Below are 114750 nucleotides of genomic sequence, written 5' to 3' on the forward strand. Positions count from 1 at the left end.
ACACCTCCGACCACTACGCCACGTTCGACCTCGTCGACCACGCCTGCTGACGGGCCGTCGGTCAGGCCCGGCGCGGGGTCGTCCACTCCAGGCGGGTCCTGACCCGCGGGTCGCGGACGTGTTCCAGGGCGGCGAGCGCCGTCTCGCGCGGCGCTCCGTCCGCCTCCCCGTCCGCGAGGATCGACGCCAGCGCGTCGACGGCGCGCGGATCCTGACGGATCGCGAGCCCCCGCGCCGCCTCCGCCGCGGTCTCCGGATCGGAGTCGCCGAGCCGCTCCGCGAGCCCCTCCCGCACGAGCGGGGTGTCGTCGGGCAGCTCGGCGAGCGCCAGCGTCGCCCAGTCCCGCACCCGGGGGTCGCCGTCCCGGCTCAGCGTGAGCAGCACCCCGAGCGCCTCGACGTGACCGGCCGGCACGATCCCGGCGAGGGCCGCCGCGACGGCCCGGCGCACCACCGCGTCGGGGTGCCCGGCCGCCGCGAGCAGTTCGGGCACGGCGGCCGCGTCCGCGCACTCCCCGAGGGCGAGGACCGCCGAGAGCAGCGGCTCCCGTGCCGGGGGCGCCGCCTCCGCCGCCAGGCGCCGCAGGACCGGGACGGCGCCCGGGCCGAAGCCCGGCAGCGCGCCGAGCACCCGCGCGCCCAGCGCCCGGCGCAGCGGATCGCGGTAGGCGCACCACCCGGCCGCCGCCACGAACGTCTCCTCGTCGGCCCGCCCCGCCAGCTCGGCCACCGCCGTCGTCCAGTCGTCGAGCTCCGGGTCGCCGCGGCGCAGCGCCCGCGCCGCGAGCTCCTCGTGCGGGGTGCGCAGCCCGAGCGCCGCCTCCAGGAGCGTGGCGATCGCCGCGTGACCGGTCCCCCGGTCGTCGCCGCGGCCGGGCGCCCCGTCCTCCCGCAGCAGCTCGACGACGACCGTGATCCCGCCGTCCTCCCGGATCCGCCGGACGGCCGCCTCGTACGTCTGCCCGCCCTCGTTCCCGGCGACGAGCCCGCGCCGCAGCTCGGCCGCGATGTCGGCGCCGATCCACCGCCGGGCCTCCCGCAGGGCGGCCTCCCGGGCCCGCGCCCCGTGGTCGAGGAGCGCCCGCACGCAGCCGGTGGAGCCGCGCCGTGCGGCGGCGACGAGCGGGAGGACCCCGTCGGGGCCGGGCCGGTCCGGGTCGGCGCCGTGCTCCAGGAGGAGCCGGGCGGTGTCGGCGTGGCCGAGGCGGAGGGCCCAGGCGAGCGCGGTGAAGCCGTACGCCTCCTCCTGGTCGGCCGCCGCGCCCGCCGCGAGCAGCGCCCGCACGACCTCGGTGTGGCCGCCACAGGCCGCCCCGCACAGCGGCAGGTCCCCGTCGTCCTCGCCGCTGCCCCGGGCGGGGTCGGCCCCGGCGGCGAGCAGCAGCCGCACGATGCCGGCCTCGTCGCCGACGGCCGCGCGGTACAGCGCGGTCTCCCCGTCCTCCCGGCCCTCGGGGTCCGCCCCGTCCCGCAGGAGCCGCACGGCCCCGTTCTCGTCCCCGTCCCGGATGGCGTCGAACAGCGTGCTCATGCACCGACCCTGACCCGCCGTCGGGGCGTGGCGCAAATCGATTCGTGCGTCGACGCGCGTCGACGCGTCAGGAGGCGCACTCCAGGACCGAGCCGCACACCCCGCACCGGGCCCGCAGGACGCGCCCCGCCGGCACCCGCAGGCGCTGGAGGCAGACCGGGCAGGAGAAGGAGACGCCGGTCGCGGGGGCCCCGCCGTCGAAGGCGTAGGGAGCGTCCTCGGAGGCCCGTCCCCTGCGCCGCTGCAGGGCGTACCGGCGGCGCTCGGCCCAGCCCGCCCCGGCCAGCGGCGGCACGGTCCGCTCCCGCGCGGCCTCCGCCCGGCCCCGTACCCACGCCTCGTACGCCACGGGGCTGGTGAACCAGGGCGAGGGGTCCTCGCCGAAGACCTCGGCCCGCTTGCCGAGGACGTAGCCGAACTCCTCCGGGGTGAGGTAGCCGAGCTTCTGGCTCTCGACGCCGTCCTGCCGGTACGCGTCGAGCAGCAGCCAGCCGGCGCCCAGGTAGGCGGTGGTCACGTCGGTGAGGACCTCGTTCTCCGCGGTGCCGGGGAAGCCGAGGCCGAGCCGGTGCAGCAGGACGTGGGTGATCTCGTGGGCCAGGGCCGCGCCGATGTCCCTGCGGCGGGTGCGGAAGCGGTCGTTGAGCTCCACGAAGTACTCGGGTCCCGCCGTGAGCTCGACGGCCGCCGCGTACTCCATGGGGCGGAAGCTCACCACGATGCGCGCCTCGGGCAGCTGCAGGTGCCGGACGAGGGCGTGGGCCACCCGCTGGGCGCCGAGGTGGAGGTCCTCGTCGTCGTCGAGGGCGACGTCGTCGGCGCTCACGCTGGCCGGGTAGCGGCGCACGCCGTCGGGGGAGAGGCGGCGGTAGAGCGCGGTGAGCGCGGCCCGCATCGTGGCGCGGTGCGGAAAGCCGTGGATGACACGGTCGGCCCCATGACGGTTCGGCATGCCGGATCCCCCTTCGCGTCCACTGTACGGTCCCCCCACCGGATCTGGCCGAAAAGGCTTTCTTGTGGCGCCAGTTGGACGCTGTTCATAATCCGGGCAGGCCTTGACGGGCGCATGTCATCGCGTTCATGTCATTCCTCCGCCGAGGCCGACCCCCCACGAGAGAAGGAAGACACGTGAAGCAGAACCGCATGATCCGTGCCCTCCAGAAGCTGGCAGCCGCCGGCGCCGTCGTCCTGGCGGCCGTCAGCCTCCAGCCCACCACCACCGCCTCCGCGGCCCCGGCCCCCGTCGTCGGCGGCACCCGCGCCGCCCAGGGCGAGTTCCCCTGGATGGTCAGGCTCTCCATGGGCTGCGGCGGCTCCCTGATCACCCCTCAGGTCGTCCTCACCGCCGCCCACTGCGTGAGCGGCTCCGGCACCAACACGAGCATCACCGCCACCGCCGGAGTCGTGGACCTCCAGTCGAGCAGCGCCATCAAGGTCAGGTCCACCAAGGTCCTCCAGGCCCCCGGCTACAACGGCCAGGGCAAGGACTGGGCGCTGATCAAGCTCGCCACCCCGATCACCTCGCTGCCCAACCTGAAGATCGCCGAGACCACCGCGTACAACAGCGGCACCTTCACCGTCGCCGGCTGGGGCGCCGCCCGCGAGGGCGGGGCGCAGCAGCGCTACCTCCTCAAGGCGAACGTCCCGTTCGTCTCCGACGCCACCTGCCAGGCCGCCTACGGCAGCGACCTCGTCCCGGCCGAGGAGATCTGCGCCGGATACAGCCAGGGCGGGGTCGACACCTGCCAGGGCGACTCCGGCGGCCCCATGTTCCGCAAGGACAACGCCGGTGCCTGGATCCAGGTCGGCATCGTGAGCTGGGGCGAGGGCTGCGCCCGGGCCGGCTACCCCGGCGTCTACACGGAGGTCTCGACCTTCGCCGCCGCCATCAAGTCCGCCGCCGCCACGCTGTAGCGGACCCGTGGACGGGTGCCCCGGAGCGGCCTCGGCTCCGGGGCACCCTCACGTGCTCGGCCCGGTCGTCCCTCGTGAGAACTCAGAGGACGTCCAGCTCCACCGAGGACGGCCCCCCGCCCTCCACTTCAAGCACCCACACCTCGTTCGCGCCCTCCCGCAGCACCGGCCCCGGCACGAACAGCGCCTCCTGCGGACCCGCCGACCAGTAGCGGCCCAGACAGAAGCCGTTCACCCACACGAAGCCCCGGGTCGCGCCCGGCACCCGCAGCCGGGCGTCCCCCGCCTCGGCCACGGCGAGGACCCCCCGGTACAGGCCCGGAGCTTTTACGGGCGGGCCGAAGGGGACCTCGGCGACCGTCTCCGTGCCGAAGGCGTCCAGCCGCAGCGCCCGGGCCCGTACTCCGTGCAGGTACTGCCGCTCGTGCCGTACGCCCCCGGTGATCCCCTTCGGCTCCGCGAGGCGCGGCCCGTAGTTCACCCGGCCCAGCGACTCCACCCACAGGTCCACGAGCGCGAGGCCCGCCACCGGCTCGGGCAGCACGGCGTCCTCCCCGGCCGAGGCGTCGAGCACTCCCGCCGGCACCCCGTCCACGTACGCCACCGCCCGGTCCCGCAGTCCCGTCACCCCCAGCGGATACGGCCGCCGGGGGCCCGGCACCGCCACCCGGTAGCGGACCAGCCCCCGGTCCACCCCCAGCTCCTCGAAGGTCGGCGGCACCGGCGTCACCGTCTCCTCGCCGCCGAGGACCTCCAGGACCCCGTCCAGCGACGCCCACTCGTCCAGCGCGCCGGACACCGGCGCGCCGAGCCGGGCCGGCGGCTCCGGCGGCTCCGGCAGCGGCCCCTCCACGTACTCCGCGAGCACCTCCCGGAAGGCCCAGTACTTCTCCGTCGGCCGCCCCGCCTCGTCCACCGGAGCGTCGTAGTCGTACGAGGTCACCGTCGGCCGCAGCGGGCCGTCGTGCAGCTCACCGTCCCGGTTCGCGCCCGCCCAGCCCCCGAAGTTCGTCCCGCCGTGCGCCATGTACACGTTGACCGAGGCCCCGCACTCCAGGATCTCCCGCAGCGCCGCCGCCGCGTCCGCCGCGTCCCGCACCGCGTGCTCCCGGCCCCAGTGGTCGAACCAGCCGCACCAGAACTCCATGCACATCAGCGGCCCCGACGGCTGGTGCCGCCGCAGCGTCGCGAAGCCCTCCCGCGCCCCCGAGCCGAAGTTCGCCGTCGCCAGCACCCCCGGCACCGAGCCGCCCGTCAGCATGTGGTCCTCGGGCCCGTCCGAGGTGAACAGCGGCACGCTCACCCCGCAGTCCCGCAGCAGCCCCGCCACCCACTCCAGATAGCCCCGGTCGCTCCCGTAACTCCCGTACTCGTTCTCCACCTGCACCAGGACCACCGGCCCGCCCCGGTCCACCTGCCGCTCCACCACCTGCGGGAGCAGCCGCCGGAACCAGGCCTCCACCGGCGCCAGGAACTCCGGGTCGAGGCTCCGCACCCGCCGCCCGAGCGGGCCGGTCAGCCAGTGCGGAAGCCCGCCGTTCTCCCACTCGGCGCAGATGTACGGACCCGGGCGCACGATCGCCCGCATCCCGGCCCGCCCCACCGCGTCCAGGAACCGCCCGAGCGCGTCCGCGTCCACGAACCGGCCGGGCTCCGGCTCGTGCAGGTTCCACGGCACGTACGTCTCGACACAGTCGAGGCCCATCGCGCGCAGCATCCCGAGCCGGTGCTCCCAGTGCCCCTCGTGCACCCGGAAGTAGTGCAGCGCCCCCGAGAGCAGCCGCACCGGCCGCCCGTCGAGCAGAAAGTCCTCGTCACCCACAGCGAACGTGCTCATGGCCTCACCCTCACCCCCTGGCGGCGCCACGGTCCATGGACAAAGATCGTCGCAGTTTGGACGTTACGGGAGGGCAGGGCCGGCGATGTACCACACCTGGATGCGCTACTTCACGCCCGGCCCCGTCCACCACCGCCTCGGCCTCGTCTGCCTCGGCGTCGGACTCCAGCACGGCGCCCTGCCCACCGTCGGCCCGCGCACCCTCGACCACCACGTCGCCGTCGTCGTCTCCGCCGGCGGCGGCTGGTACCGGGGCCCCGACGGACGCCGCACCACCGTCACCGCCCCCGCCCTCCTCTGGCTCACCCCCGGCACCCCCCACCACTACGGCGCCGACCCCGGCACCGGCTGGGACGAGGCCTTCGTCGACTTCACCGGACCCGCCACCGCCACCTACACCGAACTCGGCTACATCGAGCCCGACCGGCCCGTCGTCCCCCTCTCCGACGCCGCGCCCGCCCGCGCCGCCATCGGCCGGATCGCCCGCGCCGCCCGCCCCGGCAACCCCCTCCTGGAGGTCGAGACCGGCGCCGCCGTCCACGAACTGCTCGTCGCGCTGCGCCGGGCCCGCGCCGACACCAACGCCGACGGCGACCCCGTCCTCGCCGCCCTCGCCCGCGACGCCTTCCAGCCGCTCTCCGTCGCCGAGCACGCCGCCCGCCACGGCATGACCGCCGCCGAGCTGCGCACCGCCGTCCGCCGCGCCGCCGGCTGCAGCCCCAAGGACTACCTGCTCACCGTCCGCCTCGGCCGCGCCAAGGAACTCCTCGCCGCCACCGAGCTGCCCGTCGCCGCCGTCGCCCGCCGCGTCGGCTACGACGACCCCGCCTACTTCTCCCGGCTCTTCACCCGCCGCGTCGGCACCGCGCCCATCCGGTTCCGCGAGCAGCAGGGACGGTCCGTGCACGGCGGCTGGAGCAACAGCGTTCCGGATCCCGAACACCCGCCCACGATCCCCCCGAGATCCGTCTAAGCTCGCAGATCATGAGCGACACCAGCGACACCAGTGCCATCGACCCGAAGGTCATCGCCGAGCTGACCCGGCTGCGCGAAAGCATCGACAACATCGACGCCGCGGTCGTGCACATGCTCGCCGAGCGCTTCAAGTGCACCCAGCAGGTCGGCGTCCTCAAGGCCGAGCACCAGCTCCCGCCCGCCGACCCCGCCCGCGAGGCCCGCCAGATCGCCCGGCTGCGCGAACTCGCCGAGAGCGCGAAACTGGACCCGGCCTTCGCGGAGAAGCTCCTCAACTTCATCATCGCCGAGGTCATCCGGCACCACGAGACGATTGCGGACGGAGCACGCTGATGGGCCGCGTCACGGTCTTCACCCTCGGAGGCACCATCTCCGCCCGAGGCGGTGACGCCGCCCGCATGACCGGCCAGGAGGTCCTCGCGGGCCTCGGTGCCCCCGAGGACGTCGTCCTGCGCGACTTCCGCCGCGTCCCCAGCTCCACCCTCTCCTTCGAGGACCTCGCCGCCCTCGCCGACGAGGTCCGGGAAGCCGTCGCCGGCGGCTCCGGCGTGGTCGTCGTCCAGGGCACCGACACCCTGGAGGAGACCGCCTTCCTCCTCGACCTGCTCTGCACCACCGAGCAGCCGGTCGCCGTCACCGGCGCCATGCGCCGCCCCGACCTGCCCGGCGCCGACGGCCCCGCCAACCTCGCCGCCGCGCTCGCCGTCGCCGCCGACCCCGCCTGCCGGAACCTCGGCGTCCTCGTCGTCCTCGCCGACGAGATCCACGCCGCCCGCCTCGCCCGCAAGACCCACACCACCTCCATCGCCACCTTCGCCTCACCCGGCGCGGGCCCCCTCGGCACCGTCGTCGAGGGACGCCCCCGGATCCTGCTCCGCCCCGCCGTCCCCGCCGCGCTCTGCCCGCTCAAGCTCGACCCCTCCGTACGGGTCGCCCTCGTGACCCTCTCCCTCGGCGACCGCGGCGAACTCCTCGACGCCGTCGACGACCGCTTCCAGGGCCTCGTCGTCGCCGCCTTCGGCGGCGGCCACGCCCCCGCCCCGCTCGTCGAACCCCTCGCGGAACTCGCCCGCCGCATCCCGGTCGTCCTCGCCTCCCGCACCGGCGGCGGCGCGACCCTCACCGACACCTACCGCAGCCCCGGCTCCGAGCACGACCTGCTCCACCACGGACTGATCCCCGCCGGCCCCCTCGACCCCGCCAAGGCCCGGATCCTGCTCCACACCCTGATCTCCAGCGGCGCCGCGGGCCCCAGCGGCTACGACCGGCCCCGCATCACCGCCGCCTTCGCCCACCTGAACGGCTCCGGCCTGGCCTGAGGTGCCCACACCCCCTGCCCGGGAACGGAGCGATCGGGCAGCATAGGGCCCATGTCCGTACTGACGCGCGACGAAGCGCAGACCCGTGCCCAGCTCCTCGACGTCCACCACTACCGGGTGGACCTCGACCTCACCACCGGCGACGAGACCTTCCGGTCGCAGAGCCTCATCCGCTTCACGGCCCGCGCCGCGGGGGACACCTTCGTCGAGCTCAAGCCCGAGACCCTCCACTCCGCCGAGCTCGACGGCGAGCCCCTCGACGTCACCACCCTCGACGGCAACCGGCTCCCGCTCAGCCTCACCGAGGGCGAGCACACCCTGAGCATCGGCACCACCATGCGGTACTCCCGCACCGGCGAGGGCATGCACCGCTTCACGGACCCCACCGACGGCGAGGCGTACGTCTACACCCAGCTGTTCATGGAGGACGTCCAGCGCGTCTTCGCCGCCTTCGACCAGCCCGACCTCAAGGCCGTCTTCGAACTGGGCGTCACCGCCCCCGAGGGCTGGACCGTCCTCTCCAACGGCATCACCGAGCAGCAGCCCGACGGCCGCTGGCAGGCGGCCCCCACCCCGCTGCTCTCCACCTACTTCGTCTGCGTCGCCGCCGGCCCCTGGCACAGCATCCGCACCGAGCACGCCGGCCTGCCCTTCGGCATCCACTGCCGCCGCTCCCTCGCCGCCCACCTCGACGCCGACGCCGACGAGATCCTCGCCGTCACCAAGGCCTGCTACGACCGCTACCACGAGAAGTTCGACGAGCCCTACCCCTTCGACTCGTACGACCAGGCCTTCGTCCCCGAGTTCAACGCCGGCGCCATGGAGAACCCCGGCCTCGTCACCTTCCGCGACGAGTTCGTCTTCCGCTCCGCCGTCACCGTCACCGAGCGCCAGACCCGCGCCATGGTCATCGCCCACGAGATGGCCCACATGTGGTTCGGCGACCTCGTCACCCTCCGCTGGTGGGACGACATCTGGCTGAACGAGTCCTTCGCCGAGTACATGGGCTTCCAGACGGTCAACGAGGCCTGCTCCGACCTCTTCCCCGACACCTGGATCGACTTCGGCGTCACCCGCAAGGCCTGGGGGTACGAGGCGGACCAGCGCCCCTCCACCCACCCCGTCGCCCCCGACCCGGAAGCCGTCCCCGACACCGCCTCCGCGCTCCTCAACTTCGACGGCATCTCCTACGCCAAGGGCGCCTCCGCGCTCCGCCAGCTCGTCGCCTGGCTCGGCGAGAAGGACTTCCTCGCCGGCATCAACATCCACTTCAAGCGCCACAAGTTCGGCAACGCCACCCTCGCCGACTTCATCGACAACCTCGCCGCCGCCACCGACCGCGACGTCCACGCCTGGGCCGAGCAGTGGCTGCGCACCACCGGCGTCGACACCCTCACCCCCCGCCTCGAGGGCGAGGGCACCCACTGGCGCCTCCACGTCGACCGCGACGGCAGCCGCCCGCACCGCATCCAGGCCGGGATCTACGACCGGCAGCCCGACGGCGAACTCGTCCTGCGCGAGCGCCGCGAGCTCGACGTCCCGCAGGAGGCGCCCGCCGAGCTGACCGGCCCGCGCCCCGCCCTCGTCGTCCTGAACGACGGCGACCTCGGCTACGCCAAGCTCCGCTTCGACGAGGTCTCCGAGGAGACCGTCCTGCGCGGCCTCTCCCGCGTCCCCGACCCGCTGACCCGCGCCGTGATCTGGAACGCCCTGCGCGACATGGTCCGCGACGGCGAACTGGAGCCCGCCGCCTACCTGGAGACCGCCCTCGCGCACCTCCCCGAGGAGAGCGAACTCGCCCTCGTCCAGGGCATCCTCGGCTTCGCCCGCACCCAGATCGCCGACCGGTACGTCACCGAGGAGGAGCGCCCCGCCGCCCTCGCCACCATCAGCGAGATCGCCCGCGCCCTGCTGCGCCGCACCGAGGACGGCGAGGCGCCCGGACTGCGCCTCACCGCCGTCCGCGCCTGCATCGACAGCGCCACCACCCCCGACAAGATCGCCTCCTGGCTCGACGAGGGCACCGTCCACGGCGGCCCGGAGCTCGACCCCGAGCTGCGCTGGCGGATCCTCGCCCGCCTCGCCGTCCTCGGCGCCACCGACGAGACCGTGATCGCCGCCGAACTGGAGCGGGACCCCAGCGCCACCGGCCAGGAGGGCGCGGCCCGCTGCCGGGCCGCCCTGCCCACCCCCGAGACGAAGGCCGCGGCCTGGTCGTCCCTCTTCGACTCCGACGACCTCTCCAACTACCTCTTCACCGCCACCGCCCAGGGCTTCTGGCAGCCCGAACAGGCCGAGCTCGTACGGGAGTACGTGCCGCGCTTCTACGAGGCGGCCGTCGCGCTCGGCGACCGCCGGGGCCCCGCGATGGCCGAGGCCGCCGGGCGCTACGCCTTCCCCTCGTACGCGATCGACGAGGAGGCCCTGGCCCTGGGCGAGTCCCACCTGACGGCCGACACCATGATCCCGGCCCTCCACCGCAAGCTGGTGGACCAGCTGGACGACCTCCGCCGAGCACTGCGCGTGCGCGGCTAGGCCCTCACCGGCCCTGGACAGGCCCTGGACAGGCCCTAGACCGGTCCCCCCGTCCAGTCCCAGGCGGTCAGCGCCGCGTGCATCAGGCGCGCGGCGCCCGTCGGGTGGCCGTCGGCGTACCGGAGCAGGGTGAGGGTGCGCCGGCAGTCGGGGCCGTCGACGGCGATCCAGGCGACGGGGGCCCGGGTGGCGCTGCGCCGGGCCATGTCCGGGATCAGGCCGATGCCGAGCCCCGCGGCGACCAGGATCGCGGTCGCGCTGGGCTCGTCGCCCTCGCAGACGATCCTCGGGGGCGCCAGGCCGTTCCCCGCGAAGAGCCGGTCGAGGAGCCTGCGCTGCCAGTGGCCCGTGCGGGTGGTGACGAAGGGCTCGTCGGCGAGTTCGCCGACGGTCACCGAGGCGCGGCCCGCCAGGGGGTGGTCGAGCGGCGCGACCACCCACACCGCCTCGTCGAGCAGCCGGACCGCCTCCAGGCCCTCGGGCGCGAAGGGCTGCGAGGCGACACAGAGGTCCACCTCCTGACCGCGCAGGCCGCGGGCCATCTCCTCGGCGGCCATCTGGTGGAGTTCGACCTCGACGCCGGGATGGGCCCGCTTGAAGGCCCCGAGCGGCCCGGTCAGGGTGAGGAAGGTCTCCGAGGCCAGCCGTACGGTGCCGAGCTCCCCGCCCGTGATCGCGGCGACGGCCCGGCGCCCCGCGTCGAGCTCCCCGAGGGAGCGCTCGACGTGCCGGAGGAACGCCTTCCCGGCGTCGTTCAGCCGGAGCCGGCCGACCCGGTCGAACAACGGCGTGCCCAGCTCGTTCTCCAGCCGGGCGACGGTACGGCTCAACGACGGCTGGGCCACGTGGAGTTCCTCGGCCGCGCGGCTGAGGTGCTCCAGGTGGGCCACGACGACGAACTGCCTGAGCGCGTGGAGATCCATCATGCCCCCGGGGACATAGCCCGATAACGATATTGATCTTGGACAGGGTATCGGCCGGGTCATAGCGTCGTGAGCGTTCCCGCACCGACAACGAGGGGGAGGGCGCGGCATGCTGAGGAGCGTGTGGCGAGCCGTCGTCACGGCGCACGTGGTGGCGGTCTTCGGACAGCCGGTGTTCGCCGGCGTCTATCTGAGCGGCGACTTCGACGGACTGGGCATGCACGGGGTGGGCGCCGACGTCGTCACCTCCCTCTGCCTCGTACAGCTCGTCGTCGCGATCGTGGTCCGGGCACGGCTGCGCCGATCCTGGCCGTTCTTCGTCACGCTGGCGCTCGCGGTCGCCGAGACGGCGCAGTACTTCGCCGGAACGGCCGGGGCGCTGTGGCTGCACATCCCCCTGGGCGTGTTCACCGTCGCCGCCGTCGTCGTGCTGTTCACCGCGGTCTGGCTGCGGCCGCTGGACCGCCGGGAGGCCGTCGATGCCTGAGCTCACGAGGCGCCGGGTCCTGGCCGTCGGCGGGGCGCTCGGACTGATGGCGGCGGGCGGGCTGACGGCCGCCGCCGGACTGTCCCGCCGTCCGGCCGCCACCGGCGCCGAACTCCGCAGCGCGGTGCCGCTGCCGCCCGCGTTCCGGGTGCCGCTGCCGCTCCCGGCCGTCCTGAGGCCGGTCGCCACCTCGGGCGGCACCGACCGCTACGAGATCACCCAGCGCGAGGTGACGGCGGAGATCCTGCCCGGCGTGCGGACACGGCTGTGGACGTACGGGGGCACCTTTCCCGGCCCCACGATCGAGTCGCGCCGGGGCCGCCCGGTCACGGTCTCCCACCGGAACGAACTGCCGGTGCCGACGGTCGTGCACCTGCACGGCGGGCGCACGCCGGCGGTGTCGGACGGCTACCCGACGGACCTGGTGCTGCCGGAGGGCTGGAGCGGCCACGGCGGCGGCCACGGCGGGGGACACGCGGGCGGCGGCATGCACGACCCCCGGGCGGTGACGACCGAACTGACCCGGGACTACACCTTCCCCCTGGACCAGCGGCCGACGCTGCTGTGGTACCACGACCACCGGATGGACTTCACCGCCCCGGCGATCTGGCGGGGCCTCGCCGGACTGCACATCGTGCGCGACGACGCCGAGGAGGCCCTCGGCCTGCCGGCAGGGCCGCGCGAACTGCCGCTGATGATCGCGGACCGCGCGTTCGCCGCCGACGGCAGCCTCGACTACCCGTCCCTCGACCCCGCCCTGCGCGGCCGCCCGGGCGTCCGGGAACCCTACGTCGCCGGGGTGCTCGGCGACGTGATCCTCGTCAACGGCGCCCCCTGGCCCGTCCACGAGGTCGACGCGGCCCGCTACCGGCTGCGCCTCCTGAACGCGTCGAACGCCCGGCACTACGAGCTGGCGTTCGTCGGCGAGGGCGACGGGCGCACGGTCGAGTTCGTCCAGATCGGCGCCGACCAGGGCCTGCTCGCGGCGCCGGTGCGGCACTCCGCCCTGCCCGTCGCCCCGGCCGAACGCTACGACGTGGTCGTCGACTTCTCGCGCTTCCCGGTCGGCACGCTGGTCAAGCTCGTCAACCGGCTGGGCTCCGGGCGCACGAAGGAGGTGATGGCCTTCAGGGTCGCGCGCGGGGCCACCGACGACAGCAGGGTTCCGGCCGTCCTCTCGACCGACCTCCCGACCTGGCGGCGCTCGGAGGCGGTCCGGACGCGCGACTTCTCCTTCCGCGCGGGCCGCATGGGCGAGGACGGCGGCCACGGCTGGCTGATCGGAGGCCTCCCCTTCGACCCGGCCCGCTCGGACGTGACGGTCCGCCTGGGCGACGTGGAGATCTGGCGCCTGGTCGCGGACGTCCACCACCCCGTCCACCTCCACCTGACGGGCTTCCGCATCCTCTCCCGAGGCGGCGGGGCACCTCTCGCGCACGACGCGGGTCTGAAGGACACGGTGTCCCTGCGGCCGGGCGAATCGGCGGAGATCATCACGCGCTGGGAGGGCTACAGGGGCCGCTACCTCTTCCACTGCCACAACGCGGAACACGAGGACATGGGCATGATGGCAAACCTGGAGGTGACCTGAACCTCCCCGGTGCGGTGCCCCGCCTGCCCCCCCGTTGTGGGCAGGCGTTCCGCAAGGGGCGGAACGGGTGGGCACAACGGAACGGCGCCCTTGCCGGCGCCAGAGGCTTCCGCGCCTGAACCCGCACCGGCAGGTACGGCACACACGGGGCGCGGGTCCAGGCACGTAAGGCGGAGACGCCGCTGAAGGGCGCCGTCCCGTGTGCCCACCCTCCCCCAAGCTCTCGGCTTCGCTCGAGCAGGGGGGACCCCCTCGCCCAGCGGGACGCCTGCCCACACGGCGGGTGGTGGAAGGGGCACCGCCCCGGCGTGTGCGGGCCCCACACGGAAGGCGGAAGGGTGCCGTCCGGCAAGGCGTGGTCCTCGCGCGAGGGGAGGCGCGTCCCTCGTTCGGGTCACAAGGGGCGACTCCCCGGACAGCACCCCCCGCCGCCCGCCACCCTGTCGTCCATGCGTGCCGCACCCCCACCCCTCGCCGCCGACACCACCGCCCTGAGCCGCCTCCTGGGCACGGCCCTCGACGCCCTCCGGGAAGGGGCGCAGGCCAGGGGCGGTCCGCTCCCGGCGGGCGGCCCGGAGGCCGTGGCCCGGCGTGTGCGCGAGGCGCTCGGGGAGCCGTTCCCGGAGACGGGGCAGGGCCCCCAGGAGGCGCTCCGTACGCTCGTGCGGGTCCTGGCGGAGGGCGCCGCCGACCCCGCCGACCCCCTGTGCGCCGCCCATCTCCACACCCCGCCCCTCGCGCTCGCCGCCGCAGCAGACCTGGCCGCCTCCGCGCTGAACCCGTCGATGGACTCCTGGGACCAGGCGCCCGCGGCCTCCGCCCTGGAGGCCGAGGTCACGGCGGCGCTGGCCGCCGAGGTCTTCCCGGACGCGCCCCGCCCCGACGCGCTCGTCACGACCGGCGGCACCGAGTCCAATCAGCTGGCCCTGCTCCTCGCCCGGGAGCGCCACCCGGACGTACGGCTCGTCGTCGGTGCCAACGCCCATCACTCCTTCCGCCGCGCCGCCTGGCTCCTCGGCCTGCCGGAGCCGGTCACCGTGCCGGCCCCGGGCGGCACGACGGACCCGGAGGCCCTCCACGAGGCCCTGGCCCGCACGGGCGAGGGGCCCGTCCTCGTCGCCGTCACCGCCGGCACCACCGACGAGGGCCTGATCGATCCGCTGCCCGCGCTCGCCGACGTCTGCGCGGCCCACGGCGCCCGCGTCGAGCTCCACGTCGACGCCGCGTACGGCGGCCCCGTCCTCTTCAGCCGTACCCACCGCCGGCTCCTCGACGGCCTCGAACGGGCCCGCACCGTCACCGTCGACCTGCACAAACTCGGCTGGCAGCCGGCCGCGGCGGGACTCCTCGCCGTACGGGACGCCGCCGACCTCGCGGTCCTCGGCCACACCGCCGACTACCTCAACGCCGACGACGACACCGAGGCCGGCCTCCCCGATCTGCTCGGCCGCTCCCTGCGCACCACCCGCCGCCCCGACGTCCTGAAGACCGCCGTCACCCTCCGCGCGCTGGGCCGCGCGGGTCTCGGCGCGCTCGTCGACCGCTGCATGGACCTCGCCCAGGACCTCGCCGACCGGGTGGAGAAGGCCCCCGGCCTGGACCTCAGGGAACGTCCCACGCTCACCACCGTCCTCTTCCGTCCCACCGGCGCGGACGACACGACCGTCGCCGCGATCCGCCGCACCCTCCTCGCCGGGGGCCGCGCCGTCCTCGGCCGGGCGACGGCCGACGGCCGCCTCTGGCTCAAGGCCACCCTGCTCAACCCCCACACCACCCCCGGCGACCTGGACCGGATCCTCACCCTCGTGGAAGGCAGCACGCACCGATGACCGGCGACACCCCCCAGCAGGACCCCGATCAGCCCCACGACCTGGTGGGCGTCGGCATCGGCCCCTTCAACCTCTCGCTCGCCGCCCTCGCGCACGGCGTCCCCGGCGGTCTCGCCGCCACCTTCTACGAGCAGCGGCCGGCCTTCCACTGGCACCCCGGGCTGCTCCTCGACGGCGCCACCCTCCAGGTCCCCTTCCTGGCCGACCTGGTGACCCTCGCCGACCCCGCCAGTCCCTGGACCTTCCTCAACTACCTGAAGAGCCGCGAGCGCCTCTTCCCCTTCTACTTCGCCGAGAAGTTCCACATCCAGCGCGCCGAGTACGACGCCTACTGCCGCTGGGTCAGCGAGCGGCTCCCGGGACTCCGCTTCGGCCACCAGGTCGACTCCGTCCGCTGGAACCCCGAGCGGCGGCTGTTCGAGGTCGACTTCACCCAGGTCGACCCGGAGGGCGAGGCCGAGGCCCTGGGCCGCGCCTACACCCGGAACGTCGTCCTGGGCGTGGGCACCGAGCCGTACGTCCCCGAGCCGCTCCGGCCGCTCGCCGACGCCCCCGGCGTCCCGGTGATCCACTCCGCCGACTACCTGACCCACCGCGAGTCGCTGCTGCGCGCCGGCCACGTCACCGTCATCGGCTCCGGCCAGTCCGGCGCCGAGGTCTTCCTCGACCTGTTCCGCGCCCGTCCCGCCGGGGCCGAGCGGATCCACTGGCTGGCCCGGACCGAGGCCTTCGCCCCCATGGAGTACTCCAAGCTCGGCCTGGAGCACTTCACCCCCGACTACACCCGCTACTTCCACGCCCTGCCCGAGCCGGTGCGCGGCGAACTGGTGCCCCGCCAGTGGCAGTTGCACAAGGGCATCGACGCGGACACCATCGCCGCCATCCACGACGAGCTCTACCGCCGCACCCTGCACGGCGGCTGGCCCGACGCCGTCCTCACCCCCGGCGTCCGGGTCCGCACGGCGGGGAGGGTCGCCACCACGCGGGTCGAGCTGCACCTCGAACACGTCCAGCAGTCCACCCGCTCCCGGCTCACCACCGACGCCGTCGTCCTCGCGACCGGCTACCGGGAGCGCCCGGTGGACCGGATGCTCGCCGGGCTCGACCCGTACCTGCGCCACGACTCCGCCGGGCGCCCCCGGGTCGACGAGCGGTACCGCCTGGTCCTCGACCCCTCCGTCACGGGCTCCGTGTACGTCCAGAACGCCGAGCGCCACACCCACGGCGTCGGCGCCCCCGACCTGGGCCTGGCGGCCTGGCGCAGCGCGACCATCCTCAACTCGGTCACCGGCAAGGAGCCGTACCCGCTGCCGCGCCGCACCGCCTTCACCAGCTTCGGCCTGGACGCGCGAGAGGCGCCGGGCATCCCGGCCCAGGGCCGGAAGCTGACGCCTCTCGTACAGCAGTAGGAACTAGAAGACCGGCACGCCGTCCCGGGTCAGCTTCCAGTCCACCGAGGCGAAGAGGCCCGGGTCGACCGTGCCCTTCGCCTTCACCCACTGGATGATGGTGTTGCGGATCTCGTCCGAGTTGGCCCACAGCTGCTCGGCCTTGGCGACGTGCGGGAAGGCGCCGCCGCCGCTGGCGCGGTAGTTGTTGACCGCGAGGACGAACTTCGCCGCCGGGTCGAGCGGCCTGCCCTCGAAGGACAGGTTCGCGATCCGCCGGCCGACCGGCTTCGCGATGTCGATGTCGTACGTCAGGCCCGACACGGCGTCGTAGTTGTAGTCCGGCGTGCTGTCCGCGTTGGTGAGCTTCGCGGTGTCGACGGGCGCGCCCGCCGGGGTCTGGACGTAGTACTTCGCCGAGTACTCCAGGTAGTCCTTCAGCTGGGCGCCCGTCAGCAGACGCGCCTCCAGGGTGTTCTCGAAGGGGTAGAGGCCGGCGGCGTCCTTGATGCTGATCTCGCCGGCGGGGATCCGGGCCGTGCGGGAGAAGCAGGAGGCCTGGGAGAGCACGGGCAGACCGGCGTACGCGCCGCCCGCGAGGGCCGCCTTCACCGTCTCGGCCTGGACGACGTTGATCAGGTCGATGATCGGCTCGTCCTTCCAGGGGGCGTCGGCCGTCGTCATGGCCGCCGTGGAGGTGCCGATGACCTGGTTGACGTACGCGACGACCTTCTTGTGCTCGTCGGCGAGCAGGCCGGTGATCTCCGGGTCCTCGGCGACCGTGTTGGAGTTGAGGACCTGCGCGCCGACCTTCTCGACCACCCAGCGGCCCTTCTCCCACACCAGGTCGAAGTCGAAGAGGGTGAGGCGCTGGCCCCACTTCAGGGGCTCGGACAGGACGACGTCCTTGCCGGTCTCCTTGTTCGTGACCTTGTACTCGGGGATCTCGGTGTGGGCGTGGCCCACGAGGATCGCGTCGATGCCGGGGACCTGCTCGGCGACGAGCGCGGCGGCGTTCTCGACGTAGGGGAGCTGGTCACCGTACGAGGAGGTGCCGGAGGAGCCGGAGTGGGCGGAGACGACCACGACGTCGGCGCCCATGGAGCGCAGCTTCGGCACCCACTTCGCGGCCTGCTCCTCCAGGCCGGGGAAGACCATCCTGCCGGTGACGTTCGCCTTGTCCCAGATGGCGATGCCCGGGTTGGTCAGACCGAGCACCGCGACCTTGACGTCCTTGCCGTGCGGGGTGCGGAGGCAGTGCATGCTGTACGGGGCGAAGGCCGGGCGCAGGGACTTGGCGTCGAGCGCGTTGGCGCCGAGCAGCGGGAAGTCGCACTGCTCCTCGAACTTCCGCAGCACCGGGATGCCGTAGTTGAACTCGTGGTTGCCGAGCGCGGCGGCGTCGTAGCCGATGGCGTTCATGGCCTGGGCCATCGGGTGGACCGGGCCGCCGGTCTGGGTGATGGGGTCGACCTTGGCGTAGTAGTAGGACAGCTGGGTGCCCTGGATGGTGTCGCCGGCGTCGATGAGGAGGGTGTTGCGGCGGCCCTTCGCGGCGCGGACCTGCTCGACCAGGGTGGAGATCTTGGCGAGGCCGACGTCGTTGTGCGCCTTGTCGTCGAACTCCTTGTCCGTGAAGTAGTCCCAGTTGAAGACGTTGCCGTGCAGGTCGGTGGTGCCCATCACGGTGAAGGAGTACCGCTTCTGCGGACGCGGGCGGCCGGGACCGGCGGCCTCGGCGGGCACGGCGACGGCTCCGGCGACGGCCACTCCGGCTCCGGCGGCGGCCGAGCGCTCCAGGAACGTCCTGCGGTTCAGCGGCATGTGTGTTCTCCCCTTTGGTTCTGTGACGCCTGCGCCGACCGTGGCGCACAACGCGCGTAGATTCTGGCTCAGACCGCACTGTCGCAACAGACCTTTCGGGTTACGGAGTGGGAAAGTGTTCGGCATGACACACCCGCACCCCACCCCCGAGGCACCCCAGGTGACGGTCCGTGGCGAGGGCCGCCTGGAGGTGGAGCCGGAGCTGGCGCGGATCGGTGTGACGGTACGCGCCGGGGGCACCGACCGGGCCTCGGTGCTCGCCGCCCTGACGGGCCGTAACGCCGAGGCGATCGCCCTCCTCAAGTCGTACGGCGAGGCCGTCGCCGCGCTGGAGACGGGCGCCCTGTCCGTCACCCCCGAGCAGGCCCGGCACGGCCGCGGCGAGCGGGTGCGCGGCTACCGGGGTTGGGTGCACCTGTCGGCCGAGCTGACCGATTTCACCGCCCTCGGCGAGCTCGTCACGCACCTCGCCGACCTGGAGTGGACCCGGGTGGACGGCCCCTGGTGGTCGCTGCGGCCGGACTCCCCGGCGCACGCGGAGGCGCGCCGGCGGGCCGTGCGGGACGCGGTGCGCCGGGCGCGCGAGTACGCGGAGGCGCTCGGCGCCTCCCTGGTGGCCCTCCTCGAACTCTCCGACACCGGACTCGCCCCGGGGATGCCGGCTCCGGCCGGCGGGATGCGCATGGCCTTCGCCGCCGAGGCGGTGGAGGCGCCCGCTCCGCTGGAGCTCGAACCCCAGCGGCAGACGGTCACCGCGGAGGTCGCGGCGCGGTTCACGATGGAGCCGCCCGCACTCTGAGACGAACGGTTTTCCGGTCCGTGAACCGCTCATCGGAGCAACCCGCCGCACAGATTCAAGACTTGTCAACAACCTTTCACGGAAAGGTTGTTGAGTAGTCATGCCGGGCGCCTTCGCTACCCGCTGGTAAGCCCTAGGCTCGCCTTATGCGCCGAGCGAAAATCGTTTGTACCCTTGGGCCCGCCACCGAAACATACGACCAGATCAAGGCGTTGATCGAGGCCGGAATGGACGTGGCCCGCTTCAATCTCAGTCACGGCGGCTACGCCGACCACGAGAAGCGCTACCAGCACGTTCGTGAGGCCTCCGACGAGACCGGCCGCAGCGTCGGCGTCCTCGCCGACCTTCAAGGCCCGAAGATCCGTCTCGGCCGCTTCCGCGAAGGCCCCGTACTCCTTGAACGCGGCGACGAGTTCACCATCACCGTCGAGCCGGTGGAGGGCGACCGCCACAGCTGCGGAACGACCTACTCCGGCCTCGCCGGGGACGTGACCGCGGGCGAGCGCATCCTCGTCGACGACGGCCGCGTCACCCTGGAGGTCACCTCCGTCGACGGTCCCCGCGTGCACACCCGTGTGATCGAGGGCGGCATGGTCTCCGACCACAAGGGCCTCAACCTGCCCGGTGTCGCCGTCTCGGTCCCGGCCCTCTCCGAGAAGGACATCGAGGACCTGCGCTGGGCGCTGCGCACCGGCGCCGACGTCATCGCCCTCTCCTTCGTGCGCAGCGCCCGGGACATCGAGGACGTGCACCGGATCATGGACGAGGAGGGCCGCCGGGTCCCCGTCATCGCCAAGATCGAGAAGCCGCAGGCCGTCGAGAACATCGAGGAGATCGTCGCCGCCTTCGACGGCATCATGGTCGCCCGCGGCGACCTGGGCGTGGAGATGCCGCTCGAGCAGGTGCCGATCGTCCAGAAGCGCGCGGTGAAGCTGGCCAAGCGCAACGCCAAGCCGGTCATCGTCGCCACCCAGATGCTCGACTCGATGATCGACAACTCCCGCCCCACGCGCGCCGAGGCGAGCGACGTGGCGAACGCGGTCATCGACGGCACCGACGCCGTGATGCTCTCCGGCGAGACCAGCGTCGGCCGCTACCCGATCGAGACGGTCCGCACCATGAGCCGGATCGTCGAGGCGGCGGAGGAGGACGTCCTCGCCAAGGGCCTGCCCCCGCTGACCGAGCGGAACAAGCCCCGCACCCAGGGCGGTGCCGTGGCCCGCGCGGCCGCCGAGATGGGTGACTTCCTGGGCGCCAAGTTCCTCGTGGCCTTCACCCAGTCCGGCGACACGGTCAAGCGGCTCTCCCGCTACCGCTCGCCGATCCCGCTGCTCGCCTTCACCCCGGACCCGGCGACCCGCTCCCAGCTCAACCTCACCTGGGGCGTCGAGACCTTCCTCGGGCCGTCCGTGGACTCCACGGACGCGATGGTGGCCCAGGTCGACGAGGAGCTGCTGCGGATCGGCCGCTGTCGGCCGGGCGACATCGTGGTCATCACGGCCGGCTCCCCGCCGGGCGTCGCGGGCTCCACGAACCTGGTCCGGGTGCATCACATCGGTGAGCCGCTGACCTAGGGGGCGTCGAAGGGGCGGACCTTGATCACCCTGTTCGTCTCAAACCTTGGAATCAAAGGTAAAGTGCCCCGGGTGGGATTCGAACCCACGCTGTATGGTGTTTGAGACCACTGCCTCTTCCGCTGGGCTACCGGGGCATCCTTCGAAATGAAGGTCGGTGATCACCCGCCGTGTCCCTACCTTACAGGAGGTAGGTAGGCTCATGGGGAGCTGTATCCGCCTCGGAACGAGGCCATCGAACGAGGAGCCCGCGTGACCGCCCCCGAGTCGCCCCAGCCCGCCGACGACGCCGAGCCGTCGCACGTTCCGCCGCTGACGACCCGCGTCGTCATCGCCGAGGACGAGGCCCTCATCCGTCTCGACCTCAAAGAGATGCTGGAGGAAGAGGGCTACACGGTCGTCGGCGAGGCCGGGGACGGTGCCACGGCCGTCGAACTCGCCCGTGAGCACCGCCCCGACCTCGTCATCCTCGACGTGAAGATGCCCGTCCTCGACGGCATCTCCGCCGCCGAGAAGATCGCCGGCGAGTCCATCGCCCCGGTCCTCATGCTCACCGCCTTCTCGCAGCGCGAGCTCGTCGAGCGGGCCCGGGACGCCGGGGCCATGGCGTACCTGGTGAAGCCCTTCAGCAAGAGCGACGTGGTGCCGGCCATCGAGATGGCCGTCTCCCGCTTCGCCGAGCTCCGCGCCCTGGAGCAGGAGGTCGCCGACCTCTCCCAGCGACTGGAGACCCGCAAGCTCGTCGACCGCGCCAAGTCGATCCTGCAGACCCAGTACGGCCTGACGGAGCCGGCCGCGTTCCGCTGGATCCAGAAGACCTCGATGGACCGCCGCATGTCGATGCAGCAGGTCGCCGAGGCCGTCATCGAGGACGCCGAGGAGAAGAAGGCGGCCAAGGGCCAGTAGCCCCGTCGCACACAGGAGGAGGCCCGCCCCGCGCGATGCGGGGCGGGCCTCCTCGTACGGCGGGTGCCGCCTACTCCTCGCCGAGGTACGTCTTGCGGACGTCGTCGTTCACGAGCAGGTCCCGGCCGGTGCCGGACAGCTTCATCGTGCCGACCTCCAGGACGTAACCGTGGTCCGCGAGGGAGAGCGCGGCCTGCGCGTTCTGCTCGATGAGCAGGATCGTCATGCCCTCGGACTTCAGCGTCGCGATGGTCTCCATGATCTTCTGCATCATGATCGGGGAGAGACCCATCGAGGGTTCGTCCAGCATCAGCAGCTTGGGCCGGGACATCAGCGCCCTGCCCATCGCCAGCATCTGCTGCTCACCGCCGGAGAGGGTGCCCGCCGCCTGCTTGCGGCGCTCGCCCAGGATCGGGAAGAGGTCGTAGGACTTCTGGATGTCCTGGTCGATCCCGTCCTTGTCCTTGCGGAGGAAGGCGCCGAGCTGGAGGTTCTCCTCGATGGTGAGCCGGGGGAAGATGTGCCGGCCCTCGGGGGAGTGCGCCAGGCCCAGCGAGACCACCTTGTGGGCCGGGATGCCGTTGAGCACCTGGCCGTCGAAGACGATCTTGCCCGAGGTGGGCTTGAGCAGGCCGGAGAGGGTCCGCAGGGTCGTGGTCTTGCCGGCGCCGTTGGTGCCGATCAGGGCGACGACCTGGCCCGCCTCGACGGAGAAGGAGATGCCCTTGACGGCCTCGATCTTGCCGTAGGCGACCCTGAGGTCCTCGACCTCCAGAAGCGCGGTCACTTGGAGTCTCCTTCGGTGGTGCTGTCCGCGTCGGCGGCCGGAGCCCCGTCGGCGGGGGTGTCGTCGGCGGGAGCCTCGTCGGCCTCGGCCTCGGGGGTCTCCTCGGCGGCGTCGGCCTCCTCGGCGGACGCCTCGGAAGCCTCCTCGGCGGACGCCTCGGAAGCCTCGTCGGCGGACGCCTCGGAAGTCTCCTCGGCGGTCTCCGCCTCGGTCTCGGCGGCCTGCTCCGCGGCCTCCTCCGCGGCCTGTACCTCGGCCGCCTCCTCCGCGCCGGGCGCGTCCTCGTACGGCGTGCCCAGGTACGCGGCCACGACGCGCTCGTCGGCCTGGACGACCTCGGCCGTGCCCTCGACGAGCTTCTCGCCCTGGACGAGGACGGCCACCCGGTCGCACAGCTTGAAGATGAACTTCATGTCGTGCTCGATGACCAGGACCGCGATGCCGAGGTCGCGGATCGCGAAGACCAGCTCCTCGGTGGTGCGGGTCTCGCTCTGGTTCATGCCGGCCGTCGGCTCGTCGAGCAGCAGCAGACCGGGGTCGCTGGCGAGCGCGCGGGCGATCTCCAGCTTGCGCTGCTCGCCGTACGGCAGGTTGCGCGCCAGGTGCTCCGCCTTGTTCGCCAGGCCCACGAACTCCAGGAGTTCCATGGCCCGCTCGCGCGAGGCGGCCTCCGCCCTCTTGAAGCCGGGGCCGCGCAGCAGCGCCGACCACAGGCCCTCCTTGGTCCGGGTGTGCCGTCCGACGAGGACGTTCTCCAGGACCGTCATGTTGGAGAAGAGGCGGATGTTCTGGAAGGTACGGGCGATGCCGGCCTGGGTCACCAGGTGCGGCTTCGGCGGCAGGACCGTCCCCTTGTAGCTGACCTGGCCCTCCGTCGGGACGTACAGACCGGTCAGGCAGTTGAAGAAGGTGGTCTTGCCGGCGCCGTTCGGGCCGATCAGGCCGACGATCTCGCCCTCGCGGACGGTCAGGTCGACCCCGCGCACGGCGGTCAGACCGCCGAAGCGCATGGTCACGCCGCTCGCGTCCAGGACGGTGGCGGCCGTCTTCGTACCGGCGACGGTGTCGGTGGTGGTGGTCGTCATGGCTCTCACGCCCCTGCCTTCGCCGTGCCGACGCCCGCGTCCTCGGACTGCCGCTGCTCCGGCACGACCTGCTGGTCGTCGTCGTTCTCGTGGAATTCCAGCTGCGCCCGCTTGTTGGCGATGAGGCCCTCGGGACGGAAGCGCATGAGCAGGATCAGGGCGATGCCGAAGCCGAGCAGCTGGTAGTCCTGGAGGAACGACAGCTTGGCCGGGATCAGGAAGAGCAGCGCGGAGCCGACGATGGGACCGGAGATGGTGCCCATGCCGCCGAGGATGACGGCCGCGAGGAGGAACGCGGAGTTCGGCGGGACGGGACCCGCGAAGACGTAGTTCTCCGGGACCACCGTGGTGTTGACGTGCGCCTGCACCGTGCCGGCGAGGCCGGCCAGGGCCGCGCCGAGGGCGAAGGCGACCAGCTTGACCCGGAAGCCGTTGATGCCCATCGCGGTGGCGGCGGTCTCGTCCTCGCGGATGGCGACCCAGGCGCGGCCGATGCGGCTGTTGCCGGCGCGGGAGAAGACGACCACGACCAGCGCCATGACGAGGATCATGAGCAGGTAGTAGTTGGCGTAGGCGCCGAGCTCGATGCCGAGGACGGTGTGCGACTCGCCGAAGTTGTACCCGAAGAACTCCAGTTGCGGGATGTTCGGGATGCCGTTCGGGCCGTTGGTGATCTGCGGGCCCGAGGTGCCGTCGAGGTTGCCCATGGCGATGCGGAAGATCTCACCGAAGCCGAGGGTCACGATGGCGAGGTAGTCGCCGCGCAGGCGGAGGGTCGGTGCGCCGATGACGACGCCGAAGACCAGCGAGGCCGCCATGCCGGTCAGCGCCGCCGCCCAGAAGGGGAACTGGACGCCGAAGGCGGAGGAGGTGGCGCCGGAGACCAGGGCCGCGGTGTACGCGCCGACGCCGAGGAAGGCGACGTAACCGAGGTCGAGCAGACCGGCGAGGCCGACGACGATGTTCAGGCCGAGGGCGACGGTCGCGAAGATCAGGATGTTGACCGCGATCAGCGTGTACGTGTCGCCGCTCTGCTGGAGGAACGGGAAGGCGATCGCCATGACGATGGCGGCCGTGACCGTCACCTGCCGGTTCCGCGCGGTGATCGCGGAGAGCCGCCGGGTCAGCCCGGACTTGACCAGCGCGGTGGCGGAGAAGCCGACCAGGATCAGGTACGCGATGAAGAGCTGCGGCTCGGAGTCGTCGGTGTCGATGCCGAAGGTGACGACGTACAGGCCGAGGGCGAAGACCGCGACGATGATCAGGATCTCGGCCCAGGAGGGCAGCTGCTTGGCCGGGGCGGCCTTGCGGGTGTCGTCGGGCAGCAGGTACGCGGCGACGGCGGGGACGGCCGAGGCGAGGACGGCGATGCCGGCGCCGGGCTCCAGGTCCACCAGGGCGCCCAGCTCCACGATGATCGAGACCGCGGTGAAGAGGGTGGTCGCGAAGGTGCCGAGGGCGAGGATCCAGACGGCCTTGCGGCCGCCGGTCGGCGTCAGCCAGCCGAGGCCCTTCACGCCGGCGGCGGAGAGGGCGTGCAGTCCGGTGAGGACCGCGCCGACCAGCGTGAGGAGCTGGAGCGGGGCGGGGTTGCCGTAGATCGTGAGGTTGCCGGGGAATTCGGTGGTCCACGTCCAGGCGAGGAAGGCGCTCACGACGGTGGCGAGGCTGCCGGCGACGACCGTCCAGAGCAGGGCCGCGGGCGTGGCCGGGGCCTTGGAGACGGTCTGGTCGAGGGTGGTGTCGGTCATGGTGCTCACGCCCTGTCCGCGACGCGCTCGCCCAGCAGGCCCTGGGGCCGTACGAGGAGCACGAGGATGAGGAGGACGAAGGCCCACACGTTGGACCAGGCACCGCCGCCGAGCTGCTGCATGCCGGGGATGTCCTCGATGTAGGCGATCGAGAGGGACTCGGCGATGCCGAGGACGACGCCGCCGACCATGGCGCCGTAGATGTTGCCGATGCCGCCGAGGACGGCCGCGGTGAAGGCCTTGAGGCCGAGGATGAAGCCCATCTCGAAGTTGATCTGGCCCTTGTCGACGCCGTACGCGACGGCGGCGACGGCGGCGAACGCGGCACCGATGGCGAAGGCCATGACGATGATGCGGTCCGTGTTGATGCCCATCAGCTTCGCGGTGTCCGGGTCCTGCGCGGTGGCCTGCATGGCGCGGCCGCTGCGGCTCTTGGAGACGAAGAGGCCGAGGGCGAGCATGCACAGCGGGGCGAGGACGAGCACGAAGGCGTCGGCGCGCTGGATCGAGAGGCTCTCGGTGATCTGGAAGGCGTCACCCTTGAACTCGGGGAAGCTGACGGCCTTCTTGGCGTCCGGGTAGAACTGCCACACCACCTGCTGGAGCGCGATGGACAGGCCGATCGCCGTGATGAGCGGGGCCAGTCGGGGCGCGTTGCGCAGCGGACGGTAGGCGAACCGCTCGGCGGCGGTGGCGACGGCCACGGAGGCTATCGCGCCACCGACGATCATGAGCGGTATCGCCACCAGCAGGGACGTTCCGCTCGGCAGAGCGGTGTAGGTGGTGAGGGCACCGAAGCCCCCGATCATGAAGATCTCGCCGTGGGCGAAGTTGATGAGCTGGACGATGCCGTAGACCATGGTGTACCCGATGGCGATGAGGCCATAGAGGGCACCGAGGGCCAGGCCGTTGGCCAGCTGTTGCGGCAGTTCGTGCACCGCAGGCCTCCGATGAGCTTGTCGGATAAGACTCCGCGCGAGGGCGCTGTTTGCGCCCTCGCGCGGGTTGGTTCAGGTGGAGCGGGCTCCCTCGCGGGTGCCGGTGACGCGGGTGGTGCCGGTGATTACTGGTTGAAGGTGTCGCTCTTGACGTCGACCCACTTGCCGCCCTCGACCTTGTAGACCGTGAGCTGCTTGTTGGTGGTGTCGCCGAACTCGTCGAAGGAGACCTTGCCGGTCACACCGTCGAAGGAGACCTTGCCCAGGGCCTCGGTGACCTTGGCGCGGGCGTCGGACGGGAGCTTGCCGTTGTTGGCGGCGACGACGGCCTTCACGGCCTGGATGACGGCCCAGCCGGCGTCGTAGGAGTAGCCGCCGTAGGCCGCGTACGGGTCCTTGTAGCCGCCCGCGTTGTAGTCCGCGATGAACTTCTTGGCGGTGGGGAGCTTCTCGACCGGGTAGCCGATCGAGGTGGCGAGGTCACCGTCGTTGGCCTCGGCGGAGGCGCTGATGAAGGCCGGGTCGTAGATGCCGTCGCCGCCCATGACGGGGATCTTGGCGCCGGTCTTCTTGATCTGGTCGGAGAGCAGACCGCCCTCGGGGTACTGGCCGCCGAAGTAGACGGAGTCGGCGCCGGAGGACTTGACCTTGTCGGCGGTGGAGGAGAAGTCGGTCTCCTTCACGGTGACGTGGTCGGTGCCGACGACGGTGCCGCCGAGGCGCTTGAACTCGTCGGAGAAGATCGCGGCGAGGCCGGCGCCGTAGGTCTGCTTGTCGTCGACGACGAAGACCTTCTTCTTGCCGGCGTCCTTGAAGAGGTACTGGGCGGCGAACTTGCCCTGGACCACGTCGGTGGCGGCGGTGCGGAAGTAGGTCTTGAAGGGGCGCTTGAACTCGCCCTTGCCCCAGTTGTCGCCCTGGCTGAGCGCCGGGTTGGTGTTGGCCGGGGAGACCTGGGCCAGGTTGGCGGAGGCGAAGACGCCCTGCATCTGCTGGGAGACGCCGGAGTTCAGCGGGCCGACGACGCCGAGGACGTCCTTGTTGCCGACGAGCTTGGTGGCGTTGGCCTGGCCGGAGGCCGGGACGGCCTGGTCGTCGAACGCCTCGATCTTGAAGGTGACGCCCGGGACTTCCTTGTTCTTGTTGGCGGTCTGGACCGCCAGGTCCACGGAGTTCTTGATGCCCTGGCCGAGCGCCGAGAGGGAGCCGGTCAGCGGGGCGTCGACGCCGATGACGACGGTGACGTTGTCTCCACCGCTCGCGTTGTTGTCGCTGCCGCCCTTGTCGTCACGCGAACCGCATGCGGTGAGAGTGAGCGCTCCCGTGGTGAGCACGCTGGTGAGGATGAGCAAAGAACGGTGTCGCACGAAGAATCCTTTCCCTGGCGCGGCCCCCTCAAGCTGAGGCGGTGCCGTGAAGCTGTGTAGCTAGAGGTGCCGTTTTCGATGCCGGGCCGTACTGGGTCGAGCAGGGCCGTGCAGTGGAAGCGCCCGGCGGCGCGGTGACTGGCCGTGACTCTAGGCGCAGGTGGGGAACGGCGGGGAGCGCCCAGGTCAGGATGTGACTGTCTTGTTATGCCGACGGGCGGAGATGGTGTGCATGCGGGGTGCAAACCCGGGCACAGCGGTCTGTAGCGCGGTGTTCACATGGTGAGAACCCCCAGTTCCGCTAAGGGGCTTGAGTGGATCACGGTCCTGACGGGCCGCCCGTGAGGGTCTCCGGATATCGGACACCCGCTCATTCGCCAGCGGACGGAGAGGAGGTCGGGTGTCGACCCGGCCATTCCGCTCCCGAATGGCGTGAAAGTCACGCAGTGTCACGACGATCATGGCCGGGACCATTCGCCGGGGGAGGCCCCGGGAGTCCCGGAAGGCGTCGGAGCGGTGGCCCACTCCTCCGGCGGGCGCCAGTTCTCCGAGCTCCCCGTCGCCCCCTTCGCCGCCTCGCAGCGCCGCCGCGCCTCCCGGTCCGCCAGCACCTCGGCGGCCTTCCGGCCCGCCCGCCGCTCCTCGGCCCGGGCCGCCGTGAGCACCTCGTCGTGGATCTCGTACTGCTCGTTGGAGAGCCCCTTCTGCTCCCAGTCGAGCCCCGCCCACGTCGACCCCCTGAGCGCCTCTTTCACCCAGTACGAGACCAGGTTCGCGCAGACGTCGGCGGGGGTGCTGGTCCGGGGCGCGGGCGACGGCGCGGGGTGCGGGTCCGGAGCCCGTCCGCAGCCGGCGGACAGGGCCAGCGCGCACCCGGCCAGGGCCGCCGCGAGGGCGGCCCCGGCCGGCCGAACGCGAGCGAGCGTCACGGGAGTTGGACGTACGGCTTCAGGAAGTCGCGCGCGCCGGGCGTGTCCAGGCGGTACGTGACGTTCGTGGCGTAACAGGGAGTGTCGCCGGTGATCGTGGTGGCGACGAGCGTCCTCTTCCCGTTCAGCGTCGCGAAGTTGGGGCCGCCCGAATCGCCGTAGCAGGCACCGCCGTTGCCCTGGGGCGCGGTCATGGCGAGCCGGACCCAGGCGTCGTTGAGGGCGTCGAAGGAGACCGGCGCCTTCATGCGGACCCCGCCGCCCGGGTGGGTCTGGCCGCCCGGCCCGCGCTCCGCCTCCTGCGTGCCGTACCCGGCCACGAGGAACGCCGTGGAGTTCAGTCCCCGCGGGCCGAGCGCGGCCAGGGCGCCCGCCTTCGGCAGCGACGCCGGCGTGAAGGACCAGCGGGCCTCCACCGCCTTCGCCGGCAGTTCGATCACCGAGATGTCATGGGTGTCGGAGGCCGGGCCGGGGTAGGCGGGGTGGCTGTGCGCGGTCCCCTCGACGGCCACGCTCCGTGCAACGGCGGCGGGGTCGCCCGGGTGCTCGGAGACCGCCCGGTCGAGTCCGGCCTGCACGTCCTGGTCGAGCGAGACGTAGAAACGCACGTTCTCCGGCCAGTCCGTCGTGCAGTGGGCGGCCGTGAGGAAGGTGTCCGCGTCGATCATGGTGCCGGAGCAGACCCAGTCGACCCGGTCCGGCGTCGCCGGGTCACCGTCGTCGTCCCAGGTCGCCACGAGCGCGCCGACCTCGGTGCGCTCGGGGGCGGGGGCCGCGTTGTACGAGTTGATCGCCGAGGACGGGATCGCGGTGGCGATCACGGCGGCGCAGGCGGCGGCGGTGACGGCGGTCAGTGCGGTGGTGGTGCGTACGGCTGTCACGAAGAACCCCTCGATGGGTGAATGGATCAGGTGTTCTCCTGTGGGGGAGGCCGCCAGTGAAGCGGCTGCCCCCGCCGCGCGACAAGAGGGCGGTGTGACGAAGGGGACGGAGCGCCGTGCGCCCCGTCCCCTTCGTCCTCTTCGCCGTGACGGCCCGCGAGGGGCTCCGTTACGCCCGACCCGCCGACGGCAGGTTGTCCGCGTCCTGCGGGTTGATCTCGCGCAGCAGGCAGGTCAGCCGCGCCGAGCAGACCCGCTTGTCCTGCTCGTCCGTGATCACGATCTCGTACGTGGCGGTCGACCGGCCGCGGTGGACCGGGGTCGCCACGCCGGTCACCAGACCGCTGCGCGCCCCCCGGTGGTGGGTGCAGTTGAGGTCGACGCCGACGGCGATCTTCGAGGCCCCGCCGTGCAGCATCGAGCCGATGGAGCCCAGCGTCTCGGCGAGCACCGCCGACGCGCCGCCGTGCAGCAGTCCGTACGGCTGGGTGTTGCCCTCGACCGGCATGGTGCCGACGACCTTCTCGGCCGAGGCCTCCACGATCTGGACGCCCATCCGGTTCCCGAGGTGCCCGGCCGAGAAGAGCGCCGGGAGGTCGACGCCCAGCGCCGCGTACTCGTCGATGACCTCCTGCGGGAACTTCACGTGCTGCTGCTCACCCATGGGCCCGGCTCCGTTCGTCTTCGTACGGCTGCTGATCTGTGTGGTCCGCCTGCTGCGAGCCTGAGCAAACGCTTAGGCGGACTGTGATTGTTCCAGACGCACGATCACGGACTTGCTGGCGGGGGTGTTGCTGACGTCCGCCGTCGACTCCAGGGGGACCAGCACGTTCGTCTCCGGGTAGTAGGCGGCCGCGCACCCCCGGGACGTCGGGTAGTGCACCACCCGGAAGCCGGGCGCCCGCCGCTCCGTGCCGTCCGTCCACTCGCTCACCAGATCCGTGTACGCCCCGTCCGCGAGACCGAACGCCGCCGCGTCCTCGGGGTGCACGAGGACCACCCGGCGGCCGTTCCTGATCCCCCGGTAGCGGTCGTCCAGGCCGTAGATCGTGGTGTTGTACTGGTCGTGCGAGCGCAGCGTCTGCAGCAGCAGCCGGCCCTCGGGCACCCTCGGGTACTCGACGGGGGCGGCCGTGAAGTTCGCCCTGCCGGTCTTCGTGGGGAAGCGGCGCTCGTCGCGCGGGCCGTGCGGCAGCGCGAAACCGCCCGGGTTCGCCGCGAGCCGCGCGTTGAAGTCCTCGAAACCGGGCACCACGCGCGCGATGCGGTCCCGGATCCTGGCGTAGTCCGCCTCGAACTCCTCCCAGGGCGTGGCGGATCCGTCGCCGAGCACGGCCCGGGCCATCCGCACCACGATCGCCGGCTCGGACAGCAGGTGCGGGCTCGCCGGCGGCAGGTTGCCCCGGGAGGCGTGCACCAGGCTCATCGAGTCCTCGACCGTCACGAACTGCCGGCCGCTCTTCTGCGTGTCCCTGTCGGTGCGGCCGAGCGTCGGCAGGATCAGCGCGCGCGTGCCCGTCACCGCGTGCGAGCGGTTCAGCTTCGTCGAGACGTGCACGGTCAGGCGCGCGTTCCGCATCGCCGCCTCCGTCACCTCCGTGTCGGGCGTCGCCCCCACGAAGTTGCCGCCCATCGCGAAGAACACCTTCGCCTCGCCGTCGCGCAGCGCCTGGATCGAACGCACCACGTCGAAGCCGTGGTGACGCGGCGAGACGATCCCGAACTCCTTGTCCAGGGCGTCGAGGAAGGCCGGCGCGGGACGCTCGAAGATGCCCATCGTGCGGTCGCCCTGCACGTTCGAATGGCCGCGCACCGGGCAGACGCCCGCGCCCGGCCGGCCGATGTTCCCGCGCAGCAGCAGGAAGTTGACCACCTCGCGGATGGTCGGCACGGAGTGCTTGTGCTGGGTGAGGCCCATCGCCCAGCAGACGATCGTGCGCTCCGAGGCGAGGACCATCTCCAGGGCCCGCTCGATCTCGGGGCGCGTCAGCCCGGTCGCGGCGAGCGTCTCGTCCCAGTCGGCCGCCTTCGCCGCAGCCGCGAACTCCTCGTACCCGTGGGTGTGGTCCCGCACGAACTCCTCGTCGACCGCCCCGGCCGTCTCCAGGACCAGCTTGTTGAGCAGCCGGAAGAGGGCCTGGTCGCCGCCGATCCGGATCTGCAGGAAGAGGTCGGTGAGCGCCGCGCCCCTGAGCATGCCCTGCGGGGTCTGCGGGTTCTTGAAGCGCTCCAGGCCCGCCTCCGGCAGCGGGTTCACCGAGATGATCCGGGCGCCCGAGGCCTTCGCCCTCTCCAGAGCCGAGAGCATGCGCGGATGGTTCGTCCCCGGATTCTGCCCGGCCACGATGATCAGGTCCGCCCGGTGCAGGTCCTCCAGGGAGACGCTGCCCTTGCCGATGCCGATCGTCTCCGTCAGCGCCGAGCCCGAGGACTCGTGGCACATGTTGGAGCAGTCCGGCAGGTTGTTCGTGCCGAACTCGCGCGCGAACAGCTGGAGCAGGAACGCCGCCTCGTTGCTCGTCCGCCCCGAGGTGTAGAAGAGCGCCTCGTCCGGCGAGGACAGGGCCCGCAGCTCCTCCGCGATGATCGCGAAGGCCCGCTCCCACGACACCGGCTCGTACCGCTCGCCGCCCTCCGGCAGCAGCATCGGCTGCGTGATGCGGCCCTGCTGACCCAGCCAGTACCCGCTGCGGGTCGCCAGGTCCGCCACCGGGTGCGCGGCGAAGAACTCCGGCGTCACACGGCGCAGCGTCGCCTCCTCGGCGACCGCCTTCGCGCCGTTCTCGCAGAACTCCGCCACATGCCGCTTGTCACCCTCGGGCCAGGCGCAGCCGGGACAGTCGAAGCCGTCCTTCTGATTGACCTTGAGCAGGGTCCGCGCGGTCCGCCGCAGCCCCATCTGCTCCTGCGCGATCCGCAGCGTGTGCCCGATGGCGGGCAGGCCGGCGGCGGCGTGCTGCGGCGGCGTGACCTGCGGTGCGTCCTGGACCGGGTCACCGGCCGGCGGCTTGCTGACCATCGCGCTCTCCCTTGAGCGGTAATCCTCTGGCGTACGTCTCCGATCCTGTCACGCGGCACCGACAGCCCGGCACCCCGACCGCTGTGGACGGGATTGTCAGCGGGCCGTGGCAGGATCGTCCCGTGGCCGAGACAGCATCGAAGACCCCCGCAGACACCCGCCCCCGCCTGCTCCTCATGGACGGGCACTCGCTCGCGTACCGGGCGTTCTTCGCGCTGCCCGCGGAGAACTTCACCACCGCGACCGGACAGCCGACGAACGCGATCTACGGGTTCGCCTCGATGCTGGCGAACACGCTCCGCGACGAGGCGCCCACGCACTTCGCCGTCGCGTTCGACGTGTCCCGCAAGACCTGGCGGTCCGAGGAGTTCCCCGAGTACAAGGCGAACCGCTCGAAGACCCCCGACGAGTTCAAGGGCCAGGTCGAGCTGATCGGCGAACTCCTCGACGCGATGCACGCGCCGCGCTTCGCCGTCGACGGCTTCGAGGCCGACGACGTCATCGCCACCCTCGCCACCCAGGCCGAGGCCGAGGGCTTCGAGGTCCTCATCGTCACCGGCGACCGGGACTCCTTCCAGCTCGTCACCGACCACATCACCGTGCTCTACCCGACCAAGGGCGTCTCCGAGCTCACCCGCTTCACCCCGGAGAAGGTCCAGGAGAAGTACGGCCTGAGCCCCTCGCAGTACCCCGACTTCGCCGCCCTGCGCGGCGACCCGTCCGACAACCTCCCGGGCATCCCCGGCGTCGGCGAGAAGACCGCCGCCAAGTGGATCAACCAGTTCGGCTCCTTCGCCGAGCTCGTCGAGCGCGCCGAGGAGGTCAAGGGCAAGGCCGGCCAGAACTTCCGCGACCACCTGGAGGCGGTCAGGCTCAACCGCCGCCTGACCGAGATGGTCCGGGACGTCGAGCTGCCGAAGACCGTCACGGACCTCGCCCGCGAGCCGTACGACCGCGCGGCCGTCGCCCTCGTCCTCGACACCCTGGAGATCCGCAACCCCTCGCTGCGCGAGCGGCTCCTCGCCGTCGACCCGGGCGCCGCCGAAGAGGACGCGCCCGCCCCCGCCGCGGGCCTGGAGCTCGACTTCACCGTCCTCGGCACGGGCGAGCTCGCCCCCTGGCTCGCCGAGCACGCCGCCGAGCCCCTCGGCATCGCCACCGTCGACAGCTGGGCCCTCGGCACGGGGAACGTCAGCGAGGTCGCCCTCGCCGCCGCCGGGGGAGCCGCCGCCTGGTTCGACCCCAGCACGCTCGACGAGGCCGACGAGCAGGCCTGGGCCGCATGGATCTCCGACCCCGACCGGCCGAAGGTCATGCACAACGCCAAGGGCGCCATGCGGGTCTTCCCCGAGCACGGCTGGAGCATCGCCGGCGTCACCATGGACACCGCCCTCGCCGCCTACCTGGTCAAGCCCGGCCGGCGCTCCTTCGCCCTCGACGCCCTCACCGTCGAGTACCTCGGCCGCGAGCTCGCCCCGGCGGCCCCCGCCGACGGCCAGCTCGCCTTCGGCGCCGACGACACCGCCGAGGCCGAGGCCCTCATGAGCCAGGCGCGGGCCGTCCTCGACCTCGGCGCGGCCTTCGACGAGCGGCTCGCCGAGGTCGGCGCCCGCGAGCTCCTCCACGAGGTCGAGCTCCCCACCTCCGCCCTCCTCGCCCGCCTGGAGCGGCACGGCATCGCCGCCGACCGCGACCACCTGGAGGCCATGGAGCAGCAGTTCGCCGGCGCGGTCCAGCAGGCCGTCAAGGAGGCCCACGCCTCCGTCGGCCACGAGTTCAACCTCGGCTCGCCCAAGCAGCTCCAGGAGGTCTTCTTCGGCGAGCTCAACCTCCCGAAGACCAAGAAGACCAAGACCGGCTACACGACGGACGCCGACGCGCTCGCCTGGCTGGCCGGCCAGACCGAGCACGAACTGCCGGTGATCATGCTCCGCCACCGTGAGCAGGCGCGCCTGCGCTCCACGGTCGAGGGCCTGATCAAGACCGTCGCGGCGGACGGCCGCATCCACACCACCTTCAGCCAGACGGTCGCGGCGACCGGCCGCCTGTCCTCCACCGACCCCAACCTGCAGAACGTGCCGGTCCGCACGGACGAGGGCCGGGCCATCCGGCACGGCTTCGTCGTCGGCGAGGGCTTCGAGGCCCTCATGACCGCCGACTACAGCCAGATCGAGCTGCGCGTCATGGCCCACCTCTCCGAGGACGAGGGCCTCATCGAGGCCTTCACCTCCGGCGAGGACCTGCACACCACCGTCGCCTCCCAGGTCTTCGGCGTCGAGCGGTCCGCCGTCGACGCCGAGATGCGCCGCAAGATCAAGGCCATGTCGTACGGCCTGGCCTACGGCCTCTCCGCCTTCGGCCTCTCGCAGCAGCTGACCATCGACCCGGCCGAGGCCCGGATCCTGATGGAGACCTACTTCGAGCGCTTCGGCGGGGTGCGGGACTACCTGCGCCGCGTCGTCGACGAGGCCCGCGCCACCGGATACACCGAGACGATGCTGGGCCGCCGCCGCTACCTCCCGGACCTCAACAGCGACAACCGGCAGCGCCGCGAGGCCGCCGAGCGGATGGCGCTCAACGCCCCCATCCAGGGCACGGCCGCCGACATCGTCAAGGTCGCCATGCTGAACGTCGACCGGGCGCTCACCGAGGCGGGCCTCGCCTCCCGGATGCTCCTCCAGGTCCACGACGAAATCGTGCTCGAACTCGCCCCCGGCGAGCGCGAGCGGGTCGAGACCCTGGTCCGCGAGCAGATGTCGGCCGCCGCCGACCTCCGCGCCCCCCTGGACGTCTCGGTGGGCGTGGGCCAGAACTGGGACGCAGCAGCCCACTGACGACCGACGGGCACCGACTCCACCGAGCCGGTGCCCGCCCCCGCGCCCCCCGTTGTGGGCATGCGTTCCGCCGGGGCGGAACGGGTGGGCACAACGGAACGGCGCCCTTGCCGGCGCCAGAGGCTCCCGAGCCTGAACCCGCACCCGCAGGTACGGCACACACGCGGTGCGGGTCCAGGCGCGGAACGCGGAGGCGCCGCTGAAGGGCGCCGTCCCGTGTGCCCACACGTCCCGCCCCAGCGGGACGATTGCCCACACGGGCGGGTGGGCCGGGGGCACCGCCCCCGCCGGGCGCGGGCCCGCACGGGCAGGGGCGAGGGCACGCCCGGTGGATGTGCGCCAGTCGGACCAGTCGGGGGGCGGGCCGCCCGCCCGCCTCCCAAGACTGGGAAGCATGATCCACCGCTCCCGCCTCCGCGCCTGGGCCCTCCTCGGCACCCTCCTCGGCGCGTCGGCCACCGCCTGGTCCTGGCCCGCCGAGGCACACCGGGCGCCCGCGCTCTGCACCTCGTCCCGCGAGCCGGCCCTCGCCACCCGGCTGTCCCGGGACATCGCGGCGGTGCTCCAGGGCCGCGAGAGCACGGTCTCCCTCGCGGTCCACGACCCCGGCCGCGGACTGCGCTGCCGACTGACCGACACCCTCGCGTACGACTCCGCCAGCATCGCCAAGGTCCTGATCATGCAGGCCGTCCTCGGGCGCGCGGAGGAGCTCGGCCGGGCGCCCACCCGGCTGGAGGCGCGACGGCTCAAGGCGATGATCACCCGCTCCGACAACACCGCCGCCACCGAGCTGTGGGAGGGGCTGTCCCGGGCCCGGCTGAAGAGGGTGCTGCGGGAGGCTGGCGCCCAGGACACCGTCCTGGGACGCGGCAACTACTGGGGCCTCACCCGCACCACCGCTCGCGACCAACTCGCCCTGCTCGCCGCGGTGTCACGCCGCAGCGAGGCGCTGTCCCTGATGGGGCAGGTCGTCCGCGCGCAGGCCTGGGGCGTCACCGCGGGCGCGCCCCGCACGGTCAAGGTCCACCTCAAGAACGGCTGGCTGTCCCGCGCGACCCATGCCTGGCGCGTCCACAGCCTCGGCATCGTGCGCCCGGCGGCGGCCCCGCCGGGCACCGGCACGGGCAGCGGCACCGGCACGGACACGGGCAGGGGCGCGGGCACGGACACGGGCAGGGGCGCGGGCACGGACACGGGCAGGGGCGCGGGCACGGACACCGGGGCGGGTACGCACCCGGGCGCCGGGGCGGACACGGGCACCGGCACCGGCACGACGAGCCCCGCCGTCGACTACCGCATCGTCCTCCTGAGCCACGACAACCCCACCATGCGGTACGGCGTCCGCACCCTGGAGAGCGTCGCCCTCGCCGTGCACCGCAGGCTCTCCGGCGGCGCCGCGGCCCGCGGCTACACCCCGCCGGAGAAGATCAGCGAGATCCCGGACGGGAGTGCTCCGGCCGAGGTGCCGGATCGGGGAGATCCCGGTGCGCCGGCGCGGCCGGAGTCGTCGGGGCCCGCCGCGACCCGAGGAGCCGCGCCCCCGTCCCGTACAGCACGAGCCCGACGGCGAGCCCCGCGCCGGCGCCGAAGCAGGCCGTCGGGATGACGTCGAGGGGCGTCTCGATCCGGTCCCAGCCCCAGTACGCCGCCCAGCGCAGCACCCGGTGGGCGACACCCGCGAGGACGCAGCCGCCGATCAGCCCGGCGGCCAGGAGCCGGCCGCGCCGCCCGGGGACCGGGACCCGGGACGGCAGCCCCACGCCCGGAGGGGCGGTGCGCAGCGCCCGCACCGTGCACCAGGTGAGGATTCCGAGGGCCAGTGCCGAACCCCCGTACTGCGCGTAGAGATAGACCGGGAAGCCGGCGACGATCTCGCCGAGGAAGGGGATCGCGCGGGTGCCCCAGCGGTCGAGGTGGGTGAAGGAGTCCCACACCACGTGCGTGGTGGCGCCGAGGATCGCCGAGAGGCAGAACCACCCGGCGAGCGCCGCCGGGTGCCGCTCCCGCCAGGGCCGGCCCCGGAGGAGCCCGTACACCCGGCCGCGCCACCGCTCGGGCAGCAGCGCGACGAGCGGCTCGCGCACGGTCAGCCACAGGGCCACGAGCGCGGCGGTGATCAGCACGTCGGCCGTGACGATCCCGACGGGGGAGTGGGTGACGTCCCCGAGGACCATCGCCCCGGGGAACGCGGTCGCGGCGAAGTAGGTCATGTCGGGCGAGAAGGACCCGGCGACGAGGGCGGACGCGACCAGCGGGCCGCGCGCGGTCCCGTCCCGGCGCAGCGCGGGCAGCACGGCGGCGGCGTGGCTCAGCGTGAACGGCAACGGGAGTTCCCCCAGGGTTCGGACGGTGACGGCGGCCGGTGTGCGGGGCCGACCGGAGTGCAAGAGGGGCGGGACGCTCCGGTCGGTTCCCGGAATCCCCCGGCCGACAAGCGGCCAAGAGGTGACGAAACCGTGAAACACGGTCAAGGGCCGGTGTTCGGCGGTCCGGAGTTGGCATAGGGTCACCTGAGGTCTCACGCGGGGAGCGTGGGACCGCGTCGATGGGAGGGGACGACGGACATGGGAGCGCACATCGGACGCCGACTGCGCAAGGGGGCCACCAGCGGTGTGGTGATGGCCGCGGCGGTCGCCGCGCTCGCCGCCTCGCAGGCGCCGGAGACGATCCCGCAGGCCACGGACAACACCGGCGGGGACCAGGCCGTCGGTGCCGGTGACACGGCCTCTCCGTCCGGGGGCGGCTCCGCCTCGGGCGATTCCCCGTACTACACGAAGCTGCCGCCGCTGATCACGCCGAACAAGCCCGGCGCGAGTACCGGTCTCCCGCTGACGACCGGCCCCGCCGAGGCCGGCATACCCGCGTCCGTCTACTCCGCCTACAAGCGTGCCGAGCTCTCGATACGTTCGACCGACCCCGGCTGCAACCTGCCGTGGCAGCTGCTCGCCGGCATCGGCAAGGTCGAGTCCGGCCAGGCGAACGGCGGCAGGGTCGACGCCAACGGCACGGCGTCGCCGCGGATCCTGGGCCCCGCCCTCAACGGCAACGGCTTCGCCCTGATCACCGACACCGACGGCGGCGCCTACGACGGCGACACGCGGCTCGACCGGGCCGTCGGCCCGATGCAGTTCATCCCGTCCACCTGGGCCACCTGGGGCCAGGACGCCAACAGCGACGGCAAGAAGGACCCGAACAACATCTACGACGCGGCGCAGGCCGCCGGCCTCTACCTCTGCGCGAACGACCGCAACCTCGCGCTCAAGGCCGACCTCGACCAGGCGATCCTCAGCTACAACCGGTCGAGGGAGTACCTGAACACGGTCCTTTCCTGGGTCGCCTTCTACGAGCGCGGCACCCACCAGATCCCGGACGGCACGGGCGCGCTGCCGGTCGGGCGCAGCGACAACGGCACCAGGGGCAACCGTCCCCACCCCGCCACGCCGCTCCCGACCGCCCCCACGACTCCGAGGCCGACGCCCGGCGCCCAGAAGCCGAAGCCGCCGTCGGACAACCGCCCCGGAACGGTCAAGCCGCCGACCGTTCCCACCAAGCCCCCGGTCACCCCGCCGGCGAAGCCGCCCGTCCTCCCGGCGGCCGCCAAGGTCGCACGGCTCGCGATCGTGGCCAACGAGAAGCCGACCACGACCACCGGCAGCGCCTTCACGGGGCTTCCCCGGGTCGCGGCGCTCGACGCCTCGGGCAAGCCGGTCCCCGGTGTGGACGTCCGCTTCGAGATCGTCGGAGCCACCGACACCCGGTTCGGCGCCGGCGGGACCACCGCCACCGTCACCACCGGCTCGGCCGGTCTCGCCACCTCCCCCGCCCTCCGGGCCGGCGAGAAGACGGGATCCTTCACCGTGCGGGCCACCGTCGTGGGCCGGACCCTGGGCGCGGCCGATTTCGCCGCGACCGTCACGGAGCGTCAGGCGGACGCCCTCACCCGTCTCGCCGGCGACCCGCTGTCGGCCACGACCGGCACCGCCTTCGCCCAGAAGGTCCAGGTGAAGGCCACCGACAAGGGCGCCCTCGCCCCCGGCGTGCGCGTCACCGCGGTGATCGTCACCTCCAAGACGGACCCCGACGAGAGCACCGAAGGCCCGTCCTTCAAGCGCGCGGACGGCACCACGGCCCGTACCGTCACCCTCGTGACCGGCACGGACGGACTGCTCACCATCGAGCCCGGCACCCTTCTCGCGGGCGACAAGGCCGGCACGTACTACGTGCGGCTGACCGCACCGGGCGGCGGCACCACCTTCGTCGACCTGACGGTCGGCGCCCCCGCCACGGCGGACCCGGAGCCGACCCCGGCGCCGACGCCCTCCGGCAGCACCTCGCCCGAGGCCACCCCCTCGCCCAGCGCCTCGCCTTCGGCCTGACCGGCCGCGCCTCCGCGCCGCGTTCCTCCGCGCCGCCCCCCCGTCCGCACCGGACGCGGGGGCGGCGCTTCGCGTTGCCCGGGTGCGATCTGTTCTCATCTCGCGGCCGCGTTGCTACGGTGCCCCCGCCCTGACGACCCATCAGATCGCCCCCCGGGAGGCCGACCATGCGCGCCCTCGTCGCCGCCGCCATCGGACTCGCCCCAGTCCTCCTCTTCGTCCTGCTCCTCTCCGTGGTCGATCTGCCGCCCGACGGCCCCACCTCGCCCAAGCCCCTCCTGACCGCCGACCCCGGCCCCAAGAAGTAAGGGGCCGACCGTGCGCCGCCGAGCCAGCCTCGTCCTGCTCGCCCTCGCCGTCTTCTGCGCCGCGATGGCCCCGACCCTGCGCTGGTACGCCTTCCCCCGCCTCGCGAAGATCCCGCCCAACCAGTACCAGGAGACCGTCCTGGAGGCGCGGCCCGCGACCCTCCTCGACTACTCCACGCTCAAGGCCGAGAAGGTCGACAAGATCACGATCATCCAGACCCTCAAGGGCAACGTGGAGGAGTCGCGGCGCATCGAACGCGACGCCGGACGTGACGTCGTCGTCTGGGACGCCCTCGCCTACGTCACGGGACCCGACGGCAAGATGGTCTCCAAGGTCCCCGAGCGGTACGTCTTCGACGCCCACACCCAGGACCCCGTCCACGCCACCGGCGAATCGGTCGACGGCGACCCGGTCCGGCGCGAGGGCATCGAGTTCAAGTTCCCCTTCCTGACCGAGAAGCGCGACTACCAGTACTTCGACGCCCAGACCCGCACCGCGGCCCCCATCCACTACAGGGGCACCCGCACCTTCCGCGGCACGGAGGTCTACTACTTCGAGCAGACCATCCCCTGGACGAAGGTCCCCATGCCCAAGACCATGCCGGTCAAGGGCATCACCCCGAAGATCCTCGCCGACTCCGGCCTCACCCGCTGGTACACGACCAAGCGCATGTTCTGGATCGAGCCGATCACCGGGGCCCCCGTCAACGGCGAGGAGATCCACAAGGAGGAACTCCGCAACGCCAAGGCGCTGATGGGGCGGGACACCCTCACCGTCTTCGCGGGGCACGTGAAGATGCGCGAGGACTACCTCGAGAGCGTCGGCGAGATGGTCGCCTCCAACCGCCTCATGGTCCTCATGCTCGTCTCCTACGTCCCGTGGAGCCTCACCGTCCTCGCCCTGCTCCTCCTCGCCCTCGCCCTCTGGCTGGAGGCCCGCTCGCGCCGCGGACCGGAGCCGCCCGCCGCCCCCGCCCCGACACCGGTCAGCGCTCCCCTCTGAGCCGCGCGCTGGTGTGCCGGGTCGGCACCGCCGCCGACGGGTCCTCCGGCCACGGGTGCTTCGGGTACCGCCCCCGCAGCTCCGCCCGCACCGCCCGGTAGCCGTCACGCCAGAACGACGCCAGGTCGGCCGTCACCGCCGCCGGCCTGCCGGCGGGGGAGAGGAGGTGGACGAGCACCGGCACCCCCGCCACCCGGGGCGTCTGCGCCAGGCCGAACATCTCCTGCAGCTTCACCGCGAGCACCGGCCGCTCACCCCCGTACTCGACCCGTATCCGCGAACCGCTCGGCACCTCGATCCGCTCCGGCGCCAGCTCGTCCAGCCGGACCGCCTCGCCCGACGCCCACGGCAGCAGCCGCCGCAGCGCCTCCCCGGCGTCGATCCGCCCCAGATCCGCCCGACGAGAGGCCCGGGACAGCTCCGGCTCCAGCCACTCCGCGGCCCGGTCGACCAGAGCCCCCTCCGACACGTCCGGCCAGGGCTCCCCCAACTCCCGGTGGAGGAAGGCGAGCCGCTCGCGCAGCTCCCCGGCCTCACGACGCCACCGCAACAGCCCGAGGCCCTCGCGCCGCAGGCCGTCGAGCAGCGCCTCCCGCACGAGAGCCGGCTCGGCCCCGGCGCCCAGGGGACGGACCGTCAGCTCGACCGCGCCCAGCCGGTCCACCGACCGCGCGACCACGTCCCCGTCCTCCCAGCGGACCTCCTCGCCGGTGCTCCGCAGATGCCCGGCCGCCCGGCACGCCATGGCCTCGTCCACCACCGCGGCGAGCCGCACCCGCGCCGTGGCGTCCCGCGCGGTGCGGTCCGCCACCGCCACGGCGAGCCACGGGCTGGACCGCAACCGAGAGCCCTCGGCCAGCCGCGCCCCGCTCCCCGACACCATCAGATAGCCGCCCTGCTCCCGGGCCCTGGCCACCCGCTCCGGGAACGCCAGCGCCGTCACCAGACCAGCCACGGCGTCGTCGCCCTCCCGCTCCCCGGCGGGGGCGTCCCCGCCGACCACCTCACCGGCCGACCGCTCCAGGCGCCGCGCCTCCGCCCTCCACCGCGCGCCGTACCCGTCGGCGCCCTGCCGGGCCGTGCGCCAGGCCGCCGCGAGGTCGTCCCCGTAGTCGCGCGGCGGCTCCTCGCTCAGCAGCGCCACCACCTCCGCCGCCCGCCGCGCCCCGACCTCGGGCGCGCCGTCCAGGAGCGCGCGCCCCAGCCGGGGGTGCAGCCCGAGCCGGGACATCCGCGCCCCCCGCTCCGTGGCCCGGCCGTCACCGTCGACGGCCCCGATCGACCCCAGCACCGCGCGGGCCGCCGTCATCGCCCCGGCCGGCGGCGCGTCGAGCAGCGCGAGCCCCTCCGCCGTCGGGTCGCCCCAGCAGGCGGCCCGCAGCGCGAAGTCCGCCAGGTCGGCGATCCGGATCTCGGGCGAGGGGAACCGCGCCCGGCCGCCGTCCTCCGCCTCGGCCCAGCAGCGGTAGACCACACCGGCCGCCTCACGGCCCGAGCGCCCCGCCCGCTGGGTCGCCGCCGCGGTCGACACCGGCACCGTCGCGAGGGAACCGAGACCCCGGGCATGGTCTGTCCGGGGCTCCCGCGCGAGCCCCGAGTCCACGACGATCCGCACCCCCGGAACCGTCAGGCTCGACTCCGCCACCGACGTCGACAGCACCACCCGCCTCCGGCCGCCCGGCCCGGCACCCCGCAGCACCGCGTCCTGGACGGCGGCGGGGGCCCGTCCGTGCAGCTGGAGCACCTCCGCGTCGACGCCGTCGAGCAGCCCCGCCGTCCGCGCGATCTCCCCCGTGCCCGGCAGGAAGCAGAGGACGTCCCCCTGGTGCCGCTCCAGCGCGAGCCGGACCGTCGACGCCACGTGCCGCAGCAGGGCCGGATCCACCCAGGTGCCGTGCGCGGGCCTGATGCCGGCCGGCGGCGCGGCGAACCTCACCGCGTACCCATGGCCCTCGCCCTCGCTCCGCACGATCGGCGCGGGACCGCCGCCCTCCAGGACCGTGAGCAGCTCCGCCCACGCCTCGGCGTCGCTCGTCGCGGACGCCGCGACCAGGCTCAGCTCCGGCCGCAGCGCCGCCCGGACGTCCACCAGGAAGGCCATGGCCGTGTCGGCGTCGAGATGCCGCTCGTGACACTCGTCGAGCAGCACCACGTCCACGCCCGCCAGCTCCGGATCGCGCTGGAGCCGCTGGAGCAGGATGCCCGTCGTGACCACCTCGACCCGCGTCGCGGCCCCGGTCCGCCGCTCACCGCGCACCGAGAAGCCGACCGCGCCGCCGACCTCCTCGCCGAGCAGCCAGGCCATCCGCCGGGCGGCGGCCCGCACCGCCATCCTCCGCGGCTCGGCCACGAGCACCCGACGGGCCGGTCCGTCCCCTGTGAGCCCCGCGAGCGCCAGCGGCACCAGCGTCGTCTTGCCGGTGCCGGGAGGAGCGGACAGCACCGCCGCGCCGCGCTCCGCGAGCGCGGCGAGCAGCTCGGGGACGGCATGGCGGACGGGGAGACGGTCGAACGCGTCGTTTCGGATCACGCACTCAGTCTCGTACGCGCCGCGAAGAAGGAGGGCCCCGTCGTCCACAGGGCCCTCCATCAGTACGACTGTCCGATGCGACTACCGGTCGTCCCGCTCGCAGACGAAGATCGCCGTCCCCGGGATCAGGTTCCCCCGCAGCGGGGACCAGCCGCCCCATTCCTGACCGTTCCAGGCCGGCCACTCCGGTTCGACCAGGTCCACGAGCCGGAAGCCGCCGGCCACCACGTCCCGCACCCGGTCCCCGACGGTCCGGTGGTGCTCCACGTACACGGCCCGGCCCTGCTCGTCCTGCTCGACGTACGGCGTGCGGTCGAAGTACGAGGCGGCGACCGAGAGGCCCTCCGGCCCCGGCTCGTCCGGGAACGCCCAGCGGATCGGGTGCGTCACCGAGAACACCCAGCGGCCGCCCGGCCGCAGCACCCGGCGCACCTCGCGGAAGACCCGCACCGGGTCGGCGACGAACGGCACCGCTCCGTACGCCGAGCAGGCCAGGTCGAAGGAGCCGTCCCGGAAGGGCAGCGCTCCCGCGTCCGCCTCCACCAGCGGCACCTCCCCGCCGATCCGCAGCGCGTGCTGGAGCTGCCGGTGCGAGAGGTCGAGGGCCACCGGCCGCGCCCCCTGGGCCGCCAGCCAGCGTGAGCACTGCGCCGCGCCCGCGCCGATCTCCAGGACGTCGAGGCCCTTCAGCGAGGCGGCCGGTCCCAGGAGTCCGGCCTCGGCCTCGTCGAGCCCCTCGGGGCCCCACACGAACCGGTCGTCGCCCAGGAAGGAACCGTGCTCGCTCTGGTACTCGTCGGCGTTCCGGTCCCACCAGCCGCGGCTCGCCCGGCTGCTCTCCGCGTCCCCCGCGTCACGCCGGGTCGCCTCGGCCTCGTCGGCCTCCCCGTCGACCGCGTCTTCGTGTCCGTACTCTTGGTTCATCTCGCCCGCCGATGTAGTTTGCGCTCAGTGCAGCCGTGCGGCGGACCCGCCGTGGTGGCGCAAGAGGCATGAGTGGTGCCGGAATTGAGTGGATCTGCCTCGGGTGCGCGCTTCGCGCATTGACCCTGTCCGGCCGCCCCCGTATGCTAAAGGTTGCGCTGCGGGCCTGCGCGCCTCAGACGGAGCAGGCCGCGCTCGTACCTGTTGTATGTCCCCTCGGTTTTCGAGGTTCCCTCCCGTTCGCGGAAGGGCGCTTCATTGGCTGTCCGGCTTCTTGGTGCGATACGGGCTCTCGGCGTAGCAGTACCTACGACTTTCTGTCCGTAACCGGAGCCCTTTCCCACATGACGAGCAGCACCGAGACCACCGCCACCACCCCGCAGGTTGCGGTCAACGACATCGGTAACGAGGAAGCCTTCCTCGCCGCGATCGACGAGACGATCAAGTACTTCAACGACGGCGACATCGTCGACGGCGTCATCGTGAAGGTCGACCGGGACGAGGTCCTGCTCGACATCGGTTACAAGACCGAAGGTGTCATCCCGAGCCGCGAGCTCTCGATCAAGCACGACGTCGACCCGAACGAGGTCGTCAAGGTCGGCGACGAGATCGAGGCCCTGGTTCTCCAGAAGGAGGACAAGGAAGGCCGCCTGATCCTCTCGAAGAAGCGCGCCCAGTACGAGCGCGCCTGGGGCACCATCGAGAAGATCAAGGAAGAGGACGGCATCGTCACCGGTACCGTCATCGAGGTCGTCAAGGGTGGTCTCATCCTCGACATCGGCCTCCGCGGCTTCCTCCCGGCCTCCCTGGTCGAGATGCGTCGTGTCCGCGACCTCCAGCCCTACGTGGGCAAGGAGCTCGAGGCGAAGATCATCGAGCTGGACAAGAACCGCAACAACGTGGTCCTGTCCCGCCGTGCCTGGCTGGAGCAGACCCAGTCCGAGGTCCGCCAGACCTTCCTCACGACCCTCCAGAAGGGTCAGGTCCGCTCCGGCGTCGTGTCCTCGATCGTCAACTTCGGTGCCTTCGTGGACCTGGGTGGCGTCGACGGCCTCGTCCACGTCTCCGAGCTGTCCTGGAAGCACATCGACCACCCGTCCGAGGTCGTCGAGGTCGGCCAGGAGGTCACCGTCGAGGTTCTCGACGTGGACATGGACCGCGAGCGCGTCTCCCTGTCGCTGAAGGCGACGCAGGAGGACCCGTGGCAGCAGTTCGCCCGGACCCACCAGATCGGTCAGGTCGTCCCGGGTAAGGTCACCAAGCTGGTTCCGTTCGGTGCGTTCGTCCGCGTGGACGAGGGCATCGAGGGTCTGGTCCACATCTCCGAGCTGGCCGAGCGCCACGTGGAGATCCCGGAGCAGGTCGTCCAGGTCAACGACGAGATCTTCGTCAAGGTCATCGACATCGACCTCGAGCGTCGCCGCATCAGCCTCTCGCTGAAGCAGGCCAACGAGTCCTTCGGTGCCGACCCGGCCTCGGTCGAGTTCGACCCGACCCTGTACGGCATGGCCGCGTCCTACGACGACCAGGGCAACTACATCTACCCCGAGGGCTTCGACCCCGAGACCAACGACTGGCTCGAGGGCTACGAGGCTCAGCGCGAGGCCTGGGAGACCCAGTACGCCGAGGCGCAGGCTCGCTTCGAGCAGCACCAGGCGCAGGTCATCAAGTCCCGCGAGGCCGACGAGGCCGCCGCTGCCGAGGGCGCTGCCGCCCCGGCCGCCGGCAACGCCGGTGCGGGCATCTCGGGCGGTTCGTACTCCTCGGAGTCGGACGACAACTCCGGCGCCCTGGCGTCGGACGAGGCGCTCGCCGCCCTGCGCGAGAAGCTGGCCGGCGGCCAGAGCTGAACAGGCTCTCCGCTGAGCGCTAGCCGCTAGCGAATCCGAGGCCCGTTCCCCTTCGGGGGAGCGGGCCTCGGTCGTTTTCCGGGCAGCTCGGCCCGACCGCTCCCGCCCGGCCGCCGCCGACTCCGGCGGGTTCCTCCGCCGGAAGATCGCCGCACCGGGAATTGCCGTGCCCCGCACGGCGTTTCCAGAGAGAACACGAGGAGGAGCGGTAATCGTGCTTGATCCCCAGGATTTGTACGAATGGGACCCGAAGGGCGTGGCCGTCGTCGACCTGGCCCTGGCGCAGGAGTCGGCCGGACTGGTCATGCTGTACCACTTCGACGGCTACATCGACGCGGGCGAGACCGGTGAGCAGATCATCGACCGGCTGCTCGACACCCTTCCGCACCAGCTGGTGGCCCGCTTCGACCACGACCGGCTCGTGGACTACCGGGCCCGCCGCCCCCTGCTGACCTTCCGGCGCGACCGCTGGACCGCGTACGAGACGCCGTCCATCGAGGTCCGCCTCGTGCAGGACGCCACCGGCGCGCCCTTCCTCGTCCTCTCCGGCCCGGAGCCGGACGTGGAATGGGAGCGCTTCGCCGTCGCCGTCCGGCAGATCGTCGAGCGCCTCGGGGTGCGCCTCTCCGTCAACTTCCACGGCATCCCCATGGGCGTCCCGCACACCCGCCCCGTCGGCCTCACCCCGCACGGCAGCCGGACCGACCTCATGCCGGGCCACCGCAGCCCCTTCGACGAGGCCCAGGTCCCCGGCAGCGCCGAGTCCCTCGTCGAGTACCGGCTCACCGAAGCCGGCCACGACACCCTCGGCGTCGCCGCCCACGTCCCGCACTACGTGGCCCGGTCCCCGTACCCGGACGCGGCCCTGACCGCCCTGGAGGCCGTCACCGCCGCCACCGGCCTCGTCCTCCCGGGCGTCGCCCACTCCCTGCGGACCGAGGCCCGCCGCACCCAGACCGAGATCGACCGCCAGATCGGCGAGGGCGACGAGGAGCTGGTCGCGCTCGTGCAGGGCCTTGAGCACCAGTACGACGCGGTGGCCGGTGCCGAGACGCGCGGCAGCCTCGTCGCCGAGCCGGTCGACCTGCCCTCGGCCGACGAGCTGGGCCGCGAGTTCGAGCGCTTCCTCGCCGAGCGGGAGGGCGACTCCTGACCCCGCCGGGGCAGGCCCTAAGCTGCCGCTCATGCTGAAGGTGGGCCTGACCGGCGGGATCGGCGCCGGCAAGAGCGAAGTGTCACGGCTGCTCGTCTCGTACGGAGCCGTGCTGATCGACGCGGACCGGATCGCGCGCGAGGTCGTCGAGCCCGGGACGCCGGGGCTCGCGGCCGTCGTCGCGGCCTTCGGGGAGGACGTCCTCACCGGGGAGGGGACCCTGGACCGGCCCAAGCTCGGCTCCATCGTGTTCTCCGACGCGGACCGCCTCGCCACCCTCAACGCCATCGTCCACCCCCTGGTGGGGGCCCGGTCCGCGGAGCTGGAGAGCCGCGCCGGCGCCGGGGACGTCGTCGTCCACGACGTACCGCTGCTCACCGAGAACGGGCTCGCGCCGCTGTACGACCTGGTCGTGGTCGTGGACGCCTCTCCGGAGACCCAGCTCGACCGGCTGGTACGGCTCCGCGGCATGGCCGGGGCCGAGGCCGAGGCCCGGATGGCGGCCCAGGCCACGCGCGCGCAGCGACTGGCCGTGGCGGACCTCGTGATCGACAACGACGGACCGCTCGACGCGCTCGAACCCCAGGTGCGGAAGGTCTGGGACGAGCTGGAGCGCCACGCGAAGGCCGCCGAGGAGTAGGAGGGGGCGTCTTCCGGAGGAATGCGGCCGCGGGGTCCGGTGTTCAACCACCGCATCGAGGGGAAGGATTCCATCGTGGCCGACAGGAACCCGGAAACGCACGTCATCGACTTCCGCGCCGCCGAGCACCTGCTGGCCGCGCGGGACCCTCGTGGGGCCGTGAAGCTGCTGGACTCGGTCATCGCCGCCCACCCCGAGAACACGGCCGCGCGGCTGCTGCGCGCCCGGGCGTTCTTCGCCGCGGCACAGCTCCGGCCCGCACAGCTGGAGTTCGAGCTGGTCCTGGAGCGAGAGCCGGACAACGCCTTCGCCCACTTCGCGCTGGCCCGCACCTTCGAGCGCTCCGGGCAGACCGCCCAGGCCACGCGGCACTTCCGCCTCGCCGCCGCGCTCGACCCGAAGCCGGAGTACCTCCAGGCGGCGGGCTTCGACACGCAGAACTGAGACGGGCGGGGCCGAGACACGCGGGACCGAGAGGGACGGGACGTCAGCGTCCCGGGCCGCCGTGATCGGGTTCGTACGGCGGGATGCTCCGGCCCGGCTGCCAGTGAGCGCCCTGGTGGAGGCGGCGCAGCACCACCGCCAGGTCGACCGTGACGACCAGGAACAGCGCTCCGCAGGCCGCCGCCCAGCCGGGGCGGCCCACCAGGGCGAACACGGTCGTGCCGAAGGCCGCCCAGAGCAGCCCCCACATGCTCAGCCAGAACCGCAGGCGCAGGGCACTGCGCGCGGTGGCCGGCTCGTTCCCCGATCGCATGACGGTCGCATCTCCCCTCGGAGTCCCGAGGTCACTTCCAGCATGTACCCCGGGCGGGGGAAACGGAACACGCGCCCGACGGCCCGCCCCGACTAGTGGACGACGCTGTAGCTGCGCCAGGGCAGGGTGTCCGGGGCGATCCTGTTCCCGGTGTTGCTGGGCACGTAGATGGAGTTTCCTCCGCTGCAGTTGCGGGTCCGGTACATCACGATGTCGTTCAGGGAGTTGTTCTCGACCTTGGTCACGCCGGACGGCGCCAGACGGTGGCAGCCCTTCACCGACGGACTGGTCACGCTCACCAGCAGGTCGCGCTCCGTCTCGTACTTGATCGTGCCCACGGCGCTGCGGCCGAGGCCCGAGCAGCCGGCGACGGCGAGGGTGAGCAGCACGGCCCCGGTGGCGGTCGTGAGACGCCGGCGAACGGACATGGCGGATCCTCTTCTGTCGTGTGGTCTCAGGCCACCATGGCGCCCGCGGGCGACGCTGTCATCCGCTGCTGGGCCGCCCGGGGGAACCGCCCGGCGGCCGTTGTCAGACCCCACCCGTAAGGTCGGAGGTCCAGTGGGGAAGCGACACACAGCGGGAGGGGAGCACAGCCGTGGCACACACCTGGATGACCAGCGCCGCCGTCTTCCTGCCCGCCGCCCTTCCCCGTGACGGCCGGGTCGCCTTCTGGGCCCCCGACGGCGGCGCCCCGCCGGACCCTGCGGTGAGCGGGGCGGAGCGGGTCGAGCTGACCGTGGCCCGGCGGCACGGCAGCGGTGCCCGGGGCCGTTCCGTGCCCGCCGTGTCCCTGCCCGTCGAGGCCGCGCTGCCGCACCTCGTCGCGGCCCGCCACCATCCGGCCGCGCACCCCGCCACCGCCGGCTGGGGCGCCGCCGCCCTGCACGCCCTGCACCTGGCCGCGCGCGGGCGGCTGCTGCCCGGACTGACCGCCGACGACCTGGACGCCTGGCGGGCCGGACCGCTGGACGCCGAGGACATCGCCCACCTGCGGGCCGTCGCCGCCGCCCTGCCCTACGAGGGGTACGCCGTGCCGGTCCCGGGGCGCGGTCCGCTGCGGCTGCCCGAGCCCGAGGCCCTCGTGCGCGCCTTCCTCGACGCGGTCGCCGACACCCTGCCCCGGACCCCGGCCGCCGCCCACGCGGTCGGCGCGCCGTTCGCGGCGCGCGCCCCGCAGCACCTGCCCCGTGCGCGTGCCTGGGCCGCCGAGGCGGCGGCCGGGATGGACGCCGGGGTGCGGGTCTCGCTCCGCCTCGACCTCTCGCCGTACGAACTCTTCGACGCGACGGACACCACGGGCACCCCCGGCCCGGGCGGCCCGGGGGACGGCGGGGAGCGCCACGCCGCCGCCGCGCTCCTCCAGGTCCACAGCCTCGCCGACCCCACCCTCGTCATCGACGCCGCGGACCTGTGGGCGGGGGACGGCGAGCACTTCGGGCCCCGTGCCCGGATCGACGCCGTCCTCGCCCTGCGCCGGGCCGCCCGCGTCTGGCCCCCGCTCTCCCGCCTCCTGGAGCGGGACGTGCCCGACGTCCTCGCCGTCACCGAGGACGAGTTGTACGAACTGCTGGGGCCGGCCGCCGCCCGCCTCGCCGACGCCGGGGTCGCCCTCCACTGGCCGCGGGAACTCGCCCGCTCGCTCAGCGCCTCCGCCGTCGTCCGTCCCGCGCACGCCGCGCCCGGCTCCGCCACCGACGGCACCTCCTTCTTCGACAGCGAGGAGCTCCTGCGGTTCGACTGGCAGCTGGCGCTCGACGGCGATCCGCTCACCGAGCGCGAGATGGACCTCCTGGCCGAGGCCCACCGGCCCGTCGTGCGCCTCCGCGACCAGTGGGTCGTCGTCGACCCCGCCCTCGTCCGCAAGGCCCGCAAGCGGGAACTCGGCCTGCTCGAACCGGTCGACGCCCTCGCCGCCGCGCTCACCGGCACCGCCGAGGTCGACGGCGAGTCCGTCCCCGCCGTCCCCGTCGGCGCCCTCGCCGCGCTCCGCGACCGGCTCCTGGCCGGCCCCGAGGACGTGCAGGCACCCCCCGGCCTCACCGCCACCCTGCGCGACTACCAGCTCCGCGGCCTCGCCTGGCTGGACCTGATGACCTCCCTGGGCCTCGGCGGCTGCCTCGCCGACGACATGGGGCTCGGCAAGACCGTCACCCTCATCGCCCTCCACCTGCGCCGCGCCCGCCGCGCCCCCACCCTCGTGGTCTGCCCGGCCTCCCTCCTCGGCAACTGGCAGCGGGAGGTGCGGAGGTTCGCCCCCGAGGTGCCCGTCCGGCGCTTCCACGGCACGGACCGGGACCTCGACGGCACCGAGGGCGGTTTCGTCCTCACTACCTACGGCACCCTGCGCACCAGCGCCGCCCGGCTCGCCGAGCGGGAGTGGGGGATGGTCGTCGCCGACGAGGCGCAGCACGTCAAGAACCCCTTCTCCGCGACCGCCAAGGCGCTGCGCCGGATTCCCGCCCCCGCCAGGGTCGCCCTCACCGGCACCCCCGTGGAGAACAACCTCTCCGAACTCTGGGCGCTCCTCGACTGGACCACTCCCGGGCTCCTCGGCCCGCTCAAGGCCTTCCGCTCCCGCCACGCCCGGGCCGTGGAGAACCACGAGGAGGTCGAGCACGAGGAGGCCGTCGAGCGGCTCGCCCGGCTCGTGCGCCCCTTCCTGCTGCGCCGCCGCAAGTCCGACCCCGGGATCGTCCCCGAACTCCCGCCGAAGACGGAGTCCGACCATCCCGTCGCCCTCACCCGCGAACAGGCCTCGCTGTACGAGGCGGTCGTCCGCGAGACCATGACGCGGATCGAAGGAGCCGAGGGCATGGCCCGCCGGGGCCTCGTCATGAGCCTGCTGACCTCGCTCAAGCAGATCTGCAACCACCCCGCGCAGTACCTCAGGGAGCAGGCTCCGCGCGGCAGCGGCACCGCGCGGCTCGCCGGCCGCTCCGGGAAGCTCGCCCTGCTCGACGAGCTCCTCGACACGATCCTCGCGGAGGACGGGTCCGTGCTCGTCTTCACCCAGTACGTGTCGATGGCGCGGCTCCTCGCCGACCACCTGGCCGCGCGCGGGATCCCCGCCCAACTCCTGCACGGCGGCACACCGGTGGCCGAGCGGGAGCGGATGGTCGACCGCTTCCAGGCCGGTGAGGTCCCGGTCTTCCTGCTCTCCCTGAAGGCCGCGGGCACCGGCCTCAACCTCACCCGGGCCGGCCACGTCGTCCACTACGACCGCTGGTGGAACCCGGCCGTCGAGGAGCAGGCCACCGACCGGGCCTACCGCATCGGTCAGACCCAGCCGGTCCAGGTCCACCGACTCATGGCCGAGGGGACCGTCGAGGACCGCATCGCCGAGATGCTCCGTGCCAAGAGGGCCCTGGCCGACGCCGTCCTCGGCTCCGGCGAGGCCGCCCTCACCGAACTCACCGACCGGGAGCTCGCCGACCTGGTGTCCCTGAGGAGGCCCTCGTGAACCACATCCGGGGCGCGCGCGGCGCCCGGGGCGCCGCCCCTCGCCACGACGACCGCCGCCGCAGCTTCCCGCAGGTCGCTCCGCGCTCGGCGCCCGACGGCCGGTTCGCCGCCTCCTGGTGGGGGAACGCCTGGGTGGCCGCCCTGGAGTCCACCGCCCTCGACCCGGCGCGGCTCGCGCGCGGCAAGGCGTACGCGGGACGCGGCCACGTCGACGCGATCACGGTCACCCCCGGCCGGGTCGTGGCCTACGTCCACGGCAGCCGGCCCCGCCCGTACCGCACCGAGATCAGGATGCGGACCCTCGGCGACGACGGCTGGGAGCGGTTCCTCGACGAGGCCACCGCCCGCCCTGAGCACATCGCCGCCCTCCTCGACAAGGACGTGCCGCACGCCTTGGAGGCGGTCACCGGACTGCTGCCCGCGCCGGGCGACCTCGTCCCCGACTGCTCCTGCCCGGACGACGGCTACCCCTGCAAGCACGCCGCCGCCCTCTGCTACCAGGCCGCCCGCCTCCTCGACGAGGACCCGTTCGTCCTCTTCCTGATGCGCGGCCGCGGGGAGCAGGAGCTCCTCGCCGAGCTCACCCGGCGCAACGTCGCCCGGGGCGCCGCCGAGACGGGCGCCGCCGCCCCGCCGATGCCCACGGTCCCCGCCCGTGTCGCGCTCGCCGCGGCCACCGGGACCGGGCTCCCGCCGCTGCCGCCCGAGCTGCCGGTCCCGGACCGGCCCGGCCGCCCCGCCGTCTTCCCGCCGGACCCGGACGCCCCCGATCCGCTCGCCCTCGACCTCCTCGCCACCGAGGCCGCCGCCCGCGCCCACGCGTTCCTCGCCACCGGCCACGACCCGGTCGCCACGCTCACTCCCTGGCAGGACGCGGTCCGGCTGGCCGCCGCGCACCCAGGCTCCGGACTCACCGCCTCGTCGCGCGCGCTCTACCGCGATCTGGCGGGGGCCCTCGACCGCACCCCCACGGAGCTCGCCCGCGCCGTCGCCGCCTGGCGCCAGGGCGGTGCGGCGGGCCTCGCGGTCCTCGAAGAGCCCTGGGACCCGCCGGCCGGCCCGTTCGACCGGGCCAGACCCGCGCTGCTCGCCGCCGACTTCCCCGCCTTCCGACCCTGGCGCAACCGGCTCTCCGGGGAGTCCCTCCAGCTCCGGCTCGGCCGCGACGGCCTGTGGTACGGATACGAGTCGGACGCCGGCCGCGAGGACTGGTGGCCGCGCGGCGCCCCCGACCCGGACCCGGTGGGCGCCCTCACCGATCTCCTGGGGCGTTGAGGGGCGTTGAGGGGTGTCGACGGGCTTCGACGGGTTTCGAAGAGCGTCGGCAGGCGTCGACGGGCGTTGACCCGACACTCGAACGGAGTCCCACTCGATGGAGTGAAACCCGTCAACGGCCGGATCCGGTACGCGTGTTTGTCGCGTTGATTCCGGTACGGGCACTTGCCCGTGCACACCTCCGGAAGGCAGGAAGCCATGAGGCAGATTCGCCGAAGTGGTCTGGCCACACTGTTGGTCACGGGCGGAGCGCTCGCCCTCTCGGCGGGCGCCGCGCACGCCGACGCCGGCGCCGAGGGCGCCGCGGTCGGTTCGCCGGGAGTCGGTTCCGGCAACACGATCCAGCTGCCGGTGCACGTGCCGGTCAACGCCTGCGGCAACACCGTCAACGTCGTCGGACTGCTCAACCCGGCCTTCGGCAACGGCTGTGCCAACCGCTCCACGCAGCGCGAGGCCGGGGGCTACGGGGACGAGAAGGGCGGCGGCTCCCACAAGGACGTGCCCGGCACCCCGCGCGGCGGCGAGCAGGCCGGCGGTTCCCAGAGCGGCTCCCACGGCGGCGGCTCCTCCAACGGCGGCGGGTCCACCGCCGAGACCCACGCCGGGGGCTCCCCCGGCGTGCTCTCCGGGAACGGCATCCAGCTGCCCGTCGACCTGCCGGTGAACGTCAGCGGCAACTCGGTCAACGTGGTCGGCATCGCCAACCCGGTCTTCGGCAACACCGCGGTGAACGGCCCGGCCAAGCCCCAGCAGCCGATCGAGACGCCGACGCCGCGCCCGCAGACCCCCGTCCGGCACGTGCCGGGCCCGCGGGCCGAGACCGTGACCCCCGCCCCGGCCCCGGCGCCGCAGGGTGAGACGAGCACGGCCTCGCTGGCCACCACGGGTGCGGACGCCCTGGGCTACGCCGGTTCCGTGAGCGCCGCGCTGCTCCTCGGCGGCGCCCTGCTGTACCGCCGTGGACGCCGCGCCGGCGACCAGGCCTGAGGACCGGTTCCCGGAGACCCGGCCGACGCGTGCTGACGCCCGAGCCGTCAGCCGCGTTCCCGGCCGCTCGTGGTCCCGCGGCCCTGGCGCCAGGTCCGGAGCACCGCCTCGATGGCGGGCGCGACCCTCGTCCGGGCCTGGTGCCGGGGGACCCCCTGCATCAGCAAGGAGTCGTACGGCGTGTCGACGTGCCGTACGGAGGCTCGTACCGCGGCGGTGACCGCGCCGCGGTCGAGCGAGCGGCCCGCGGCCGTGCGCCCCACCCGTCCACTGCCCTTCGCCGAGGCGTGGACGGCGATCTCCGTGGCCCGGTCCGCCGGGCAGGACGGGAAGAGCCGCAGGATCTCCGTCAGGAGCGCCGCGGTGATCTCGGCGTCGACGGCCGCGCGCCGCACCGCGTCCCGGGCCCGCCGAGCGGCCCGTGCCTCGGCGTCCGCCAGGCAGGCCCGTTCCGCCTCCGCGAGGGCGGCCTCCTCGACGAGCAGGCCCTGACGCTCGTACCGGGTGCGGCGCCGGTTGTGCCGTACGACCACGGCCCAGAGCGTGCTGGCCTCCCGGGCGCGGCGGGTGAGCGCCGTGTCGCCCCGGCGCAGGAAGACCAGGTGGCCGAGGTCGGCACAGTCCAGACAGACCGGCGCGTTGTACTCGACGATCATCCGGTCCAGCGGCCCCCGGTGGCATTCCGAGCAGCGGCGGCGCCGGAGCGGCTCGACGACGACGGGCGCGACGAGGTCCACGGCCGGTCCCCGCTCAGCGGACGCCGGGCGCGGCGGCGGCGATGAACAGGGCGAGCGCCTCCTTGGCCTGCTCGGAGCGGCGGGCGCGGTCCGCCTCGTCGACCGCCTCGTGCATGCAGTGGGACTCCACGAAGGCCGCCTCGGCGAGTCGCCGGGTCTCCGGGTCGTCGCAGACCAACTGGACCCGGAAGAGGGCCTGTCGGGCGGCGGTGCGCTGCCGGTAGGAGGCGTGACGGGACTCCTCCGCCTCCTCCGAGCCGGGATGCGCGAGGGACCGGAACCAGCGGTCGTTCTGGCTGTGCCGGTAGTCGACGACAGCGCCCGCGAAGGCGCTGTAGGTCTCGATCCGCTCCTGCCGGAGCTGCTCGGTGCGGGCGAGCGCGGCCGTCCGCTCGGTGGCCCGCGCCTGGAACCAGTGCGTGAAGACCACGCCCAGCAGGGTTCCCGCCACGGCTATCAGCGCCGCATCCATGACCGGCCGCCCTCCCCGTACTCCTCGGCCTTCAGACCCGTAGATCATGACAGCAGGAGGGGGCCGGCGTCACTGCCGGTAGCCGCTCAGGAATCGGCCGATGCGGCTGACGGCGGCGTCGAGGTCGTCGGCGTACGGCAGGGTCAGGATGCGGAAGTGGTCCGGACGCGGCCAGTTGAAGCCGGTGCCCTGGACGACCTGGATCTTCTCCCGCAGCAGCAGGTCGAGGACGAACCTCTCGTCGTCGTGGATCTTGTGCACGGCGGGGTCGAGGCGGGGGAAGGCGTACAGCGCGCCCTTCGGCTTCACGCAGGAGACCCCGGGGATCTCGTTGAGCTTCTCCCAGGCCCGGTCGCGCTGTTCGCGCAGCCGGCCGCCCGGGGCGCACAGCTCGTGGATCGACTGCCGGCCGCCGAGCGCGGCCTGGATGGCGTACTGGGCGGGGGCGTTGGGGCAGAGCCGCATGGAGGCCAGCATGGTGAGGCCCTCCAGGTAGTTCCCGGCGTGCTGCTTCGGGCCGGTGACGACCAGCCAGCCGGAGCGGAAGCCCGCGACCCGGTAGGTCTTGGAGAGGCCGCCGAAGGTGAGGACGACCAGGTCGGGGGCGAGGGAGGCGATCGGGTGGTGGACGGCCTCGTCGTAGACGATCTGGTCGTAGATCTCGTCGGCGAGGACCATGAGGCCGTGGCGACGGGCGAGGTCGAGGATGCCGTCGAGGACCTCCTTCGGATAGACCGCGCCGGTGGGGTTGTTGGGGTTGATGACGACGACGGCCCGGGTCCGGTCGGTGATCTTCGACGCCATGTCGTCGAGGTCCGGGTACCAGTCGGCCGACTCGTCGCAGAGGTAGTGCACGGGCTTGCCGCCCGCGAGGGTCGTGACGGCCGTCCACAGGGGGTAGTCGGGGGCCGGGATCAGGACCTCGTCGCCGTCCTCCAGGAGGGCCTGGGTGGCCATCGAGATGAGTTCGGAGACGCCGTTGCCGAGGTAGACGTCGTCGACGTCGACCTCGGTCAGGCCCATCGACTGGTAGCGCTGGGCGACGGCGCGGCGGGCGGACAGGATGCCGCGGGAGTCGGTGTAGCCATGGGCCTTGGGAAGCATCCGGATCATGTCCTGGACGATCTCCTCGGGCGCCTCGAAGCCGAAGAGCGCGGGGTTTCCGGTGTTGAGGCGCAGGACGCTGTGGCCCGCCTCCTCCAGGGCGTTGGCCTGCTCGATGACCGGCCCGCGGATCTCGTAGCAGACCTCGCTCAGCTTGCTCGACTGCCGGAACTCCATGCGCCGACCTCCCCAGAAGTGTTGTTGCTTGGTTTTACCAAGTTCGAGCTTGGAAAGTCCAACAACATGTCTAGACTGCGTCGCATGCCACGTCAGCCACGCCGCCGCAGCTACGACCAGCACTGCGCCGCCGCGCGCGCCCTCGACCTCGTCGGCGACCGCTGGACCCTGCTCGTCGTCCGCGAACTCCTCGCCGGGCCGCGCCGCTACACCGACCTCCACGCCGACCTCCCCGGCGTCAGCACCGACATGCTCGCCGGCCGCCTCAAGGACATGGAGGGCGCCGAACTCGTCACCCGGCGCCGACTGCCCCCACCCGCCTCGGCGTACGTGTACGAACTCACCCCGCGCGGACGTGACCTGCTGCCCGTCCTGCGCACCCTCGCCGCCTGGGGCGCGCCCGAACTCGGCGAGCCGCGGCCCACCGACGCCGTCCGCGCCCACTGGTACGCGATCCCGCTCCTCGGCGCGCTGGCGGAGCTCGGCGCGGGGGTCGTCCAGGTGGCCCTCGACGAGGGCGAGTTCCACGTACGGCTCGGGGCCGACGGCGGTGTGTCCTACGGGGACGGGCGGGTGGACGCCCCCGACGCCCGGCTGCGGACCGACACGGCGACCTGCAGGGCCCTCGCCGAGGAGGAACTGACGCTGAACGAGGCGCTCCGGTCGGGCCGCGCCGTGCTGGAGCGGACCGCGCCGGTGGCCGCGCGGGCCTGAGGGGCCAGGGCCCGGGGTCAGCCCCGCGCGGCCAGCGCCTTCGCCAGGCGGTCGCGGGCCGCGGTCTGCGCCGCGATGCGCGCGTCGATCACGGCGAGGCGCTCGCGGGCGATCTCCAGGGCGCGGGCGGACGGTGGAACCGCCGAGACGTCCCCGTCCAGACAGGCGCGGAACGCGGAGACGTCGTCCAGCGTGAACCCCGCGTCCAGCAGGTACCGGATGTTCGACACCCGCGTGACGGCGATCTCCTCGTACGCCCGGTACCCGTTGGCCGCGCGGGCCGACGTGATCAGCCCCGCCTGCTCGTAGTGCCGCAGGGCGCGGGCCGACACCCCGGTCCGCCGGGCCAGTTCGCCGATGCGCAAGGACGTCACCTCCTCGCGCAGTCGTATCACGAGACCAGCGCACCCCCGTCGACGGGCAGGACGGTGCCGGTCAGGAACGCGGCGTCCGGGGCGGCGAGCGCCGTGATCGCCCAGGCGACCTCCTCCGGCCGTCCGACCCGCCCCAGCGGGGTGTGCGCCAGCTGCCAGGCCCGCACCGCCTTCCGCCGCTCAGGGGAGAGGCCCATGTGGTCCGCGATCGGGGTCTCGATCGCACCGGGCGCGACCGCCACGACCCGGACGCCGGCCGGCGCGAGCTCCACCGCCCAGCAGCGGGTCAGGGTCTCCAGGGCGCTCTTGGTCGCCGGATAGACGGAGTTGCCGGGCCAGCCGCGCTGGCCGATCGTCGTCGTCACGTTCACCACGACGCCCCGGGACTCCCGGAGCGCGGGGACGGCCGCCTGGGTGAGCAGGACCGGGGCGACGAGGTTCGTCTCCAGGAGCGGGGCGATCACGGAGCGGTCGAGGGTCCCGAGCGGGCCGCCGGCGGAGATCCCGGCGTTGTTGACGAGGACGTCGAGCCGGCCGTGGTCCGTCAGCGCGGCGCGGACGATCTCCTCGGCCGCGCCCTCCGCCGTGACGTCGGCGGCGAACGGACGGATGCCCGGGTGCCCCTCGGCGGTCTCCCGCAGCGGCTCCTCCCGGCGGCCGACGGCGACGACCGTCGCCCCCTGCGCGGCGAACGAGCGCGCGGTGGCCCGGCCGATGCCGGTGCCCGCGCCGGTGACGACGACGACCCTGGTGGGTGTGGTGGTGTCCATGGACCCGATGCTCGGACCCTGACGCCAGTGACAAGGTCAAGCCCGGCTCAGCGCTCGGGGCGAAGGAACTCCAGCCGGTTCCCGTGGCAGTCGGCGACGTAGAAGCGGCGGTGGCCAGGGAAGTCGTCGTCCCAGGTCACCTCGACACCCAGGCCGGTCAGCCGCTCGGCCAGACCGTCGAGGTCGGCGACCAGGATGCCCGGGTGCCCCTTGCGGGCCGGCCGGAAGTCCTCCTCGACGCCCAGGTGGATCTCCAGCGCGTCCGAACGCACCCACAGGCCGCCGCGCGCCGCGAGGACCGGCGGCTTCTGGATCTCGGTCATGCCCAGCACGTCCACGTAGAACCGGCGGCACACCTCCTCCTCGCCCGGCGGCAGGGAGAGCTGCACGTGGTGCAGCCCGAGGCCGAAGGGCGTCGTCGCCTCCGTGGTCGCGTAGGGCAGTGCTTCCCGACACCGGCTCATGGGAACCAGTCCTCTCCTCCGTGGACGCCGTGCGGTCGCTCGGCGACGTCACCGTACGGCCGAAGACGTCGGCCGGTACACGTCAGGGGCGGGCGGGGCGGGCAGGATGGGTGGCATGCGATACGAGGCGATCACCTGGGACCGGCTGGCGGAGACGCTCGCCGGCCACCTCGACGCGTCGCCCGCCGCGGCGGGCGACGACTGGCTCAAGGTGGGCATCGACGGCCCGCCCGCCGCGCCCGGGGGCGAACTCGCCGGGCTCCTCGCCGAGGCCTTGCGCACGCGCGGGCGGGCGGTCCGGGTCGTGAGCACCGGCGGCTTCCTGCGGCCCGCCTCCCTCCGGTACGAGTACGGGAAGCAGGACCCCGACGCGTACTACAGCGGATGGACCGACACCGGGGCCCTGTGGCGGGAGGTCTTCGGGCCGCTGGACCCCGGCGGCACCGGGCGCGTGCTGCCCGACCTGTGGGACCCGGCCACGGACCGCGCGACCCGCAGCCCGTACGTCACGCTGCCGCCGCGCGGGGTGCTCGTGCTGCACGGGACCTTCCTGCTCGGCCACTGGTTCCCCTTCGACCTCACCGTGCACCTGCGCCTCTCGCCCGGCGCCCTCGCCCGGCGCACGGAGGAGGCCTGGACCCTGCCCGCCTTCGCCCGGTACGAGACGGAGGTCGGCCCCACCGAGGCGGCGGACGTCGTCGTGCGCGCCGACGACCCGCGCCACCCGGCCTGGACGGGGCTGCGGACGTAGGGCCCGTCCGGCGGATCGGGGCCGGACGGGCTCCGGGGACCGTCAGCCGTCGCCCGGGCCGGCCCGGGGTCTGCCGCCCACCGTGGTGACCGCCTCCGCGCCCGCGCGGCAGCCCGCCTCGGCGGCCCGCGCCGGGTCCGCGCCCGTCAGCCGCGCCGCCAGGAACGCCCCCGTGAACGCGTCGCCCGCGCCCGTCGAGTCCACCGGCCGCACCGGCGGCGCCGCCACCCGCGCGGTGACCGTGCCGCCCTCGGCGACCAGCGCGCCCGCCGCCCCGAGGGTGACCACGACCAGCGGGAAACGCCGGCTCAACTCCGCTGCCGCCGCCTCCGGTTCGCCGCGCCTGGTGAGCGACCGGGCCTCGTCGGCGTTCGGCAGCAACGTCTCGGCACCCTCCGCCGCCGCGAGGAACCGGTCCGCGCCCAGCTCCGCCAGGAACCCCGCCGACGCCGGGTCCACGCTCACCGGGACCCCCGCCGCCCGCGCGTCCCGCAGCGCCCGGCGGGCCGTCTCGCGGCTCGTCGCGGCGAAGAACAGGTACCCCGAGAGGTGCAGCCGGGCCACGCCGTCGAGCAGGCCCGCGGACCAGTCGGCGGGGGAGAGGCGCAGCGCGGCACCGCTGTCCGTCAGGAAGGTGCGCTCCGCCGAGCCGTCCACCAGCGCGATCACCGTGGCCGTCGCCGCGTCCGCGTCCGGGACGAGCAGGGGGCGCACGCCCGCCCCGCGCAGCGCCCGCTCGTGCCAGCCGGCCGCGTCCGTTCCCACCCGGCCGAGCATCCGCACCTCGCCGTGGCCCGAACGCGCCGCCCAGCACGCGGCGTTGGCCCCGGCGCCGCCCGGGAGGGTCCGGATCTCCGCCGCCGTGTCCGTGGCGGGGGCGAGCGGGGTCCGGTGCCGGGCGACGACGTCCGTGACCACGTCCCCGACGACGAGCAGCGCGCCCCCGGGCCGGGTCACCGGCCGTGGGTGCCGGTCGCCGGAGCGCCGTCCGCCCCGGCGGCACCCGTGCCCGGAGGCACCGTCGCCGTGCCGCCGGGCGCGGTCCCCGCCGCGTACGCCCCCGCGATGCTCGCGGCGAGCCGCACATTGCCGCGTACCGCCGCGAGGTTGGCCTCCAGGGACGCTCCTTCGGTGTGCACCATCAGGTATTCGAGGAGGAACGGCGTCACCGCCTGCCCGGCGATCCCCTTCTCCTTCGCCGCCGCCAGGCCCCGCGCGAGCACCCGGTCGTGCAGCGCGGGATCCAACTGCTCGGCCGTCGGCACCGGGTTGGCCACCACGAGCGCGGCCCGCGGGCCGCCGAGCCCGTCCTGCGCCCGCATCACCCCCGCCACCTCCTCCGGGGTGCGCAGGGTCCAGTCGACGGGCTCGCCCGAGGAGGAGAGGTAGAAGCCGGGGAAGCGGTCCGTGCCGTAGCCGACGACCGTCACCCCCAGCGTCTCCAGGCGCTGGAGCGTCGCGGGCACGTCGAGGATCGACTTGACCCCGGCGCACACCACGGTGATCCCGACCCGGGCGAGCAGCCGCAGGTCGGCGGATTCGTCCTGCGTCTCGCTCCACTCGCGGTGCACGCCGCCGAGCCCGCCCGTCGCGAACACCCGTATGCCGGCCGCGTCCGCCAGCCGGGCCGTCGCCGAGACCGTCGTCGCCCCCGTCGACCCGGTCGCCAGGGCGGGGGCCAGGTCGCGGTGGCCCAGCTTCCGCACCGACGGGTCCTCGGCGACGCGGGTCAGGGCCGCCCGGTCGAGGCCGATCCTGGCCGTGCCGTCGATGACCGCGATCGTGGCGGGGACGGCGCCCCCGGCCCGTACGGACTCCTCCAGCTCCGTCGCCACGGCGAGGTTGCGCGGGCGCGGCAGACCGTGGGCGATGAGCGTCGATTCCAGCGCGACGACGGGCCGGCCCTCGTGGAGCGCCTCCCGTACCTCTTCGGACACCTGTGTGGGCATGTCCCATTCCTTGGCGCGATCACCGGCCCCGCAAACCTCGTCGGCGACCTCCCGCCACACCCCGGGAGCCGCCTGCGGAATCCGTGACGGGGCGCCGGACGGAGGCGGCGACGACGGCCGCGACACCCTTGGGGCGCTGCGGCGGAGGGCCGGTGCGGATTTCGTCGCCGTCCTCGGTCCTCGGCGTCACGCCTGGTCGGAGCCGAAACGGAGGCTGTTCTTCCAGCCGATCCCGGCCTCGGGGGGCCTTCGGGGCCCGGCTACAGTCACCGCCCATGACGACTCATGACCTGCCTTCCTTCGCCGTGCACATCCCCGACGCGGAGCTGGAGGTCGAGCCCCTCGACCCCGGCCAGATCGTCTCCGGCACGCCCGAGGTGACGGGCAAGGTGCTGTGGGAGTCGGCCGACGGCAGGCAACTGCGCGGCATCTGGCAGATCACGCCCGGCGTCGTCACCGACACCGAGGCCAACGAGCTCTTCGTGGTGGTCTCCGGGCGGGCGACCGTCGCCGTCGAGGGCGGCGACACGCTGGAGATCGGCCCCGGCGACGCGTGCGTGCTGCGGGAGGGCGACCGGACGACCTGGACCGTGCACGAGACCCTGCGCAAGGCGTACCACATCAGCCTCTGAGGACCCCCGCGCCCCCGGGCCGAGAGCCGTCCGGGCCCCTGAACTCCGGGCGGCGGAGGGGGAGTCGGGAGTCTGGTAGGAAACCTTCCTGTCCGCTATTCTCCCGGGCAGCGGCTCGGCGCGGCGCCCCCTCCCAGGGGCGTGACGCGCTCAGCGAGAGCTCTGACCCGGCCGCCGAGCACCACCCCGCCGTGTGGCGCCCGAATCGCCACCCGGCCGGTCGCCCGTGTCCGTCCCCCACGGCACGGGTGACCCGGCCGCACCCCGCGGCCGGTCCGTGGTGCCCCGCACCGGTGTCCAGCTCTCGCCGACCCCCAGGCCAGGGAGCCCAGGTATGCGCCCGTTCGCCTCCGCCCCACCCCGCCGCACCACCGACCGACTGCCCCTCGTCCTCAGCGCCGTGCTGCTGCTCGTCGGCGGGCTCCTGCTCGCCCTCCCGGACCGGGCCGGAGCCGCCGCCGACACCCTGATCTCCCAGGGCAGGCCGGCCACCTCCTCCTCCGTCGAGGACTCCACCTTCGGCCCCGAGAAGGCCTTCGACGGCGTCTCCACCACCCGCTGGGCCAGCACCGAGGGCGTCGACCCGCAATGGATCAAGGTCGACCTCGGCCCCTCGGCCACCGTCTCCCGCGTCAAGCTCGTCTGGGAGGCCGCCTACGCCAAGGCCTACCGCGTCGAGATCTCCGCCGACGGCACCACCTGGACCCGCCTCGCCACCGAGACCGCGGGCAACGGCGGCACCGACGACTGGACCGGGCTCACCGGCACCGGCCGCTACCTGCGCGTCTACGGGACCGCGCGCGGCACCTCGTACGGCTACTCGCTCTACACGGTGGAGGTCTACGGCACCACCTCCACCACGCCCCCGCCCACCGGCGCCTTCACCGTCGTCGCGGCCGGCGACATCGCCGCCCAGTGCACCGCCTCCAGCAGCTCCTGCGCCCACCCGAAGACCGCCGCGCTGGCCCAGCGCATCGCGCCGTCCTTCTACCTGACGATGGGTGACAACCAGTACGACGACGCCCGGCTGTCGGACTTCCGCAACTACTACGACAAGACCTGGGGCGCCTTCAAGGCGCAGACCCGGCCCGTGCCCGGCAACCACGAGTCCTACGACCCGGCCGGCGCGTTCTCCGGCTACAAGTCGTACTTCGGCGCGATCGCCTACCCCCAGGGCAAGCCCTACTACAGCTACGACCAGGGCAACTGGCACTTCGTCGCCCTCGACTCCAACACCTTCGACGACGCCGCGCAGATCCAGTGGCTCAAGGACGACCTCGCGCGGAACACCAAGGGCTGCGTCGCCGCCTACTTCCACCACCCGCTGTACTCCTCCGGCGGCCACGGCAACGACCCCGTCTCCAAGCCCGTATGGCAGATCCTCTACGGGGCCGGGGCCGACCTCGTCCTCAACGGACACGACCACCACTACGAGCGCTTCGCCCCGCAGGACCCGAACGGGCGGGCCACCGCCGACGGCATCGTCGAGATCGTCGGCGGCATGGGCGGCGCCGAGCCCTACGACATCGAGACGGTCCAGCCGAACAGCCAGAAGCGGATCAGCGGCACGTACGGCGTCCTGAAGCTGGACCTCACCGACACCACCTACACCTGGCAGTACGTCGGCACCGACAACCAGGTCAAGGACTCCGGCCCGACCTACGCCTGCCACTGATGTACCTCGCGACCACCGGTCGCCGCGACGCGCCGCCCCGCCCCACCGGGGCCCGGCGGCGCGTCCCCGGCACCGTCCTCGTCCTCGGCACGGTCAGCCTCGTCACCGACGTCTCCTCGGAGATGGTGACCGCCGTCCTGCCGCTCTACCTGGTCCTCGGACTCGGCCTCTCCCCGCTCCAGTTCGGCCTCCTCGACGGCCTCACCACCGGCGCCACCGCGCTCGTACGCCTCCTCGGCGGCGCCGGCGCCGACCGCGGCGGCCGCCACAAACAGGTCGCCGGACTCGGCTACGCCCTCTCCGCCTGCTCCCGGCTCGGCCTCCTCCTCGCCGGCGGGGCGACCGGCTGGATCGCCGGCTCCCTCGCCGCCGACCGGCTCGGCAAAGGCGTCCGCACCGCGCCCCGCGACGCGCTCATCACCCTGCACAGCCCGCCCGAGGACCTCGGCCGAGCCTTCGGCATCCACCGCGCCATGGACACCACCGGCGCCCTCCTCGGGCCCCTCGCCGCCTTCGCCCTGCTGTGGGCGACCGCCGAGACGTACGAGACGGTCTTCGCCGTCAGCTTCTGCGTCGGCGCGCTCGGCGTGCTGGTCTGGCTGCTCTTCGTCCCGGGACGGCCGCGGGACCCCGGCCGGCCGCGGGAGGACCGGGGCACGCGGCCCAGGATCCCGGCGGCGCCACGCGCGCGTGGCGGGCTCCTCGCGGCCCCGCGCTCACCCGCGTACCGCCGGATCGTGCTCTGCGCCGCCCTCCTCGGCGCCGCCACCGTCGGCGACTCCTTCCTCTACCTGCTGCTCCAGCGGCGCCTCGACCTCGACGCGACCTGGTTCCCGTTCCTGCCGCTCGGCGCCGCAGCCGTCTATCTGCTGCTCGCCGTCCCGGCGGGCCGCCTCGCCGACCGCCTCGGGCGCCGCCGGCTCCTCCTGTACGGGCACGGGGCCCTGCTCCTCGCCTACGGGCTGCTCCTCGCCCCCGTGCCCGGCGCGGCGGCCCTCGTGGGCGTCCTCGCCCTGCTCGGGGTCTTCTACGCCGCCACCGACGGCGTCCTGATGGCCCTCACCGGACCGTTCCTCACCGAGGGACGGCAGGCCGGCGGTCTCGCGGTCGTCCAGACCGCGCAGGCGCTCGCCCGGCTCGGCGCCGCCGTCGCCTTCGGCGCCCTCTGGACGGCGAGCGGACCGGAGACGGCCCTCGTGGCGGCACTCCTGGCCCTCGCGGCGGCCCTGGGCTGCGCCGCCCGTCTGCTGCCGTCCGGGCCGACTCCCGAAAGGAGCACGACATGACCGTCCTCGGAAGGAGCGCGGCACGGCCGCCCCGAAGGGAGCACGACGTGAACGTCCCCGAAGGGAGTACGACATGAACGTCCCCGCCTCCACGCGCGCGCGTGTGGGGATCCTCGTCCTCGCCCTCCTGCTGCTCGGCGGCGGAGCCACCGCCTACACCCTCCGCGCCGCCTCCGGGCGGGCCGCGGCCACCGGGACCGCCGAGCCGGGCTTCACCCTCGACGGCGGCACCGGCGCGCTCTACATCCGGGACACCGCGAGCGGGCGCGTCGCGCGCGTGGACCCGGCCTCGCCCGGCGGCCGGGTGGCGGGCGGCCCCACCTGCGACCGCTTCCACGCCGCCGGTTCCACCGCCCTCTGCCTCCAGCGGCGGCCGGGCGTACCGGCCCGCTCGTACGTCCTCGTGCTCGACGGCCGGCTCCGCGAGACCCGCCGCATCGCCCTGCCCGGCATCCCCAGCCGGGCGAGGGTCTCCGCCTCGGGACGCATGCTGTCCTGGACGATGTTCGCCACCGGCGACTCGTACGCGCGCTCGGCCTTCTCCACCCGCACCTCGATCCTCGACCTGCGCACCGGCTACCTGGTGAAGAACATCGAGCAGATCCCGCTCACCCTCGACGGCCGCCGCCACCACGCCCCCGACGTCAACTACTGGGGCGTCACCTTCGCCGCCGACGACAACCGCTTCTACGCCACCGTCTCGACGGGCGGCCGCACCCGCCTCGTCGAGGGCGACATGCGGAACTGGTCCGCCCGGGCCCTGCGGGAGAACGTCGAATGCCCCTCGCTCTCCCCCGACGGGACCCGGATCGCCTTCAAGAAGCGGGTCTCCGACGGCCCGCGCGAGCCGTGGCGGCTGTACGTGTACGACCTGCGCACCGGACGCGAACACCCCGTCGCCGAGCGGCGCGGCATCGACGACCAGGCGCTGTGGACGGACCCGAGGACCCTCGCGTACGGATACGGGGGAGCGGTCTGGTCGGTGCCCGCCGACGGCACGGGCGCCCCGAGACGACTGGCCGGCGGGGCCTCGTCCCCGGCGGTGCCGCGCTGAGGCGGGAGGGGGCCGGTCAGACCTTCCGCAGGGCGCCGCGCAGCGCGAGCGCCGCCATCGGCAGCAGCAGACAGGCGGCGATCGCGTTCAGCGGCCCGTAGCCCGCCTGCGAGACGATCAGGCCCGCCGCGAGACCGCCGACCCCGGCGGCGGTGTTCATCACGAAGTCGGAGAGCCCCTGGACGGCGGCCCGCGCGGCCTGCGGCACCGAGTCGGTGAGCAGCGCCGACCCGGACACCAGCCCCGCCGACCAGCCCAGACCCAGGACGAAGAGGCCCAGCGCGGTCCGGCCGTGCGACGGCCCCGCCGTGCCCGCGACGAGTGCGGCCGCACCGATGAGACCGACCGCGAGCCCGATCACCGAGAGCCGGCCGAGGCGGTCGGACAGCCAGCCCATCAGCGGCGAGAAGGCGTACATCCCGGTGATGTGCCCGCTGATCACGAGTCCGATCAGCTGGGCGTCCGCGCCGTGATGGGTGAGCGCCACCGGCGTCATCGACATGATCGACACCATGGCGGTGTGCGAGCCGGCGATGGTGACCAGGGCGATCCGGGCCCTCGGGGACGTGCGCACCGCGTCCATCCCGGCCCGCAGGGAGCGGCCCTCCTCCGCCTCGCCCGGACCGGCGGCCGACGACAGCGCGCGGGCGGTGAGCAGCGGGTCCGGTCGCAGCAGCACGGCCACCACGGCCGCCGCGAGCACGAAGACACCGGCGGCCCAGACGAACGGCCCGGCGGCGGCCGGGACGCCCAGGTCCGCGACGCTCTTCCCGGCGGGCGCGGCGACGTTCGGTCCGAGCACCGCGCCGATCGTGGTCGCCCACACCACCGTGGAGATGGCCCGGGCCCTGCGGTCCGGCTCGGCGAGGTCGGCGGCGGCGAAGCGGGCCGCCAGGTTCGCCGAGGACCCGGCACCGAAGCCGAGGAGGCCGACGAGCAGGAGGGGGAAGTTCCCGAGGACCGCCCCGAGCACCACCACGCCGGCGCCGAGCGCCGCCAGCAGGTACGCGAGGACGAGTCCGGTCCGGCGCCCCCGCGAGGCCATCAGGGTGGCCAGCGGCATGGCGACCAGTGCCGAGCCGGCCACCGAGGCCGTCGACGCGAGGCCGGACAGCGCCTCGGTGCCGCTCACGTCCCTCGCCAGGACGGCGGCGAGGGCGAAGCCGATGGCGATGCCGAGGCCCCCCAGGATCTGGGTGGCGATCAGCGTGGCCTGGACGCGTCGGCGGAGCGCGGGCAGCTCGACGGGGGAGACGGCGACGGATATCTCGTCGGGCACGGCAGCGTCAGGGGCACTGGGGGTGTGGGTCACTTACGTGAGTGTGCCAGCCGTCCCATCTGATGGGAACGCCCCCTCCTCCCTCCCGGAGCCGCCCGTGCTCAGAAGAGCGGCGCGGGCAGCACCCCTTCCAGGGCCAGCAGCCGCCGCTTGGTCTCCAGGCCGCCGCCGAAGCCGCCGAGACCGCCGTCGCTCTCCACCACCCGGTGGCAGGGCACCACGACCGGCAGCGGATTGGCGCCCATCGCCGCCCCCACCGCCTGCGCCGCGCCCGGCCGGCCCACGCGCCTCGCCAGCTCCCCGTACCCGACGACCGTGCCGTACGGGACGCCCGTCGCCAGCTCGCGCAGCACCTGCCGGTTGAAGCCGGTCGTCAGGCTCCAGTCCAGCGGCAGGTCGAGGCGGTCCGGCTCGCCCGCGAAGTACCGGTCGAGCCGGCGTGTCGCCTCCGCCAGCCGTCCCGAGGCGCGCTCCACCGGCTCCGCGCCGAGCTGCCCCGCCAGCCGGCCGAGCATCCGCTCCCGCCGGGCCGCGTCGGCGTGGAACTCGACCCGCACGAGCCCCCGCCCGGTCGCGGCGAGGAGGAGCGGCCCGATGGCGCTCTCCACGACCGTCCACTCCACCGTGACGGCCCGCTCCCGGCCGTCCGGCCCCGCCGCCGCCCCCGCGTCGATGTCCATGCCGCCCACGGTACGACCCGCCACCGACAACGCGGCCCGCAACCGGCACCGGCACCACGGACCGGGACCGCCACCGGCAAGGCGGCCCCGAACCGTCACCGGCACCCCGGCCGCGAGCCGTCACGGACAAGCCGGTCCGGAACGGTCGCGGGCCGACCGGCCCGGAACCCTCCCCGAGATCACGGACCGGTCTCGCTCCGGTCTCGCGCATGGAAATTCCCCGGTCACGTGGTCGCCGGGCCCCCGGCGCGCCATAATCTCGCCCCGGTAGTACTACCCAGCGGTACCGACTGTTTTCGGACGACGTTGCACCAGGGGTGGAGGGCACACGCTCATGCAGGGCACGGTCGACGGATTCAGCTACGGGCTCGTCACGCCGGTGGCCGCCTTTCTCATGGCCTGCCTCGGCGGCGCCCTCGGCCTGAGGTGCACCACCAGATCGCTCCGTCACCACGACACCTTCAAGGCGGGCTGGCTCGCCCTCGGCGCCACCTCGATCGGCACCGGCATCTGGACGATGCACTTCATCGCCATGATGGGCTTCTCCGTCGCGCAGGCGCCCATCGACTACGACCGCCCCATCACCTTCGCCAGCCTGGGCGTCGCCGTCCTCATGGTCGGCATCGGCATCTTCATCGTCGGCTACCGCGGGGCGACCGCCCTCACCCTGGTCACCGGCGGCACCATCACCGGCCTCGGCGTCGCCACCATGCACTACCTCGGCATGGCCGGTATGCGCTTCCAGGGCCGGATCGAGTACGACACGGTCACCGTCGCGCTCTCCGTGGTCATCGCCGTCGTGGCCGCCACCGCGGCCCTCTGGGCGGCCGTCTCCGTACATGGATTTCTGGCCAGTCTCGGCGCGAGCCTGGTGATGGGCCTGGCCGTGAGTGGTATGCACTACACCGCCATGGCCGCCGTCAGCGTCCACCTGCACGGCGCCGGGGCCCCCGCCGGAGCCGGCGACCCCGCCGCCACCTCGCTCCTCCTGCCCATGCTGATCGGGCCGGCGGTCTTCCTGATCCTGGCCGCCGTCGTCGTCATGTTCGACCCGCTGCTCGTGATGGGCGACCCGGACTGGCAGCGGCCCGCGGCCCGGACCCCGCACCGCCCCGGCGTGCCCGCGCCGCGCCACGTCCCGTCCTACGGCGAGCCCGCCAACTGGAGCGCCCGCCCCGCCGGACGGGCCGCGCGCAGGGCCGTCCCGCGCGGCGGACACCGCTCCCAGGACTGGTGACGGGGGGGCCGGCGGCCGGGCGGTGAGCCGATCACCGCCCGAGTGTCAGTGCCGGGTCGTACGGTGGTTGCATGCGGCCCGTTTCCAAGATCGAACGTTCGGTGGCGCCCTTCGAGGTCGTCAGTGAGTACCAGCCCAGCGGCGACCAGCCGACCGCCATCGCCGACCTCGAGCGGCGCATCCGCGCGGGTGAGAAGGACGTCGTGCTCCTCGGCGCCACCGGCACCGGCAAGTCGGCGACCACCGCCTGGATGATCGAGAAGCTCCAGCGCCCCACCCTGGTGATGGCGCCGAACAAGACGCTGGCCGCCCAGCTGGCGAACGAGTTCCGCGAGCTCCTGCCGAACAACGCCGTCGAGTACTTCGTCTCGTACTACGACTACTACCAGCCCGAGGCGTACGTCCCCCAGTCGGACACCTACATCGAGAAGGACTCCTCCATCAACGAGGAGGTGGAGCGGCTGCGCCACTCCGCGACGAACTCCCTGCTCACCCGCCGGGACGTCGTCGTGGTCGCCTCCGTCTCCTGCATCTACGGCCTCGGCACGCCCCAGGAGTACGTGGACCGGATGGTCCCGCTCAGGGTCGGCGAGGAGATCGACCGCGACCAGCTGCTGCGCCGCTTCGTCGACATCCAGTACACCCGGAACGACCTGGCGTTCACCCGCGGCACCTTCCGGGTGCGCGGCGACACCATCGAGATCTTCCCGGTGTACGAGGAGCTCGCCGTCCGCATCGAGATGTTCGGCGACGAGATCGAGGCCCTCTCCACCCTCCACCCGCTCACCGGCGAGGTCATCAGCGAGGACCGCGAGCTGTACGTCTTCCCCGCCAGCCACTACGTCGCCGGGCCCGAGCGCATGGAGCGGGCGATCAACGACATCGAGCGCGAGCTGGAGGGCCGCCTCGCCGAGCTGGACAAGCAGGGCAAGCAGCTGGAGTCCCAGCGCCTGCGGATGCGCACCACGTACGACATCGAGATGATGCGGCAGATCGGCTCCTGCTCCGGCATCGAGAACTACTCGATGCACTTCGACGGCCGCGAGCCCGGCTCCGCGCCCAACACCCTCCTCGACTACTTCCCCGAGGACTTCCTCCTCGTCATCGACGAGTCGCACGTCACCGTGCCCCAGATCGGCGCCATGTACGAGGGCGACGCCTCCCGCAAGCGGACCCTGGTCGACCACGGCTTCCGGCTCCCCTCCGCCCTCGACAACCGCCCGCTGAAGTGGGAGGAGTTCCAGGAGCGGATCGGTCAGACCGTCTACCTCTCCGCGACCCCCGGCACCTACGAGCTCTCGCGCGGCGACGGCTTCGTCGAGCAGATCATCCGCCCCACCGGACTCGTCGACCCCGAGGTCGTCGTCAAGCCCACCGAGGGCCAGATCGACGACCTGGTCCACGAGATCCGGCTGCGCGCCGAGCGGGACGAGCGGGTCCTCGTCACCACCCTCACCAAGAAGATGGCCGAGGACCTCACCGACTACTTCCTGGAGCTCGGCATCCAGGTGCGCTACCTGCACAGCGACGTCGACACCCTGCGCCGCATCGAGCTGCTGCGCGAGCTGCGCGCCGGCGAGTACGACGTCCTCGTCGGCATCAACCTCCTCCGGGAGGGCCTCGACCTGCCAGAGGTGTCCCTGGTCGCCATCCTCGACGCCGACAAGCAGGGCTTCCTGCGCTCCGGGACCTCCCTCATCCAGACGATCGGCCGCGCCGCGCGGAACGTGTCGGGCCAGGTCCACATGTACGCCGACCGGATCACCCCGGCGATGGAGCAGGCCATCGACGAGACCAACCGGCGCCGCGAGAAGCAGATCGCGTACAACACGGAGCACGGCATCGACCCGCAGCCGCTCCGCAAGAAGATCAACGACATCGTCGCGACCATCGCGCGTGAGGAGATCGACACCGAGGAGCTGCTCGGCACCGGCTACCGGCAGGCGAAGGAGGGCAAGGGCGCGAAGGCCCCCGTGCCCTCGCTCGCCGCGCACGGCCCCGCGGCCAAGGGCAAGGGCAAGGGCGGCAAGGCCGGCTCCACCGTCGAGCTCGGCGACCGGCCCGCCACCGAACTGGCCGCGCTCATCGAGGAGATGACCGACCGCATGCGCGCCGCCGCGGCCGAGCTGCAGTTCGAGGTGGCGGCCCGGCTCCGGGACGAAGTGGGGGAGCTGAAGAAGGAGTTGCGCCAGATGAAGGAGGCGGGACTCGCCTGACCGGCGAGGACGGGCGGACGGTCCGGTGTGTTGCAAGACCGACACAAAACCGGACCGAGCCTCCGCGGTGTCGGTGCCGCTGCGTAGGGTGCTCGACAACCGCACGCACCGGACAGCGGGCGCGGGGAACGCTAACGAGAGGGGCAAACGCGTGTCGGTCAACATGACCAAGGGTCAGGCCATCAGCCTGGAGAAGAGGGGCGGCGGCAGCCTCACCCAGGTGCGGATGGGGCTCGGCTGGCAGGCGGCGCCGCGCCGCGGTCTCTTCGGCTCGCGCACCCGGGAGATCGACCTGGACGCCTCGGCCGTCCTCTTCGCCGAGAAGCAGCCGGTGGACGTGGTCTTCTTCCGTCACCTGGTCAGCGACGACGGCTCGGTCAAGCACACCGGCGACAACCTCGTCGGCGGTGCCGGCCAGGGCGGCGACGACGAGGCGATCCTCGTGGACCTGGAGCGGGTGCCGGTCCACATCGACCAGATCGTCTTCACGGTGAACTCCTTCACCGGCCAGACGTTCCAGGAGGTGCAGAACGCCTTCTGCCGGATCGTCGACGAGACGAACGGACAGGAGCTCGCCCGCTACACCCTCGACGGCGGCGGCAACTACACCGCGCAGATCATGGCGAAGGTGCACCGGGTCGGCTCCGGCTGGCAGATGACGGCCCTGGGCAACCCGGCCAACGGGCGCACCTTCCAGGACCTGATGCCCGCGATCCTGCCGCACCTGTAGACGGGCCCCGCAGGGCACACCCACAGCTCCCGGAGGCGCGAGGCCGCCGGGAGCTGTCCGCATGATCCGCACCCGGAAACACCGAGGGGACAGAGACGATGACGGCCGAGCTGGTCCGGGGGCAGAACCACCCCCTGCCCGAGACCCGACTGGAGATCCGGGTGTCGGCCGGTCATCCCGTCCTCGCCGGAGCCGCGCTCGGCGACGAGCGGGGCCGGGTCGCGGGCGCGGAGTGGATCGCCCACCCCGGCGCGCCCTCCCTGCCCGGTGTCGACGTGCCCCCGGGGGCCGCCGCCGACCACCGCCTCGCCGTGGATCTGGACGCCGTCCCCGACACCGTCCACCGCGTCTCGGTGCTCCTCGCGCTGACCGACGGAGCCGTGCGCTTCGGGGCCCTCGCGGCCCCGTTCGTCGCCGTCACCGGTCCCGACGGCACCGAGATCGTCAGCTACACCATCACCGGCCTCGACACGGAGTCCGCCGTCGTCGCCCTGGAGCTGTACCGGCGCCAGGGCGCCTGGAAGGTCCGCGCCATGGGCCAGGGGTACGCGGGCGGGCTCGCCGCCCTGCTCGGCGACCAGGGCCTGGAGCGCCCCGGGGACCTCGCCGCGTCGATCCTGGCGGCGGTGGCACCCGAGCGGGAGCGCCCGGCCGAGGCCCCGGCACCCCGCGTCCCCCAGGCCGAGCGCGTGCACCAGCCGGCGGCGCCCGTCCAGGACCCGACGCCCCCGTCCGTACCGGACCCGACGGCCCCGTCCGGCCAGGACCCGACGCCCCCGTCGATCGGCGGCGGGCCCGTCGACTACTCCCACCCGCGGCGCCGGACGGCCTCCGCCGCCGAGCCCGCCCCCGCCCCCGAGCCCCGGCAGGCCCCGCCCGTGCCGGTCGCCGGGGACGCCACGGGCTGGTCCATGGACGAGCGGCTCTACAACCAGGTGTGGGGCATGTTCGAGGACCTGGCCCGCACCGCCGCCGCCTACCGGAGCGCCTGCGACTTCGCGGAGTCCCGGCTCGACCGGGAGCTCGACGAGACGCTCACCGACTACCGGGCCCGGGCCGACGGCGCGAACGACGCCGCGCGGGCCGCCGCCCGCGCCCGGCGCGACGAGCTCGTGGAGCGCGCCCGGGCGGTCCTGGAGCGGGACCTCGCCCAGCTCGCCGCCGAGTCCGAGGTCGTCGAGCCGGCGCTGCCGGCCGCCTACGCCCGCTGGGACAACCCGGTCTGGCACGCGTACCGCGTCCCCGACGAGGAGCCGATGGCTATCCGGCTCGGCGACCTCCACCTCCCCGAGCGGACCGACCTGCGGATCCCCATGCTCGTCCGGCTGCCGCTGGAGCGCGGTCTGTGGGTGGACTCCGGACGGGGCCACTCCGAGGCGGCCGGGCTCCTCGACGAGGTCGAGCTGCGGCGGCTCGCCCTGGACTGCGCGGTGGCGCACGCGGCGAGGCTCCTCGCGGCGCACCCGGCCGACGGCTTCACCGTCCATCTGATCGACCCGGCGGGCGCGGGCGCCGCGGCCCTCGCGCCCCTCGTGGAGACGGGGGCGGCCGCCCCGCCGGCCCGGGGAGCGGCCGGTGTCTCGGCGGTCCTGGAGCAGCTCACGGAGCGGGTGGACCTGCTCCAGATGGCGCTGCGGGGCGGGGCGGCCGACGCGCTGCCGCCCGGTCTGGACACGGCCCGGCAGCTGCTGATCGTGCACGACTTCCCGCACGGCTTCGACGACCGGGCGGTCACGCGGCTGCGGTACCTCGCCGACGAGGGCCCCTCGGTCGGCGTCCACCTGCTGATGGTCGCGGCCCGGGAGGACGCGGCCGCGTACGGACCGCTGCTCGACCCGCTGTGGCGTTCGCTGCTGCGGCTCACCCCCGTGCCCGACGACCACCTGGCCGATCCGTGGGTCGGTCACGCCTGGTCGTACGAGCCGCCGCTCCTTCCTCCGGGCAGCGGGATCCTGCGTCAGGTCCTCGCGCAGGTGGCGGCCGCTCGCCATGAAAAGCCATTCTGACCTGGCCTTTTGGAGCCTCTTTACCCTTCTCTTTACCTTCTCTTGGTCTTTCGGGTACTCTTCTTGGTGCGGAGGGGAGTACTCCCCATTGCGCGGCGTACCCGTCAATACGGACGGATCATCATCGATCCGATCCCGGGGCGTCGGCCCGGCGGCCCGTCCGCCACCGGGTGGAAGAGACCTCCGGCAGCGACGACGCTGATCAGTAGCCGTACGACGCCGGAGGCGCAGTGGACGTTTCGATGACCCTGTGGGTACTGACCGTTCTCGGTCTGGGTGCCCTCATCGGTGCCGACTTCTTCATCGGGCGCAAGCCCCATGACGTCTCGGTCAAGGAAGCCGGAATCTGGACCGTGGTCTGGATCGTGCTGGCCGCGCTCTTCGGGCTCGGCCTGCTGGTCTTCGGCAACGGCCAGGCGTCCGGCGAGTTCTTCGCGGGCTACATCACCGAGAAGTCGCTCAGCGTCGACAACCTCTTCGTCTTCGTCCTGATCATGGCGAAGTTCTCGGTCCCCTCGCACCTCCAGCAGCGGGTGCTGCTCGTGGGCGTGCTGATCGCCCTGGTGCTCCGCGCGATCTTCATCGCCGCCGGCGCCGCGATCATCGCGAGCTTCTCCTGGGTCTTCTACCTCTTCGGCGCGTTCCTGATCTACACCGCCTGGAAGCTCATCCAGGAGGCGCGCTCCGACGAGGACGAGGAGGACTGGGAGGAGAACCGCCTCCTCAAGACCGTCGAGAAGAAGTTCGGCGTCGCCGACCGCTACCACGGCACCAAGCTCTTCATCCGCAACAACGGCAAGCGGGTGCTGACGCCGCTGATGGTCGTCATGCTCGCCATCGGCACCACCGACATCCTCTTCGCCCTCGACTCCATCCCGGCGATCTTCGGCCTCACCCAGGACCCGTACATCGTCTTCACGGCCAACGCCTTCGCCCTCATGGGTCTGCGGCAGCTGTACTTCCTCATCGGCGGCCTGCTCAAGAAGCTGGTCCACCTGAGCTACGGCCTGTCGGTGATCCTCGGCTTCATCGGCGTCAAGCTCGTGCTGCACGCCCTGCACGAGTCCGGGGTGCACGTCCCCGAGATCTCCATCCCGTTCTCGCTCGCGGTCATCGGCGGCGTCCTGGCGGTCACCACCGTCACCAGCCTGATCGCCTCCAGGAAGCAGGCCCGGAGCGAGGCCGAGGCCCCGGCCGTCGCCGAGGAGACCCCGAAGGACAGCGTCGAGGCCTGACGGCCCACCCGCGCACACCGACGGCCGACCGGGAGCACCCCGGTCGGCCGTCGCCGTTCCCGTACCGCCCGCACGGATCAGACCGTGGCGGGCTCGGGTGCCGGACGTCCGGCACGGCCCGGAAGGGTCTCCGGCAGGAGGGCGAAGCAGCCGAGGCTCAGGAGCGCGACCAGCGTCAGGTACGCCGCGACGCCCCAGGGCGGGCCGGAGCCGCCGTCGGAGAGGGTCGTGGCGACGACGGGCGTCAGCGCGCCGCCCAGGACACCGGCCAGGTTGTAGCCGACGGCCGCCCCCGTGCAGCGGACCCGGGGCTCGTACAGCTCCGGGAGGTACGCGGCGACCACCGCGAACATCGTGATGAAGGCCAGCAGCGAGCCCAGGAACCCGAGGAACATCAGCAGCGGCCGCGCCGTGTGGAGCAGCGCCACCATCGGGAACATCCAGAGCGCCGAGGCGGCGCACCCCGCCAGGCAGAGCGGCCGGCGGCCCCAGCGGTCACCGAGCAGGGCCAGGAACGGGGTGACCGCGCCCATGACGGCCACCGCCGCCATGACGCAGCCCAGCATCACCGTGCTGCTCACCCCGAGCCGCTCGGTGCCGTAGGCCAGCGCCCAGGTGGAGACCGTGTAGAAGACGGCGTACCCGACCGCGAGCGCCCCGGCCGTCAGCAGCACGAGCCGCCAGTGGTCGCGGACGACCTCCGCCAGCGGGGCGCCCGCGCGCCGCCCGGACGCGGACAGCTCCTCGAACTGCGGGGTCTCCGCGAGCGAGGAACGCAGCAGCAGGCCGCCGACCGCGAGCAGCCCCGCCGCCCAGAACGGCACCCGCCAGCCCCAGGCGCGGAACTCCGCGTCGCTCAGCCCGGCGGTGAGCGCCAGCATCACCCCGTTCGCCAGCAGGAAGCCGATCGCCGGCCCGACCTGCGGGAAGCTCGACCACAGCGCGCGCCGGTGCTCGGGGGCGTGCTCGGCGGTGAGCAGGACCGCCCCGCCCCACTCGCCGCCCAGGCCGAGGCCCTGCAGGAAGCGGAGGGCGAGCAGCAGCGCCGGGGCGGCGATGCCGAGCGTCGCGTACGTGGGGACGCAGCCGACCGCGACCGTGGCGCAGCCCGTCAGGAGCAGCGAGACGAAGAGGACCGGCCGCCGGCCGTACCGGTCGCCGACGTGCCCGAAGAGCACCGAGCCGAGGGGACGGGCGAGGAAGCCGGCGGCGAAGGTGCCGAAGGCGGCCAGGGTCCCCGCCAGGGGCGAGAAGGTGGGGAAGAAGAGCGGCCCCAGGACCAGGGCCGCTGCGGTCCCGTAGACGAAGAAGTCGAAGAACTCGATGGCGGTGCCGACGAGCGAGGCGGCGGCGAGCCGGGCCATCGAGGGCGGCCGGGGCGACGACGGAGGGTGACTTTGGCGCATGTCGCGCCAACTACCCCGCCGCCGTCCCGGTTACGGGGGCGTACGGAGGTGCGCAGCTCGGGAGCCGCGCGCCGGGGTCACCAGCCGCGCTCGTGCCACTCCGCGAGGTGCGGGCGCTCGTCACCGAGCGTGGTGTCCCGGCCGTGGCCGGGGTAGACCCAGGACTCGTCGGGCAGGACCGCGAAGAGCTTGGTCTCCACGTCGTGGATCAGGCTCGCGAAGGCCTCCGGGTCCTTCCAGGTGTTGCCCACGCCGCCCGGGAAGAGGCAGTCGCCGGTGAAGACGTGGGGGTGGCCGTGCGGGTCGTCGTAGACCAGGGCGATCGAGCCCGGCGTGTGCCCCACGAGGCGGCGCGCGGTCAGCTCGACCCGGCCCACCCGGATCGTGTCGCCGTCCTCGACGGGCACGTCGGTCGGGACGGGGATGCCCTCCACGTCGTACGCGCCGGCGTAGGTCCGGGCGCCGGTCGCGGCGACGACCTCTTCCAGGGCCTGCCAGTGGTCGCCGTGCCGGTGGGTGGTGACGACGGCGGAGATGCCGTCGTCACCGATCAGCGTGAGCAGCGTCGAGGGCTCGTTGGCCGCGTCGATCAGCAGCTGCTCGCCGCTCGCCCGGCAGCGCAGCAGATACGCGTTGTTGTCCATCGGACCGACCGCGACCTTCGAGATCATCAGGTCCGTCAGCTCGTGCACGTCCGCCGCGCCGCCGACCTTCACCACTCCGCTGTACGTCATGGCCTCAGACTAGCTCCGGCGACCGACAACGGCGGCTACAGCGGGGGAAGCTCCGGCAGGGGGCCGCCCTCGGTCTTCAGGGCGGAGCCGTCGCGGCGGCCGGAGAGCCAGCCGAGGAGCTCGGGGGAGGGGCCGCTCACGGTCACCCCGGCGCCCTCGGCGGAGCCGGTGGTCCACGCGCCCGTGCCGTCCGCGGCCAGGACCCGGGTCGGCGGGACGGAGGCGTTGCCCGTGAACCGTTCCGTCAGGAAGTCGATCTCCCGCAGGACGAACTCCTCCGGCAGGTCCTCCAGCTCGTAGCCGACGCCCAGGTCGACGTGGTGCAGGGCCACCTCCACCCAGCGGCGGAAGGGGATCCGGGAGGCGCTGTCGGTGACCCCGTTGCGGAGCTCGACCGTGCGGCTCCAGTCGGCGGGCTCGGCGCCGACCTCCTGGAAGCGCTCGCCGGTCGCGCGCAGGTCGGCGAGCTGGGCGTCGAGGGGGCGGTCCGCGTCGCGCTCGATGTCGGCGTCGCGGGTCTCGGCGCTGGCGTACATCGGCCGGCCCCGGAGGACGTTCACCAGGGCGTCGGCGTTGCGGGAGATGTGGGCGAGGACGTGGCCGCGGGTCCAGCCGGGAAGCCGTGACGGCTCGGCGACGGCGGCGTTGTCCCAGGAGGCGGCGTCGTTCAGCAGCCGCTCGGTCGCTTCTCGTACGGAAGCGAGGTCGCGCTCGTGATCGATCATGGCCCGCACCCTAGGGGGTGTCGTGCCGGTCGGGCCAGATCCGCTCCCGTCCGACCGGCGGGGGCGCTCCGCCCGCCGCCACTCGTTCGGGTGAAGCGGTCTCCGCACGGCCGGAAATCGAATGTGCGTGCTATAGGCTCGACGGAAGCATCCGGCATCCTTGGTTGTTGGGTGTGTCAGGCACATCCGCTCTCTCAAGAAAGGTGCGGACCGGCGTGGCCGACCGTCTCATCGTCCGTGGCGCTCGCGAGCACAACCTCAAGAACGTCTCGCTCGACCTCCCGCGTGACTCCCTCATCGTCTTCACCGGGCTCTCGGGGTCGGGCAAGTCCTCCCTCGCGTTCGACACGATCTTCGCCGAGGGTCAGCGCCGGTACGTCGAGTCGCTCTCCTCGTACGCCCGGCAGTTCCTCGGCCAGATGGACAAGCCGGACGTCGACTTCATCGAAGGTCTCTCGCCCGCCGTCTCCATCGACCAGAAGTCGACCTCGCGCAACCCGCGCTCGACGGTCGGCACCATCACGGAGGTCTACGACTACCTCCGCCTGCTCTTCGCGCGCATCGGCAAGCCGCACTGTCCGGAGTGCCACCGGCCCATCTCCCGCCAGTCGCCGCAGGCCATCGTCGACAAGGTCCTGGAGCTCCCCGAGGGCAGCCGCTTCCAGGTGCTGTCCCCGCTCGTGCGCGAGCGCAAGGGCGAGTTCGTCGACCTCTTCGCCGACCTCCAGACCAAGGGCTACAGCCGCGCCCGCGTCGACGGCGTGACCGTGCAGCTCACCGAGCCGCCGACGCTGAAGAAGCAGGAGAAGCACACGATCGAGGTGGTCGTCGACCGCCTCACCGTCAAGGACAGCGCCAAGCGCCGGCTCACCGACTCCGTCGAGACCGCGCTCGGACTCTCCGGCGGCATGGTCGTGCTCGACTTCGTCGACCTCCCCGAGGACGACCCCGAGCGCGAGAAGATGTACTCGGAGCACCTCTACTGCCCGTACGACGACCTCTCCTTCGAGGAGCTGGAGCCGCGCTCCTTCTCCTTCAACTCGCCCTTCGGCGCCTGCCCCGACTGCACCGGCATCGGCACCCGCATGGAGGTCGACCCCGAGCTGGTCGTCCCCGACGAGGAGAAGTCCCTCGACGAGGGCGCCATCCACCCCTGGTCGCACGGCCACACCAAGGAGTACTTCGGCCGGATGATCGACGGGCTCTCGCAGGCCCTCGGCTTCCGCACCGACATCCCGTACGCCGGGCTCCCGCAGCGGGCCAAGAAGGCCCTCATGCACGGCCACAAGACCCAGATCGAGGTCCGCTACCGCAACCGGTACGGGCGCGAGCGCGCCTGGACCACCCCCGCCTTCGAGGGCGCCGTCTCCTTCGTGAAGCGGCGGCACAGCGAGGCCGAGAGCGACTCCAGCCGCGAGCGCTTCGAGGGCTACATGCGCGAGGTGCCCTGCCCCACCTGTGAGGGCACCCGCCTCAAGCCGATCGTCCTCGCGGTCACGGTCATGGAGAAGTCCATCGCCGAGGTCTCCGCGATGTCCATCAGCGACTGCGCCGAGTTCCTCTCCCGGCTCACGCTCAACGCCCGCGACAAGAAGATCGCCGAGCGGGTCCTCAAGGAGGTCAACGAGCGGCTGCGCTTCCTCGTCGACGTCGGCCTCGACTACCTCTCGCTCAACCGGGCGGCGGGCACGCTCTCCGGCGGAGAGGCCCAGCGCATCCGGCTCGCCACCCAGATCGGCTCCGGCCTGGTCGGCGTGCTCTACGTGCTCGACGAGCCGTCCATCGGCCTCCACCAGCGCGACAACCACCGGCTCATCGAGACCCTGGTCCGGCTCCGGGACATGGGCAACACGCTCATCGTCGTCGAGCACGACGAGGACACCATCAAGGTCGCCGACTGGGTCGTCGACATCGGCCCCGGCGCCGGCGAGCACGGCGGCAAGGTCGTCCACTCCGGCTCCCTGAAGGAGCTCCTCGCCAACGAGGAGTCGATGACCGGGCAGTACCTGTCCGGCCGCAGGGCGATCACCACCCCGGACGTCCGCCGCCCGGTGGACCCCGGGCGCCGGCTCACCGTGCACGGAGCCCGCGAGAACAACCTGCGGGACATCGACGTCTCCTTCCCGCTGGGCGTCCTCACCGCCGTCACCGGCGTCTCCGGCTCCGGCAAGTCGACCCTGGTCAACGACATCCTCTACACCCACCTGGCGCGGGAGCTGAACGGCGCCAAGTCGGTGCCCGGACGGCACACGCGCGTGGACGGCGACGACCTCGTCGACAAGGTCGTGCACGTCGACCAGTCCCCGATCGGCCGCACCCCGCGGTCGAACCCGGCGACGTACACCGGCGTCTTCGACCACGTCCGCAAGCTCTTCGCCGAGACGATGGAGGCCAAGGTCCGGGGCTACCTGCCCGGCCGCTTCTCCTTCAACGTCAAGGGCGGCCGCTGCGAGAACTGCTCCGGCGACGGCACGATCAAGATCGAGATGAACTTCCTCCCGGACGTCTACGTCCCGTGCGAGGTCTGCCACGGCGACCGGTACAACCGGGAGACCCTGGAGGTCCACTACAAGGGCAAGTCCATCGCCGAGGTCCTGAACATGCCGATCGAGGAGGCCCTGGACTTCTTCGAGGCCGTCCCGACCATCGCGCGCCACCTGCGCACGCTCAACGAGGTCGGCCTCGGGTACGTCCGCCTCGGCCAGTCCGCGCCGACGCTCTCCGGCGGCGAGGCGCAGCGCGTCAAGCTCGCCTCCGAGCTCCAGAAGCGCTCGACGGGCCGCACGGTGTACGTGCTCGACGAGCCCACCACCGGTCTCCACTTCGAGGACATCTCGAAGCTGATCAAGGTCCTGTCCGGGCTGGTCGACAAGGGCAACTCGGTGATCGTCATCGAGCACAACCTCGATGTCATCAAGACCGCCGACTGGGTCGTCGACATGGGCCCCGAGGGCGGCAGCGGCGGCGGTCTGGTGATCGCCGAGGGCACGCCGGAGGAGGTCGCCTCGGTCCCCGAGAGCCACACCGGCAAGTTCCTCCGCGAGATCCTCGGCGCCGACCGGATCAGCGACGCCGGCGGGAAGATCCCGGCGGCCCGCGGGGCCAAGAAGACGGCGGCGAAGAAGACCCCCGCGAAGAAGGCGGCGGTCCCCGCCAAGAAGGCGGCGGTCCCCGCCAAGAAGGCGGCGGCCCCCGCGAAGAAGGCGGCCGCCAAGAAGACGACGGCCCGCACCCGCAAGGCGTGACGGCCGAGCGGGCGTGACGGGAGGCGGGACCCCGACCGGGGCCCCGCCTCCCGCGTCGTCGGGTCCGGGCCCCGCCTCCCGCTGCAAGGGCTCCCGCGTCGGCGGCCCCCGGGCCCCGCTCCCGCCGCCGGGCCCCGCCGGGCCCCGCCGCCGGGCCCCGCCGCCGGGCCCCGCCGCCGGGCCCCGGTGCCGGGCGGGCGGCGTCGGGCCCCGGCGTCGGGCTCCGGAAGGCCGCCGGTATCGTCGGTTCGGTCACCCCTGGGGTGTCTTGTCCCCGATCTCACCGTGGAGCGCTCATGTCCGGCCAGTCCAGCCGCCGCACCGTACTGAAAGGCGCGGCCCTCGCCGGAGCCGCCGGGCTGGGAGTCGCCGCCTGCTCCACCGAGTCCAAGCTCGGCCACGCCCAGGCCCCGACCCCGACCGCGCCGGTCCCGCTCGGCGCCCCGGACGAGGTGCCGGTCGGCGGCTCCAAGCTCTACCGCGAGCAGCGGCTCGTCGTGAGCTGCCCGGCCAAGGGCCGGTACAAGGCCTTCAGCGCCCAGTGCACCCACGCCGGCTGCGTCCTCGACAAGGTCGAGGACAACGAGGGCAACTGTCCCTGCCACGGCAGCCGCTTCGACGTCACGACCGGCAAGGCGATCCAGGGCCCCGCCACCGTCCCGCTCCCCGAGGTCCCGATCCGCGTCGAGGACGGCAAGCTGGTGGCCGGCCCCGAGGCGCCCCGGGCCTGAGCGGTCCGGGACCCCGAGGCCTCACGCCCAGTCCCAGTCGATCCCCAGGATCCCCGGGCGCACCCCCTGCTCCACGAGGTGCACCGTGCGGTGCCGGCCGCTCAGGGTCAGCTCCGCACGGCCGCCGCGCGGCGCACCCGCCGAGGACTGCGCGAACCTCCGGCACCGCACCGGAAGCGCCGCCTCGTCGAAGCGGACCTGGAGCACGTACTGCCCGCCCGCGAAGCTGAACCCGCGCACGTACTCCCCGCTCGGACCCGCCGTACCGTCCTCGAAGCCGTACGAGAACGGATACGTGTCCCCGGCCCGCAGCCGCACGTCGAAGAGCAGCTCCGCGACCACCACGCCCGTGCCGGCGTGCCACCGCACCCGCCCCGTCCGGCAGTTCTCCACCGCCCGCACCACCACCCGGGACGGGTCGCAGCCGGGGTCGCCGTGGTGGATGGCGAGGTAGCGGTCCACGCCGTCCCGGTGCGCCCGCACCACGTGCTGCGACTCGCGCCCCACCAGCTGCCGCCCCGCCCCGATCCGTACCCGCTCGTGGTGCCCCACCGTGTGCAGCCCGCCGTCCGCCGGGGACTCCAGGTCCGCGAGCAGCTCCTCGACCGAGCCCGAGGCCTCCACCAGCGAGCGGTACGAGCGGGCCGCCGGGCGCTCCACCTCGGAGCGGGCGGCCGCGTCCTCCGTCAGCAGCCGCAGCAGCGAGTTCCCGGGCAGCCGGAGCAGCTCCTCCAGGGCCCGGACGGCCCTCAGGGACTCCGGCCGCTGCGGGCGGCGGGCGCCCTGCTGCCAGTAGCTCAGACTCGTCACCCCGACCTTGACGCCCCGGTGCGCGAGATGGTGCTGGACCCGCTGGAGCGGCAGGCCGCGCACCGCCAGCGCGGTGCGCAGCGCCAGATGGAAGGGACCGGTGTGCAGCAGCTGCACCAGATCCGCCTCGGTGTGGCTCACGAGGACTCCTCGGTGAACATTCACGACGGGGGCACGGACCGTCGCGTCGCGAGGGGCGGGCGGGCAGGTGGGCCGGGGGTTTCCGTTCACACCCCGGTCACACCGTTCACGGTCCGATGTCACCCCGCATTGAAGCGTGTTGACCCGGCCCGGACAACGGCCGATGCTCCTGACCAGCGTCCGGACGCGCTCCTCCACCCCCCTCATCCCCAGCTCCTGGGAGGAACGCGATGCGCAGAAGAAAGCTGAACCTCGCGGCACTCGCCGCAGCCGCCCTCTTCCTCGTCCCCGCCACCCCGGCCTCCGCCGCCCCCACCGGCGAGGACGCCTCGACCCTCGCCTCCAAGCGCCTCGGCATCACCATGCAGGCCCAGCAGAAGAGCAACTGGTGCTGGGCGGCGAGCGGCAACACCATCGCCACCTGGTACGGCCGGAACTACAGCCAGAACCAGTTCTGCAACGCCGCCTTCGACCGGCAGCAGGGCTACGACTGCCCCAACTGGCAGGCCACGCTCGGCAACGTCCAGACCGGACTGAGCTGGGCCGGCATCAGCCCCGGCTCGTACGTCGACGGCTGGCTGCGCTACTCCACCCTCCAGACCGAGATCAACGCCGGCCGGCCCGTCGAGACCAGGATCCAGTGGTCGAGCGGCGGCGGCCACATGCACGTGGTCTACGGCTACGACGACGCGAACAGCTGGGTCTACTGGGGCGACCCATGGCCCTCCAGCGACCGCTACAACTGGGCCTCGCACGCCTGGTACGTGAACAACGGCTCGTTCTCCTGGACCCACTCGCTCTACCGGATCGGGGCGTGACGACGATGAACGCACGTGCCACGGGAGCCGGGCTCCTCGCCACCGCCGCCCTCGTCCTCCTCGGGGTGCTCCCCGCGGCCGCCGAGGAGCTGCCGTCCGCACCGACCCCCGAACAGGCCGCCTCCGCGCCGCGGACCCTGGACACCCTGTCCCGGTTCTTCGCCCGCGACGGGGCCCTCGCCCGCACGGCGGCCGTGCCGCGCGTCGAGGGCGCCTCCGTCCCCGTGCGGTTCCTCTCCCCGGACTTCGTCGCCGGAAAGCCAGGGGCACCCGTCGCCCGCGTCGAGTTCCGCGCCAGCAGGGCCGTGGCCTCCGACGGGCGGAAGGCGTCGCTGTGGACGGTCGAGCGGGCTGGCGGCTGGCAGGTGGTGAACATCGCCACCGGCGACGACGAGATCCGGTACGCGGAGATGGGCCGCGGCGGTCTCGTCTTCCGCGAGCCTCAGATCGACGCGTGGTACGTCCTCAAGGGCGCGAAGGTGCTGCCGCTCGACGAGGACGCGGTACGGGCCGTGGGCCGGAACGGGACGAGCCTCGCGGGCTACCGGGAGCGGGTCGCGCGGGCGTACGGCGACAAGCTGCCGGGGTCGGCGTACGCGCGGAAGGGGGCGGCGGGGGGTTACGACGCGCCCGCGCCCGCGCCCGGGCCGTCGCCGATCGTCGCGGCGGCGGGTGCGGGGGCGGGGCTGGTCCTTGCGCTGACGGCCGCGGTGACGCTCCGCCGCCGACGCGCACCCCGACACCCCTGAGCCACCTGCCCCCGCCGGGGCGGTGCCCCCGCCGTTGTGGGCATGCCCGCCGGGCCGGTGCCCACCCCGTTGCGGGCTGCGCCCGCCGGGAGGGCGCCCACCCCCGCGCCCTGCGGGACGATTGCCCACACGGCGGGTGGGGGTGGGCACCGCTCCGGCGGGCGCGGCCCACACGGGCGGGCGTGGGGTGGGCACCGCCCCGCCGGGTGCGGCCCGTACGGAGGTGGGCCGGGGCGCCGCCCCGCCGGGCGCGGCCCGCGCGAGGGCGGGTGGGGGTGCCTCCCCGCGGGTGCGTGGTCGTGCGGGTTCAGCGGGCCAGGTAGCCGCCGTCCACCGGGAGGACCGCGCCCGTCACGAACGACGCCTCGTCCGACGCCAGGAAGAGGATCGCCGCCGCCACCTCCTCCGGCGTGCCGAAGCGGCCCATCGGGTGGGCCCGGACGATCTCCGTGAGGTACTCGGGCCCGCCCGGCTCCACGCGCGCGGCGGCGACGCGTTCGGTCTCGATCGTGCCCGGGGCCACCGCGTTCACCCGGATCCCGTGCTCCGCCCACTCCACCGCCAGGTGCTTGGTCAGGCCGGTCGCGACGAACTTCGCCGGGCCGTACACCGCCTGCCGCGCCTGGCCGGCCACGCCCGAGATCGACGAGGTGCACACGATGGCCCCGCCGCCGGAGACGAGCATGGCCTCGATCGCGTACTTGCAGGTCAGGAACATGCCGCGGCCGTCGACGGCCATCACCCGGTCGAAGTCCGCGGCCTCCGCCTCGGTGACGGAGAGCAGCGGGATCACGCCCGCGTTCGCCACCAGGACGTCCAGCCGTCCGAAGCGCTCCACCGCCGTGCCGGTCATCCGCCGGGCGTCCTCCTCCCGGGAGACGTCGCCGACCACGGGGACCACGCCGTCGAGGGTCGCGAGCCGCTCCTCGTCGACGTCGGCGGCGATCACGTGCGCCCCCTCGCGGAGGAAGCGTTCCGCCGTCGCCCGTCCGATTCCGCTCGCCGCGCCCGTGATCACGCACACCCGGTCCGCCAGCCGTCCTGAAGTGTTCTGAGCCATGTCCGGGCAACGAGCGCGCGCGCCCTGAGTGTCGGTGGGCGCCAGTAGGGTGGTGAGCATGGCAGACCCCTCCAGCTACCGCCCCAAGCCGGGTCAGATCCCCGACTCCCCGGGGGTCTACAAGTTCCGCGACGAGCACCGCCGGGTGATCTACGTGGGGAAGGCGAAGTCCCTGCGGCAGCGGCTGGCGAACTACTTCCAGCCGCTCACGAGCCTGCATCCGCGCACGGCCACCATGGTGACGACGGCCGCCTCCGTGGAGTGGACCGTGGTGTCCACCGAGGTCGAGGCGCTGCAGCTGGAGTACTCCTGGATCAAGGAGTTCGATCCCCGGTTCAACGTGAAGTACCGGGACGACAAGAGCTATCCGTATCTCGCGGTGACGATGAACGAGGAGTTCCCCCGCGTCCAGGTCATGCGCGGCCACAAGAAGAAGGGCGTGCGCTACTTCGGGCCGTACGCGCACGCGTGGGCGATCCGCGAGACCGTCGACCTGATGCTGCGGGTGTTCCCCGTGCGGACGTGCTCGACGGGGGTGTTCCGCAACGCGGCCTCCGCCGGACGCCCCTGTCTCCTCGGCTACATCGGCAAGTGCTCGGCGCCCTGCGTCGGCCGGGTCACGCCCGAGGAGCACCGCGAACTGGCCGAGGACTTCGGCGACTTCATGGCCGGCCGCACCGGCACGTACATCCGCCGGCTCGAGAAGCAGATGACGATCGCGGCCGAGGACATGGAGTACGAGAGGGCCGCCCGGCTCCGCGACGACATAGAGGCCCTGCGCAAGGCCATGGAGAAGAACGCGGTCGTCCTCGCCGACGCCACCGACGCCGACCTGATCGCCCTCGCCGAGGACGAGCTGGAGGCGGCGGTGCAGATCTTCCACGTGCGCGGCGGCCGCGTCCGGGGCCAGCGCGGCTGGGTCACGGACAAGGTCGAGGCCGTCGACACGGCGGGGCTCGTGGAGCACGCCCTCCAGCAGCTGTACGGCGAGGAGAGCGGCGACGCGGTCCCCAAGGAGGTCCTGGTCCCGGCGCTCCCCGAGGACACGGAGGCCGTCTCCACCTGGCTCTCCGGTCGCCGCGGGTCCCTCGTCTCGCTGCGCGTCCCGCAGCGCGGCGACAAGAAGGACCTGATGGAGACGGTCGCGCGCAACGCCCAGCAGGCGCTCGTGCTGCACAAGACCAAGCGGGCCAGCGACCTGACCACCCGCTCCCGGGCCCTGGAGGAGATCGCCGAGGCCCTGGAGCTGGACTCGGCGCCGCTGCGGATCGAGTGCTTCGACATCTCGCACCTCCAGGGCGAGGACGTCGTCGCCTCGATGGTCGTCTTCGAGGACGGGCTGCCCCGCAAGAGCGAGTACCGCCGCTTCCAGATCAAGGGCTTCGAGGGCCAGGACGACGTCCGGTCCATGCACGAGGTGGTCACGCGCCGCTTCAAGCGCTACCTCGCGGAGAGGGACCGCACGGGGGAGTGGGGCGCGCTCGCGGAGGGGGAGGCCGGCGGCGAGGTCCCCGCCGAGGAGGCCGAGGCCGACGGGCGGCCCAGGCGCTTCGCGTACCCGCCGCAGCTCGTCGTCGTCGACGGCGGGCAGCCGCAGGTCGCCGCGGCCCGCCGCGCCCTCGACGAGCTCGGCATCGACGACGTCGCGGTCTGCGGCCTCGCCAAGCGACTGGAGGAGGTCTGGCTGCCCGGCGACGACGACCCGGTGGTGCTGCCCCGCTCCAGCGAAGGCCTCTACCTGCTCCAGCGGGTGCGTGACACGGCTCACGACTTCGCCATCCGCTACCAGCGCTCCAAGCGGACCAAACGCCTCCGGACCAGCCCGCTCGACGCCGTCCCCGGCCTCGGCGAGGCGCGCAAGCAGGCCTTGATCAAGCATTTCGGCTCGGTGAAGCGGCTGAAGCAGGCGACAATCGAGCAGATCTGTGAGGTCCCCGGCTTCGGCCGGAAGACCGCGGAGGCGGTCGCCGTGGCCCTGGCCCAGGCGGCCCCCGCCGCACCCGCCGTGAACACGGCCACAGGAGAGATCATGGAAGACGACGGGGGCACCACCGCATGACCGAGCGCCACACGCACGACGAGCACGACCGAGAAGACGGAGCAGGACACGTGAGTACGGGCACGAAGGAGATCCCCGGCGACAACGGCGCCGAGGCGGCCATTCCCGAGCTGGTGATCATCTCCGGCATGTCCGGAGCGGGCCGGTCCACCGCGGCGAAGTGTCTGGAGGACCTCGGCTGGTTCGTCGTGGACAACCTGCCGCCCGCGCTGATCCCCACCATGGTGGAGCTCGGCGCCCGCTCCCAGGGCAACGTCGCCCGGATCGCCGTCGTCGTGGACGTCCGCGGCCGGCAGTTCTTCGACAACCTCAGGGAGTCCCTGGCCGACCTGGACGCCAAGCAGGTCACCCGCCGGATCGTCTTCCTGGAGTCCTCCGACGAGGCCCTGGTCCGGCGCTTCGAGTCGGTCCGCAGGCCGCACCCGCTCCAGGGCGACGGCCGCATCACCGACGGCATCGCCGCCGAGCGCGACCTGCTGCGCGAGCTGCGCGGCGACGCCGACCTGGTGATCGACACCTCCAGCCTCAACGTCCACGAGCTGCGCGCCAAGATGGACGCCCAGTTCGCCGGCGACGAGGAGCCCGAGCTGCGGGCCACCGTGATGTCCTTCGGCTTCAAGTACGGCCTGCCGGTCGACGCCGACCTCGTCGTCGACATGCGCTTCCTGCCGAACCCGCACTGGGTCCCCGAGCTGCGCCCCTTCACCGGCCTCAACGAGGAGGTGTCGAACTACGTCTACAACCAGCCGGGCGCCAAGGAGTTCCTCGACCGCTACACGGAGCTGCTCCAGCTGATCGCCGCGGGCTACCGCCGCGAGGGCAAGCGGTACGTGACCATCGCCGTGGGCTGCACGGGCGGCAAGCACCGCTCCGTGGCCACCGCCGAGCGCCTCGCCGCCCGCCTCGCCGCCGAAGGGGTCGAGACCGTCGTCGTCCACCGGGACATGGGGCGCGAGTGAAGCCGTACCGTCGGCGTACCTCCACCCTCGCGGTGCGGCGTACGCTCCGCAGGCGCGGCGCCCAGCCCAAGGTGGTCGCGCTCGGTGGAGGCATGGGCCTGTCGGCGTCCCTCGCCGCGCTCCGCCGGATCACCGGCGACCTCACCGCCGTCGTCACCGTCGCCGACGACGGGGGCTCCAGCGGCCGGCTCCGGGAGGAGCTCGGCGTGCTGCCCCCGGGCGACCTGCGCAAGGCGCTCGCCGCCCTCTGCGGCGACGACGACTGGGGCCAGACCTGGGCCCGGGTGATCCAGCACCGCTTCCAGTCCAAGGGCGAGATCAACGGCCACGCCGTGGGCAATCTGCTGATCGTCGCCCTCTGGGAGCAGCTCGGCGACCCCGTGCAGGCCCTCGACCTGGTCGGCCGGCTGCTCGGCGCCCAGGGCCGGGTGCTGCCCATGTCCGCCGTCCCCCTGGAGCTCCAGGCCCTGGTCAGGGGCCACGACCCGGAGCGGCCGGACGACGTGGACACCGTGCGCGGCCAGGCCACCGTGGCGCTCACCCCCGGCGAGGTGCAGTCCGTGCACCTCGTGCCGAACGACCCGCCGGCCGTGCCCGAGGCGGTCGCGGCGGTCCTGGACGCGGACTGGGTGGTCCTCGGTCCCGGCTCCTGGTTCTCCTCGGTGATTCCGCACCTCCTGGTCCCCGAGCTCCTCGACGCCCTGGTCGAGACGAAGGCCCGGAAGGTGCTCTCGCTGAACCTCGCGCCGCAGCCCGGAGAAACCGAGGGCTTCTCCCCGCAGCGTCATTTGGAGGTTTTGGGACGACACGCCCCTAAACTCGCCCTGGACGTGGTGCTGGCCGACGAGGCCGCCGTGCCCGACGTGCCAGCGAGGGAACCCCTCGTCGACGCCGCCAAGCGGCTCGGCGCCGCGGTCGAGCTGGCGCCGGTGGCCCGACCCGACGGCTCCGCCAAGCATGACCCGGAGCTGTTGGCCGCCGCGTACGACCGTATTTTTCGGATGCATGGAAGGATCGGCCCATGGCGATGACGGCAGCGGTGAAGGACGAGATCTCCCGGCTCCCCGTCACCCGGACCTGCTGCAGGAAGGCAGAGGTCTCGTCGATCCTGCGGTTCGCGGGCGGGCTGCACCTGGTGAGCGGCCGCATCGTGATCGAGGCGGAGCTCGACACAGCGATGGCGGCCCGCCGCCTCAAGCGGGACATCCTGGAGATCTTCGGGCACAGCTCCGAGCTGATCGTGATGGCCCCCGGGGGGCTGCGGCGCGGCTCGCGCTTCGTGGTGCGGGTGGTGGCCGGAGGCGACCAGCTGGCCCGGCAGACGGGGCTCGTGGACGGCCGCGGCCGCCCCATCCGGGGCCTTCCCCCGCAGGTGGTCTCCGGGGCCACCTGTGACGCCGAGGCCGCCTGGCGCGGCGCGTTCCTCGCGCACGGCTCGCTGACCGAGCCCGGCCGCTCCTCCTCCCTGGAGGTGACCTGCCCGGGCCCGGAGGCCGCCCTCGCCCTGGTCGGCGCGGCCCGCCGGCTCTCCATCGCCGCGAAGGCCCGCGAGGTGCGGGGTGTGGACCGGGTCGTCGTCCGCGACGGCGACGCGATCGGCGCCCTGCTGACCCGGCTCGGCGCGCACGAGTCGGTGCTCGCCTGGGAGGAGCGGCGGATGCGGCGCGAGGTCCGCGCCACCGCCAACCGCCTGGCCAACTTCGACGACGCCAACCTGCGCCGCTCGGCCCGCGCCGCCGTCGCCGCCGGCGCCCGGGTGCAGCGCGCCCTGGAGATCCTCGGCGAGGAGGTGCCCGAGCACCTCGCCGCCGCCGGCCGGCTCCGCATGGAGCACAAGCAGGCCTCCCTGGAGGAGCTGGGCGCGCTCGCCGACCCGCCGCTGACCAAGGACGCGGTGGCCGGCCGGATCCGCCGGCTGCTCGCGATGGCCGACAAGCGGGCGCAGGACCTGGGCATCCCCGGGACCGAGTCCAACCTGACGGAGGAGCTCGACGACAGCCTCGTCGGCTGACCGGATCCGTCGCCGTACGGAACGCCGAACTCCGCGCTGCCGGTGCCTTTCTGAGGCACCGGCAGCTTTTTCGTACTCCCCGCGAGGCACCCTTGACAGTCCCATGGGTGCCCAAGAGCCTGGCGTCTGTTCACCTTCGAGGCAGACAACAGCAAGGGGGGCACATGAGACGCAGAGCGAGATCGATCCTCGCCGCGGCTTCACTGCTGATCGCGGGAGTGGCGGCGGCACCCGCCGCCGGAGCACGGCCGAACGACCGGGACGGCGGCGACGCCCTCTCCGTGTGGCGGGCCGAGGTCACCCAGGAGCAGGTTCCGCTGCTCCTGGAGGCCGGCGCCGACGCCCATGAACTCACCGAGCAGGTCCCGGCGAAGGGGTCCGCGACGGTCGAGCTCTTCCTCACCGGCCGGCAGGCCGGGCAGCTGCGCGGCCAGGGCGTCGAGATCGCCGAGCACCAGCTCACCGCCCAGGCCGAGAAGCGGGTCGCCGCCGCCGGGGACGGGGTCTTCCGCCCGTACGGCGGGCCGAACGGCCTCAAGCAGGAGATCCTGGACACCGCACGGGCCAACCCCGGCCTGACCAAGGTCGTCTCCATCGGCAAGACCCTCAGGGGCCAGGACATCCTCGCCCTCAAACTGACCAAGGGCGCCCGGCACACCGAGGACGGCTCGAAGCCCGCCACGCTGTACATGTCCAACCAGCACGCGCGCGAGTGGATCACCCCCGAGATGACCCGGCGGCTGATGCACCACTACCTCGACGGCTACGGCAAGGACGAGCGGATCACCCGGATCGTCGACTCCACCGAGCTGTGGTTCGTGCTCTCCGCCAACCCGGACGGCTACGACCACACGCACGCCGACCCCGCCAACCGCCAGTGGCGGAAGAACCTCCGCGACAACGACGGGGACGGGAAGCTCGGCCCCGGCGACGGCGTCGACCTCAACCGCAACTTCGCCTACAAGTGGGGCTACGACAACGAGGGCTCGTCCCCCGACCCGGCCGACGAGACCTTCCGCGGCAAGGGCCCCATGTCGGAGCCCGAGACGAGGGCCCTCGACGCCTTCCAGAAGCGCATCGGCTTCGCGTACGGCGTCAACTACCACTCCGCCGCCCAGCTCCTGCTGTACGGCGTCGGCTGGCAGGTCGCCACCGACACCCCCGACGACGTGGCCCTCAAGGCCCTCGCCGGCACCCCGCAGAAGTCCGCCGTGCCCGGCTACCGCCCGCAGGTCTCCTCGGAGCTGTACATCACCAACGGCGAGGCGGACGGACACGCCGCCAACGTCAACGGGATGCAGATGTTCACCCCGGAGATGTCGACCTGCGCCACCGCCTCCCGTGTCGACCCGAACGACGCCTGGAACCCGGCCGACTGCGCCTCCGTCTTCACCTTCCCGGACGACGAGAAGCTGATCCAGGCCGAGTTCGCCAAGAACGTCCCCTTCGCGCTCGCCGTCGCCGAGACCGCCGCCCACCCGGACCGGCCCGTCTCCCCGGTCGGCATCGACGCCCCCGACCTCACCCCGAAGACCTTCACCACCTCCTACGCCCGGGGCGGGGAGCAGGAGGTCGCCGTCACCGCGCGCAAGTCGCTGCGCGGCAAGACCCTCACGTACCGGATCAACGGAGGCCGCCCCCACAGCGAGAGGCTCGAGGCCTGGAAGGGCGGCGAGACCTTCGGAGGGGACGACAACCTCTACTTCGACGAGTACCGCGCCGAGGTCGAGGGGGCCCGTCCCGGAGACTCCGTCGAGGTCCGGTTCACCGCCCGCACCCGTGAGGGCAAGGCCACCGCCTCCGCCCCCTTCACGTACAAGGTGGCCGAGCGTCCCCGCGGCGACGTCCTCGTCCTCGCCGACGAGGGCGGCACCGCCACCCACGCCGCCGCCTACGTGAAGGCGCTCGCCGACAACGGCCGCAGGGCCGCCGTCTGGGACGTCGCCGCCCAGGGCGCCCCGGACGCCCTCGGCGTGCTCTCCCACTTCCGCACCGTCGTCTGGTACACCGGCGCCGAGCGCCCCTCCGGCGCCGCCCAGCTCGCGGTCCGCGCCTACCTCAACGAGGGCGGCAAGCTGATCAACGCCGGCGAGAAGTCCGGCGGGCTCACCGAGATCGGCCGGGCCGAGTCCAACGACTTCGCCCAGTACTACCTCGGCGCCTACCACCGCGCGGGCCTCAAGAACCCGCCCGCCTTCGCCGGCACGGGCGCCTTCGCGGGCGTCGGCGCGACGCTCGCCGCCGCCGAGGGCAACCCGCTGGACAACGCGGGCGCGTACACCGTCACTTCGGACACCCTGAAGCCGGAGGACTTCCCGCAGTTCGCGAGCAGCGCCTCCGCCGGCGACTACCCGGGCATCCGCACCCCCTTCGAGCCCGCCGAGGGATCGAGCTTCGCGGCCGTCAAGCACGCCGACGACACCTGGGCCCGGCTCGCCAGGACCGTCGACCTCACCGGCGTCGTCGCCGGATCGAAGCCGCGCCTGGACTTCCAGGTCAGCTACGACACCGAGCCCGGCTACGACAACCTCGTCGTCGAGGCCCACACCGTCGGCCAGGACGACTGGACGACGCTGCCCGACCTCAACGGCGGCACCTCCGCCCAGCCCCCGGCCGACTGCGGAGAGGGCTACTACGTCCGCGGCCACCCCTTCCTCGCCCACTACCTCACCGTCGGCGAGGACGGCTGCGCGCCCACCGGCACCACCGGCTCCTGGAACGCCTTCACCGGCCCCTCCAACGGCTGGCGGCAGGCCTCCGTCGACCTGAGCGCCTGGGCGGGCAAGAAGGTCGAGCTCGCGATCTCGTACGTCTCCGACCCCGGTACGGGCGAGACGGGCGCCTTCGTCGACGACACCCGGCTCGTCGCCGGCACCACCACCGAGACGGAGGGCTTCGAGGCCTCCCTCGGTGCCTGGTCCGCACCGGGCGCCCCGGCCGGAAGCCCCGGCAACGCCTCCGACTGGACGCGCTCCGCGGCGCTCTTCCACTCCCGGGCGGCGGTCACCACGCGTGACACCGTCCTCCTCGGCTACGGCCTGGAGCACGTGCCCGGCGCGGCGGAGCGCGCACGGGTCGTCGGCCGCGCCCTGGAGGCGCTCCGACGCTGACGGAGAGTAGCGGGGACAAAGATCCCAAGGCGGCCCGTACCCGGCGGTAGGGGCGGGCCGCCGGCCGTTTTCCCATACTTTCCGGGCTCATCCGGATGTTCAGGATGTCACTCACCGGCGGCGGGGGAGGTAGGGTCGTAAGCGGTCGGGGACATCCCAAAAAACAAAAATCTCGCCGACGTGGAACGCGTCGGCGTACCTAACGAGGAGATCGGTTCGTGACGATCCGCGTAGGCATCAACGGCTTTGGCCGCATCGGTCGGAACTATTTCCGCGCGCTCCTTGAGCAGGGTGCCGACATCGAGGTCGTGGCAGTCAACGACCTCGGCGACACCGCGACCACCGCACACCTGCTGAAGTACGACACCATCCTGGGCCGCCTCAAGGCCGAGGTGACCCACACCGCCGACACCATCACCGTCGACGGCCACACCATCAAGGTGCTGTCCGAGCGCGACCCGGCCGACATCCCCTGGGGCGACCTGGGCGTCGACATCGTCATCGAGTCGACCGGCATCTTCACGAAGAGGGCGGACGCCGCGAAGCACCTCGCCGGCGGCGCCAAGAAGGTCCTCATCTCGGCTCCGGCCACCGACGAGGACATCACCATCGTCATGGGCGTCAACCAGGACAAGTACGACCCGGCGCAGCACGACGTCATCTCCAACGCGTCCTGCACCACCAACTGCGTCGCGCCGATGGCCAAGGTCCTCGACGAGAACTTCGGCATCGTCAAGGGCCTGATGACCACGGTCCACGCGTACACCAACGACCAGCGCATCCTGGACTTCCCGCACAAGGACCTGCGCCGCGCCCGCGCCGCCGCGGAGAACATCATCCCGACCACGACGGGCGCCGCCAAGGCCACCGCCCTGGTCCTCCCGCAGCTCAAGGGCAAGCTCGACGGCATCGCCATGCGCGTCCCGGTCCCGACCGGCTCCGCCACCGACCTGGTCGTCACCCTCGACCGCGAGGTCACCAAGGACGAGGTCAACGCCGCGTTCAAGAAGGCCGCCGACGACGGCGACCTCAAGGGGATCCTTTTCTACACCGAGGACCCGATCGTCTCCTCGGACATCGTCAGCGACCCGGCGTCCTGCACCTTCGACGCCTCCCTGACGATGGTCCAGGAGGGCAGCACGGTCAAGATCCTCGGCTGGTACGACAACGAGTGGGGCTACTCCAACCGTCTCGTCGACCTCACCGTCTTCGTCGGCGGCCGGCTCTAAGCTCTAGGGTTCAGGGCAGGTTTTCGATGTGAGCAGGGCTCGGGCAGCGCAATGCCGCGCTGTGCGAGCCCTGTTTGTGTGCTCCACCGCGTACCAAGGAGTCTGTTAACAGATGAAGACGATCGACGAGCTTCTCGAAGCCGGCGTCGCAGGCAAGCGCGTGTTCGTGCGTGCCGACCTCAACGTGCCGCTCGAAGGCACCAAGATCACCGACGACGGCCGCATCCGCGCCGTCGTCCCCACGGTCAAGGCGCTCGCCGACGCCGGCGCCCGCGTCGTGGTCGCCTCGCACCTGGGCCGCCCCAAGGGCGCCCCGGACCCGGCCTTCTCGCTCGCCCCGGCCGCCGCGCGGCTCGGTGAACTGCTCGGCGCCGAGGTGGCCTTCGCGACCGACACCGTCGGCGACTCCGCCCGGGAGACCGTCGCGGGCCTCGCCGACGGCCGGGTGGCCGTCATCGAGAACCTCCGCTTCAACGCCGGCGAGACCTCGAAGGACGACGCCGAGCGCGGCGCCTTCGCGGACCAGCTGGCCGCCCTCGCCGACCTGTACGTCGGCGACGGCTTCGGCGCCGTGCACCGCAGGCACGCCTCGGTCTTCGACCTCCCGGCGCGCCTCCCGCACGCCGCCGGCTACCTCATCGCCACCGAGGTCGGCGTCCTGAAGAAGCTCACCGAGGACGTCCGGCGGCCGTACGTGGTCGTGCTCGGCGGCGCCAAGGTCTCCGACAAGCTCGGCGTGATCGAGCACCTCCTGGAGAAGGCCGACCGCATCCTCATCGGCGGCGGCATGGCGTACACCTTCCTCAAGGCCCAGGGCCACGAGGTCGGCATCTCGCTGCTCCAGGCGGACCAGATCCCGGCGGTCCAGGGCTACCTGGAGCGCGCCCAGGAGCGCGGCGTGGAGTTCGTGCTCCCCGTCGACGTCCTGGTCTCGTCCGACTTCCCGGACCTGAAGACCAAGGCTCCGGCCAACCCGACCACGGTCGCCGCGGACGCCATCCCGGCGGACCAGGAGGGCCTGGACATCGGTCCGGAGACCCGTAAGCTCTACGCCTCGAAGCTCGCCGACGCGGCCACCGTCTTCTGGAACGGCCCGATGGGCGTCTTCGAGCACCCCGACTACGCCGAGGGCACCAAGGCCGTCGCCCAGGCGCTCGTCGACTCCCCGGCCTTCACGGTGGTCGGCGGTGGCGACTCCGCCGCGGCCGTCCGCATCCTGGGCTTCGACGAGAAGGCATTCGGCCACATCTCGACCGGCGGCGGCGCCTCCCTCGAATACCTCGAGGGCAAGAAGCTCCCCGGCCTCGTCGCACTGGAGGACTGACCCCTTTATGAGCACGCGAACCCCGCTGATGGCGGGCAACTGGAAGATGAACCTCAACCACCTCGAGGCCATCGCCCACGTCCAGAAGCTCGCCTTCGCCCTGACCGACAAGGACTACGACGCCTGTGAGGTCGCGGTCCTGGTCCCCTTCACCGACCTGCGGTCCGTCCAGACCCTGGTCGACGGCGACAAGCTCAAGATCAAGTACGGTGCCCAGGACATCTCGGAGCACGACTCCGGCGCCTACACCGGCGAGATCTCGGGCCTGATGCTGTCCAAGCTGAAGTGCGCCTACGTCGCCGTCGGCCACTCCGAGCGCCGCCAGTACCACGCCGAGAACGACGAGGTCTGCAACGCCAAGGTGAAGGCCGCCTTCAGGCACGGCGTGACCCCGATCCTCTGCGTCGGCGAGGAGCTGGAGGTGCGCGAGGCCGGCAACGCCGTCGCGCACACCCTCGCCCAGGTCGAGGGCGGCCTCAAGGACGTCCCGGCCGAGCAGGCCGAGACGGTCGTGATCGCGTACGAGCCCGTCTGGGCCATCGGCACCGGCAAGGTCTGCGGCGCCGACGACGCCCAGGAGGTCTGCGCGGCGATCCGTGGCAAGCTCGCCGAGCTGTACACGCAGGAGGTCGCGGAGAAGATCCGCATCCAGTACGGCGGCTCCGTCAAGAGCGGCAACGTCGCCGAGATCATGGCGAAGCCCGACATCGACGGGGCCCTGGTCGGCGGTGCCTCGCTGGACGCCGACGAGTTCGTCAAGATCGCGCGCTTCCGCGACCAGTGAGTATGCGGTAGCGGAGTTACGTCGTACCCTTGCGGGGGTCGGGCAGGCGCCCGACCCCCGTCCGTATAAGTCCGAGGAAGTTGGTCCAGCCGTGGTTATGGGGTTCTCGATCGCCCTGATCGTCTTCAGCGCGCTGCTGATGCTGCTCGTGCTGATGCACAAGGGAAAGGGCGGCGGCCTCTCCGACATGTTCGGAGGCGGAATGCAGTCCTCCGTCGGCGGCTCCTCGGTCGCCGAGCGGAACCTGGACCGGATCACGGTCGTGGTCGGTCTGTGCTGGTTCGCCTGCATCGTGGTGCTTGGTCTGCTGATGAAGTTGGACGGGTAACTCCAATCACTGGACGCGCGTTGGGCCTTACGTAGACTGGGGCATCTTCGAGCACCATCACGCAGGGAGTTACGACCGTGGCAAGTGGCAACGCGATCCGGGGAAGCCGGGTCGGAGCGGGGCCGATGGGGGAGGCCGAGCGGGGCGAGTCGGCACCGCGCCTCCGCATCTCCTTCTGGTGCTCGAACGGGCACGAGACGCAGCCGAGCTTCGCCAGCGACGCGGCGGTCCCGGACACCTGGGACTGCCCGCGCTGCGGCTTCCCGGCGGGCCAGGACCGGGACAACCCGCCGGACCCGCCGCGCACGGAGCCGTACAAGACCCACCTCGCCTATGTGCGTGAGCGGCGCAGCGACGCGGACGGCGAGGCGATCCTCGCCGAGGCGCTGGCCAAGCTGCGCGGCGAGATCTGAAGCGTGGTGTGACGGTGTGACGAACGGGCCTTGCCCGCGAACTCGGTTCGCGGGCAAGGCCCGTTCGTGCGTCACGGACGGGCCTCCGCCGGGCGCGCGGCGTTGTCAGTGGCGTCCTCTACGGTCGGTACGACGGGAGACCACCGGACCGAGGGGGCGCCGTGGCGGCGACGGAGGCAGTGGGCGGCAGCAGGACCGCGCCCACCTGGCGGGGCGGCTTCGGACGCCTGTGGACGGCCGCGGTCGTCTCCCGGTTCGGCGACTCGCTGCGCACCGCCGCGCTGCCGCTGCTCGCCGCCTCGCTCACCGACGACCCCCTCCTCATCGCCTCCGTCACCGCCTGCGGCTTCCTGCCCTGGCTGCTCTTCGGACTCCTCGGCGGCGCCGTCGCCGACCGCGTCGACCAGCGGCGGGCCATGTGGGCCGTCGACCTCGTCCGCGCCGGACTCGTCGCCGCCTTCGCCGCCGCCGTCGCCCTCGGACACGCCTCCGTCGCCCTGCTGCTCGCCCTCGCCTTCGCCCTCACCACCCTCCAGACCCTCTTCGACAACGCGGCCACCGCCCTGCTGCCCGCGCTCGTCCCCGCCGGGGCCCTGGCCGGGGCCAACGCGCGCCTGATGACCGGCCAGCAGCTCGCCGGCGGTCTCCTCGCGGGACCGGCCGTGCCCGTCCTGCTCCTCGCCGGCCCCGCCGTCCCGTACGCGGCCGACGCGCTCACCTACGTCCTGGCCGCCCTCCTCGTCGCCTCCCTGCGGACCGGCGCGCCCGAGCGGCCGCCCCGCCCGGCCGGATCCACCCTCCGCGCCGAGATGGCCCAGGGCCTCGCCGTACTGCGCGGGGACCGGTCCCTGCGCCGGCTCTGCACCGCGACCACCCTCTGCAACATCGGCATGGGCGCCCTCATCGCCACCCTCGTCGTCCACGTGACCGACGGCCGTCCGGCGGGGACCACGGGGAACACGGCGTACGCCGCCACGATCACGGCCTACGCCCTGGGCGCCGTCGCCGGCGGCCTCCCGGCCCGGTGGATCGCCGAGCGGACCGGACGCATACGCGCCGTGCTCCTCGCCGGGACCGTCCAGACCGCCTGCCTGGTCCTGATGGGTGCGGTGCCCGTCCTCGGGGTGTCGATCGGGGCCATGGCGGTCTTCGGCCTCATGGGGACGGTGTGGAACGTCCAGCAGACCACCCTCATGCAGGAGCGCGCCCCCGAGGGGATGCTCGGCCGCATCGCCGCGGCCTTCCGCACCCTCGCCGTCGCGGGCGCGCCGCTCGGCGCGCTCCTCGGCGGCGCCGCGGCCGCCGGCCTGGGACCGCACACACCGGCCCTCCTCGCGGCGGCGCTGTTCGCGCTCGCCGTCGCGTCGCTGGGCCCCCTGATCAATTAGGTTTGGGGGTGCAGCGGGGCAGACAAGCAGTACGAGAAGAAGTGGGCGATGTCCGAGATGACAAGCGAAGGCCGCAACAGGCTCAACCGGCTGCCCGAGTGGGCGGCCCTCGTCAAGCACCGTGAGCAGCTGGGCGACACCCATCTGCGCGAACTGTTCGCCGCCGACCCGGAGCGGGGCACCGACTACACCCTGCGCGTCGGCGACCTCCACCTGGACTACTCCAAGCACCTCGTCACCGGCGAGACGCTGACCCTGCTGCGGGAACTGGCCGCCGTCACCGGCGTCGCCGAGCTCCGCGACGCCATGTTCCGCGGCGAGAAGATCAACACCACCGAGGACCGGGCGGTGCTCCACACCGCGCTGCGCGCCCCCCGCGGGGCCGTCATCGAGGTCGACGGGGAGAACGTCGTCCCCGGCGTCCACGCCGTCCTCGACAAGATGGCCGCCTTCGCCGACAAGGTCCGCGCGGGCGAGTGGACCGGCCACACCGGACGGCCCGTCAAGAACATCGTCAACATCGGCATCGGCGGCTCCGACCTCGGCCCCGCCATGGCCTACGAGGCCCTGCGCTCCTACACCCGGCGGGACCTGACGTTCCGTTTCGTCTCCAACGTCGACGGCGCCGACCTCCACGAGGCCGTCCGCGACCTCGACCCCGCCGAGACGCTGTTCATCGTCGCCTCGAAGACCTTCACCACCATCGAGACGATCACCAACGCCACCTCCGCGCGGAACTGGCTCCTCACCGGGCTGCGCGCCGGCCAGGAGGCCGTCGCCAAGCACTTCGTGGCCCTCTCGACCAACGCCGAGAAGGTCGAGGAGTTCGGCATCGACACCGCGAACATGTTCGAGTTCTGGGACTGGGTCGGCGGACGCTACTCCTACGACTCCGCCATCGGCCTCTCCCTGATGATCGCCATCGGCCCGGAGCGCTTCCGCGAGATGCTCGACGGCTTCCACCTCGTCGACGAGCACTTCCGCACCGCCCCGCCCGAGGAGAACGCGCCGCTCCTCCTCGGCCTCCTCGGCATCTGGTACGGCGCGTTCTTCGACGCCCAGTCGCACGCCGTCCTGCCGTACTCCCACTACCTGTCCAAGTTCACCGCCTACCTCCAGCAGCTCGACATGGAGTCCAACGGCAAGTCGGTGGACCGCCAGGGCAACCGGGTCGAATGGCAGACGGGACCCGTGGTCTGGGGCACCCCCGGGACCAACGGCCAGCACGCCTACTACCAGTTGATCCACCAGGGCACCAAGGTCATCCCCGCCGACTTCATCGGCTTCGCCCGCCCCGTCGAGGACCTGCCGTCCGGGCTCGTCGCCCAGCACGACCTGCTCATGGCCAACTTCTTCGCCCAGACCCAGGCGCTCGCCTTCGGCAAGACGCCCGAGGAGGTGCGGGCCGAGGGCGTCTCCGAGGAGCTCGTCCCGCACAAGACCTTCCAGGGCAACCACCCGACCACCACGATCCTCGCCGACGCGCTCACCCCGTCCGTCCTCGGCCAGCTGATCGCGCTCTACGAGCACAAGGTCTTCGTCCAGGGCGCCGTCTGGAACATCGACTCCTTCGACCAGTGGGGCGTCGAGCTCGGCAAGGTCCTCGCCAAGAAGATCGAGCCGGTCCTGACGAAGGGCGAGGGAGCCGAGCAGCTCGACAGCTCCACCGCCGCACTCGTCTCGGTCTACCGCTCGCTGCGGGGACGGTAACCGGATGAGGGGGGAGGAAGCGGTGCGGTTGCGGCCGCCCAGGAACGCCGTCGACGAGCGGGCCGTCGCCTGGTGGCGCAGCCGCCTCCTGGCGACCACCGCCGTCCCGGTGGCGGTGCTCGCCGTCCTCGGGGCGTTCCTCGGGCCCGCCCGGTCCTGGCTGCTGCTCGCGGCCGGGGCCGTGGCGGCCCTGGGCCTCGCCTGCACCGCGTTCCTCCCCGCCTGGTGGTTCCGGGTGCACCGCTGGGAGGTCACCGACGAGGCCGTCTACGTGCGCACCGGCGCCCTGTGGCAGGAGTGGCGGATCGCCCCGATGTCCCGGATCCAGACGGTCGACACCGTGCGCGGCCCGCTGGAGCAGACGTTCCGGCTCGCCACCGTCACCGTCACCACCGCCTCCTCCAAGGGGGCGATCCGCATCGGGGGCCTCGACCACGAGCTCGCCGCCGAGCTCGCCGAACGGCTCACCGCGCTCACCCGGGCCACCCCCGGGGACGCCACATGAGCGAGGAGTGGCGGCGGCTCGACCCGCGCACCCTGTTCGCCGACGCGGTCGTCTTCTGCGGGGTCGCCGGTGGCGCGGCCCTCCCGGCCGTGGCCGGCCTCTCGGGCGGCGGGTCCCTGGGGCAGGCCTTCGCCTGGGTCCTCTCGGGCGTCGTCCTGCTCGTCCTGGTCGGCACGGCCGGCGACTGGGTCCGGCTGCGCCGCACCCGCTACCGCGTCGGCCCCGAGAGGGTCGACCTCCACACCGGCCTCCTGCTGCTCAAGCGCCGTTCCCTGGCCCGGGAGCGGGTCCGCAGCGTCGACCTCACCGCCAACCCCCTCCAGCGCCTCCTCGGCCTCGTCAAGGTCCGCATCGGCACCGGCGAGAACGCCGCCGGCGGCGAGTCCACCCTCGAACTCGACCTGGTCGCCCGCGCCGAGGGCGAGCGGCTCCGCCGGGAGCTCCTCGGCCGCACCGTCACCGCCGCCGCCGAGTCGGATCACGACGGCGTCCTGGCCGTCCTCGACCCGCGCTGGATCCGCTACGCCCCCGTCTCCTTCCTCGCCCCCGCCCTCGGCGCCGCCGCGGCCGGCGCCGTCCTCCAGGTCAGCGACTGGTTCGGCGCCCGGACGGAGGTCATCGACTGGATAGGGGACCGCTTCCGGGACACCTCCCTGACCTGGACGATCGTCGACCTGGTCCTGCTCGCCACCGTCGCCGGGACCGTCGGCGCCCTCGGGCTCTGGATCGAGATGTGGTGGAACTACCGCCTGGAGCGCGAGCCCGGCGGCACCCTCCGCGTCCGCCGGGGCCTGTTCACCGCCCGGTCGGTCACCCTGGAGGAGCGCCGGCTGCGCGGGATCGAGCTCGTCGAGCCGCTCGGCGTGCGGCTGTTCGGCGCCGCCCGCGTCGACGCCGTCGCCACCGGCCTCGCCGAGGACGACGAGGACAAGCACGCCGACCTGAAGAACCTGCTGCCCGCCGCTCCCCGGGAGCGCGCCGAGCGGGTCGCCGCCCTGGTGCTGGGCGAGCCGGAGCCGCCGACCGGGGCGCCCCTCGCCGCCCACCCCAGGGCCGCCCGCGCCCGGCGACTGCGCCGGGCCGCGTGGGGCGTCCTCGGTCCCGTCGCGGTCCTCGCCGCCCTCGGCCCGCTCCTCACCCCGGTCCTGCTGTACGTCGCGGCCGGCTGGGCCCTCGTCCTCGGACCGGTCGCCGTGCTGCTCGCCCTCGACGCGTACCGCTCCCTCGGACACGGCGTCAGCGGCGGCTTCCTGGTGGCCCGTTCGGGAACCGTCCGGCGGACGACGGTGGCCCTGCAGCGCTCCGGCGTCATCGGCTGGACCGTCAGGCAGTCGTACTTCCAGCGCCGGGCCGGACTCCTGACCCTCACCGCCACCACGGCGGCCGGAGGGGGCGCCTACGCGGTGCGCGACGCCGGCGAGGGGCAGGGCCTCGCCTTCGCCGCCGAGGCCGTACCGGGGCTGCTCGCGCCCTTTCTGGAGTCCGTACACCCTCCCGTACACACGCCGGAGGCCCGGCCCACCGCGAGGTGAACCGGGCCTCCGTGGAGGTGCGTCAGGCCGAGGCCGGCGGATACAGGCTCCGCGGCAGTTCCGACGCGGCCGCCGCGTCGAGCAGCCACAGCGTGCGCGAGCGCCCGTAGGCCCCGGCCGCCGGGGCCTGCACCTCGCCCGCGCCCGACAGCGCGATCGCCGCGGCCTTCGCCTTGTCCTCTCCGGCCGCGAGCAGCCAGACCTCGTGCGCCGCCCGGATGGCCGGGAGGGTCAGCGAGATCCGGACCGGCGGCGGCTTCGGCGCGCCGTGCACCCCGACCACCGTCCGCTCGGTCTCGCGGACCGCCGGCAGCTCCGGGAAGAGCGAGGCCACGTGCGTGTCCGGGCCGACGCCCAGCATCAGCACGTCGAAGGTCGGCACCCCGGCGCCCGCGGCGCCAGCCGCTGATCGGTACGGACCGGGACCCGCGGCGGCGGCCAGCTCCTCCGCGTACGCCGCCGCGGCGGCGTCGACGTCGCCGCCGTACGGCCCGTCCGAGGCCGGCATGGCGTGCACCCGCGCCGGGTCGAGCGGCACCCGGTCGAGCAGCGCGGCACGGGCCTGGGTGACGTTCCGCTCGGGGTCGCCCTCGGGCAGGTACCGCTCGTCGCCCCACCACAGGTCGAGCCGCGACCAGTCGACCGCGTCCCGCGCGGGCGCCGAGCCGAGCGCCGCGAGCAGGCCGTTGCCGTTGCGGCCGCCGGTGAGCACGATCGAGGCGGAGCCGCGGGCGGCCTGGGCGTCCACGATCTTCGTGATCAGCCGGGCCGCGGCCGCCTCGGCCATCAGCTCCTTGTCGCGGTGGACGACCAGCTGAGGGGTGCTCACTTGGCCGCCGCCTTCTTGGCCGGGGCCTTCTTCGAGGCGGGCTTGGCCGCGGGAGCCGCTTCCGCGGCCGTCTCGGCGGAAGGCTCCGCGGCGGGCTCCACGACCGTGTCCACGACGGTCTCGGGGGCGGTGGTCGCCGCCTCCTCGTCGAGCCGCTCCACACCGAACCTGAGCGCCGTCGCGTAGGTGTCGTCCGGGTCGAGCCGGCGCAGCTCCTCCGCGATCAGCTCGGCGGTCTCGCGGCGCTTGAGCGCCACCGCACGGTCCGGCTGCCCCTCTATGGAGAGCGTGGCGAGCGATCCGTCCGGCCGGTCGAGCACGATCGGGCCGGCGTCGGTCTCCATCCGTACGGAGGTGAGACCGGGACCGGCCGACTTCGAGCGCCGGACCGGCACCTTCAGCCGGTCCGCGAGCCACATCGCGAGCAGCTCGACGCTCGGGTTGAACTCCTCGCCCTCCACCTCGGCCGAGGTGACCTCGCACACGACCTGGTCGAGCGCGGCGGCCAGCATCGAGCGCCACGGCGTGATCCGGGTCCACGAGAGGTCCGTGTCGCCCGGGGTGTACGCGTCCGCGCGCGCGGTCAGCTCCTGGATGGGCTGCTCGGCGGCGTACGTGTCGGTCACCCGGCGCTGGGCGAGCGCGCCCAGCGGGTCGTTCGCCGGGTCGGACGGTGCGTTCACCGGCCACCAGACGACGACGGGGGCGTCCGGGAGGAGCAGCGGCAGCACCACCGACTGGGCGTGGTCGACGACCTCGCCGTACAGCCGGAGCACCACCGTCTCGCCGGTGCTGGCGTCGGCGCCGAGGCGGACCTCGGCGTCGAGCCGTGCCTGCGCGCGGTCCCGCGGGGAGCGCGAGACCCGCTTGATGACGACGAGGGTCCGCGAGGGGTGCTCGCGGGACGCCTCGTTGGCCGCCTTGAGCGCGTCGTAGGCGTTCTCCTCGTCGGTGACGATCACGAGGGTGAGCACCATGCCGACGGCCGGCGTGCCGATCGCCCGCCGCCCGAGCACCAGCGCCTTGTTGATCTTGGAGGACGTGGTGTCCGTCAGGTCGGTCTTCATGGCCGGCGCCAGCTCCTGCCGTCTCGTGCGAGCATCTCGTCCGCCTCGACCGGACCCCAGGTCCCGGACTGGTACTGCGCGGGCTTGCCGTGCGTGTCCCAGAACTGCTCGATCGGGTCGAGGATCTTCCAGGACAGCTCGACCTCCTCGACCCGCGGGAAGAGGTTGGAGTCGCCGAGCAGGACGTCGAGGATGAGCCGCTCGTACGCCTCGGGGCTGGACTCCGTGAAGGACTCGCCGTACGCGAAGTCCATCGACACGTCCCGGATCTCCATCTGGGTGCCGGGCACCTTGGAGCCGAACCGCACCGTCACGCCCTCGTCCGGCTGGACCCGGATCACGATGGCGTTGCGGCCGAGCTCCTCGGTCGCGGTGTGGTCGAAGGGGGAGTGCGGGGCGCGCTGGAAGACGACCGCGATCTCGGTGACGCGGCGGCCCAGGCGCTTGCCGGTCCGCAGGTAGAAGGGGACGCCCGCCCAGCGGCGGTTGTCGATCTCCAGCTTGATGGCCGCGTAGGTGTCGGTCTTCGACTGGGGGTCGATGCCGTCTTCCTGGAGGTAGCCGACGGCCTTCGCGCCGCCCTGCCACCCGGCCGCGTACTGGCCGCGGACCGTGGACTTGCCCAGGTCCTTGGGCAGCTTCACCGCGCCGAGGACCTTGGTCTTCTCGGCGGCCAGCGCGTCGGCGTCGAAGGAGGCGGGCTCCTCCATCGCGGTCAGCGCGAGCAGCTGGAGCAGGTGGTTCTGGATGACGTCACGGGCGGCGCCGATGCCGTCGTAGTAGCCGGCGCGGCCGCCGATGCCGATGTCCTCGGCCATGGTGATCTGCACGTGGTCGACGTACGACCGGTTCCAGATCGGCTCGAAGAGCGTGTTGGCGAAGCGGAGCGCCAGGATGTTCTGGACGGTCTCCTTGCCGAGGTAGTGGTCGATCCGGAAGACCGCGTCGGGCGGGAAGACCTCGTGGACGACCTCGTTGAGCTCCTTGGCGGAGACCAGGTCGTGGCCGAAGGGCTTCTCGATGACCGCGCGGCGCCAGGAACCGTCCTTCTGGTCGGCCAGGCCGTGCTTCTTGAGCTGCTGGACGACGAGCGGGAAGAACTTCGGCGGCACGGAGAGGTAGAAGGCGAAGTTGCCGCCCGTCCCCTGCGCCTTGTCGAGCTCCTCGATGGTCGACTTGAGCTGCTCGAAGGCCGTGTCGTCGTCGAAGTCGCCCTGGACGAACCGCATGCCCTGGATCAGCTGCTGCCACACCTCCTCGCGGAAGGGGGTGCGCGCGTGCTGCTTGACGGCTTCGTAGACCTCCTGCGCGAAGTCCTCGTCCGCCCATTCGCGGCGGGCGAAGCCGATGAGCGAGAAGCCCGGCGGCAGCAGGCCGCGATTGGCCAGGTCGTAGACGGCAGGCATCAGCTTCTTACGGGACAAATCGCCCGTGACGCCGAAGATCACCAGACCCGACGGCCCCGCGATGCGCGGGAGCCGTCGGTCTGCGGCGTCACGGAGCGGGTTGGCTCCGTGGACTGCGCTCAAAGTGCTTACGCCTCCGAAGGTGCGAGGCGCTGAAGCTCCGCCTCGGTGGACTTGAGCAGGTCGTTCCAGGACGCCTCGAACTTGTCGACGCCCTCGTCCTCCAGGAGCTGGACGACGTCGTCGTAGCTGATGCCCAGCTTCTCGATGGCCTCCAGCTCGGCGCGCGACTGCGCGTAGGTGCCGTGGATGGTGTCACCGGTGACCTCGCCGTGGTCGGCGGTGGCCTCCAGGGTGGCCTCCGGCATGGTGTTCACCGTGCCGGGGGCGACCAGGTCCACGACGTACAGGGTGTCCTTGTACGCCGGGTCCTTGACGCCGGTCGAGGCCCACAGCGGACGCTGCTTGTTGCCCTGCGCCTTGTCGAGGGCGGCCCAGCGGTCGGAGGAGAAGACCTCCTCGTACGCCTCGTAGGCCAGGCGGGCGTTGGCCAGGGCGGCCTTGCCCTTGAGCGCCGCGGCCTCGTCGGTGCCGAGGGCGGTCAGGCGCTTGTCGATCTCCGTGTCCACGCGGGAGACGAAGAAGGAGGCCACCGAGTGGATCTTGGAGAGGTCGAGGCCGCGCTCGCGGGCCTTCTCCAGACCCGCCAGGTAGGCGTCCATGACCGCGCGGTAGCGCTCCAGCGAGAAGATCAGCGTGACGTTGACGCTGATGCCGAGGCCGATGACCTCGGTGATCGCCGGCAGACCCGCCTTGGTGGCCGGGATCTTGATCAGGGTGTTGGGGCGGTCCACCAGCCAGGCCAGCTGCTTGGCCTCGGCGATGGTGGCGGCCGTGTCGTGGGCGAGACGGGGGTCGACCTCGATGGAGACCCGGCCGTCCTGGCCGTCGGTCGCGTCGAAGACCGGCCGCAGGATGTCGGCGGCGTCACGGACGTCCGCCGTCGTGATCATGCGGATGGCCTCGTCGACGGTCACCTTGCGGGCGGCCAGGTCGGCGAGCTGCTGGTCGTAGCCGTGCCCCTCCGAGATGGCCTTCTGGAAGATGGACGGATTGGTGGTGACCCCGACCACGTGGCTCTGGTCGATCAGCTCGGCCAGGTTGCCGGACGTGATCCGCTGGCGCGAGAGGTCGTCCAGCCAGATCGCGACGCCTTCGTCGGAGAGGCGCTTGAGAGCGTCTGTCATGGGAGTTGCATCTCCAATTAAGTCGTACGTATGGACGTCAGCGCGCGGCGGCGGCCAGGGATTCCCGGGCGGCGGCGACGATCGCCTCCGGCGTGAACCCGAACTCACGGAAGAGGACCTTCGCGTCCGCCGAGGCACCGAAGTGCTCCAGGGAGACGATCCGGCCGGCGTCGCCGACGTACTTGTGCCACGTGAGGCCGATGCCGGCCTCGACCGCGACACGGGCCCTGACCGACGGCGGCAGGACCGAGTCCCTGTACGCCTGGTCCTGCTCCTCGAACCACTCCACGGACGGCATCGAGACCACGCGGGTCGGGACGCCGGCGGCCTGGAGCTGCTCCCGGGCCTCCACGGCCAGGTGCACCTCGGAGCCCGTGCCGATCAGCACGACCTCGGGCGTGCCGCCCTCCGCCTCGAACAGCACGTAGCCGCCCTTGACGGTGTCCTCGTTCGGGGCGTACGTCGGCACGCCCTGGCGGGTGAGCGCCAGACCGTGCGGGGCGCCCTTGCCGAAGACCTTGGTGTGCCGCTGCATGATCTCGCGCCAGGCGAGCGCCGTCTCGTTGGCGTCGGCCGGACGGACCACGTTCAGGCCCGGGATCGCGCGCAGCGAGGCGAGGTGCTCCACCGGCTGGTGCGTCGGGCCGTCCTCGCCCAGACCGATCGAGTCGTGGGTCCAGACGTACGTCACCGGCAGGTGCATCAGCGCGGACAGCCGCACCGCGTTGCGCATGTAGTCGGAGAACACCAGGAAGGTGCCGCCGTAGACGCGCGTGTTGCCGTGCAGCGCGATGCCGTTCATCTCCGCGGCCATGGAGTGCTCGCGGATGCCGAAGTGGATCGTGCGGCCGTACTTGTCGGCCTCCGGCAGCGGGTTGCCCTCCGGCAGGAACGACGAGTCCTTGTCGATCGTCGTGTTGTTCGAGCCGGCGAGGTCGGCCGAGCCGCCCCACAGCTCCGGGATGACCGCGCCGAGCGCCTTCAGGACCTGGCCCGAGGCGGCACGGGTGGCGACGCCCTTGCCCGTCTCGAAGACCGGGAGCTTCTCGGCCCAGCCGGCCGGCAGCTCGTTCGCCTGGATGCGGTCGAACTCGGCGGCGCGCTCCGGGTTGGCCGTGCGCCACTCGGAGAGCTGCTTCTCCCACGCGGAGCGGGCCTCGCGGCCGCGGTCGCCGAGCGCGCGGGTGTGCGCGATGACCTCGTCGGAGACCTCGAAGGTCTGCTCCGGGTCGAAGCCCAGGACGCGCTTGGTCGCCGCGATCTCCTCGTCGCCGAGCGCCGAGCCGTGCGCGGCCTCGGTGTTCTGCGCGTTCGGCGCCGGCCAGGCGATGATCGAGCGCATCGCGATGAACGACGGGCGCTCGGTCTCGGCCTCGGCGGCCTTGATCGCCGCGTACAGCGCGGCCGGGTCCAGGTCGCCGTCGGCCTTGGGCTCGACGCGCTGGACGTGCCAGCCGTACGCCTCGTACCGCTTCATCGTGTCCTCGGACACGGCGGTCTCGGTGTCGCCCTCGATCGAGATGTGGTTGTCGTCCCACAGCAGGATCAGGTTGCCGAGCTTCTGGTGGCCGGCGAGCGAGGACGCCTCCGCGGAGATGCCCTCCTGCAGGCAGCCGTCACCGGCGATCACGTAGATCCGGTGGTCGAACGGCGAGGTGCCGTCGGCGGCCTCCGGGTCGAACAGGCCGCGCTCGTAGCGGGCGGCCATCGCCATGCCCACGGCGTTGGCGACGCCCTGGCCCAGCGGGCCCGTGGTCGTCTCGACGCCGGCGGTGTGGCCGTACTCCGGGTGGCCCGGGGTCTTCGATCCCCAGGTGCGGAAGGCCTTCAGGTCGTCCAGTTCGAGACCGAAGCCACCCAGGTAGAGCTGGGTGTAGAGGGTCAGGGACGAGTGGCCGGCGGAGAGGACGAACCGGTCGCGCCCGACCCACTCGGGGTCGGCCGGGTCGTGCCGCATCACCTTCTGGAAGAGGGTGTACGCGGCCGGAGCAAGGCTCATCGCCGTACCGGGATGGCCGTTGCCGACCTTCTGTACGGCGTCCGCGGCCAGAAGGCGGGCGGTGTCGACGGCCCGCTGGTCCAATTCGGTCCACTCGAGGTCTGTGGTGGTCGGCTTAGTGCTCACCCTGGGTCAGGGCTCCTCTCCACATGTCTTGAGCCGGTGACTGAGGGTGTACCGGCGTTGTCGAGCCTACCCCCGCGGAACGCCCCTCTTTTCGTGTCCATGCCCCTCAAATGAGCGGAGAAATGGAAGGACACAGCAAGAGTGCCGGTGGTCGTACGAGTTCGCCTCCCGAGGCTCGCCCGGAGCCGCCCCGAACCGTGTCCACCCCTTGGGACGTACCCCGCCAACACGACCCCACCCCCGCGAAGACCGGCGTCTGGGCAACGTCTACAGTGGCGTGGTACGCGCAAGCTTCACCCCCTCTTCACCCGGGTGGCTTGCTGGGAATTTCTCTGTCAGGGGTGTGCGTGACGGCCGTCGAGTCCCGACCCGCAGGGGTCGTCTTGACTCCCAGCCCGGGGGGCCATAGGCCGTTCGGGGCTCGCGTCAAGGCATTCGTGGCGCTGACCAAGCCGCGAATCATCGAACTGCTGCTCATCACGACCGTTCCGGTGATGTTCCTCGCCGAACAGGGTGTGCCGAACCTCTGGCTGGTGCTCGCCACCTGCTTCGGCGGCTACCTCTCGGCGGGCGGCGCCAACGCGCTGAACATGTACATCGACCGCGACATCGACGCCCTGATGGACCGCACGTCCCAGCGTCCGCTCGTCACGGGCGTGCTCACCCCGCGCGAGGGCCTGGTCTTCGGGCTCACCCTCGCCGTGGTCTCCACGCTCTGGTTCGGCCTGCTCGTCAACTGGCTGTCCGCGGCGCTCTCGCTCGGCGCGCTCCTCTTCTACGTCGTGGTCTACACGATGATCCTGAAGCGGCGCACCGCGCAGAACATCGTCTGGGGCGGCATCGCCGGCTGCCTTCCGGTGCTCATCGGCTGGTCGGCCGTGACCAACTCGATGTCGTGGGCCGCGGTCATCCTCTTCCTCGTCATCTTCTTCTGGACGCCGCCGCACTACTGGCCGCTGTCGATGAAGGTGAAGGAGGACTACGCGCGCGCGGGCGTGCCGATGCTGCCGGTCCTCGCCTCCAACAAGGTCGTCGCCAAGCAGATCGTGGTCTACAGCTGGGTCATGGTCGCCGTCTCCCTGCTGCTCACCCCGCTGGGCTACACGGGCTGGTTCTACACCGCGGTGGCGCTGCTCACCGGCGGCTGGTGGCTCTGGGAGGCGCACGCGCTCCTCAACCGCGCCAAGGCGGAGGTGACGGGCGCCAAGCTCAAGGAGATGCGCCTCTTCCACTGGTCCATCACCTACGTCTCGCTGCTCTTCGTGGCGGTCGCGGTGGACCCCTTCCTGCGCTAGGCGCTCGACGCGCTCATCTGAGGACGCACGGCGGACGGCCGGGTCACGTGGGACAGCCCACACGGCCCGGCCGTCGCCAGTCGATCTACCCCTCGGTAGCATCCGTGTCATGGCAGAAACGAAGCAGGAAGAGCGCAGGGCGGCCAGGCTCGCCAAGGAGATCCAGGCCTTCTCCAAGGCGCACGGCGGCTGCGAGGGGCACCTCGCGCACATCGGCCAGGCGGGCACCCGGATCGTCCTGGTCGGCGCCGACGGCGGCTGGGGCGACCTCGTCGCGCGCACGTACGAGACCGCGCGGCAGGCCGCCGAGAAGGCCGGTCTGACCCTCCACGAGGAGTTCGACGGCGAGTTCGCCGCCAAGGTCGCCACGGGCCCGTACGAGTGGACCCGGATGGCCGGCATCCAGATCGGCGGACCCTCCAACGGCTGAGGCGACAACCTCGCGCGGGGCTCACCCGTTAGGACGTGTGGAGACACGTCCACACAGGGAGCCCCCCGAGATGATCGACACGCCGCACCTGGTGGACCAGTACTGCCACGGGGTGCTCCGCACGGAGCTCGGCCTCGGAACCTTCGAGGCCCACCTCGGCGCCCACCTGGGCGGAGCAGCCGTGCTGCCCGCCGCGGGCACCACCTTCTTCGACACCCAGACCGGCTTCGCCGTGCGCCGCTGGTGCCCGCCGCTCCTCGGCCTGGAACCGCACTGCCCGCCCGCCCGCTACCTCGCCCGCCGCCGGGAACTCGGCGCCGCAGAGGCCGGCCGCCGGCTCCTCCGCGCCTCCGGGATCTCCGCCTACCTGGTCGACACCGGCCTCCCCGGCGACCTCACGCCGCCCGCCGAGCTCGGTGCCACGGGCGCCGCCGAGGCCCACGAGATCGTCCGCCTCGAACCCCTCGCCCAGCGGGTCGCCGACGCCTCGGGCACCGTCGAGGCCTTCCTCGCCGACCTCGCCGAGGCCGTCCACGAGGCCGCCGCCGGCGCCGTGGCCCTCTCCTCGGCCGCGGGGGCGTGCCGAGGGCTCGCGAGCGTGCCCGAGCCCCCCGGCCCGGGCGAGGTGCGCGGGGCCGCGGGGCGCTGGCTGGCCGCCCGCCCGGCCGGCGGCCCGCTCACCGACCCCGTCCTGCTGCGCCACCTGCTCTGGATCGCGGTCACCGCGGGGCGCCCCCTCCAGCTGCACACGGGGGACCGGGACCCGGCCGCCCTGGCCGGCTTCGCCGCCGCCACCGCGGGGCTCGGTGCCGACCTCGTCCTGCTGCACGCCTATCCGCACCACCGGGCGGCGGCCCACCTGACCGGACTTCACCCGCACGTGTACGCCGACCTCGGTCCCGTACTCGCCCACACGGGGGCCCGGGCGGCGGCCGTCCTCGCCGAGGTCCTGGAGCGGGCTCCGTTCGGCAAGCTGCTGTTCTCCAGCGGCGCCCGGGGGCTGCCCGAGCTCCACGTGGTCGCGGCGAGCGCGTTCCGCTCGGCGCTCACCCGGGTGCTCGGGGAGTGGGTCGTGGACGGCGCCTGGTCCCTCGCGGACGCGCAGCGGGTGGCCGCGATGATCGCGGCGGACAACGCGAAACGGGTCTACCGGATCGGGGGGAACCGGTAGACCCGTCGGGATCTCGGATCCTGGACACGAATCCTGGATCCTGGATCCAAGGGCCGTCAGGCCGTGGCCGCCAGCTCCGGGTCCGCCTGGGCCGGGATGCCGGGGTTGACGAGCGGACGCTCGCGCAGGCTCAGGGCGAGCCGCAGGACGGCGATCCACATCAGCGAGGAGCCGAGCATGTGGGCGGCGACCAGGAGCTCCGGGACGCCCGTGAAGTACTGGACGTAACCGATCGCGCCCTGAGCGAGCAGCACGATCAACAGGTCGCGGGCGCGGGCCCTGGTGTCGTCGGGGGCGTCCACCACGCGCAGGACCAGCCACATGGCGAGGGCGAGGGCGCAGACGACCCAGGCGGCGATCGCGTGGACGTGGGCGGCGTTCGTCCAGTCCCACGGCATGCGCGGGACGTCGCTGCTGTCACCGGCGTGCTTGCCGGCGCCGGTCACCGTCGTGCCGAGCACGATCAGCAGCGCGGAGACGAGCGTGATCGCCCAGGACAGCTTCCGGACCGGGCGCGGCACGCGCGGCCTGGGGGCGGTGTCGCCCTCGCCGGTGCGGTGCCAGGTGATGACGGCGACCGTGAGCAGGGAGTTCGCGGCGAGGAAGTGGCCGGCCACCGTCCACGGGTTGAGGCCCATCCACACCGTGATGCCGCCGATGACGGCGTTGCTCATCACGATCCAGAACTGGGCCCAGCCGAGCCGGGTGAGCCCGCGCCGCCACGGCTTGGTGGACCGGGCGGCGATGATCGCCCAGCCGACCGCCGCCGACAGTACGTACGTCAGCATCCGGTTGCCGAACTCGATCGCGCCCCGGTAGCCCTGCTCGGGCGTGACGATGAGGCTGTCGTCCGTGCACTTCGGCCAGGTGTCGCAGCCGAGACCGGAACCGGTCAGCCGGACCGCGCCGCCGGTGACGATGATGAGCACGCTCATCACGACGGCGGCGAGCGCGGCGCGCCGGAGCGTCCGGGGGGACGGGGTCCAGCGCTGGGCGATGGAGGCGAGGGGGGTCTGCACGGGCCCTATCGTAGGACGGCGCTTGTGCGCGCTTTCACGAGGGGGGCGTATATGGCGGAACGGAACCTTACGGTTACTCCCAGCGGAAGAACCGCGCCGCCGCCCCGAGGCCCAGGACCGCCCAGACGGCCAGGATCAGCGCGTCGCCCCACGGCATCGACGCCCCGTTCTGGAGGACGTCGCGCAGCCCGTCCGAGAGCGCGGAGATCGGGAGCAGCGCGAGCACGTCGCCCGCCGCGCCGAACTTCTCCAGCGGGACGACGACCCCGCCGCCCACCAGGAGCAGCAGGAAGACCAGGTTCGCGGCGGCGAGGGTGGCCTCGGCCTTCAGGGTGCCGGCCATCAGCAGGCCCAGCCCGGAGAAGGCGGCCGTGCCGAGGACCAGGAGCACCAGCACGGACAGGGGGTTGCCGTGCGGGGACCAGCCGAGCGCCAGGGCGATCGCGGTCAGGAGCGCGACCTGGAGGACCTCGGTGGCCAGGACGGAGAGCGTCTTGGCGGTCATGAGCGCCCAGCGGGGGAGCGGTGAGGCGCCGAGCCGCTTGAGCACCCCGTAC

The 114750-nt window shown here is 72.9% G+C and carries 97 protein-coding genes, 1 tRNA gene and 1 pseudogene (2 of these 99 cut by a window edge); 57 read left to right on the top strand and 42 right to left on the bottom strand.

Annotation, left to right across the window (positions count from 1 at the left end; all coding sequences use genetic code 11):
* Positions 1-50 carry the final stretch of a ribonuclease gene (locus ACFYUZ_RS03535; protein WP_389305902.1) on the top strand. The gene continues 376 nt to the left of window position 1, outside the view, so 50 of the gene's 426 nt are visible here — the last part of the coding sequence; its start codon lies off the left edge, out of view; the stop codon is at positions 48-50.
* An 11-nt stretch (positions 51-61) separates the two neighbouring features.
* On the opposite strand, the gene ACFYUZ_RS03540 is transcribed toward ACFYUZ_RS03535, so the two are convergent.
* Together ACFYUZ_RS03540 and ACFYUZ_RS03545 are read right to left on the bottom strand one after the other, a co-directional pair.
* Positions 62-1531, bottom strand: a complete 1470-nt coding sequence (locus ACFYUZ_RS03540; RefSeq protein WP_389305903.1) for an ankyrin repeat domain-containing protein — start codon at positions 1529-1531, stop codon at positions 62-64.
* A 67-nt stretch (positions 1532-1598) separates the two neighbouring features.
* Positions 1599-2483, bottom strand: coding sequence for a hypothetical protein (locus ACFYUZ_RS03545; protein ID WP_389305904.1), 885 nt, complete (start codon positions 2481-2483; stop codon positions 1599-1601).
* Between the two features lie 191 nt (positions 2484-2674).
* On the opposite strand from ACFYUZ_RS03545, the gene ACFYUZ_RS03550 reads away from it, so the two are divergent.
* Positions 2675-3445 carry a S1 family peptidase gene (locus ACFYUZ_RS03550; protein ID WP_389306267.1) on the top strand — a complete coding sequence of 257 codons (771 nt, stop codon included), beginning with the start codon at positions 2675-2677 and terminating at the stop codon, positions 3443-3445.
* An 82-nt stretch (positions 3446-3527) separates the two neighbouring features.
* On the opposite strand, the gene ACFYUZ_RS03555 is transcribed toward ACFYUZ_RS03550, so the two are convergent.
* Positions 3528-5282: a beta-galactosidase family protein gene (locus tag ACFYUZ_RS03555; protein ID WP_389305906.1), complete on the bottom strand. Its 1755-nt coding sequence runs from the start codon at positions 5280-5282 to the stop codon at positions 3528-3530.
* Between the two features lie 85 nt (positions 5283-5367).
* Here ACFYUZ_RS03555 and ACFYUZ_RS03560 point away from each other — a divergent pair, with 85 nt between their 5' ends.
* Genes ACFYUZ_RS03560 through pepN form a run of 4 tightly spaced genes read left to right on the top strand, consistent with a single transcriptional unit; the run spans position 5368 to position 10111 of the window.
* Positions 5368-6255 carry a helix-turn-helix domain-containing protein gene (locus tag ACFYUZ_RS03560; RefSeq protein WP_389305908.1) on the top strand — a complete coding sequence of 296 codons (888 nt, stop codon included), beginning with the start codon at positions 5368-5370 and terminating at the stop codon, positions 6253-6255.
* An 11-nt stretch (positions 6256-6266) separates the two neighbouring features.
* Positions 6267-6590 (top strand): chorismate mutase, encoded by a 324-nt coding sequence (locus ACFYUZ_RS03565; RefSeq protein ID WP_389305910.1) that lies wholly within the window; start codon positions 6267-6269, stop codon positions 6588-6590.
* The gene (locus tag ACFYUZ_RS03570; protein WP_389305912.1) at positions 6590-7576 is read left to right on the top strand and encodes an asparaginase; all 987 of its coding nucleotides are present in this window, start codon (positions 6590-6592) and stop codon (positions 7574-7576) included. Before ACFYUZ_RS03565 ends, ACFYUZ_RS03570 begins: the two co-directional genes overlap by 1 nt.
* A 51-nt stretch (positions 7577-7627) precedes the next feature.
* Positions 7628-10111 (top strand): aminopeptidase N, encoded by a 2484-nt coding sequence (pepN, locus tag ACFYUZ_RS03575; protein WP_389305914.1) that lies wholly within the window; start codon positions 7628-7630, stop codon positions 10109-10111.
* Positions 10112-10146: 35 nt separating this feature from the next.
* Here pepN and ACFYUZ_RS03580 read toward each other — a convergent pair whose 3' ends face one another.
* Positions 10147-11037 carry a LysR family transcriptional regulator gene (locus tag ACFYUZ_RS03580; RefSeq protein WP_389305916.1) on the bottom strand — a complete coding sequence of 297 codons (891 nt, stop codon included), beginning with the start codon at positions 11035-11037 and terminating at the stop codon, positions 10147-10149.
* A 106-nt stretch (positions 11038-11143) separates the two neighbouring features.
* Between ACFYUZ_RS03580 and ACFYUZ_RS03585 the strand changes: the two genes are divergently transcribed.
* The 4 genes from ACFYUZ_RS03585 to ACFYUZ_RS03600 all read left to right on the top strand — a co-directional run bounded on the left by ACFYUZ_RS03585 (position 11144) and on the right by ACFYUZ_RS03600 (position 16350).
* Positions 11144-11521: a hypothetical protein gene (locus ACFYUZ_RS03585; protein WP_389305918.1), complete on the top strand. Its 378-nt coding sequence runs from the start codon at positions 11144-11146 to the stop codon at positions 11519-11521.
* Positions 11514-13112, top strand: a complete 1599-nt coding sequence (locus ACFYUZ_RS03590; RefSeq protein ID WP_389305920.1) for a multicopper oxidase family protein — start codon at positions 11514-11516, stop codon at positions 13110-13112. Before ACFYUZ_RS03585 ends, ACFYUZ_RS03590 begins: the two co-directional genes overlap by 8 nt.
* A 449-nt stretch (positions 13113-13561) precedes the next feature.
* Positions 13562-14941 carry a pyridoxal phosphate-dependent decarboxylase family protein gene (locus ACFYUZ_RS03595; protein WP_389305922.1) on the top strand — a complete coding sequence of 460 codons (1380 nt, stop codon included), beginning with the start codon at positions 13562-13564 and terminating at the stop codon, positions 14939-14941.
* Positions 14938-16350 carry a lysine N(6)-hydroxylase/L-ornithine N(5)-oxygenase family protein gene (locus ACFYUZ_RS03600; RefSeq protein WP_389305924.1) on the top strand — a complete coding sequence of 471 codons (1413 nt, stop codon included), beginning with the start codon at positions 14938-14940 and terminating at the stop codon, positions 16348-16350. Before ACFYUZ_RS03595 ends, ACFYUZ_RS03600 begins: the two co-directional genes overlap by 4 nt.
* 3 nt (positions 16351-16353) lie before the next feature.
* Here ACFYUZ_RS03600 and ACFYUZ_RS03605 read toward each other — a convergent pair whose 3' ends face one another.
* Positions 16354-18153 (bottom strand): bifunctional metallophosphatase/5'-nucleotidase, encoded by a 1800-nt coding sequence (locus tag ACFYUZ_RS03605; RefSeq protein ID WP_389305926.1) that lies wholly within the window; start codon positions 18151-18153, stop codon positions 16354-16356.
* 124 nt (positions 18154-18277) lie between these two features.
* On the opposite strand from ACFYUZ_RS03605, the gene ACFYUZ_RS03610 reads away from it, so the two are divergent.
* Together ACFYUZ_RS03610 and pyk are read left to right on the top strand one after the other, a co-directional pair.
* A complete protein-coding gene (locus ACFYUZ_RS03610; RefSeq protein WP_389305928.1) occupies positions 18278-18952 on the top strand; it encodes an SIMPL domain-containing protein in 675 nt (224 codons plus the stop codon).
* A 146-nt stretch (positions 18953-19098) separates the two neighbouring features.
* Positions 19099-20526, top strand: a complete 1428-nt coding sequence (gene pyk / locus ACFYUZ_RS03615) for a pyruvate kinase (protein ID WP_389305930.1) — start codon at positions 19099-19101, stop codon at positions 20524-20526.
* Between the two features lie 64 nt (positions 20527-20590).
* Here the strand turns inward: pyk and ACFYUZ_RS03620 are convergent.
* Positions 20591-20663, bottom strand: a tRNA-Leu gene (locus tag ACFYUZ_RS03620).
* Positions 20664-20778: 115 nt separating this feature from the next.
* On the opposite strand from ACFYUZ_RS03620, the gene ACFYUZ_RS03625 reads away from it, so the two are divergent.
* On the top strand, positions 20779-21432 hold the full coding sequence (locus tag ACFYUZ_RS03625) for a response regulator (protein WP_356905489.1): 654 nt from the start codon (positions 20779-20781) through the stop codon (positions 21430-21432).
* Between the two features lie 70 nt (positions 21433-21502).
* Here ACFYUZ_RS03625 and ACFYUZ_RS03630 read toward each other — a convergent pair whose 3' ends face one another.
* From ACFYUZ_RS03630 to ACFYUZ_RS03670, 9 genes are all read right to left on the bottom strand, one after another.
* A complete protein-coding gene (locus tag ACFYUZ_RS03630) occupies positions 21503-22219 on the bottom strand; it encodes an ABC transporter ATP-binding protein (protein ID WP_389305932.1) in 717 nt (238 codons plus the stop codon).
* Positions 22216-23304 (bottom strand): ABC transporter ATP-binding protein, encoded by a 1089-nt coding sequence (locus ACFYUZ_RS03635; RefSeq protein ID WP_389305934.1) that lies wholly within the window; start codon positions 23302-23304, stop codon positions 22216-22218. The genes ACFYUZ_RS03630 and ACFYUZ_RS03635 overlap by 4 nt, the downstream gene beginning before the upstream one ends.
* Before the next feature lie 5 nt (positions 23305-23309).
* Entirely contained in the window at positions 23310-25055 is a 1746-nt protein-coding gene (locus tag ACFYUZ_RS03640) for a branched-chain amino acid ABC transporter permease (protein ID WP_389306269.1), read from the bottom strand.
* 5 nt (positions 25056-25060) lie between these two features.
* The gene (locus ACFYUZ_RS03645; RefSeq protein WP_389305936.1) at positions 25061-25993 is read right to left on the bottom strand and encodes a branched-chain amino acid ABC transporter permease; all 933 of its coding nucleotides are present in this window, start codon (positions 25991-25993) and stop codon (positions 25061-25063) included.
* Positions 25994-26118: 125 nt separating this feature from the next.
* Entirely contained in the window at positions 26119-27360 is a 1242-nt protein-coding gene (locus ACFYUZ_RS03650) for a branched-chain amino acid ABC transporter substrate-binding protein (RefSeq protein ID WP_389305937.1), read from the bottom strand.
* Positions 27361-27818: 458 nt separating this feature from the next.
* Entirely contained in the window at positions 27819-28289 is a 471-nt protein-coding gene (locus ACFYUZ_RS03655; protein WP_389305939.1) for a hypothetical protein, read from the bottom strand.
* On the bottom strand, positions 28286-29170 hold the full coding sequence (locus tag ACFYUZ_RS03660) for a trypsin-like serine protease (RefSeq protein WP_389305941.1): 885 nt from the start codon (positions 29168-29170) through the stop codon (positions 28286-28288). Before ACFYUZ_RS03660 ends, ACFYUZ_RS03655 begins: the two co-directional genes overlap by 4 nt.
* Positions 29171-29339: 169 nt before the next feature.
* Positions 29340-29834, bottom strand: a complete 495-nt coding sequence (locus ACFYUZ_RS03665) for a PaaI family thioesterase (RefSeq protein ID WP_389305943.1) — start codon at positions 29832-29834, stop codon at positions 29340-29342.
* Between the two features lie 72 nt (positions 29835-29906).
* The gene (locus tag ACFYUZ_RS03670) at positions 29907-32189 is read right to left on the bottom strand and encodes an FdhF/YdeP family oxidoreductase (RefSeq protein ID WP_389305945.1); all 2283 of its coding nucleotides are present in this window, start codon (positions 32187-32189) and stop codon (positions 29907-29909) included.
* Positions 32190-32311: 122 nt separating this feature from the next.
* Between ACFYUZ_RS03670 and polA the strand changes: the two genes are divergently transcribed.
* Positions 32312-35023, top strand: a complete 2712-nt coding sequence (polA, locus tag ACFYUZ_RS03675; RefSeq protein WP_389305947.1) for a DNA polymerase I — start codon at positions 32312-32314, stop codon at positions 35021-35023.
* A gap of 754 nt (positions 35024-35777) precedes the next feature.
* Positions 35778-36104: pseudogene (locus ACFYUZ_RS03680) on the top strand (serine hydrolase); the annotation flags it as partial.
* Between the two features lie 346 nt (positions 36105-36450).
* Here the strand turns inward: ACFYUZ_RS03680 and ACFYUZ_RS03685 are convergent.
* The gene (locus ACFYUZ_RS03685; protein ID WP_389305948.1) at positions 36451-37347 is read right to left on the bottom strand and encodes a DUF4184 family protein; all 897 of its coding nucleotides are present in this window, start codon (positions 37345-37347) and stop codon (positions 36451-36453) included.
* A gap of 240 nt (positions 37348-37587) precedes the next feature.
* Here ACFYUZ_RS03685 and ACFYUZ_RS03690 point away from each other — a divergent pair, with 240 nt between their 5' ends.
* From ACFYUZ_RS03690 to ACFYUZ_RS03700, 3 genes are all read left to right on the top strand, one after another.
* Positions 37588-39399, top strand: coding sequence for a lytic transglycosylase (locus tag ACFYUZ_RS03690; RefSeq protein WP_389305950.1), 1812 nt, complete (start codon positions 37588-37590; stop codon positions 39397-39399).
* A 167-nt stretch (positions 39400-39566) separates the two neighbouring features.
* Positions 39567-39707 (top strand): SPW_0924 family protein, encoded by a 141-nt coding sequence (locus ACFYUZ_RS03695; protein ID WP_107072740.1) that lies wholly within the window; start codon positions 39567-39569, stop codon positions 39705-39707.
* 10 nt (positions 39708-39717) lie between these two features.
* Positions 39718-40710: a DUF3068 domain-containing protein gene (locus tag ACFYUZ_RS03700; protein ID WP_389305952.1), complete on the top strand. Its 993-nt coding sequence runs from the start codon at positions 39718-39720 to the stop codon at positions 40708-40710.
* Here ACFYUZ_RS03700 and hrpB read toward each other — a convergent pair.
* The gene (gene hrpB / locus ACFYUZ_RS03705; RefSeq protein WP_389305953.1) at positions 40694-43240 is read right to left on the bottom strand and encodes an ATP-dependent helicase HrpB; all 2547 of its coding nucleotides are present in this window, start codon (positions 43238-43240) and stop codon (positions 40694-40696) included. The genes ACFYUZ_RS03700 and hrpB overlap by 17 nt on opposite strands.
* 81 nt (positions 43241-43321) lie before the next feature.
* Positions 43322-44164, bottom strand: a complete 843-nt coding sequence (locus tag ACFYUZ_RS03710) for a class I SAM-dependent methyltransferase (protein ID WP_389305955.1) — start codon at positions 44162-44164, stop codon at positions 43322-43324.
* A gap of 344 nt (positions 44165-44508) precedes the next feature.
* Between ACFYUZ_RS03710 and rpsA the strand changes: the two genes are divergently transcribed.
* The 4 genes from rpsA (at position 44509) to ACFYUZ_RS03730 (ending at position 48251) form a co-directional block, all read left to right on the top strand.
* On the top strand, positions 44509-46014 hold the full coding sequence (gene rpsA / locus ACFYUZ_RS03715; RefSeq protein ID WP_030692649.1) for a 30S ribosomal protein S1: 1506 nt from the start codon (positions 44509-44511) through the stop codon (positions 46012-46014).
* A gap of 214 nt (positions 46015-46228) precedes the next feature.
* On the top strand, positions 46229-47167 hold the full coding sequence (locus ACFYUZ_RS03720; protein ID WP_389305958.1) for a PAC2 family protein: 939 nt from the start codon (positions 46229-46231) through the stop codon (positions 47165-47167).
* Positions 47168-47198: 31 nt separating this feature from the next.
* Positions 47199-47807, top strand: a complete 609-nt coding sequence (gene coaE, locus ACFYUZ_RS03725; RefSeq protein WP_389305960.1) for a dephospho-CoA kinase — start codon at positions 47199-47201, stop codon at positions 47805-47807.
* Positions 47808-47882: 75 nt separating this feature from the next.
* A complete protein-coding gene (locus ACFYUZ_RS03730; protein ID WP_389305962.1) occupies positions 47883-48251 on the top strand; it encodes a tetratricopeptide repeat protein in 369 nt (122 codons plus the stop codon).
* Positions 48252-48294: 43 nt separating this feature from the next.
* Here ACFYUZ_RS03730 and ACFYUZ_RS03735 read toward each other — a convergent pair whose 3' ends face one another.
* Positions 48295-48564, bottom strand: a complete 270-nt coding sequence (locus tag ACFYUZ_RS03735; RefSeq protein WP_389305964.1) for a DUF6343 family protein — start codon at positions 48562-48564, stop codon at positions 48295-48297.
* Positions 48565-48656: 92 nt separating this feature from the next.
* Positions 48657-48992, bottom strand: coding sequence for a hypothetical protein (locus ACFYUZ_RS03740; RefSeq protein WP_123451226.1), 336 nt, complete (start codon positions 48990-48992; stop codon positions 48657-48659).
* Positions 48993-49177: 185 nt separating this feature from the next.
* Between ACFYUZ_RS03740 and ACFYUZ_RS03745 the strand changes: the two genes are divergently transcribed.
* The 3 genes from ACFYUZ_RS03745 to ACFYUZ_RS03755 all read left to right on the top strand — a co-directional run bounded on the left by ACFYUZ_RS03745 (position 49178) and on the right by ACFYUZ_RS03755 (position 54291).
* Positions 49178-52027 carry an SNF2-related protein gene (locus ACFYUZ_RS03745; RefSeq protein WP_389306270.1) on the top strand — a complete coding sequence of 950 codons (2850 nt, stop codon included), beginning with the start codon at positions 49178-49180 and terminating at the stop codon, positions 52025-52027.
* Positions 52028-52032: 5 nt separating this feature from the next.
* Positions 52033-53304: an SWIM zinc finger family protein gene (locus ACFYUZ_RS03750; RefSeq protein ID WP_389306272.1), complete on the top strand. Its 1272-nt coding sequence runs from the start codon at positions 52033-52035 to the stop codon at positions 53302-53304.
* A gap of 198 nt (positions 53305-53502) precedes the next feature.
* Positions 53503-54291: a chaplin gene (locus ACFYUZ_RS03755; protein ID WP_389305966.1), complete on the top strand. Its 789-nt coding sequence runs from the start codon at positions 53503-53505 to the stop codon at positions 54289-54291.
* A gap of 47 nt (positions 54292-54338) precedes the next feature.
* On the opposite strand, the gene ACFYUZ_RS03760 is transcribed toward ACFYUZ_RS03755, so the two are convergent.
* From ACFYUZ_RS03760 to ACFYUZ_RS03770, 3 genes are all read right to left on the bottom strand, one after another.
* Positions 54339-55028, bottom strand: a complete 690-nt coding sequence (locus ACFYUZ_RS03760) for a DUF2293 domain-containing protein (protein WP_389305968.1) — start codon at positions 55026-55028, stop codon at positions 54339-54341.
* A 13-nt stretch (positions 55029-55041) separates the two neighbouring features.
* Positions 55042-55500 (bottom strand): hypothetical protein, encoded by a 459-nt coding sequence (locus ACFYUZ_RS03765; RefSeq protein WP_389305969.1) that lies wholly within the window; start codon positions 55498-55500, stop codon positions 55042-55044.
* A 69-nt stretch (positions 55501-55569) separates the two neighbouring features.
* The gene (locus ACFYUZ_RS03770) at positions 55570-56781 is read right to left on the bottom strand and encodes a pyridoxal phosphate-dependent aminotransferase (RefSeq protein ID WP_389305971.1); all 1212 of its coding nucleotides are present in this window, start codon (positions 56779-56781) and stop codon (positions 55570-55572) included.
* A gap of 84 nt (positions 56782-56865) precedes the next feature.
* Between ACFYUZ_RS03770 and ACFYUZ_RS03775 the strand changes: the two genes are divergently transcribed.
* Positions 56866-57495, top strand: coding sequence for a winged helix-turn-helix transcriptional regulator (locus ACFYUZ_RS03775; protein ID WP_389305973.1), 630 nt, complete (start codon positions 56866-56868; stop codon positions 57493-57495).
* Between the two features lie 17 nt (positions 57496-57512).
* Here the strand turns inward: ACFYUZ_RS03775 and ACFYUZ_RS03780 are convergent, their stop codons facing one another.
* Genes ACFYUZ_RS03780 through ACFYUZ_RS03790 form a run of 3 tightly spaced genes read right to left on the bottom strand, consistent with a single transcriptional unit; the run spans position 57513 to position 59103 of the window.
* Positions 57513-57860, bottom strand: a complete 348-nt coding sequence (locus ACFYUZ_RS03780) for a MerR family transcriptional regulator (protein WP_389306274.1) — start codon at positions 57858-57860, stop codon at positions 57513-57515.
* Positions 57861-57886: 26 nt separating this feature from the next.
* Positions 57887-58639: an SDR family NAD(P)-dependent oxidoreductase gene (locus ACFYUZ_RS03785; RefSeq protein WP_389305974.1), complete on the bottom strand. Its 753-nt coding sequence runs from the start codon at positions 58637-58639 to the stop codon at positions 57887-57889.
* A gap of 47 nt (positions 58640-58686) precedes the next feature.
* Positions 58687-59103 (bottom strand): VOC family protein, encoded by a 417-nt coding sequence (locus tag ACFYUZ_RS03790; protein ID WP_389305976.1) that lies wholly within the window; start codon positions 59101-59103, stop codon positions 58687-58689.
* Between the two features lie 115 nt (positions 59104-59218).
* Between ACFYUZ_RS03790 and ACFYUZ_RS03795 the strand changes: the two genes are divergently transcribed.
* Positions 59219-59854, top strand: coding sequence for a uridine kinase (locus ACFYUZ_RS03795; RefSeq protein WP_389305978.1), 636 nt, complete (start codon positions 59219-59221; stop codon positions 59852-59854).
* A gap of 42 nt (positions 59855-59896) precedes the next feature.
* Here the strand turns inward: ACFYUZ_RS03795 and ACFYUZ_RS03800 are convergent, their stop codons facing one another.
* Positions 59897-60811: a carbohydrate kinase family protein gene (locus tag ACFYUZ_RS03800; RefSeq protein WP_389305980.1), complete on the bottom strand. Its 915-nt coding sequence runs from the start codon at positions 60809-60811 to the stop codon at positions 59897-59899.
* Positions 60808-61803: a pseudouridine-5'-phosphate glycosidase gene (locus ACFYUZ_RS03805; RefSeq protein WP_389305981.1), complete on the bottom strand. Its 996-nt coding sequence runs from the start codon at positions 61801-61803 to the stop codon at positions 60808-60810. The genes ACFYUZ_RS03800 and ACFYUZ_RS03805 overlap by 4 nt, the downstream gene beginning before the upstream one ends.
* A 275-nt stretch (positions 61804-62078) precedes the next feature.
* Between ACFYUZ_RS03805 and ACFYUZ_RS03810 the strand changes: the two genes are divergently transcribed.
* The 4 genes from ACFYUZ_RS03810 (at position 62079) to ACFYUZ_RS03825 (ending at position 66450) form a co-directional block, all read left to right on the top strand.
* Positions 62079-62435, top strand: coding sequence for a cupin domain-containing protein (locus ACFYUZ_RS03810; RefSeq protein WP_389305983.1), 357 nt, complete (start codon positions 62079-62081; stop codon positions 62433-62435).
* Between the two features lie 334 nt (positions 62436-62769).
* Positions 62770-64110, top strand: a complete 1341-nt coding sequence (locus ACFYUZ_RS03815; RefSeq protein ID WP_389305985.1) for a discoidin domain-containing protein — start codon at positions 62770-62772, stop codon at positions 64108-64110.
* A complete protein-coding gene (locus tag ACFYUZ_RS03820) occupies positions 64110-65396 on the top strand; it encodes an MFS transporter (RefSeq protein ID WP_389305986.1) in 1287 nt (428 codons plus the stop codon). Before ACFYUZ_RS03815 ends, ACFYUZ_RS03820 begins: the two co-directional genes overlap by 1 nt.
* Positions 65397-65469: 73 nt before the next feature.
* The gene (locus ACFYUZ_RS03825) at positions 65470-66450 is read left to right on the top strand and encodes a TolB family protein (RefSeq protein WP_389305988.1); all 981 of its coding nucleotides are present in this window, start codon (positions 65470-65472) and stop codon (positions 66448-66450) included.
* A 16-nt stretch (positions 66451-66466) separates the two neighbouring features.
* Here the strand turns inward: ACFYUZ_RS03825 and ACFYUZ_RS03830 are convergent, their stop codons facing one another.
* Together ACFYUZ_RS03830 and ACFYUZ_RS03835 are read right to left on the bottom strand one after the other, a co-directional pair.
* Complete coding sequence (locus ACFYUZ_RS03830; RefSeq protein ID WP_389305990.1) at positions 66467-67762, bottom strand: MFS transporter; 1296 nt, start codon at positions 67760-67762, stop codon at positions 66467-66469.
* Between the two features lie 68 nt (positions 67763-67830).
* Positions 67831-68409 carry a methylated-DNA--[protein]-cysteine S-methyltransferase gene (locus ACFYUZ_RS03835; RefSeq protein ID WP_389305991.1) on the bottom strand — a complete coding sequence of 193 codons (579 nt, stop codon included), beginning with the start codon at positions 68407-68409 and terminating at the stop codon, positions 67831-67833.
* A 334-nt stretch (positions 68410-68743) separates the two neighbouring features.
* Between ACFYUZ_RS03835 and ACFYUZ_RS03840 the strand changes: the two genes are divergently transcribed.
* The 5 genes from ACFYUZ_RS03840 (at position 68744) to ACFYUZ_RS03860 (ending at position 75833) form a co-directional block, all read left to right on the top strand.
* Positions 68744-69646 carry an MHYT domain-containing protein gene (locus ACFYUZ_RS03840; RefSeq protein ID WP_389305993.1) on the top strand — a complete coding sequence of 301 codons (903 nt, stop codon included), beginning with the start codon at positions 68744-68746 and terminating at the stop codon, positions 69644-69646.
* A gap of 71 nt (positions 69647-69717) precedes the next feature.
* Positions 69718-71862 carry an excinuclease ABC subunit UvrB gene (gene uvrB / locus ACFYUZ_RS03845; protein ID WP_389305995.1) on the top strand — a complete coding sequence of 715 codons (2145 nt, stop codon included), beginning with the start codon at positions 69718-69720 and terminating at the stop codon, positions 71860-71862.
* A gap of 151 nt (positions 71863-72013) precedes the next feature.
* Positions 72014-72592: a TerD family protein gene (locus tag ACFYUZ_RS03850; RefSeq protein ID WP_030692674.1), complete on the top strand. Its 579-nt coding sequence runs from the start codon at positions 72014-72016 to the stop codon at positions 72590-72592.
* Positions 72593-72690: 98 nt separating this feature from the next.
* Entirely contained in the window at positions 72691-74598 is a 1908-nt protein-coding gene (locus ACFYUZ_RS03855) for a TerD family protein (protein ID WP_389305996.1), read from the top strand.
* A 230-nt stretch (positions 74599-74828) separates the two neighbouring features.
* On the top strand, positions 74829-75833 hold the full coding sequence (locus ACFYUZ_RS03860; protein ID WP_389305997.1) for a TerC/Alx family metal homeostasis membrane protein: 1005 nt from the start codon (positions 74829-74831) through the stop codon (positions 75831-75833).
* A 77-nt stretch (positions 75834-75910) separates the two neighbouring features.
* On the opposite strand, the gene ACFYUZ_RS03865 is transcribed toward ACFYUZ_RS03860, so the two are convergent.
* The 3 genes from ACFYUZ_RS03865 to ACFYUZ_RS03875 form a co-directional block, all read right to left on the bottom strand.
* Complete coding sequence (locus ACFYUZ_RS03865; protein WP_389306275.1) at positions 75911-77197, bottom strand: MFS transporter; 1287 nt, start codon at positions 77195-77197, stop codon at positions 75911-75913.
* Positions 77198-77316: 119 nt separating this feature from the next.
* Entirely contained in the window at positions 77317-77973 is a 657-nt protein-coding gene (locus ACFYUZ_RS03870) for an MBL fold metallo-hydrolase (RefSeq protein WP_389305999.1), read from the bottom strand.
* Positions 77974-78008: 35 nt separating this feature from the next.
* A complete protein-coding gene (locus ACFYUZ_RS03875; RefSeq protein ID WP_389306001.1) occupies positions 78009-78698 on the bottom strand; it encodes a maleylpyruvate isomerase family mycothiol-dependent enzyme in 690 nt (229 codons plus the stop codon).
* Between the two features lie 215 nt (positions 78699-78913).
* Between ACFYUZ_RS03875 and uvrA the strand changes: the two genes are divergently transcribed.
* A complete protein-coding gene (gene uvrA / locus ACFYUZ_RS03880; RefSeq protein ID WP_389306003.1) occupies positions 78914-81943 on the top strand; it encodes an excinuclease ABC subunit UvrA in 3030 nt (1009 codons plus the stop codon).
* Between the two features lie 296 nt (positions 81944-82239).
* Positions 82240-82674, top strand: a complete 435-nt coding sequence (locus tag ACFYUZ_RS03885) for a Rieske (2Fe-2S) protein (RefSeq protein WP_389306005.1) — start codon at positions 82240-82242, stop codon at positions 82672-82674.
* A 21-nt stretch (positions 82675-82695) separates the two neighbouring features.
* Here ACFYUZ_RS03885 and ACFYUZ_RS03890 read toward each other — a convergent pair whose 3' ends face one another.
* Entirely contained in the window at positions 82696-83625 is a 930-nt protein-coding gene (locus ACFYUZ_RS03890; protein ID WP_389306006.1) for a hypothetical protein, read from the bottom strand.
* A 230-nt stretch (positions 83626-83855) separates the two neighbouring features.
* Here ACFYUZ_RS03890 and ACFYUZ_RS03895 point away from each other — a divergent pair, with 230 nt between their 5' ends.
* A complete protein-coding gene (locus tag ACFYUZ_RS03895; RefSeq protein WP_389306007.1) occupies positions 83856-84443 on the top strand; it encodes a papain-like cysteine protease family protein in 588 nt (195 codons plus the stop codon).
* 5 nt (positions 84444-84448) lie between these two features.
* Positions 84449-85192: a hypothetical protein gene (locus ACFYUZ_RS03900; protein ID WP_389306277.1), complete on the top strand. Its 744-nt coding sequence runs from the start codon at positions 84449-84451 to the stop codon at positions 85190-85192.
* Positions 85193-85499: 307 nt separating this feature from the next.
* Here ACFYUZ_RS03900 and ACFYUZ_RS03905 read toward each other — a convergent pair whose 3' ends face one another.
* Entirely contained in the window at positions 85500-86252 is a 753-nt protein-coding gene (locus ACFYUZ_RS03905) for an SDR family NAD(P)-dependent oxidoreductase (protein ID WP_389306009.1), read from the bottom strand.
* Between the two features lie 58 nt (positions 86253-86310).
* Here ACFYUZ_RS03905 and uvrC point away from each other — a divergent pair, with 58 nt between their 5' ends.
* The 14 genes from uvrC to ACFYUZ_RS03975 all read left to right on the top strand — a co-directional run bounded on the left by uvrC (position 86311) and on the right by ACFYUZ_RS03975 (position 103604).
* On the top strand, positions 86311-88311 hold the full coding sequence (gene uvrC, locus ACFYUZ_RS03910; RefSeq protein WP_389306011.1) for an excinuclease ABC subunit UvrC: 2001 nt from the start codon (positions 86311-86313) through the stop codon (positions 88309-88311).
* Positions 88308-89270 (top strand): RNase adapter RapZ, encoded by a 963-nt coding sequence (gene rapZ, locus ACFYUZ_RS03915; protein ID WP_389306012.1) that lies wholly within the window; start codon positions 88308-88310, stop codon positions 89268-89270. Before uvrC ends, rapZ begins: the two co-directional genes overlap by 4 nt.
* On the top strand, positions 89267-90301 hold the full coding sequence (gene yvcK / locus ACFYUZ_RS03920) for a uridine diphosphate-N-acetylglucosamine-binding protein YvcK (protein WP_389306013.1): 1035 nt from the start codon (positions 89267-89269) through the stop codon (positions 90299-90301). The genes rapZ and yvcK overlap by 4 nt, the downstream gene beginning before the upstream one ends.
* Positions 90292-91281, top strand: coding sequence for a DNA-binding protein WhiA (gene whiA / locus ACFYUZ_RS03925; RefSeq protein ID WP_030205188.1), 990 nt, complete (start codon positions 90292-90294; stop codon positions 91279-91281). Before yvcK ends, whiA begins: the two co-directional genes overlap by 10 nt.
* A gap of 164 nt (positions 91282-91445) precedes the next feature.
* Complete coding sequence (locus tag ACFYUZ_RS03930; RefSeq protein ID WP_389306015.1) at positions 91446-94391, top strand: M14 family zinc carboxypeptidase; 2946 nt, start codon at positions 91446-91448, stop codon at positions 94389-94391.
* Between the two features lie 218 nt (positions 94392-94609).
* Positions 94610-95620, top strand: a complete 1011-nt coding sequence (gene gap / locus ACFYUZ_RS03935) for a type I glyceraldehyde-3-phosphate dehydrogenase (RefSeq protein WP_093876669.1) — start codon at positions 94610-94612, stop codon at positions 95618-95620.
* A 112-nt stretch (positions 95621-95732) separates the two neighbouring features.
* The gene (locus tag ACFYUZ_RS03940; RefSeq protein ID WP_389306017.1) at positions 95733-96944 is read left to right on the top strand and encodes a phosphoglycerate kinase; all 1212 of its coding nucleotides are present in this window, start codon (positions 95733-95735) and stop codon (positions 96942-96944) included.
* A gap of 7 nt (positions 96945-96951) precedes the next feature.
* Positions 96952-97728, top strand: a complete 777-nt coding sequence (tpiA, locus tag ACFYUZ_RS03945) for a triose-phosphate isomerase (RefSeq protein ID WP_389306019.1) — start codon at positions 96952-96954, stop codon at positions 97726-97728.
* 97 nt (positions 97729-97825) lie between these two features.
* Positions 97826-98056: a preprotein translocase subunit SecG gene (secG, locus tag ACFYUZ_RS03950; RefSeq protein WP_030692491.1), complete on the top strand. Its 231-nt coding sequence runs from the start codon at positions 97826-97828 to the stop codon at positions 98054-98056.
* A gap of 77 nt (positions 98057-98133) precedes the next feature.
* On the top strand, positions 98134-98469 hold the full coding sequence (locus tag ACFYUZ_RS03955; RefSeq protein ID WP_078908267.1) for an RNA polymerase-binding protein RbpA: 336 nt from the start codon (positions 98134-98136) through the stop codon (positions 98467-98469).
* Between the two features lie 161 nt (positions 98470-98630).
* Complete coding sequence (locus ACFYUZ_RS03960; RefSeq protein WP_389306021.1) at positions 98631-99857, top strand: MFS transporter; 1227 nt, start codon at positions 98631-98633, stop codon at positions 99855-99857.
* A 48-nt stretch (positions 99858-99905) separates the two neighbouring features.
* Positions 99906-101567 carry a glucose-6-phosphate isomerase gene (gene pgi / locus ACFYUZ_RS03965; protein WP_389306023.1) on the top strand — a complete coding sequence of 554 codons (1662 nt, stop codon included), beginning with the start codon at positions 99906-99908 and terminating at the stop codon, positions 101565-101567.
* A gap of 4 nt (positions 101568-101571) precedes the next feature.
* Positions 101572-102072: a PH domain-containing protein gene (locus ACFYUZ_RS03970; RefSeq protein ID WP_389306024.1), complete on the top strand. Its 501-nt coding sequence runs from the start codon at positions 101572-101574 to the stop codon at positions 102070-102072.
* Positions 102069-103604 (top strand): PH domain-containing protein, encoded by a 1536-nt coding sequence (locus ACFYUZ_RS03975; protein ID WP_389306026.1) that lies wholly within the window; start codon positions 102069-102071, stop codon positions 103602-103604. The genes ACFYUZ_RS03970 and ACFYUZ_RS03975 overlap by 4 nt, the downstream gene beginning before the upstream one ends.
* A gap of 22 nt (positions 103605-103626) precedes the next feature.
* Here the strand turns inward: ACFYUZ_RS03975 and pgl are convergent, their stop codons facing one another.
* Genes pgl through tkt form a run of 5 tightly spaced genes read right to left on the bottom strand, consistent with a single transcriptional unit; the run spans position 103627 to position 110278 of the window.
* Positions 103627-104433: a 6-phosphogluconolactonase gene (gene pgl, locus ACFYUZ_RS03980; protein WP_389306028.1), complete on the bottom strand. Its 807-nt coding sequence runs from the start codon at positions 104431-104433 to the stop codon at positions 103627-103629.
* A complete protein-coding gene (gene opcA, locus ACFYUZ_RS03985; RefSeq protein WP_389306030.1) occupies positions 104430-105500 on the bottom strand; it encodes a glucose-6-phosphate dehydrogenase assembly protein OpcA in 1071 nt (356 codons plus the stop codon). Before opcA ends, pgl begins: the two co-directional genes overlap by 4 nt.
* The gene (gene zwf / locus ACFYUZ_RS03990; RefSeq protein ID WP_389306032.1) at positions 105497-107029 is read right to left on the bottom strand and encodes a glucose-6-phosphate dehydrogenase; all 1533 of its coding nucleotides are present in this window, start codon (positions 107027-107029) and stop codon (positions 105497-105499) included. Before zwf ends, opcA begins: the two co-directional genes overlap by 4 nt.
* A gap of 5 nt (positions 107030-107034) precedes the next feature.
* Positions 107035-108153 (bottom strand): transaldolase, encoded by a 1119-nt coding sequence (tal, locus tag ACFYUZ_RS03995; protein WP_389306033.1) that lies wholly within the window; start codon positions 108151-108153, stop codon positions 107035-107037.
* Positions 108154-108190: 37 nt separating this feature from the next.
* A complete protein-coding gene (gene tkt, locus ACFYUZ_RS04000) occupies positions 108191-110278 on the bottom strand; it encodes a transketolase (protein WP_389306034.1) in 2088 nt (695 codons plus the stop codon).
* Positions 110279-110619: 341 nt separating this feature from the next.
* Here tkt and ACFYUZ_RS04005 point away from each other — a divergent pair, with 341 nt between their 5' ends.
* The 3 genes from ACFYUZ_RS04005 (at position 110620) to ACFYUZ_RS04015 (ending at position 113174) form a co-directional block, all read left to right on the top strand.
* Positions 110620-111573, top strand: coding sequence for a heme o synthase (locus ACFYUZ_RS04005; protein WP_389306035.1), 954 nt, complete (start codon positions 110620-110622; stop codon positions 111571-111573).
* 109 nt (positions 111574-111682) lie between these two features.
* Positions 111683-112003 carry a hypothetical protein gene (locus ACFYUZ_RS04010; protein WP_389306037.1) on the top strand — a complete coding sequence of 107 codons (321 nt, stop codon included), beginning with the start codon at positions 111683-111685 and terminating at the stop codon, positions 112001-112003.
* Between the two features lie 70 nt (positions 112004-112073).
* Complete coding sequence (locus ACFYUZ_RS04015) at positions 112074-113174, top strand: amidohydrolase (RefSeq protein ID WP_389306038.1); 1101 nt, start codon at positions 112074-112076, stop codon at positions 113172-113174.
* A gap of 56 nt (positions 113175-113230) precedes the next feature.
* Here ACFYUZ_RS04015 and ACFYUZ_RS04020 read toward each other — a convergent pair whose 3' ends face one another.
* Entirely contained in the window at positions 113231-114202 is a 972-nt protein-coding gene (locus tag ACFYUZ_RS04020) for a heme A synthase (protein WP_389306279.1), read from the bottom strand.
* A gap of 64 nt (positions 114203-114266) precedes the next feature.
* A protein-coding gene (locus ACFYUZ_RS04025; protein ID WP_389306039.1) for an ABC transporter permease crosses the window boundary here: on the bottom strand, positions 114267-114750 show its 3' portion. It continues 281 nt past the right edge of the window; only the last 484 of its 765 coding nucleotides appear in the window; its start codon lies off the right edge, out of view; its stop codon occupies positions 114267-114269.

It is taken from the genome of Streptomyces sp. NPDC004266 (assembly GCF_042874095.1).
Classification (GTDB): domain Bacteria; phylum Actinomycetota; class Actinomycetes; order Streptomycetales; family Streptomycetaceae; genus Streptomyces.

What these genes read in the sequence shown, in the direction of transcription:
- ACFYUZ_RS03640 (WP_389306269.1), bottom strand. Translation starts at nt 25,055, where the DNA reads ATGACCGACACCACCCTCGACCAGACCGTCTCCAAGGCCCCGGCCACG.
- ACFYUZ_RS03695 (WP_107072740.1), top strand. Translation starts at nt 39,567, where the DNA reads ATGCGCGCCCTCGTCGCCGCCGCCATCGGACTCGCCCCAGTCCTCCTC.
- ACFYUZ_RS03770 (WP_389305971.1), bottom strand. Translation starts at nt 56,781, where the DNA reads ATGGAGTTCCGGCAGTCGAGCAAGCTGAGCGAGGTCTGCTACGAGATC.
- rpsA (WP_030692649.1), top strand. Translation starts at nt 44,509, where the DNA reads ATGACGAGCAGCACCGAGACCACCGCCACCACCCCGCAGGTTGCGGTC.
- ACFYUZ_RS03610 (WP_389305928.1), top strand. Translation starts at nt 18,278, where the DNA reads ATGACACACCCGCACCCCACCCCCGAGGCACCCCAGGTGACGGTCCGT.
- ACFYUZ_RS03580 (WP_389305916.1), bottom strand. Translation starts at nt 11,037, where the DNA reads ATGATGGATCTCCACGCGCTCAGGCAGTTCGTCGTCGTGGCCCACCTG.
- tpiA (WP_389306019.1), top strand. Translation starts at nt 96,952, where the DNA reads ATGAGCACGCGAACCCCGCTGATGGCGGGCAACTGGAAGATGAACCTC.
- ACFYUZ_RS03970 (WP_389306024.1), top strand. Translation starts at nt 101,572, where the DNA reads ATGAGGGGGGAGGAAGCGGTGCGGTTGCGGCCGCCCAGGAACGCCGTC.
- coaE (WP_389305960.1), top strand. Translation starts at nt 47,199, where the DNA reads ATGCTGAAGGTGGGCCTGACCGGCGGGATCGGCGCCGGCAAGAGCGAA.
- ACFYUZ_RS03905 (WP_389306009.1), bottom strand. Translation starts at nt 86,252, where the DNA reads ATGGCTCAGAACACTTCAGGACGGCTGGCGGACCGGGTGTGCGTGATC.
- ACFYUZ_RS03670 (WP_389305945.1), bottom strand. Translation starts at nt 32,189, where the DNA reads ATGGTCAGCAAGCCGCCGGCCGGTGACCCGGTCCAGGACGCACCGCAG.
- ACFYUZ_RS03765 (WP_389305969.1), bottom strand. Translation starts at nt 55,500, where the DNA reads ATGGATGCGGCGCTGATAGCCGTGGCGGGAACCCTGCTGGGCGTGGTC.
- ACFYUZ_RS03775 (WP_389305973.1), top strand. Translation starts at nt 56,866, where the DNA reads ATGCCACGTCAGCCACGCCGCCGCAGCTACGACCAGCACTGCGCCGCC.
- ACFYUZ_RS03870 (WP_389305999.1), bottom strand. Translation starts at nt 77,973, where the DNA reads ATGACGTACAGCGGAGTGGTGAAGGTCGGCGGCGCGGCGGACGTGCAC.
- ACFYUZ_RS03785 (WP_389305974.1), bottom strand. Translation starts at nt 58,639, where the DNA reads ATGGACACCACCACACCCACCAGGGTCGTCGTCGTCACCGGCGCGGGC.
- ACFYUZ_RS03590 (WP_389305920.1), top strand. Translation starts at nt 11,514, where the DNA reads ATGCCTGAGCTCACGAGGCGCCGGGTCCTGGCCGTCGGCGGGGCGCTC.
- ACFYUZ_RS03865 (WP_389306275.1), bottom strand. Translation starts at nt 77,197, where the DNA reads ATGGCCCGGCTCGCCGCCGCCTCGCTCGTCGGCACCGCCATCGAGTTC.
- ACFYUZ_RS03565 (WP_389305910.1), top strand. Translation starts at nt 6,267, where the DNA reads ATGAGCGACACCAGCGACACCAGTGCCATCGACCCGAAGGTCATCGCC.
- pyk (WP_389305930.1), top strand. Translation starts at nt 19,099, where the DNA reads ATGCGCCGAGCGAAAATCGTTTGTACCCTTGGGCCCGCCACCGAAACA.
- ACFYUZ_RS03835 (WP_389305991.1), bottom strand. Translation starts at nt 68,409, where the DNA reads ATGGACATCGACGCGGGGGCGGCGGCGGGGCCGGACGGCCGGGAGCGG.
- uvrB (WP_389305995.1), top strand. Translation starts at nt 69,718, where the DNA reads ATGCGGCCCGTTTCCAAGATCGAACGTTCGGTGGCGCCCTTCGAGGTC.
- ACFYUZ_RS03555 (WP_389305906.1), bottom strand. Translation starts at nt 5,282, where the DNA reads ATGAGCACGTTCGCTGTGGGTGACGAGGACTTTCTGCTCGACGGGCGG.
- ACFYUZ_RS03805 (WP_389305981.1), bottom strand. Translation starts at nt 61,803, where the DNA reads ATGCCCACACAGGTGTCCGAAGAGGTACGGGAGGCGCTCCACGAGGGC.
- ACFYUZ_RS03855 (WP_389305996.1), top strand. Translation starts at nt 72,691, where the DNA reads ATGACGGCCGAGCTGGTCCGGGGGCAGAACCACCCCCTGCCCGAGACC.
- ACFYUZ_RS03840 (WP_389305993.1), top strand. Translation starts at nt 68,744, where the DNA reads ATGCAGGGCACGGTCGACGGATTCAGCTACGGGCTCGTCACGCCGGTG.
- ACFYUZ_RS03810 (WP_389305983.1), top strand. Translation starts at nt 62,079, where the DNA reads ATGACGACTCATGACCTGCCTTCCTTCGCCGTGCACATCCCCGACGCG.
- rapZ (WP_389306012.1), top strand. Translation starts at nt 88,308, where the DNA reads ATGACCGAGCGCCACACGCACGACGAGCACGACCGAGAAGACGGAGCA.
- ACFYUZ_RS03710 (WP_389305955.1), bottom strand. Translation starts at nt 44,164, where the DNA reads ATGAACCAAGAGTACGGACACGAAGACGCGGTCGACGGGGAGGCCGAC.
- ACFYUZ_RS04015 (WP_389306038.1), top strand. Translation starts at nt 112,074, where the DNA reads ATGATCGACACGCCGCACCTGGTGGACCAGTACTGCCACGGGGTGCTC.
- pepN (WP_389305914.1), top strand. Translation starts at nt 7,628, where the DNA reads ATGTCCGTACTGACGCGCGACGAAGCGCAGACCCGTGCCCAGCTCCTC.
- ACFYUZ_RS03540 (WP_389305903.1), bottom strand. Translation starts at nt 1,531, where the DNA reads ATGAGCACGCTGTTCGACGCCATCCGGGACGGGGACGAGAACGGGGCC.
- ACFYUZ_RS03930 (WP_389306015.1), top strand. Translation starts at nt 91,446, where the DNA reads ATGAGACGCAGAGCGAGATCGATCCTCGCCGCGGCTTCACTGCTGATC.
- ACFYUZ_RS03585 (WP_389305918.1), top strand. Translation starts at nt 11,144, where the DNA reads ATGCTGAGGAGCGTGTGGCGAGCCGTCGTCACGGCGCACGTGGTGGCG.
- ACFYUZ_RS03895 (WP_389306007.1), top strand. Translation starts at nt 83,856, where the DNA reads ATGCGCAGAAGAAAGCTGAACCTCGCGGCACTCGCCGCAGCCGCCCTC.
- ACFYUZ_RS03735 (WP_389305964.1), bottom strand. Translation starts at nt 48,564, where the DNA reads ATGCGATCGGGGAACGAGCCGGCCACCGCGCGCAGTGCCCTGCGCCTG.
- ACFYUZ_RS03600 (WP_389305924.1), top strand. Translation starts at nt 14,938, where the DNA reads ATGACCGGCGACACCCCCCAGCAGGACCCCGATCAGCCCCACGACCTG.
- ACFYUZ_RS03635 (WP_389305934.1), bottom strand. Translation starts at nt 23,304, where the DNA reads ATGACGACCACCACCACCGACACCGTCGCCGGTACGAAGACGGCCGCC.
- secG (WP_030692491.1), top strand. Translation starts at nt 97,826, where the DNA reads ATGGGGTTCTCGATCGCCCTGATCGTCTTCAGCGCGCTGCTGATGCTG.
- ACFYUZ_RS03560 (WP_389305908.1), top strand. Translation starts at nt 5,368, where the DNA reads ATGTACCACACCTGGATGCGCTACTTCACGCCCGGCCCCGTCCACCAC.
- ACFYUZ_RS03885 (WP_389306005.1), top strand. Translation starts at nt 82,240, where the DNA reads ATGTCCGGCCAGTCCAGCCGCCGCACCGTACTGAAAGGCGCGGCCCTC.
- ACFYUZ_RS03740 (WP_123451226.1), bottom strand. Translation starts at nt 48,992, where the DNA reads ATGTCCGTTCGCCGGCGTCTCACGACCGCCACCGGGGCCGTGCTGCTC.
- ACFYUZ_RS03545 (WP_389305904.1), bottom strand. Translation starts at nt 2,483, where the DNA reads ATGCCGAACCGTCATGGGGCCGACCGTGTCATCCACGGCTTTCCGCAC.
- ACFYUZ_RS03820 (WP_389305986.1), top strand. Translation starts at nt 64,110, where the DNA reads ATGTACCTCGCGACCACCGGTCGCCGCGACGCGCCGCCCCGCCCCACC.
- opcA (WP_389306030.1), bottom strand. Translation starts at nt 105,500, where the DNA reads ATGAAGACCGACCTGACGGACACCACGTCCTCCAAGATCAACAAGGCG.
- ACFYUZ_RS03665 (WP_389305943.1), bottom strand. Translation starts at nt 29,834, where the DNA reads ATGGGTGAGCAGCAGCACGTGAAGTTCCCGCAGGAGGTCATCGACGAG.
- ACFYUZ_RS03690 (WP_389305950.1), top strand. Translation starts at nt 37,588, where the DNA reads ATGGGAGCGCACATCGGACGCCGACTGCGCAAGGGGGCCACCAGCGGT.
- whiA (WP_030205188.1), top strand. Translation starts at nt 90,292, where the DNA reads ATGGCGATGACGGCAGCGGTGAAGGACGAGATCTCCCGGCTCCCCGTC.
- ACFYUZ_RS04010 (WP_389306037.1), top strand. Translation starts at nt 111,683, where the DNA reads ATGGCAGAAACGAAGCAGGAAGAGCGCAGGGCGGCCAGGCTCGCCAAG.
- tal (WP_389306033.1), bottom strand. Translation starts at nt 108,153, where the DNA reads ATGACAGACGCTCTCAAGCGCCTCTCCGACGAAGGCGTCGCGATCTGG.
- ACFYUZ_RS03570 (WP_389305912.1), top strand. Translation starts at nt 6,590, where the DNA reads ATGGGCCGCGTCACGGTCTTCACCCTCGGAGGCACCATCTCCGCCCGA.
- ACFYUZ_RS03795 (WP_389305978.1), top strand. Translation starts at nt 59,219, where the DNA reads ATGCGATACGAGGCGATCACCTGGGACCGGCTGGCGGAGACGCTCGCC.
- ACFYUZ_RS03755 (WP_389305966.1), top strand. Translation starts at nt 53,503, where the DNA reads ATGAGGCAGATTCGCCGAAGTGGTCTGGCCACACTGTTGGTCACGGGC.
- pgi (WP_389306023.1), top strand. Translation starts at nt 99,906, where the DNA reads ATGTCCGAGATGACAAGCGAAGGCCGCAACAGGCTCAACCGGCTGCCC.
- ACFYUZ_RS03790 (WP_389305976.1), bottom strand. Translation starts at nt 59,103, where the DNA reads ATGAGCCGGTGTCGGGAAGCACTGCCCTACGCGACCACGGAGGCGACG.
- ACFYUZ_RS03825 (WP_389305988.1), top strand. Translation starts at nt 65,470, where the DNA reads ATGAACGTCCCCGCCTCCACGCGCGCGCGTGTGGGGATCCTCGTCCTC.
- uvrC (WP_389306011.1), top strand. Translation starts at nt 86,311, where the DNA reads ATGGCAGACCCCTCCAGCTACCGCCCCAAGCCGGGTCAGATCCCCGAC.
- ACFYUZ_RS03605 (WP_389305926.1), bottom strand. Translation starts at nt 18,153, where the DNA reads ATGCCGCTGAACCGCAGGACGTTCCTGGAGCGCTCGGCCGCCGCCGGA.
- ACFYUZ_RS03595 (WP_389305922.1), top strand. Translation starts at nt 13,562, where the DNA reads ATGCGTGCCGCACCCCCACCCCTCGCCGCCGACACCACCGCCCTGAGC.
- ACFYUZ_RS03815 (WP_389305985.1), top strand. Translation starts at nt 62,770, where the DNA reads ATGCGCCCGTTCGCCTCCGCCCCACCCCGCCGCACCACCGACCGACTG.
- ACFYUZ_RS03900 (WP_389306277.1), top strand. Translation starts at nt 84,449, where the DNA reads ATGAACGCACGTGCCACGGGAGCCGGGCTCCTCGCCACCGCCGCCCTC.
- ACFYUZ_RS03550 (WP_389306267.1), top strand. Translation starts at nt 2,675, where the DNA reads ATGATCCGTGCCCTCCAGAAGCTGGCAGCCGCCGGCGCCGTCGTCCTG.
- ACFYUZ_RS03875 (WP_389306001.1), bottom strand. Translation starts at nt 78,698, where the DNA reads ATGATCGATCACGAGCGCGACCTCGCTTCCGTACGAGAAGCGACCGAG.
- ACFYUZ_RS03745 (WP_389306270.1), top strand. Translation starts at nt 49,178, where the DNA reads ATGACCAGCGCCGCCGTCTTCCTGCCCGCCGCCCTTCCCCGTGACGGC.
- ACFYUZ_RS03975 (WP_389306026.1), top strand. Translation starts at nt 102,069, where the DNA reads ATGAGCGAGGAGTGGCGGCGGCTCGACCCGCGCACCCTGTTCGCCGAC.
- ACFYUZ_RS03940 (WP_389306017.1), top strand. Translation starts at nt 95,733, where the DNA reads ATGAAGACGATCGACGAGCTTCTCGAAGCCGGCGTCGCAGGCAAGCGC.